Genomic DNA, 114,411 nt, shown 5'->3' on the forward strand with positions numbered 1-114,411 from the left:
GCCCGGTTACATTCCGAACCCGGAAGCTAAGCCTCACAGCGCCGATGGTACTGCAGGGGGGACCCTGTGGGAGAGTAGGACGCCGCCGAACAATTTTTCTGGAAAGGGCTCCAGCCATTTGGCTGGGGCCCTTTCTGCATTTCCCGGGGATTTCCGGAGACGGGCAAGGCCTACCGCACCGGTCCGCGCTCGTCGATGAACACCGTCGGCGCCGACAGGAACACGTCGGCGTCCATCGGCCCGTAGGCGACGTTGAACGTGTCGAGCCAGTAGGACCAATCACGGACCCCGGCCGCGCTGCTGAAGCGGTAGTTCAGTTGCCAACGCACCCACTGGCCCGGCTGGAGCCGTACCGCCGGCGGCCTGCGGTGGCGAGGGGGCAGACCGTAGAGAGGGTCAACGCGGGGGAGCACGCGCAGTCGGCCCTCGGTCTCCTGAAGGCTGATCTCGACGCTACGACGCTCCGCCCGGGTCTCCCGCGGCTCGAAGCGGTGGTCCTCGTGCATGCGGACGACGTGCGCAGAGGAGGGAGCCAGGTCCGATGGCAGCACGAAGCCCACGGGGGCCGCGTTTCTGCGCGTGGCGGCCTCGCCACCTCGGGACTGCTTCGTCCAGGACGTCCTGACCCACTGCACCGTGATCTCCACAGCACTCACCTCCCCGCGAAGGATATGAAGACCGGTGAACAGAAAGACCCCCAGCCCTCCGGGCAACCGGTGGCTGGGGGTGGGGCCGGGGGGCGGTCAGAGCCGGCCGGCGGCCTTGAGGCTGAGGTAGGTGTCGGCGAGGGCGGGGGCGATGGACTCGGGCGGGGCGTCGAGGACGGTGATGCCGCGGCGGGTGAGGAGGTCGGCGGTGCGGCGGCGGTCGGCGCGGGTCTGTTCGGCGGCGGCGGCGCCGTAGACGTCGCGGACGGTGACCCGGGGGGTGTTGACCAGTTCGTCGAGGCGGGGGTCGGCGACGGAGGCGATGACGACCTCGTGGCGCTTGGTGAGGAGGGGGAGCTGGGGGAGCAGGCCGTCCTCGATCTGGTGGGCGTCGAGGCCGGTGAGGAGGACGATCAGGGAGCGGTGGGGGGCCATCCGGAGGGCGGTGGAGACCATGGCGCGCAGATCGGTCTCGATCAGGGCGGGTTCCAGCAGGGCCATCGCGTCGGTGAAGGCGGGGAGGATCTCGGAGGGGGAGCGTCCGGCGACGGCGGTGCGGCGGTGGCGGTCGTGGGCGAGCAGGTCGACCCGGTCGCCGGCCTTGGTGGCGAGGGCGGTGAGCAGCAGGGCGGCGTCGAGGGCGGCGTCCAGGCGGGGGGCGTCGCCGACGCGGCCGGCCGAGGTGCGGCCGGTGTCGAGGACGATGAGGACGTGCCGGTCGCGTTCGGGGCGCCAGGTGCGGACGGCGACGACGCTGCGGCGGGCGCTGGCGCGCCAGTCGATGGAGCGGACGTCGTCGCCGGGGAGGTATTCGCGCAGGGAGTCGAACTCGGTGCCCTGACCGCGGGTCAGGACGGAGGTGCGGCCGTCGAGTTCGCGCAGGCGGGCGAGGCGGGACGGGAGGTGCTTGCGGCTGGCGAAGGGCGGCAGGGCGCGGATCCGCCAGGGGGCGTCGAGGGTGGCCTGGCGGCCGGCCAGGCCGAGCGGGCCGAGCGAGCGGATGGTCACTCGGCCGCTGTGGTGGTCGCCGCGCCGGGTGGGGGCGAGGCGGGTGGTGAGGCGGCGGCGTTCTCCGGCGGGGACGGTGACGGAGTGCCGGGAGGCGGTGAGGGAGGTGCCGGGGGCCCAGGCGGAGGGATACCAGGCGTCGCGGATCCGGGCGCGCAGCGGGCGGCGGGACGGGTTGGCGACGAGCAGGTCGACGTCGACGGCTTCGCCGAGGCGGACGCTGGGATCGCCGGACCGTTCCAGGGTGAGGCGGCGGACGGGGGCGGCGAGCACCAGGTCGGCGACGACCGCGGCGAGCAGCGGCAGCATGACCACGCCGATGCCGGTCCAGGAGGGGAGCACGAGGCCGACCAGGAGGACGCCGAGGGCGGCGATGAGGGCCGTGCGGCCGGTCAGGGCCATGGGGTGCTGGGCTCGCTTTCTGGGGCAGTGGACGCGGAGGGGGAGAGGCGGGTGGCGCTCTCCCCCGGCGGCGGCTAGCGCGGTGCGGGCGTCTGGGAGAGGACGGCCTGGATGACGCTGTCGGCGGTGGTGCCTTCCATCTCGGCCTCGGGGCGGAGCTGGACGCGGTGCCGGAGGGTGGGCAGGGCGAGGGCCTTGACGTCGTCGGGGGTGACGTAGTCGCGGCCGGCCAGCCAGGCCCAGGCGCGGGAGGTGTTGAGCAGGGCGGTGGCGCCGCGGGGGGAGACGCCCATGGCGAGCGAGGGCGACTGCCGGGTGGCGCGGACCAGGTCGACGATGTAGGCGAGGATCTCGGGGGAGACCGTGAGGGCGCCGATCTCGGCGCGGGCGGCGGCCAGGTCGGCGGCGCCGGCGACGGGGCGGACCCCGGCCGAGGCGAGGTCGCGCGGGTCGAAGCCGGTGGCGTGCTTGGAGAGGACCTGGAACTCCTGCTCGCGGGTGGGCAGCGGGAGGATCAGCTTGAGCAGGAAGCGGTCGAGCTGGGCCTCGGGCAGCGGGTAGGTGCCTTCGTACTCGACCGGGTTCTGGGTGGCGGCGACCAGGAACGGCTCGGGGAGCTTGCGGGGTACGCCGTCGACGGTGACCTGCTTCTCCTCCATGGCCTCCAGCAGTGCGGCCTGGGTCTTCGGCGGCGTGCGGTTGATCTCGTCGGCGAGCAGCAGGTTGGTGAAGACCGGGCCGGGCTGGAAGGAGAACTCGGCGGTGCGGGTGTCGTAGACGAGGGAGCCGGTGACGTCGCCGGGCATCAGGTCGGGGGTGAACTGGATGCGCTTGGTCTCGACGTCGAGGGCGGTGGCGAGGGTGCGGACCAGCAGGGTCTTGGCGACGCCGGGGACGCCTTCGAGCAGGACGTGGCCGCCGCAGAGCAGGGCGACGACCAGGCCGGTGACGGCGGCGTCCTGGCCGACCACGGCCTTGGCGATCTCGTCCCGCAGGCCGGTGAGGGCGGTGCGGGCGTCGCGGGTCTGGCCGGGGTCGGTCTTGTAGAGCTGGTCGGTCACGGCTGTCGTACCTGCCATTCCATGTCGTCGAGGTCGTCGGCGAGCCGCAGCAGGGCGGCGTCGTCGGTGGGGGCCGGGCCGTACAGCAGCTGCTGGAGGTCGGCGGCGGGGCGTCCGAGCCGGGCGGCGGCGGCCTCGGTGAGGGCGGCCGGGTCGGGGTCGCTGGAGGTGTGCGGGAGGCCGAGGGCGGCGGCGGCCCGGCGGCGGGCGGCGCGGCGCAGGGTTTCGGCCGCGTGGCCGCGGGCGTTCGCGCGGTGGTAGAGCCGGGCGCGGCCTTCGGTGGTCTCGGAGGCGCGGACCACGGCGGGCAGTCGTTCGCTGAGCACCGGGCCGAGTCGGCGGGCGCGCCAGACGACGGCGAGCAGCGCGGCGAGGACGAGTTGCAGGGCGCCCCAGTACCAGCCGCTCGGGATGAGGTCGCCGGGGGTTTTGCGGTGCTCGGTGGGGCCGGCGGTCACGCCGCGGTCGAGGGTCTGCCAGACCAGCTGGTGGTGGGCGCCGAACAGGCCGAGGGCGAGTGCGGCGTTGCCTTCGCGGTCGAGGCGTTCGTTGGTGAACGGCCGGCGGCTGCCGACCACGATCACCTGCTGGGTGCCGGTGGTGCGGCTGACCAGGGAGTGATGGGTGCCGCCGTGCGGGTAGCAGCCGACGTCGTGGGTGCCGGGCTGGTAGCTCTCACCGCCGAGTTGGACGGCGCCGGCGTTGCCGGCCTCGGGCAGCGCGCAGGCGGGTTCGACGGCGGTGGTGCTGTCGCTGGCGGAGTAGTAGATGGAGATGCCGGGGGCGAAGGCCTTCAGGGCGGGCTGGTCGGGGAGGAGCAGCACCAGCCGGCTGTTGGCGCCGCGGTGGAGTGCGGCGAGCCGGGTGAGTTCCTGGGAGGACAGCGCGTCGGGGTAGCCGAGGACGACGGTGGTGTCGTCGGCGCGCAGGGCGGCGGCGAGTTCGCTCTCGGTGGCGGCGGTGCGGCTGGAGACGCCGCGCTGCTGGAGGAGCTGGTCGGCGGCGCGGGTGCCCTCGGGGGCGCCGGAGCGGGGGTCGTACGGTTCGTAGGAGCCGTTGTTGGGGATGCCGGCGACCATGGTGCCGACCAGCAGCAGCGCGAGGGCGGAGAGCAGCCACCAGCGCCACCGGCGCCACAGGGTGCGCAGCGTGGTGCGGGGTGCGGCGGCCGGTGCGGCGGTGGTGGGCTGCTCGGCGGGGTCGGCGGTGGCGGGCGGGGGTGCGGTGGTGGTCATGCGGTTCCTCCGCCGGCCGCCACGGGCGTGGGGCGGGTGCGTTCGAGGGCGCGGTCGAGGTCGGCGAGGAGCCGGTAGGACTGTTCGTCGGCGGTCCGTTCGCCGAACGCGATGTCGTCGAACAGCCTTGCGGCGGAGGCGAGTTCGCGGGCCCGGTCGGGCAGGGCGCGGCCGGCTTCGGCGGCGGCTTCGTCGGCGGTGCGGCCGGGGCGCGGGTCGAGGACGGTGCGCTCCTCCAGGCCGCGGACCAGGGCGCGCATCTGCTCGCGGACGGCGTCGGCCCAGGCGCCGCGTTCGGCGTGGGCGGCGGCGTCGGCGCGGTGCTGGGCGGCGCTGCGCGGGCCATCGGCGGCGAACAGCATGCCGGTGGAGCGGGCCTCGCGGCGGGGCGCGCCGTAGCGGCGCCAGAGCAGCACGGCGATGATCACGGCGAGCACGATCACCACGACCAGGGCGGCGCCGTCGCCGCCGCCGAGCGGGCTGCCGAGGCCGTTCAGCAGGTGGTCGATCTGGCGCTGGACCCAGTTCAGGAAGCGGTCGACCAGTCCGGGTTCGTGCTGGTGGTAGATGGATTTGCGGAGTTCTTCGTGCGCGGCGTCGCGGGCGGCGTCGCGCGGCACGGTGACCGGGACGCCGTCCGCGAGCAGCGCCCCTCCCCCCCGGAGTCCCATGGCGATCAGGCTCCCGGCGGCGGGTACTGGCCCGGAACGGGCGCGGTGGTGGGGGTCGGGTAGTGGCCGGGCAGGCCGACGGCGCGGGCGAGTTCGATGTCGAGCGCCTCGCGGCGGATCCGCTGGTCGATGTAGAGCAGGCCGAGCAGGCTGCCGGTGAGCGGGACGGTGAGCGTCTTGGCGAGGACGCCGCAGATCGCCATGACGCCGATGCTGATCGCGGCCTCCCCGTCGGTGGCGTACGGGTCGCCGGGGACGCCGCCGACGATCATGGCGATCAGCTGGCCGGGGACGGTGAGCACCGCGGCGAGCAGGCCGACGACGATCTCGAACACGAGCATGGCGCCGAAGACCCGCCACCAGGAGCCGCGGACCAGGCGCCAGGAGCGCTTGAGGGCGCCGATGACGCCCTGCTTCTCCAGGACCAGCGCGGGGGCGGCGAAGGTGAGCTTGACCCCGATCCACAGCGCGGGCACCACGGCGGGCGGGACGAGCACCAGCAGGGCGGGCTGGTCCGTGAAGCCGGTCAGCAGCAGCACCGGGACGAGCGGCACGGCGACCGCGCCGATCATGATCAGGGTGTGCACCAGGGCCAGGCCGGTCAGCCGGCCGAGGTTCGGCCGGGCCTGCGCCCAGGCGTCCTTGAGCGCGGTGTCACGGCCGAGCAGGCTGTTGCCGATGACGGGGGTGAACAGACCGGTGGCGATCACGCCGGCGAGCATTTCGAGCGGCAGCGTGTAGTAGGTGGAGAACGCCGCTTCCAGGTCGGTGCCGGAGACGTGGATCCACCAGGAGACTCCGGCCTGGACGAGTTCGAGGACGCAGGCGAGGACCAGGCTGAGCCCGAAGGCGGTCTTCCAGTACCTGCGGACGAGGGCGAACGAGCCGTCCAGCAGTTCACCGAGGCCGAGCGGGCGCAGCGGGATGATGCCGGGCGTCGGGCCGAGCGGCATGCCCGGTTGGGGCGTCGGGCCGAGCGGCATGCCCGGTCCGGGCGGCGGGGGTGCGGTGGTGGCCTGCGGGGCCGGGGGAGCCGAGTGGCCGGTTTCGGACGGGCCGGGCGCGGGCTCGGGAGAACCGGGTGAGGTCCAACCCGGGGTCTCGGACAATCGACGCTCCTCGTCGGGGCACCCTGGGCGCGGGTGCATCGGGGTGCCCATCGTGCCATGGTGCGCACGCGTACCCCAGGGGTATCCCGTTGCTGATCGGCAACGGTGCGGACGAGGCCGTCCAGCCGATACCTTTGCGATGGTATGACTGGTTCGGCCGACGGCCGGGGGGCCGGCAACGGAACAGCTGTGCGTCAGGTCACATTCGGGTGATGAGAAGATGGAGCCATGAAGGGACGTGTCCTCGTCGTCGATGACGACACCGCACTGGCCGAGATGCTCGGCATTGTGCTGCGTGGTGAGGGTTTTGAGCCGTTTTTCGTCGCGGACGGGGACAAGGCGCTGGCCGCCTTCCGGGAGACCAAGCCGGACCTCGTACTGCTCGACCTGATGCTGCCCGGCCGGGACGGCATCGACGTGTGCCGGCAGATCCGGGCGGAGTCGGGCATCCCGATCGTCATGCTGACCGCGAAGACCGACACGGTCGACATCGTGGTGGGCCTGGAGTCCGGCGCCGACGACTACGTCACCAAGCCGTTCAAGCCCAAGGAACTGGTCGCCCGGGTGCGGGCCCGCCTGCGCCGGGCCGAGGAGCCCACGCCGGAGCAGCTGACCATCGGTGACCTGGTGATCGACGTCGCCGGACACTCGGTGAAGCGCGAGGGTCGCGGCATCCCGCTGACCCCGCTGGAGTTCGACCTGCTGGTCGCGCTGGCCCGCAAGCCCTGGCAGGTGTTCACCCGCGAGGTGCTGCTGGAGCAGGTCTGGGGCTACCGGCACGCCGCCGACACCCGTCTGGTGAACGTGCACGTGCAGCGCCTGCGCTCCAAGATCGAGAAGGACCCGGAGCGCCCGGAGATCGTGGTCACCGTCCGCGGTGTCGGCTACAAGGCCGGGCCCAGCTGAGGATGAGTGACGAGCAGGCCTCCTCCTCCCCGTCGGACGAGTTCGCCGGCGGGGAGGCTGCTGTGCGCGGCGACGTGCTGAGTTCCACCACCGGCCGGCCGCGTCGGCGCCGGTGGTGGTCGGTGCTGTTCGCGCCGGTGATCCGGCAGTTCCGGCACCCGGTGGGCCGGGTGCTGGCGCTGTACCGCCGCTCGATCCAGCTGCGGGTGGTCGCGGCGACGCTGCTGCTGTCCTTCGTGGTGGTGCTGGTGCTCGGCGTGGTGGTGGTCGCCCAGGTGCGCACCGGCCTGCTGGAGGCCAAGCAGAAGGCCGCGCACGGGCAGGCCATCGGCGGCTTCCAGATCGAGCAGGACAAGATCAACGAGGCGATCAACCTGCAGGCCAAGGCCGGCGCGACCGCCGACCCGACCCGCGACCAGATCAACGCCTGGCTGACCAAGCAGGTCTCCGACCTGGCGTCCGGCGGCGCCGGCGTCTACTCGGTGATCGCGATCGGGCCCGGCGGCCAGGAGGACAGCGCCGCCAGCGCCGGCCTGCGCGGCAGCGCCCGTTACTCGGGCTCGATCCTGCCCGACACGATCACCCCCGACATGCGCGAGCTGGTCGCCGCCGAACCGTCCGTCCCGCACGAGCAGCCGGTCAAGCTGCTCCGCTCGCCGGACAGCCAGGCCAAGCCCGACGACAACAAGGGCCTGGCGATCGGCAAGCAGTTCAACGGCCCGGACGGCAACCCGTACCAGCTGTACTACGTCTTCTCCTTCTACCAGGAGACCAGCACCCTGAACCTGGTGATGGGGACCCTGGCCACCGCCGGGCTGTTCCTGGTCATCCTGCTCGGCTGCATCGCCTGGCTGGTGGTCCGCCAGGTGGTCACCCCGGTGCGGATGGCCGCCGGAATCTCCGAGCGGCTGGCCGCCGGACACTTCGACGAGCGGATGAAGGTCACCGGCACCGACGACATCGCCCGCCTCGGCGACTCGTTCAACCGGATGGCCAACGGCCTGCAGGCGCAGATCCGCAAGCTGGAGGAGCTCTCCCGGGTGCAGCGGCGGTTCGTCTCCGACGTCTCGCACGAGCTGCGCACCCCGCTGACCACGGTGCGGATGGCCGCCGACCTGATCTACGACAGCCGCGAGGACCTGGACCCGATGGCGGCCCGCTCCGCCGAGCTGCTCCAGGACCAGCTGGACCGCTTCGAATCGCTGCTCGCCGACCTGCTGGAGATCAGTCGCTTCGACGCCGGCGCGGCGATCCTGGACGCCGAACCCGTCGACCTGCGCGACATCGTGACCCGCGTCGTGGAGGCCGCCGACCCGCTGGCCCAGGCCAAGGGCAGCGCGGTGCTGATCCGCGGCGGCGAGAACCCGGTGATCGCCGAGGTGGACAGCCGCCGGATCGAGCGGATCCTGCGCAACCTGGTGGTCAACGCGCTGGAGCACGGCGAGGGCCGGGACGTGGTGATCCGGCTCGGCGCGGGGGACGGCGCGGTCGCCGTGGGCGTGCGCGACTACGGCATCGGCCTGAAGCCCGGCGAGGCCTCCCGGGTGTTCCACCGGTTCTGGCGGGCCGACCCGTCCCGGGTGCGCACCACCGGCGGCACCGGCCTGGGCCTGTCCATCGCGGTCGAGGACGCCCACCTGCACGGCGGCTGGCTGCAGGCCTGGGGCGAGCCCGGCGGCGGCTCGCACTTCCGGCTGACCCTGCCGCGCACCCGCGGCGGCGAGATCTCCCGGGCGCCGTTCCGGCTGGAGCCGGAGGACTCCCGGCACAACCGCGGCATGTCCTCGGTCGGCGCGCCCTACCGGCGCGCGGTGCGCGGCGGCGGCGAGCCCACCGCCGTCCCGGAGACCCCGGACACCACCGAGCGGCCCACCTTCGGCTCCGGCCTCGGCGGGGTGCTCAGCATCGGCCCGGGCCTGGGCCGGCCGAGCGCCGCCCCGGTCGCCGACCCGTCGGACGTCCGCGCCGGAGCCGCCGGATACGGTGCCACCGGCGCGCAGATCGTGGTGGACCGCAGCGGCCGCCCGACGCAGCCGGCGCCGCCCGCACCGGACGGCGCCGACACCGATCAGGAGGGGACCACCGGTGCACAGGAACGACAGGACGGCTGAGCGGCGGGCGCTCGCCCTGGGCGGGGTCGCACTGCTGGCGGCCGCCGCCACCGGCTGCGTCTCGATGCCCTCCGGCGGCCCGCCGCAGCGCCTGGAGGTGCCGCAGGGCGCCGCCGACGGCGTCCAGGTGCACGTCTACCCGGTCGCCCCGCACAAGGGCGAGAGCCCCGGCGACCTGCTGGCCGGCTTCCTCGACTCCTCCAACGCCGACCAGGCCAACTACGACACCGCCAAGCAGTACCTGACCGCGGACGCCGCCAAGCGCTGGCGCCCCGACGCGAAGGTGGTGGTGCTGGCCGAACCGCCCGCGCGGAGCCATCCCGTTCCGGGGCCCGACGAGACCACCGTGCCGATCAGCGTCACCGGCACGCAGGTCGCCCAACTCGACGGCCGGCACACCTACCAGGCGGCCCGCTCCGGCGACTACCAGGAGAAGTTCATCTTCGTGAAGGTCGCCGAGGGCCCCGACGCCGGCCAGTGGCGGATCGACCAGCTCCCCGACGGCCTGATCGTCGACCAGACCAACTTCAAGAACACCTACAAGCCGGTCCACCGGTACTTCTTCGCCGCCCCCGACCCGACCAGCGAACTCGCCCAGGCCAACCCGGTGCTGGTGCCCGACCCGATCTACCTGCGCCGCCGAATAGACCCGCTCACCGAGGCCGCCCGGGCCACCACCGAAGGGCCCTCGCAGTGGCTGGGCCCGGTGGTCACCACCACGCTCCAGGGCGTCAAGGTGGTCAGCGCCACCGCCGGCGACAACCGGGTCGCCGCGGTCAAAGTGGAGGGCGTCGAGCTCGGGAAGGACGCGAACAGCTGCCGGAAGATGGCCCAGCAGTTCTTCCAGACCCTGGCCGACCAGCAGGGCAAGCTGGACCGGCTCGACCTGTCCTCGCCCAAGGGCGGCTGCTCGATCGGCAGCGCCGAGGCCGCGCGGGTCGCGCCGGGCGCGCTGGCCGGCGGCGAGAACGGCATGCAGGCGTACATCCAGCTGGCCGACGGCCGGCTCACCCGCTACGGCCAGTCCGGCGGGGATCCCGTCCCGGCCAACGCCGAGCCCGTCCCGGTCGCCGGGGTGCTCGGCCAGCCCGCGCAGGGCAATCAGCCGCGGCCCGGCGAACTCGCCGTCCGCCGGGACGGCAACGCCGTCGCGGTGATCGACAAGGACGGCCGCAACCTTTATTGGGCCGGCCTGAACCCGTCCGACAAGTACGGCGAACCGATCGTCTCCAGCCACGCCGCGCAGGGCCTGGCCTCGCCCAGCTGGGACGGCCGGGGAGACCTGTGGCTGGTCGACCGCGACCCGGCCGTGCCCCGGGTGCTGATGGTGCGCGAGCGCACCGGGACGACGGGGCGCGAGCGCACCGGGACGACGGGGCGCGAGCGCACCATCGTCCCGGTGACCGTGGAGGGGCTGGACAAGCGCTCCGTGCAGTCGCTGCGGATCTCCTCCGACGGCACCCGGGTCGCGCTGCTGCTGCGCGGCTCCGACGGGAAGACCAAGCTGTCGCTCGGCCTGGTGGCGCACGGCGGCACCGCCACTGCCCCGACCGCCCGGATCACCGGGCTGCGCGAGCTCGCCCCGCAGCTCGCCGAGGTCGCCGCGGTCTCCTGGAGCGACACCGATCAGCTGGTGGTGCTCGGCAAGGAGGCCGACCGGCTGCAGCAGCTGCACTTCCTGGGCACCGACGGCTCGCAGTCCACCGACTCCCCGCTGCAGGGCGGCGAGTCGATGACGGCGCTGTCCGCCACCGAGGCCCGGGTGCAGGCCGACCAGGTCGGCCCGGCGGTGCTCGCCGCGTCCGGCACCGGCGTGTACCGGCTGAAGGACAACCAGTGGCACGCGGTGACCAGCAAGGCGACGCCCGCGACGTTCATCTACCCGGGCTGAGCCCGGCCTCCCCGGCCGGTGCGCCGCGCCGGCCGGGACCGGGGCCGCGCCGGGCCGCCGCCGCCACGGTGGCCGCCGCCCGCGGCGGGCAGCCCGCCGTGCGCAGCGCCCGGGCCGCCTCGGCGAGGCTGGCGCCGGTGGTGACCAGGTCGTCCACCAGCACCAGCCGGTGCCCGGCCAGCCGGGTGGCCAGCCGGGCCGGGACGGTCAGCGCCCCGTGCAGGTTGCGGTGCCGCTCGGCCGCGCCCAGGCCCGCCTGGTCGGCGACCGGCCGGGCCTGCCGCAGCACCGGGGCGACCAGCGTGGCCACCCCGCCGCGGCGCAGTTCGCGGGCGGCGGCGCGGGCCAGCCGCAGCATCGGATCGTGGCCCCGGGCCCGGGTGGCGGCGCGCGCGGAGGGCACCGGCACCAGCAGCAGCGGGGCGGCGCCCGCGCCGGTGGCGGAGCGGACCGCGGCGGCCAGCGCGCAACCGAGCGGGGCGGCCAGCCGCAGCGCGCCGCGTTCCTTGTGGGCGAGCAGCAGTTGGCGCACCGGCCCGGCGTAGGGGGCGGCGGCGTGCACCGGCGGCAGGCCGGGCGGTGGGCGCATCGGCCCGGCCGGCCCGGCGCCGGTGCCGTCGAGCAGAGCCCGGCAGGGCGGGCACAGGCCGGTGCGGCCGTCGCCGCAGCCGGCGCAGCGGGCCGGGATCAGCAGGTCGAGCAGGGCGGCGAGGACCGGTGCGGGGCCGGATCCGGGCCGGTGGGCGGTGCTGCGGCTCGTCACGGGACCCTCCGGAACGCTCGCCGGGCGGCGACTTCAGCCATACGGTGGGCGGTGTCAGGCGTGTTGTCCAGTCGTTTACCACCGTTTCACCCATAGGAGGGTAAACAGGGGGGAACAGCCGGACAGCTCAACGCTCGTCGGTACGTTCGTTCGACTGGGGAGGCGAGATCCCCGGGTGAGGTGTTGCATAAGGGCTCCAGGGGTTTCGAACGCTCCTGGTGGGGAGGAAGTGAGGTAAGGGGCCGGCGGTTTTCGCGGGTCTCCCGGGCGGTGTTCCGGGGGCGGGCGGTGACCGGCTGGTCCGGCTGGGTCTCACGCCGGTCCGGGACGCACTCCGGACCGGTCAGCACAAGGGATCGGAGTTCTGCGTGGACATCGTCGTCAAGGGCCGCAAGACCGAGGTGCCCAAGAGGTTCCGCGAGCACGTGGCCGAGAAGCTGGAGAAGGTCCAGAAGTTCGACACCAAGGCGATCAGCCTGGATGTCGAGGTGTCCAAGGAGCACAACCCGCGGCAGGCCGACCGCTCCGATCGGGTGGAGATCACCCTCCGCAGCCGGGGCCCGGTGATCCGGGCCGAGGCGTCCGCCAACGACCCGTGGGCCGCGCTCGACCTGGCCTCGGCGAAGTTGGAGGCGCAGCTGCGCAAGTCCGCCGACCGCCGCCGGGTGCAGAAGGGCGGTACCAACGGGCGTGGCCCGCTGAGCGTCGCCGCAGCCACCGCCGCGCTGGCCGAACTGCCCGCGACGGAGGCCACCGAGGGCTTCAACGGGGCGGTCCGCAAGACCTTGGCGGGCAGCCTGGAGGTCGAGGGGGAGGGGCCGCTGGTGGTCCGCGAGAAGACCCACTCGGCCGCGCCGATGTCGCTGGACCAGGCGCTGTACGCGATGGAGCTGGTGGGCCACGACTTCTACCTGTTCCAGGAGAAGGACAGCGGGCTGCCGAGCGTGGTCTACCGCCGGCACGGCTACCACTACGGCGTGATCCACCTGAAGGAGGACCAGGCCGCGGCGGCCGACTTCGCCGGGGCCGGGGGCGCGATCAACGGCCCCGACGAGGAGTGAGTGGCGGCCGCGTCCGTCGAACCGAGGAAGTGGTGACCCCGGTGGCCGTCAACGGCCGCCGGGGTCACCGGCGTTCGGGGAGTCACCCAGCCGGGCGGTTCGACGTCACAGGGTGATCACAGGCCGTCCGGGGCGTGCAAAGATGGGCGCGTCACGTGACCGGAGGCGGGGGAGGACCGGATGGGGGAGAGCCTGGGCGCGGAGGACGCCGGCTACCCGCCGCGTCGCGCGGAGCCGATCCGGGTGCTGGTGGTGGACGACCACGCGCTGTTCCGCCGCGGCCTGGAGATCGTGCTCGCCGAGGAGGAGGACATCCGGGTCATCGGCGAGGCCGGGGACGGCGCGGAGGCCGTGCTGAAGGCCGCCGACCTGCTGCCCGACATCATCCTGATGGACGTCCGGATGCCTCGGCGCAGCGGTATCGAGGCGTGCACCGCGATCAAGGACGTGGTGCCCAGCGCCAAGATCATCATGCTGACGATCAGCGACGAGGAGGCCGACCTCTACGAGGCGATCAAGGCGGGGGCGACCGGCTACCTGCTGAAGGAGATCTCCACCGACGAGGTGGCCACCGCGATCCGCGCGGTGGCCGACGGCCAGTCGCAGATCAGCCCGTCGATGGCGGCCAAGCTGCTGACCGAGTTCAAGTCGATGATCCAGCGCCGCTCCGACGACCGGGAGCTGGTGCCCGCGCCCCGGCTGACCGACCGGGAGCTGGAGGTGCTCAAGCTGGTGGCCACCGGGATGAACAACCGGGAGATCGCCAAGGAGCTGTTCATCAGCGAGAACACCGTGAAGAACCACGTGCGCAACATCCTGGAGAAGCTGCAGCTGCACTCCAGGATGGAGGCCGTGGTCTACGCGATGCGTGAAAAGATCCTCGAAATAGGCTGAGTGAACGCTGATGGCCCGTCAGGCCAGCAGCTTCTCCAGCTCCGGCCGCAGCATCTCGTCGTCCAGCCGCTCGACCCGTACGTCCGAGCAGCCCACCCACTCGGCGGCCTCGCGCAGCGCCTCGGCGAGGGCGGGCACCGAGCGGGGCCCGTCCAGCGAGACCTGGCGGGCCACCAGGGCGGTGCCCTCGCGGGCCGGGTCCACCCGGCCGACCAGCCGGCCGCCGGCCAGCAGCGGCATCGCGAAGTAGCCGTGCACCCGCTTGTGCTTGGGGGTGTACGCCTCCAGCCGGTGGCTCATGCCGAAGATCCGCTCGGTGCGGGGCCGGTCCCAGATCAGCGAGTCGAACGGGGAGAGCAGGGTGGTGCGGTGCCGGCCGCGCGGCTCGCTCTCCAGCGCCGCCGGGTCGGCCCAGGCCGGGGCGACCCAGCCCTCCACCTCGACCGGGACCAGGCCGGAGGCGGGCAGCGCCGCGTCCAGCTGGGCGCCCTTGAGGCGGTGGTAGTCCATCAGGTCGGCGCGGGTGGCCACCCCGAGCGCCGTGCCGGCCTGCGCCACCAGCTGCTCCAGGCACTCGGCGTCCGTCAGGTCCTGCTCGAACAAATCGCCGGGGACCGCCCGTTCGGCGAGGTCGTAGACCCGCTTCCAGCCGCGCCGCTCGGTGACCACCACGTCGCCGAAGGCCAGGGCGCGCTCCACCGCGATCTTGGTGTCGGACCAGTCCCACCACCCGGCGGTCTTCTTCGCCCCGCCGAGGCCGGTGGAGGTCAGCGGGCCCTCGGCCCGCAGCTGGGCGATCACCTGCCCGTACACCTCCTCGGAGACCTGGTGGTTCCAGACCCGGCCCTTGGCCCGGTTGGCGCGGCGGCGGAACGCGAACAGCGGCCACTCCTCGATCGGCAGGATGCAGGCGGCGTGCGACCAGTACTCGAAGGCCGTGCCGTGCCCCCAGTACGCCTGCCCGACCGGGCGGCGACCGATCGCGCCGAGCCGGGCGAACGGCACCAGTTCGTGCGAGCGGGCGAGCACCGAGATGGTGTCCAGCTGGACGGCGCCGAGCCGGCGCAGCACGCCGCGGGCGCCCGCGCGGCGGTCGGGGGAGCCGAGCAGACCCTGGGCGCGCAGCGCGAGCCGGCGGGCGTGGTCGGCGGAGATCCGGACAGTCGGGGCAGGGGTCACGGCCATGGGGCGAGGCTAGGGCAGGGCACTGACAGTGCGGCCACGCCCGAGCGCTTTGACCGTTTGCACCCTGCTTCGGACGATGTGCCCCCAGGGGTGACACAGGAATAGCGTGCTGACGGACCTCCCGGGCGCTCGGCCTCCTCGCATACGATGGCCCGTACGGTGGGGTGGACTCCCCGCCGTCAGTCATCCAGAGCCGATCCAGGCAAGGAGCCCGCTCACGTGTCCGTCTTCGACAAGATCCTGCGCGCAGGCGAGGGCAAGATCCTCCGCAAGCTGCAGCGGATTGCCGCCCAGGTCAACTCGATCGAAGAGGACTTCGTCAACCTCACCGACGACGAGCTGCGCGCACTGACCGACGAGTACAAGGCCCGGCTCGCCGACGGGGAGAGCTTGGACGACATCCTCCCCGAGGCCTTCGCGACCGTTCGCGAGGCCGCCAAGCGGGTGCTTGGCCAGCGCCACTACGACGTGCAGATCATGGGCGGCGCCGCGCTGCACCACGGCCACGTCGCCGAGATGCGCACCGGCGAGGGCAAGACCCTGGTCGGCACCCTGCCCGCGTACCTGAACGCCCTCACCGGCAAGGGCGTGCACCTGATCACCGTCAACGACTACCTCGCCGAGCGCGACTCGGAGTGGATGGGCCGGGTGCACCGCTTCCTCGGTCTTGAGGTCGGCGTGATCCTGGCGAACATGACGCCGGCCGAGCGCAAGCGCCAGTACGCGATGGACATCACGTACGGCACCAACAACGAGTTCGGCTTCGACTACCTGCGCGACAACATGGCCTGGTCGCAGGACGAACTGGTGCAGCGCGGCCACAACTTCGCGATCGTCGACGAGGTCGACTCGATCCTGATCGACGAGGCCCGTACCCCGCTGATCATCTCCGGCCCGGCCGACCAGGCCACCAAGTGGTACAGCGACTTCGCCAAGCTGGTGCAGCGCCTGAAGATCGAGCGCGACTACGAGGTCGACGAGAAGAAGCGCACGGTCGGCATCCTCGAGGACGGCGTCAGCCGGGTCGAGGACTACCTGGGCATCGACAACCTCTACGAGTCGGTGAACACCCCGCTGGTCGGCTTCCTGAACAACGCCATCAAGGCGAAGGAGCTGTACAAGCGGGACAAGGACTACGTCGTGATCAACGGCGAGGTCATGATCGTCGACGAGCACACCGGCCGTATTCTGGCGGGCCGCCGCTACAACGAGGGCATGCACCAGGCGATCGAGGCCAAGGAAGGCGTCGAGGTCCAGAACGAGAACCAGACGCTGGCCACCATCACCCTGCAGAACTTCTTCCGCCTGTACGACAAGCTGTCCGGCATGACCGGTACCGGCACCACCGAGGCGGCCGAGTTCCACCAGATCTACAAGCTCGGCGTGGTCCCGATCCCGACCAACAAGACCCCCAAGCGGATCGACCAGCCGGACCTGATCTACAAGTCCGAGCCGGCCAAGTTCGCCGCCGTGGTCCAGGACATCGCCGAGCGCCACGAGAAGGGCCAGCCGGTGCTGGTCGGCACCGTGTCGGTGGAGAAGTCCGAGTACCTGTCGCAGGAGCTGCGCAAGCGCGGCATCCCGCACGAGGTGCTGAACGCCAAGCACCACGAGCGCGAGGCGCAGATCGTCGCCCAGGCCGGCCGCAAGGGCGCCGTCACCGTCGCCACCAACATGGCCGGCCGCGGTACCGACATCATGCTCGGCGGCAACCCGGAGCACCTGGCCGCCGCCGAGCTGGCCCAGCGCGGCATCACCCCGGAGGACACCCCGGAGGAGTACGAGGGCGCGCTGCCGGCCGCGATGGAGAAGGCCAAGGTCGCGGTCAAGGCGGAGCAGGAGGAGGTGCAGGAGATCGGTGGCCTGTACGTCCTGGGCACCGAGCGCCACGAGTCCCGCCGGATCGACAACCAGCTGCGCGGCCGCTCCGGCCGTCAGGGCGACCCGGGCGAGTCCCGGTTCTACCTGTCGCTGGGCGACGACCTGATGCGCCTGTTCAAGGCCGGCATGGTCGAGCGCGTGCTCTCCATGGCGAACGTCCCCGAGGACGTGCCGATCGAGTCGAAGATGGTCACCCGCGCCATCGCCTCCGCGCAGACCCAGGTCGAGCAGCAGAACTTCGAGATCCGCAAGAACGTCCTCAAGTACGACGAGGTCCTCAACCGCCAGCGCGAGGTCATCTACGGCGAGCGCCGCCGCGTCCTGGAGGGCGAGGACCTGCAGGAGCAGGTCGGCCACTTCATGGACGACACCGTCGCCGCGTACGTCAACGCCGCCACCGGCGAGGGCTTCGAGGACGACTGGGACCTCGACAAGCTGTGGACGGCGCTCAAGCAGCTCTACCCCGTCTCGCTGGACCTCGACGAGCTGGAGGAGGACGCCGCGGAGAACGGCGGCCTCACCCCGGAGTACCTCACCAAGGTCATCCAGGAGGACATCGCCGCCTCCTACGGCAAGCGGGAGGACCAGCTCGGCGACCAGATCATGCGCGAGCTGGAGCGCCGCGTCGTGCTGTCGGTGCTGGACCGCCGCTGGCGCGAGCACCTCTACGAGATGGACTACCTGCAGGAGGGCATCGCGCTGCGCGCCTACGCCCAGCGCGACCCGCTGGTCGAGTACCAGCGCGAGGGCTTCGACCTGTTCTCCGCGATGATGGAGGGCATCAAGGAGGAGTCCGTCGGCTACCTGTTCAACCTGGAGGTCCAGGTCGAGCAGCAGGTCGAGGAGGTGCCGGTGCCGGACGACGAGCAGGTGCTGCTGGAGAAGCTGGAGAAGGACGCCACCGTCCCCGGCGCCCGCCCGGAGATCCGCGCCAAGGGCCTGGAGGCCCCCGAGCGCAAGAAGCTGCACTACACCGCCCCGTCCGACGAGGTCGGCGGCGGCGTGGTCGAGGGCGACTTCGACGAGGACGGCCTGGTGCCCGACGGTGACGGACTGACCAGGGCCGAGCGCCGCAAGGCGGCCAAGGCCGCGAAGGGCCGGCGCCGCAAGAGCTGACCGGCAGCGCGTGCCCGACGGGGCGTCACCTCCTTCCCGGGGGTGGCGCCCCGCGGCGTTTCCCCGGGTGTTCAGCGGGCCTCGACGGCGGCGCACTGCCACTGCCCGGTGCGGGTGTGCAGCTCCAGCCGGAACGCCAACATGTGGTGCCGGGGCCCGAGTTCGACCCGGACGCAGGCCTCCACCGCACCCGGCGCGGGCGCCGAGTCGTGCACGTGGCCCAGCCGCGGCTGGCAGGACCGCCCGCGCGGACGGAGCGGACCGCTGCGGGTGAGCGCCGCGAGCTGGTGAAACCCCGGCAGCGTGGTGTGGCGCTGCAACTGGTGCACGGGGCGCACCCCGCACAGCACCTCCACCAGGCGGCGGGCGAAGCGGGTCGCCAGCTCGCTGTGCCCCGTCCGGGTCGGCGCCGGGCTGCGTGGCCGGGCCGGGCGCCCGCCGCCGCAGGCCGCCCGGGGGCTGCGGACGGTCCGGACCGCCTCGCCGGGCGGGTGCGGGTGCGGGTGCCGGACGGGGCGGCGGGCGGAGTGCACCGGGTGGACCAGCGGGCGGATGCGGGGGCCGGGCGTCCGGGTGAGCTGCTCGGTCATCGGGGCCTTCTCGGGGCGTCGGGGCGTGGGGGCCGGTGAGTCGGGTCGGGGCGGGTGTGCCCGACCTTGCTATCGGGCGTGCGGCGGCGGGCCCAAGGCGTCTCGCGCGCCCGCGAGGCGGCCGGGAACTCCACTCGTGCGGGTGGTGTTCGTGGGGGCGGACGGGACCTTGCGGCCCCGGCCGGTCGCGGAGTTGACGCACGGTCGGCGGCCGGGCGGCACCAAGGGGGACACCGCCCGTCCCCTGACCGGCCCAGCGCGGAACCGGCGGCCGCGGGCTGCGTATTCTTGACCCGTCGCACTGTGACCGAGGAAGGTGCCCCCATGCGCGTGTACGTGCCCACCACGCTGAACGACCTGACGGTGGCGCACCCCGAAGGGGTCCTGGAGCAGAGCGTCGCGTACGCGGTGACTCCGGCGCTGCGCGAGTGGTACGTCAGTGACGACCTGGAGGAGCTGGAGTACGCGGCGCTCAACCGGGCGGCGCTGTCCTCGATCCGGCTGCTGGCCGCCGACCCGAAGGCGCCGCGCCGGCGCGTGGTGGTGGCCGTCGAGGTCGCCGACTCCGCGGTGTCGCCGTTCCCGGGCGACGAGTACCAGGACCAGGCCTCGCTGGGCCGGGTGGTGCTGGCCGGCCCGATCCGGCTGGCGAAGGCCGCCTCCGTGCACGCCGACGACGCGGACCCGGACGTGGAGGCCGACGTGGCCGCCGCGGCCGGGGCGATCGCCGCCGCCGACCAGGGCGACCAGGACGCGCAGTTCACCGTGGACGGCGCGGAGGACCACGAGCTGCTCTGGTTCGCCACCCAGGAGATCCCCGGTCTGATCGCCTGATCTTCTCGCTGTACGACCCCGTCACGGCCACCCGGCCGGGGCGGGGTTTTCGCGTTTCCGCACCCGGCTCGGCACCGGCGCGGCACCCGCGCGGCGCCGGCATGCGAGGCGCGTGCAATCATTGCGCTTGCAAGTTTGTGCGCGTGCAATTATTGTCAAAGCACGTAAGGTGCACTCGCAATCGCATGGAGGTCGGCGTCATGCCTCTCGCGCTCCTCGCCCTGGCCATCGGGGCGTTCGGCATCGGAACCACCGAGTTCGTGATCATGGGCCTGCTGCCCGAGGTCGCCTCGGACTTCGGGGTGTCGATCCCCACCGCGGGCCTGCTGGTCACCGGCTACGCGATCGGCGTGGTCGTCGGCGCGCCGCTGATGACCGTGCTCGGCACCCGGATCAGCCGCAAGCGGATGCTGATGCTGCTGATGGCCCTGTTCACCGTCGGGAACCTGTTCTCGGCCCTCGCGCCGAGCTTCGGGGCGATGCTGGCCGGGCGGATCGTCGCCTCGCTCGCCCACGGCGCGTTCTTCGGGATCGGATCGGTGGTCGCCGCCGAACTCGTCGCACCGGAGAAGAAGGCCGGGGCGATCGCCACCATGTTCACCGGGCTGACGGTGGCCAACATCGTCGGCGTGCCGCTCGGCACCTTCGTCGGCCAGAGCGTCGGCTGGCGGGCCACCTTCGCGATCGTCGCCGCGCTCGGCGTGGTCGGACTGCTGGGCATCGCCCGGCTGGTGCCGGACCTGCCCCGTCCCGAAGGCGCGCACCTGCGCCGGGAGCTGGCCGCGTTCCGCAACGTGCAGGTGGTGCTGGCGATGGCGATGACCGTCCTCGGCTTCGGCGGTGTGTTCGCCGCGATCACCTACATCGCGCCGATGATGACGAAGGTCGCGGGCTTCTCCGACGGCGCGGTGACCTGGCTGCTGGTGCTGCTCGGCGTCGGCATGTTCCTCGGCAACCTGCTCGGCGGACGGTTCGCCGACCGCCGGCTGATGCCGATGCTGTTCACCACCCTCGGCGGACTGGCCGTCGCCCTCGCGCTGTTCACCGTCACCGCCCACAACGAAGTCGCCGCCGCGCTCACCCTGCTGGTGATCGGCGCCCTCGGCTTCGCCACCGTCCCGCCGCTCCAGAAGCGGGTCCTGGACCAGGCGCACGGCGCGCCGACGTTGGCCTCGGCCGTCAACATCGGAGCATTCAACCTGGGCAACGCGCTCGCCGCATGGCTCGGCGGCGCCGTCATCTCCGCCGGCCTCGGCTGGACCGCACCGAACTGGGTGGGCGCGGCGCTGGCCGGCTCCGCCCTGGTGCTGGCCTTCGTCTCGGCCGGCCTGGAGCGCCGCGAGGCCGCCCCCGCTGCCGTCGGCGCCCCCGCCCTGAACCACTGAACCACCCGCACTCCCCGTACTCCCCGCACCGGAGAAGCACCATCATGAGCACCACTGTCATCACCACCTCCGACGCCGAAACCCTGGTCGCCGCCGCCCGCGCCGCCGCCGAGGCGGCCGGGATCGCGGTCAGCGTCACCGTCCTGGACGCCGGCGGGCACCTGCTGGCGTTCCGCCGCGACGACCGGGCCGTGCTGATCTCCGGCGAGACCAGCACCCGCAAGGCGTACACGGCGCTCCAGTTGGACGCCCCGACCGCCGACCTGGTCGACCTGGTCAAGCCGGACGGCCCGTTCCACTCGCTGCCGACCGCGCTGGACCGGCCCCTGCTGTTCATCGGGGGCGGCCTCCCGGTGCACCGCGACGGCCGGCCGGTCGGCGCCATCGGCGTCGGCGGCGGCACCCCCGAGCAGGACCACGCGTTCGCCACCGCCGCGCTGCGGGAGCTCGCCCAATGAGCGCCCGCACCCCGCAGGAGGTGTTCGCCGAGCACGGCAGGCGCCTGGCCACCGGAGACCTCGACCTGATCGCCGAGAGCTACGCCGAGGACGCGGTGTTCCTGACGCCCGACGGCGTCCGCACCGGCCGCGGCGGCGTCAAGCAGGTCATCGGCCGGCTGCTCGCCGAGCTGCCCGACGCCGAGTGGCAGCTCACCCCGCTGTTCGCCGACGACCTGCTGTTCCTGCGCTGGAGCGCCGCCACCGCCACCCGGCAGGTCACCGACGGAGTCGACACCTTCGTCTTCCGCGACGGCCTGATCCGCGCCCAGACCCTGAACTACACCCTCACCGAGAAGGCTTGATTCCCATGACCGTCCCCACCGTCACCCTCAACAACGGCGTCCGGATGCCGCAGCTCGGCTTCGGCGTCTTCCAGGTTCCGGACGAGGAGACCACCGCCGCCGTCGCCACCGCGCTGGAGGCCGGGTACCGCAGCATCGACACCGCCGCGATCTACGGCAACGAGCGCGGCGTCGGCAAGGCGCTGGCCGCGTCCGGGCTGCCCCGCGAGGAGCTGTTCGTCACCACCAAGCTGTGGAACGCCGACCAGGGCTACGACGCGACGCTGCGGGCCTTCGACGCGAGCCTCGACAAGCTCGGCCTGGAGACCGTCGATCTGTACCTGATCCACTGGCCCACCCCCGCCCGGGACCTGTACCTCGACTCCTGGCGGGCGATCGAGCGCCTCGCCGCCGACGGCCGGATCCGTGCCGCGGGCGTCTCCAACTTCCAGCCCGCGCACCTGACGCGGCTGATCGGGAACAGCGGGCTGGTGCCGGCCGTCAACCAGGTCGAGCTGCACCCGGGCCTCCAGCAGGCCGAACTGCGGGCCTTCCACGCCGCGCACGGCATCGCCACCGAGGCCTGGAGCCCGCTCGCCCAGGGCGCCGTCCTGAACGACCCGGCGATCACCGCGATCGCCGAGCGCACCGGCAAGTCCCCCGCCCAGGTGGTGCTGCGCTGGCACCTCCAGCTCGGCAACCTGGTCATCCCCAAGTCCGTCACCCCGGCCCGGATCCGGCAGAACCTCGACGTCTTCGACTTCACCCTCACCGACGCCGAGATGGCCGCCATCGCCACCACCGACCGCGGCCTGCGCACCGGCCCGAACCCGGACGAGTTCAACGGCTGAGGTGGAGCGTGGGAGGAGCCGCCGAGGTGGCCCTACCCTTGGCGGGTGCGTACACACATAGTCTGGGACTGGAACGGCACCCTGCTGTCGGACATGCCGGCCGTGCTGGGGGCCAGCAACGCGGCGTTCGAGATGGTCGGGATCGGGCCGATGACGCTGGACGAGTACCGGGCGCAGTACGAGATCCCGATTCCGAAGTTCTACGAGCGGCTGCTGGGGCGGATGCCCAGCCGGGCCGAGTGGCTGGCGCTGGACGACGCGTTCCACGTCAAGTACCTGGAGCTGTTCCCGAGCTGCGGGCTGACGCCGGGCGTCGAGGAGCTGCTGTCCGGGTGGGCGGCGGGCGGGCGCAGCCAGTCGGTGCTGTCGATGTACGAGCACGAGAAGCTGGTGCCCGCGGTGGACGCGTTCGGGCTGACCGGGCACTTCCTGCGGGTGGACGGGCGGCGGGGGGAGCCCGGCGGGCGCAAGGCGGCGGAGCTGGCGGTGCACCTGGAGGCGCTGGGCCCCGGGATCGACCGCGCGCGCACCGTGCTGATCGGGGACGCGGCGGACGACGCCGTCGCGGCGCTGTCGCAGGGCATCAAGTCGGTGCTGTGGACGGGCGGCTCGCACACCCGGGAGAAGCTGGTGCACGTCGGCGTGCCGGTGGTGGACTCGCTGGTGGAGGCCGTCGCGGTGGCCGAGGAGCTGTCCCGCTAGGCGTGTCACAGCACGTCAACGCGGGTACGCGCGTTCACCCTGGGAGGGGAACAGCACGCACCACCGTACGGAGCAGTTGAGCAGCATGCCGATCGACGCGGTCACCACCGTCCCCACCCCCGTCAACGAACCGCCGCGGGCGTACGCGCCGGGCAGCCCCGAGCGGGCCCGGCTGCTGCGGGTGGCGGACGGGCTGGCCGGGCAGCACACCGCGCTGCCGATGACCATCGGCGGCGCGCAGCGGCTCGGCGGCGGGGAGCGGATCGAGGTGGTGCAGCCGCACCACCACGCGGCGAAGCTCGGCGTGCTGGGCAACGCGACCGCCGCCGACGTGCGGGACGCGGTGGACGCGGCGCTGGCCATGGCGCCCGAGTGGCGGGGCCTGTCGTTCGACGACCGGGCGGCGGTGTTCCTGCGCGCCGCCGACCTGCTGGCCGGGCCGTGGCGCGAGACGCTGGCCGCCGCCACCGTGCTGGGGCAGTCGAAGTCCGTGCAGCAGGCCGAACTCGACGTGTGCGAGCTGGTCGACTTCTGGCGGTTCAACGTGCACTTCGCCCGGCAGATCCTGGCCGAGCAGCCGATCTCCGGCCCCGGGGTGTGGAACCGCGCCGACCACCGCCCGCTGGAGGGCTTCGTCTGCGCGATCACCCCCTTCAACTTCACGGCGATCGCCGGAAACCTGCCGACGGCGCCCGCCCTGATGGGCAACACCGTGGTGTGGAAGCCCGCACCGGCGCAGATGCTGGCCGCGCACTTCCTGATGCGGCTGCTGGAGGCGGCCGGCCTGCCGCCCGGGGTGGTCAACCTGGTCACGGGCGACGGACAGGCGGTGACCGAGGTGGCGCTGCAGGACCCGGCACTGGCCGGGCTGCACTTCACCGGCTCCACCGCCACCTTCCAGAACCTGTGGCGGGAGATCGGCCGCGGCATCGGCCGCTACCGCAGCTACCCGCGGATCGTCGGCGAGACCGGCGGCAAGGACTTCCTGATCGCCCACCCCTCCGCCGACCCGGCCGTGCTGCGCACCGCGATGCTGCGCGGCGCGTTCGAGTACCAGGGCCAGAAGTGCTCGGCGCTGTCCCGGGCGTACCTGCCGCGCAGCCTGTGGCGGCGGATCAAGGACGACTTCCTCGGCGAGGTGGACGCGCTGACCGTCGGCGACGTCACCGACCTGAGCAACTTCATGGGCGCGCTGATCGACGCGCGCGCCTTCGCGCGCAACCGGGACGCGATCGAACGCGCCAAGGCCGACCCGCAGGTGGAACTGCTCGCGGGCGGCCAGTACGACGACGCGATCGGGTGGTTCGTCCGGCCGACCGTGCTGCTCGGCGGCGACCGGCGCGGCGAGATCTTCTCCACCGAGTACTTCGGGCCGATCCTGGCCGTCCAGGTGTACGAGGACAGCCGCTGGGAGGACGCCCTGGAGCGGGTCGACGAGGCCGCCCCGTACGGGCTGACCGGCTCGGTGATCGCGCAGGACCGGCGGGCCATCGCCCAGGCCGTGGAGCGGCTGCGGTTCACCGCCGGAAATCTGTACGTCAACGACAAGCCGACCGGAGCGGTGGTCGGACAGCAGCCGTTCGGCGGCGGCCGGGCCTCCGGCACCAACGACAAGGCGGGCGCGGCGCAGAACCTGCTGCGCTGGACGTCCACCAGGTCGATCAAGGAGACCTTCACCCCGCCGACCGACTACGTCCACCCGCACATGGAGTGGTCCCCCGAGTGACGTACAGGACGCCCGGACGGCTTTGGACAAGGTGTCCAGGAAGGAACGATCTTCGTCCGGGATTGTGCCTCCGTGTCCCCTGACACCTTGGTGCCGCCACGTTAGGCTGGCTGGCGTCGCCGGTTTCGGTCAGGCAGGCCAAACGACTTGTCGTACCCGGGTGAAGCGCGACTCATGCGTAACATGAGCGCTTTTCCACCGCGGGAAGACTGCCGATGGGGCCCGGCGGTGCACCCACCGTCATCACCGAGTCACGCAACGGCGCGCGACAGGAGCCAAACAGCTATGCAGACCAAGCTGGACGCAGCCAAGGCCGAACTGCTCAAGAAGGCAGCAGCAGCCGCTGAGAACAGCCAGGTGGGGGGAGCGGCGCCCGGGGAAGGGCTGAGCAACGGCGCTCTGGCCGCCTACCTGCACCACTACTACCTCCACACCGCCCCCGAGGACCTGATCAGCCGGGACCCGGTGGACGTCTACGGTGCCGCGGCCTCCCACTACCGGCTGGGCCTCAAGCGCCCCCAGGGCACCGCCGAGGTCCGGGTGCACACCCCGACCGTCGAGGAGAACGGCTGGTCCTGCGGCCACACCGTGGTCGAGGTGGTCACCGACGACATGCCGTTCCTGGTCGACTCGGTCACCAACGAGCTGACCCGCCTGAACCGCGCCATCCACCTGGTCGTGCACCCGCAGCTGGCGGTGCGCCGCGACCTCACCGGCAAGCTGCTGGAGATCCTCGACACCGACGCCTGCAACCGCGCGCAGGCCGCCGGCGCCGAGTGGCCCGCGGACGCCTCGGTCGAGTCCTGGATGCACATCGAGATCGACCGCGAGACAAACCGCGAGGACCTGCGCGACATCGAGGCGGGCCTGCGCCGCGTGCTGGGCGACGTCCGCGAGGTCGTCGAGGACTGGTCGAAGATGCGCGACTCCGCGCTCCGACTGGCCGACGAACTCGCCGAGCAGCCCCCCGCGCACCTGTCCGAGCAGGAGGTCGGCGAGGCCTGGGAGCTGATGCGCTGGCTGGCCGACGACCACTTCACCTTCCTCGGCTACCGCGAGTACGACCTGGTCGAGCACAAGGGCGAGGAGGTGCTCAAGGCGGTCGCCGGCACCGGCCTGGGCATCCTGCGCTCCGACCCGCTCAGCCACGACATCGACCACCACCCGGTCTCCGAGGCGTTCGGCCGGCTCTCCGCCCCGGTGCGTGCCAAGGCGCACGAGAAGAAGCTGCTGGTCCTCACCAAGGCCAACAGCCGGGCCACCGTGCACCGCCCCGCGTACCTCGACTACGTCGGCGTGAAGAAGTTCGACGCGGCCGGCGAGCCGATCGGTGAGCGCCGCTTCCTCGGCCTGTTCTCCTCCGCCGCCTACACCGAGTCGGTCACCCGGATCCCCGTGGTGCGCCGCAAGGTGCAGGAGGTCATGGAGGGCGCCGGCTTCTCCGGCGAGAGCCACGACGGCCGCGACCTGCTCCAGATCATGGAGACCTTCCCGCGCGACGAGATGTTCCAGACCGCCGCCGCCGAGCTGCAGTCCGTCGCCACCAGCGTGCTGTACCTGCAGGAGCGCCGCCGGCTGCGGCTGTTCCTCCGTCAGGACGAATACGGCCGCTACTTCTCGGCGTACGTGTACCTGCCGCGCGACCGCTACACCACCCGCATCCGGCTCGCCCTGATGAGCATCCTCAAGGAGGAGCTGGACGGCGACACCATCGACTACACGGTGTACGCCACCGAGTCGGTGCTCACCCGCCTGCACTTCGTGGTCCGGGTCGCCCCCGGCACCGAGCTGCCGCAGCTGTCCGACGCCGACATCGAGCGGATCGAGAACCGGCTCGCCGAGGCCGCCCGGTTCTGGATGGACGGCTTCAACGACCAGCTGCAGACCGAGTTCGGCGAGGAGAAGGCCGCCGAGCTGGGCCACAAGTACGCCACCGCCTTCCCCGACGGCTACCGCGCCGACTACTCGCCGCGGACCGCCGTCGCCGACCTCCGGCAGATCGAATCGCTCACCGGCGAGGGCGACTTCCGCCTGAACCTGTACCAGCCGGTCGGCGCGGGCGACGACGAGCGCCGCTTCAAGATCTACCGGGTGGGCGGCCCGATCTCGCTCACCGAGGTCCTGCCGGTCCTGCAACGCCTGGGCGTCGAGGTGCTCGACGAGCACCCGTACGCGCTGCGCCGCACCGACGGCACCACCGCGTGGGTGGTCGACTTCGGCCTGCGCCTGCGCGAGGGCACCGACCTCACCGAGGAGGACCGCGAGCGCTTCCAGGACACCTTCTCGGCTACCTGGCGCGGCGAGGCCGAGAACGACGGCTTCAACGAGCTGGTGCTCACCGCCAAGCTGACCTGGCGTCAGGCCGTGGTGCTGCGCGCCTACGCGAAGTACCTGCGGCAGGCGGGCTCCACGTTCTCCCAGGACTACATGGAGGACGCGCTCAACAACAACACCCACACCACCCGGCTGCTGGTCAACCTGTTCGAGGCCCGGCTGTCGCCGAGCCACCGCTCCGGCGGCGACGAGCTGACCGACGCCATCCTGGAAGAGCTGTCCGGCGCCCTCGACGAGGTCGTGTCGCTGGACGAGGACCGCATCCTGCGCTCCTTCCTGCACCTGATCAAGGCCACCCTGCGGACCAACTTCTTCCAGCACGACGCCGAGGGCGACTGGCACTCGTACGTGTCGATGAAGTTCGACCCCAAGGCCATCCCGGACCTGCCCGCGCCCCGCCCCGCCTTCGAGATCTGGGTGTACTCGCCCCGGGTCGAGGGCGTCCACCTGCGCTTCGGCAAGGTCGCCCGCGGCGGTCTGCGCTGGTCCGACCGGCGTGAGGACTTCCGCACCGAGATCCTCGGCCTGGTCAAGGCCCAGATGGTCAAGAACACCGTCATCGTGCCGGTCGGCGCCAAGGGCGGCTTCGTCGCCAAGCAGCTGCCGGACCCGTCGGTGGACCGCGACGCGTGGCTGGCCGAGGGCATCGCCTCGTACAAGACGTTCATCTCGGCGCTGCTCGACATCACCGACAACCTGGTCGCCGGCGAGGTCGTGAACCCGGTCGACGTGGTCCGCCACGACGAGGACGACACCTACCTGGTGGTCGCCGCCGACAAGGGCACCGCGACGTTCTCCGACATCGCCAACGGTGTCGCCGAGGAGTACGGCTTCTGGCTCGGCGACGCGTTCGCCTCCGGCGGCTCGGCGGGCTACGACCACAAGGGCATGGGCATCACCGCCCGCGGCGCTTGGGAGTCCGTCAAGCGCAACTTCCGCGAGCTCGGCGTCGACACCCAGTCCGAGGACTTCACCGTCATCGGCATTGGCGACATGTCCGGCGACGTGTTCGGCAACGGCATGCTGCTGTCCGAGCACATCCGCCTGGTCGCCGCGTTCGACCACCGGCACATCTTCCTCGACCCGAACCCGGACGCGGCCGTCTCGCACGCCGAGCGCCGCCGCCTGTTCGACCTGCCGCGCAGCTCCTGGGACGACTACGACAAGTCGCTGATCTCGGCCGGCGGTGGCGTGTTCCCGCGCTCCGCCAAGTCGATCCAGCTGTCCGCCCAGGTCCGCGAGGTGCTCGGCATTGCGGCGGCCAAGCTCACCCCCGCCGAGCTGATGAAGGCCATCCTGCAGGCCCCCGTGGACCTGTTCTGGAACGGCGGCATCGGCACCTACGTCAAGGCCTCCACCGAGACCAACGCGGAGGTCGGCGACAAGGCCAACGACCCGATCCGGGTCAACGGCGGCGACGTCCGCGCCCGCGTCATCGGCGAGGGCGGCAACCTCGGCTGCACCCAGCTCGGCCGGATCGAGTTCGCCTCCCACGGCGGCCCGCAGTCCAGCGGCGGCTGGATCAACACCGACGCCATCGACAACTCGGCCGGCGTGGACACCTCGGACCACGAGGTGAACATCAAGATCCTGCTCAACCAGGTGGTCGCCGACGGCGACATGACGGTCAAGCAGCGCAACACCCTGCTCGCCGAGATGACCGACGAGGTCGGCCGCCTGGTGCTGCGCAACAACTACGCGCAGAACGTGGTGCTGGCCAACGCCGTCGCGCAGGCCGCCAGCATGGTCAACGTGCACGCCCGCATGATCAGCCGGCTGGAGTCCAACGGACAGCTCGACCGGGCGCTGGAGTTCCTGCCCACCGAGAAGCAGATCCGTGAGCGCCAGCAGGCCGGCCGCGGCCTGTCCCAGCCCGAGCTGTCGGTGCTGCTGGCCTACACCAAGATCACCCTCGCGGACGAGCTGCTCGCCACCGATCTGCCCGACGACCCGTACTTCCGGGACGTGCTGCACCAGTACTTCCCGTCCGCGCTGCGGGCCCGGTTCGCCGAGCAGATCGACAACCACCCGCTGCGCCGGGAGATCATCACCACCCTGATCGTCAACGACACGATCAACCGCGGTGGCTGCACCTTCGCGTTCCGGCTCCGCGAGGAGACCGGCGCGACGATGGAGGAGATCGCCCGCACCCACGCCGCCGCCCGCGCGGTGTTCGGCCTGGAGCAGCTCTGGGACAAGGTCGAGGGCCTCGACAACCAGGTCGGCGCCAAGATCCAGACCACCATGCGGCTGCACGCCCGCCGCCTGGTCGAGCGCGCCACCCGGTGGATGCTGGGCAACCGCCGCCAGCCGCTCGACATCGCCGGCACCATCGCGTTCTTCCACGACCGGGTCAACCAGGTCTGGAACTCGCTGCCCAAGCCGCTGCGCGGCGAGGACCTCGCCTGGTACGAGTCGGTGTACCAGAAGCTGTCCTCGGCCGGCGTGCCGGACGAGCTGGCCGGCCGGATGGCCGGGCTGTCCTCCGCGTTCCCGACCCTCGACATCGTCGGTGTCGCGGACCGCTCGGACGCCGACGTGATGGAGGTCGCCGAGCTGTACTACGACCTCGGCGACCGCCTGGAGATCAGCCACCTGCTCGACCGGATCATCGAACTGCCGCGCACCGACCGGTGGTCCTCGATGGCCCGCGCCGCGATCCGCGAGGACCTGTTCGCCGCGCACGCCGCGCTCACCGCCGACGTGCTGGCCGCCGGACCGGCCGGATCCAGCCCCGAGGAGCGCTACACCGAGTGGGCCGAGCTCAACGGCAACCTGCTCAGCCGGGCCCGCACCACCCTCGACGACATAAGGGGTTCGGACAACTACGAGCTGTCCAGCCTCTCGGTCGCCATGCGGGTCATCCGCACCCTGCTGGGCGCCGGTCGCTGACCGCACCACCCCGAAGGGGCCCGGGCACCTGCCCGGGCCCCTTCGGGCGTTCTGGGACCTCCGGGTTTCCGACACAATGGCGGGCATGACGGAGGCTGTGTTCGACCGACTGATCGCGCTGCTCGGCGAGCCCGACCAGCAGGCCCCGCAGGCGAGTTGGGACGCCTCCGAGGAGATGCTCGGGGTCCGCCTGCCGAGCGGCTACAAGACCTTCGTGGACCGCTGGGGCCCCGGCACCCTGGACGGCTTCCTGAGCGTGTTCGGGCCGGTCGACGGCACGGCGGCGGAGGCCCGCGAGCTGTGGGGCCTGTGGTACGGCTGGAAGCCCGGCCAGCAGCGCAACCTGGACTTCGACCCGTTCCCGTACCACCCCGAGCCCGGCGGGCTGATCGGCTGGGGCGCCGACAAGTACGGCGGCGCCTGGTTCTTCCTCGCCCAGGGCCCCGACCCGGACCGCTGGCCGATCGCCGTGGTCAGCGACACCGGCCAGTGGTACGCCACCCGCGGCACCTTCCCCGAATTCCTGCTGCGCTGCCTGGAACGCGAGAACTACCCGCTGTTCCTGGACCTCACCTGGCCGCGCCCGCAGCCCCACTACCGGCCGCTGCGGGCAGACTGAGCACCACCGTCAGCCCACCGTCCGGGTTGCCCGCCAGCCGCAGCTCCCCACCGTGGGCCTCGGTGATCGCGGCGACGATCGCCAGCCCCAGGCCGTGCCCGCGCCGCACCGGGCCGCGCTGCGCCGTCCGTCCGCTGCCGCGCAGGAACGGCTCGGTGAGCGTGGCGACCAGTGAACTGTCCAGCACCGGGCCGGAGTTGCGCACCGTCAGCTGCACCCGGCCGGGGTGCTGCCGGTCCGGGCCGGTGGCCAGCTCCACCCGGCCGCCGGACGGCAGGTTGTGCCGGACGGCGTTCTGCAGCAGGTTCACCGCCGCCTGCCGCAGCAGCACCTCGTGGCCGGCGGCCGGGGCGGCGGACAACTCCGCGCCGACCGCCACACCCAGCTCGGCGGCCTCGGCGGCCACCGCCGCCAGCGCCTCGCGGGCCGGCGCGGACAGCTCCACCGGCGCCGACTCCGGTACGCGGTGCGGGAGTTCGGCGAGTTGCAGCAGCGCCTCGGTGACCTCGATGCCGCGCCGGTTGGTGTCCAGCAGCCGCTCCACCAGCCGCGACCAGTCCTGCCCCGCCGGGTCGGCCGCCGCCACCTGAAGCATCGTCCGGTTGATCGCCAGCGGCGTGCGCAGCTCGTGCGAGGCGTTCGCCGCGAAACGCTGCTGCGCGTCGAACGCGCGCTCCAGCCGGGCCAGCATCTCGTCGAAGGCGTCCGCGAGTTCGGTGAACTCGTCCCGCGGCCCCGCCAACGCGATCCGGTGCCCCAGATCCCCGCCGGACGCCCGCCGCGCCGCCGCCGTCACCTCCTGCAACGGCCGCAGCACCCGCCCCGCCACCAGCCAGCCGCCCGCCATCCCCACCACCGTCAGCAGCACCAGCGCGGACGCCTCCGCCGTGAGCAGCGAGCGCAGGATCTCCTGCCGCGACGGGGCGTCCGAACGGTAGCGCGGATTCGCCGAGGTCAGCGGATAGTTGGGGACGTACTTCATGCCGACGTACACCACGCCCAGGCAGAGCACGCCGGTGGTCACGGTGAACAACGTGTAGCTCAACGTCAGCCGCAGCCGGGCGGTCAACCGGCGCGGGCGGCTCACACCGCGTCCAGGCGGTAGCCGACACCCGGCACGGTGTGGATCACCCACGGCTCACCGAGACGCTTGCGCAGACCCGAGATGGTGATCCGCACCGCGTTGGTGAACGGATCCGCGTGCTCGTCCCAGGCTCGCTCCAGCAGGTCCTCGGCGCTCACCACCCCGCCGCGCGCCGCCATCAGCACCTCCAGCACCGCGAACTGCTTGCGCGGCAACGCGACATAGCGCCCGTCCCGGAACACCTCACGCCGGAACGGATCCACCCGCAGCCCCGCGAACTCCAGCACCGGCGGCGCGGACTGCTCCGGCCGACGGGCCAGCGACCGCAGCCGCACCACCAGCTCGGCCAGGTCGAACGGCTTGGTCAGATAGTCGTCCGCGCCCAGCTCGAACCCCGCCACCTTCTGGTCCAGCCGGGACGCCGCCGTCAGCATCAGCACCCGGCAGCCCAGCCCCGCCGCGACGATCCGCCGGCACACCTCGTCCCCGGACAACCCCGGCAGGTCCCGGTCCAGCACCACCACGTCGTACCGGTGCACCCCCAACCGCTCCCACGCCGCCTCGCCGTCCCCCGCCACGTCGCACGCGATCGCCGCCAACCGCAACCCCGCCTGCACCGCCTCGGCGAGGTACACCTCGTCCTCCACCACCAGCACCCGCACGCGACAGCTCCGCTCCTCGACGACCGAACCCCCATTGGACCCGACACCCCATGTCGAAAACGTATGGGGACCCCACCACCTGCTGCGCGGGCTGGTGGGGTGGGAGAGGGGGGTGCTGCGCGTGGCTGGCGGGGGTGGGGGAGGGGTGCTGCGCGTGGCTGGCGGGGGTGGGGAGAGGGGGTGCTGCGCGTGGCTGGCGGGGGTGGGGAGAAGGAACGCTGCGCGTGCCTGGCGGGGTGGGGAGAAGGAACGCTGTGCGGGGCTGGCAGGGGTGGGGAGAGGGGGTGCTGCGCGTGGCTGGCGGGGCTGGGGGAGAAGGAACGCTGCGCGTAGCCGGCAGGGGTGGGGAGAAGGAACGCTGCCCGTGGCTGGAAGGGGGGAGAGGGAGCGCGCTGCGCGGGGCTGGCGGGGTGAGGGGAGGGGGTGTCGAAAACGTATGGGGAAACGCAGACGCCCTCGCAACACCGCTCGCCCTGCAGTGGAGCCCGGAAGCAGGTGCACGGAGCAGGAGGCAGCGATGCGGAGGATCACGTGGCGGACGATCGCCGGAGTGGGGGCGGTGGCGGTGCTCGGGGCGCTGGCGGCGTTTGCCGTGGGGGGATCGGACCAGGTGCGGGCGGCCGACGGCGAGCTGGCCGCCGGTGTCTCGGTGAGCCCGTTCGACGACAGTTCGGCGGCGGTGAGCGGGCTCGACCCGGCGCTGCTTGCCGCGGTGCGCGCCGCCGCGACGGATGCGAAGGCACAGGGGATCGACCTGCGGGTCACGTCAGGGTGGCGCAGCCGGAGTTACCAGCAGCGGTTGCTGGACGCCGCGGTGAAGAAGCACGGCAGTCCGGAGCTGGCGCGGCGGTACGTGAACACGCCGGACAAGTCCTCGCACGTGTCCGGCAAGGCGGTGGACATCGGGCCGACCAACGCCGACGACTGGTTGAACCGGAAGGGCGCCAAGTACGGGCTGTGCCAGGTGTTCGCCAACGAGATGTGGCACTTCGAGCTGCTGACCACGCCGGGCGGCCGCTGCCCGTCGCAGCTTCCGGACGCCGCCGGCTGAGCGGTGTCCGGAAGCCCCGGGCGGTCAGCTCTCGGTGGCGCGGCGCAGCGCGGAGGCGAGCAGGGCGAGGTCGGTGGGGCCGTTGCCGAGTTCGCGGACGGGGCGCGGGGACGGGGCGGCGCCGTGGTCCTCCAGGCGTTGGGCGACGACGGTGGGCCGGAGCGTCGCGGTGCGCGGGATGCGGCCGCTGACCCGGGCGCCCTGGAAGGCGGTGACGGCGCCGTCGGGGCGGCGCAGGTAGCCGCGGCCGGGGGTGGTGCCGGGCAGCGCGGCGGCGTCGGGCAGGTCGATCAGCAGGTCGGAGTCGCCGGGCTGTTCGGTGCGCAGGGCGATCCGCAACTGCGCGGCTTCGTCGAGTTCGGTGTCGGCGGTGCTCTCCGGCGAGCCGGTGGCGGCGACCACGTGCACGCCGAGGCGGGCGCCGCGGGTGGCGGCGGCGGCCAGCGCGCGGGCGAGTGGGCGGCCGCCGGGGGAGGCGGGGCCGAGCAGCGCGTCGTAGTCGTCGACGATGACGATCAGGCGGGCCGGGGAGGCGTCGAGGGGCGGTGCGTCGGGGGAGCGGCGGGGCTCGACCACCCGGACGCGGTCCGTGGCGGGGCCGCCGACCAGCGCGGGGGTCTTGTCGAAGACCTGCCGGGTGTGCCACTCGGTGAAGCTGAGGCCGTCGAACAGGGCTTCGCGGTGGGCGAGTTCGTCGAGCAGGCGTTCGGCGGCGAGCAGTGCGCCGCGCGGGTCCTCGGCCGCGTTGACGTGGTCGGTGACGTGCGGCAGGTCGGTGCAGCCGGCCAGGCCGCCGTCCTCGGCGCGGTCGCCGTCGATCATCAGCAGGGCCAGCCGGTCGGGGCGTTCGGAGACGGCGAGCGAGGCGGCGAGGGCGCGCAGCAGTTCGGACTTGCCGGAGCGGGGGCCGCCGCCGATCAGCAGGTGGTCGCCGTCCTCGGCGAGGTCGACGGCGCAGGTCTCCTCGCCGGCGGCGCCGCGCGCGGTGCCGAGCAGGGCGGTGGCGGCGCCCGCGCCGGCGGGCAGCGCGTTCCAGCTTTCGGCGAGCCGGGCGGGGGAGAGCGATTCGGAGCGCAGCAGGTCGAGCAGGCGCAGTGCTTCGGGGAGCGGTCCGCGGGCGGCGTGGTCGGCGTCGGTGGCGGCTTCGCGGAGCGGGGCGAGGGTGCGGGCGAGACGTTCGGCCCAGGCGGGGGAGACCGCGTCGAGGGCGATGTCGGTGAGGTGTTCGCGGGCGCCGCCGGTCGGCCGGTCGAGGGTGAGGCGGGTGGCGACCTCGCCGGTGATCAGGCCGAACGCGCCGAGCCCGGTGGGGAGTTCCTCGGGCGTCTCGGCGAGGCAGAGGGCGAACACGCCGGCCGCGGGGCCCTGCCGCAGCAGCAGTCCGAGGGCGCGCCGGCCGGCTTCGGTGCCGGGGTCGCCGTCGACCAGGACGACGGTGGCGGGCGCGGCGGTGGTGGCGGAGGCGAGTTCGGTGAGCCGGGCCTCGGCCTGCTCGGGGCCGAGGCCGTAGAGCAGCCGGCAGGCCTGGCCGTGCGAGGGCCGCAGGTGGGGCAGCCACTGGGCCCAGGCCCAGTCCTCGGCGTGGTGCTCGGGGGCGACCACGACCAGGGCGAGGCCGCTGGGCGGGTGCAGCGCGGCGAGTTGGGCGAGCGCGGCGCGGGCCAGGCCGGTGAGGCGGTGGCGCGGGCCGGCCAGGCCGAGGCTGCCGGCGGTCTGCAGGTCGACGGTGGCGGGGACGGCGGGCAGCAGGGTGCCGGGGGCGGTGCCGGGGCCGCCGGGGAGGTCGGCGGTGCCCAGGCGCAGGGTGAGCGCGTCGGGGTGGTCGGGGCCGCGTTCCCACAGCCGGGGGCCGGTGCCGAGGGCGGCGAGCAGCAGGGCGGCCGGGTCGGGCCAGCGTTCGCGCTGGTTGGCGGCCTGCCGCAGGCGGGCGGTGGCGTGCTGGCGTTCGGTGTCGACGGCGGGCGGCTCGGGGCGGGTGCGGCGCAGCCAGCGGCCGCGGCCGCCGCCGTGCTCGGCGGGGGGTTCGGCGGCGGGCGGGGGGCCGGCCGGGCGGCCGGGCGCGGTGCGGGCGGTGGGGCGGGGGGCGAGCCGGAGCCGGCCCTCGCCGTCGGGCGTGGTGCTGCGGGCCGCTATGTCGGCGGGGTGGGCGAGCTGGAGGGTGGATTCGCCGATCCGCAGCAGTGCGCCGGGCGCGAGCTCGGCGCTCTCCTCGCGCAGGTAGCGCTCGTCCAGCAGGGTGCCGTTGGTGGAGCCGAGGTCCTGGACGGTGGCGTGGCCGTCGGCGGTGAGGTGCAGGGCGAGGTGCAGCCGGGACACGTCGGGGTCGTCGAGCGGCACGTCGGCCTCGGTGGAGCGGCCGATCCGGATCCGCTCGCCGTGCAGGCGGTGGACGCCGCCGGCGTCGGGGCCGCCGACGACGCGCAGTTCGGCGGCGGGGTGGCCGGCGGTGTCCTCGGTGTCCGGGTCGGGTTCGCCGAGGGCGAGGACGGTGCCGTCGATCAGCGGGGGGTGGCCGATCGGGAGCTGCTCGTCCAGGCGCTGCTCGCCGGCGTACAGGTGGATGTGGGTGGCGGAGCGCGGGCCGCGGACGCCGACCGCGCCGGCCAGTGCGGTGGCGACGGCGCCGAGCGTGGTGCCGGCCGGTGCGGTGACCAGGACGTCGGCGGAGCTCCCGGGGCTGGTCGGGCCGCTGCGCGGTCGAAGGACGGTGAGCCGGATCTGCATCACGCCCGGGGTCCCTTCTGCACACGTGTGGTGCCTGCCATCCTGCCACTCGGGACGGACAGTCCGCGCACGGTACCGGATTTGACGATCTTGCGATCATCGACATGGTGAATCCGACGCCGGGTCAGGTCAAGGACACCCCGGCACCCCAGGTGGCCGACAGTGCGCGACCGGCCCCGGCAACACCTCGGAAACCCGCGCGGGCACCGTTAGAGTTGCCGAAAACCGGGAGCCCTCGCGCGCGGGCGGATCCCAAAGGCCCCGGCGCCGTTCACGGGAACGGGGGAGTGCCGGAACGCGGCCCCGCAGCGGGCGCCGGGTGACCGAACGGAGTGCACAGGTGCGGCCTGTCGGAAGCAAGTACCTGCTTGAGGAGAGCCTCGGACGCGGAGCGACCGGCACGGTCTGGCGCGGCCGGGTGCGCGAGGACGCCGCCGTGCCGGGCCTGCAGCCCGGCCAGGCGGTCGCGGTGAAGGTGCTGCGCGAGGAACTCGCCGCCGACCCGGACGTGGTGATGCGCTTCCTGCGCGAGCGCTCCGTCCTGCTGCGGCTGACCCACCCCAACATCGTGCGCACCCGCGACCTGGTGGTCGAGGGCGAGCTGCTCGCCCTGGTGATGGACCTGATCGACGGCCCCGACCTGTTCCGCTACCTGCGCGAGTCCGGCCCGCTGTCGCCGATCGCCGGCGCGCTGCTGATGGCGCAGATCGCCGACGCGCTGGCCGCCAGCCACGCCGACGGCGTGGTGCACCGCGACCTGAAGCCCGCCAACGTCCTGCTGGCCACCCTGGCCCTCGACGGCGGCGAGCAGATGTATCCGATGCTCACCGACTTCGGCATCGCCCGCCTCGCCGACTCCCCGGGCATCACCCGCACCCACGAGTTCGTCGGCACCCCCGCGTACGTCGCCCCGGAGTCCGCCGACGGCCGCCCGCAGACCGCCGCGGTGGACGTCTACGGCGCCGGCATCATGCTGTACGAACTGGTCACCGGCCGGCCGCCGTTCCAGGGCGACAACCCGATGGCGATCCTGCAGGCCCACCTCGCGCAGGAGCCGCAGCGCCCGCGCACCATGCCGGAGCCGCTGTGGACGGTGGTCGAGCGCTGCCTGCGCAAGGACCCGGCCGAGCGGCCCACCGCCGTCTCGCTGGCCGAGGCGCTGCGGGTGGTGGCGGCCGGCATCGGCGTGCACTCCTCGCCCGCCGCCGTGGACGCCGCCCTGTCGGTCGGCGCCCTGCTGGTGCCCGACCCGGCCCTCGCCCCGCCCGCCCCGGACCAGGCCCCCGCGCCCGGCGGCAACGGCTACGATCCGGCGGCCGCCACCCAGGTCATGACGCACCATCAGGCCGTCCCGGGCGCCGAGGACCGCACCCAGCTGATGAGCCCCCAGCCGCCCGCGCCGCCCGCCGACCGCACCAGGGTGATGCCCTCGATGCCGCCCGGGGCCGAGCAGCCGCCCGCGCAGCCGGACGGGCCGCACCCGTGGCAGACCCAGCTGCAGGCCGCCCGGGACCGCAACGAGCAGACCCGGATCGGTTACTTCGAGCCGGAGGACCTGGCCGACCCGCAGGTCGCGCCCCGCCCGTACCAGGCCGGCCAGTACCCGCCGCCCGGACAGCGCCCGCCGGTCGCCCCGCCGCCGTACCAGGCCCCGCACCCGCAGCAGCAGCCCGGCGGCGGCCGGTACGCCCCGCAGCCGGGCCCGTACCAGCCGCAGCCCGGCCGGCACCCGCAGCAGGGCGGCGGCCAGTACCCGCAGGGCCGCAGCGGCCGCCCGCCGGTCGCCCCGCCGCCGTACCAGGCGCAGCAGCCCGGCTACGACGGCCGGCCGCAGGGCTACGGGGCGCCGCAGCACCGACCTGAGCCGGCCCCGCAGCGCCGGCCCGAGCCGGCCCCGCCGCGTCACCAGGAGCCGCCGTACCGGGAGCCGGAGCCGCCCCGCGCGCGGGAGCGCGAACCGCGCCCGCGCAGCCGCAACCGGATGTGGATCCCCGGCCTGGGCTGTGCGAAGGGCTGCCTGGTGGTGCTGGTGGTGCTGGCGCTGGGCTGCCTGGCGCTGTGGAACTTCACGCCGCTGCCGCACTACTGGGACAACGTGGTGGGCTGGTTCGACTCGGCGAAGTCCTGGATCAGCAGCCATACCGGCAACTAGGTTTGACGCTTTGTCGACAATCCGGCGAAATTCCTCCGGATCTGAACCGCTCCGGGGGCCCTCCGCGGCCCCCGGAGTCCGCTCGGGCGCGTAGGTTGGTCCGCGAGCACCGACCTCACGAGCCCACGGAGCAGCATTGGCACGCAAGATCGGCAGCCGGTACACGGTCCACCAGGTGATCGGCCGCGGCTCGGCCGGCACGGTGTGGCTCGGCGAGGGCCCGGACGGGCCGGTGGCGGTGAAGCTGCTGCGCGAGGACCTGGCCGCCGACCAGGTCCTGGTCGGCCGCTTCGTCCAGGAGCGCACCGCACTGACCTGCCTCGACCACCCGCGCGTGGTCGGGGTGCACGACATGGTGGTGGACGGCAGCGACCTCGCCCTGGTGATGGACCTGGTCCAGGGCACCGACCTGCGCACCCGCCTGGAGCGCGACGGCGTGCTCGACCCGCTGGTCGCCGCCTCGGTGATCGCCGACGTCGCCGACGGCCTGGCCGCCGCGCACGCCGCCGGCATCGTGCACCGCGACGTCAAGCCGGAGAACGTCCTGCTCGACCTGGCGGCCCCGCCCGGCCCCGGCGGCGCCCCGCGCGCCAAGCTCACCGACTTCGGCATCGCCCGCCTGGTCGACGCACCCCGCCGCACCCGGGCCACCCGGATCATCGGCACCCCCGACTACCTGGCCCCCGAGATCATCGAGGGCCTGGAGCCGCGCGCCGCCGTCGACATCTACGCCCTCGCCACCGTGCTGTACGAGCTGCTCACCGGCGCCACCCCGTTCGGCGGCGGCCACACCGGCGCGGTGCTGCGCCGGCACGTCACCGAGAACGTCCCGCCGGTCGAGGGGATGCCGGACGGCCTGTGGCGGATCATCTCCGAATGCCTGGCCAAGGCCCCCGCCTCCCGGCTGCGGGCCGCCGAACTGGCCTCCCGGCTGCGCGAGCTGCTGCCCGAACTGGCCGGGGTCGGCCCGCTCGCGGTGCCCGCCCAGCGGACCGCCACAGAGGAGGCGCCCACCCCCGGCGAGGCCGTCTACGCCGAGGCGGACACCGGCCGCGGCACCCACCGCCGCCGCCGCGGCCCCGCCGTCCCGCTGGTGCCCGGGCCCACCCCCGACTCCACCCGCGACACCCACACCAGCCTGCGCCGCCCGTCCGCCGGGGAGCTCGCCTCCTACGCGGAGGAGTCCCGCGCCCAGCGCAGCCAGCCCGCGCCCGTTCACCGGCGCACCCGGGCCCAGCTGATCCGCCGCCGCCGCACGCTGGCCGTGCTGATCGCGGTGATCCTGCTGCTCGCGGGGGCCGCCGCCGCCTGGACGGCGTTCGCCGCCGAGCCCCCCGCGTCCAGTACGGGAGCCGTCCACCTCATCCGGTACCCCCGGTTGTAGCCGAGCCCCCCCGGCGAACCATTACCCTTGTGGCGTGGCAGCCGTCGATCCTTCCGAAGAGCTCAAGAACCTCGACTCGACCATGGCGTCGATCGAGGCAGTCCTCGACCTGGACAAGATCCGGGCCGACATCGCAACCCTGGAGGAGGAGGCAGCCGTCCCCACCCTGTGGGACGACGTCGCGAACGCGCAGAAGGTCACCAGCCGGCTCTCCTTCCTCCAGGGCGAGCTGCGCAAGGTGGAGTCCCTGCGCGGCCGGGTCGAGGACCTGGGCGTCCTGTTCGAGCTCGCCGAGGCCGAGGACGACGCGGACACCCGCGTCGAGGCCGAGAACGAGCTGGAGGCCGTCAAGAAGGCCGTCGAGGAGCTGGAGGTGCGCACGCTGCTCTCCGGCGAGTACGACGCCCGTGAGGCCCTCGTCAACATCCGTGCCGAGGCGGGCGGCGTCGACGCCGCCGACTTCGCCGAGCAGCTGATGCGCATGTACCTGCGCTGGGCCGAGCGGCACGGCTACCCGACCGAGGTCTACGACACCTCGTACGCCGAAGAGGCCGGCATCAAGTCCGCGACCTTCACCGTCAAGGCCCCCTACGCCTACGGCACCCTCTCCGTCGAGCAGGGCACCCACCGCCTGGTGCGCATCTCCCCGTTCGACAACCAGGGCCGCCGGCAGACCTCCTTCGCCGGCGTCGAGGTGCTCCCCGTCGTCGAGCAGTCCGACCACGTCGACATCGACGAGGGCGACCTGCGCGTGGACGTGTACCGCGCCTCCGGCCCCGGCGGCCAGGGCGTCAACACCACCGACTCCGCGGTCCGCATCACCCACCTTCCGACCGGCATCGTGGTCTCCTGCCAGAACGAGCGCTCGCAGATCCAGAACAAGGCCTCGGCGATGAACGTCCTCCAGGCCAAGCTGCTGGAGCGGCGCCGCCAGGAGGAGAAGGCCGCGATGGACGCCCTCAAGGACAGCGGCAGCTCCTGGGGCAACCAGATGCGCTCCTACGTCCTGCACCCGTACCAGATGGTCAAGGACCTGCGCACCGAGCACGAGGTCGGCAACCCGCAGTCCGTGCTGGACGGCGACATCGACGGCTTCATCGAGGCCGGCATCCGGTGGCGCAAGCAGCGGGAGAGCTGACGCTGCGAGGGAGGAGGCCGGCCGAGATGAACATCAAGCACAGCATCGAGGCCGGTATCCGGTGGCGCAAGCAGCGCGAAAGCTGATCGTCATGAGAAAGGGCCCCACCGCTCGGCGGTGGGGCCCTTCTCCGTGTCTCGGGATCAGCGTGCCAGTAGCGCCAGCGCGATCAGGGCGGCGCACAGGACGGCGAGCAGCACCGTCGGGTTGAGTGCGGCGAACGGCCCGTGCTGCTCCTGCTGGAGCCGGGCGCGGTTGGCGCGACACACCGGGCAGCGGCCGTCGATGACGCGGCCGTTGCAGTTGGCGCACACCAGTTGGTCGCAGGTCATGCGTGTCCTCCTTGCTGCATAGCCAACGTGCCGGAGGCGGCTTCGGTTCCGACTCTCCTACCACTCTGCCAGGTTCCGGACACCTGGGCCCCCGGAGGGGAAGGGTTGTCGATCTGTGACGTAGGTCGCAATTCCGGGTCCGAACCGGAACCGGCGCAGATGACATTCCGATGGGTAGCCGTCCGGTTACTGCGGGTGCGCAAGGACGTCGCGTAAGGTCACTGCCTCCGATCCACCTAGGATGGCCCCCGTGATGCAGCCGTGATCAGATTCGACAACGTCTCCAAGACCTATCCCAAGCAGAACCGTCCGGCCCTGGACAACGTCTCGCTGGAGATCGAGAAGGGCGAGTTCGTCTTCCTGGTCGGCTCGTCCGGTTCGGGCAAGTCGACGTTCCTGCGCCTGTGCCTGCGCGAGGAGCGCCCGTCCACCGGCGCGGTGCACGTGCTCGGCAAGGACCTGGGCAAGCTCTCCAACTGGAAGGTGCCGCACATGCGGCGCCAGCTGGGCACCGTGTTCCAGGACTTCCGCCTGCTGCCGAACAAGACCGTGGGGCAGAACGTGGCGTTCGCCCTGGAGGTCATCGGCAAGCCGAAGAGCGCCATCAACAAGGTGGTGCCCGAGGTGCTCGACCTGGTCGGCCTCGGCGGCAAGGAGGAGCGGATGCCCGGCGAGCTGTCGGGTGGTGAGCAGCAGCGCGTGGCGATCGCCCGCGCCTTCGTGAACCGTCCGATGCTGCTGATCGCCGACGAGCCCACCGGCAACCTCGACCCGCAGAACTCGGTCGGCATCATGAAGCTGCTGGACCGGATCAACCGGACCGGTACCACCGTGCTGATGGCCACCCACGACCAGGCGATCGTCGACCAGATGCGCAAGCGCGTCATCGAGCTCGACAAGGGCATCCTGGTCCGCGACCAGGCCCGCGGCGTCTACGGCTACCAGAGCTAGAAGAGAGAAGCATGCGCGCCCAGTTCGTTCTGTCGGAGATCGGTGTCGGTCTCCGCCGCAACCTGACCATGACGATCGCCGTCGTGGTCAGTGTCGCGCTCTCGCTCGCCCTCGCCGGTGCCTCGTTGCTGGTTCGCGACCAGGTCAACTCCATGAAGGACTACTGGTACGACAAGGTCGAGGTCAGTATTTACTTCTGCGCCAAGTCGGACCACAACTCGTCCCAGTGCGCGGCCGGAGCGGCCACCGACGACCAGATCCAGGCGGTCAAGGCCGAGCTGGACAAGCGCTCCGACCTGGTGCAGAGCGCCACCTTCGAGAGCCCGCAGGAGGCGTACCAGCACTTCAAGGAGTCCAACCCGGACAACCCGCTGCTCGCGGCGGTCGGTGCGGACGCGCTGCCGGCGTCCTGGCGGGTCAAGCTCAACGACCCGACCAAGTACGACGTGATCCAGAGCGCCTTCGCCGGCAAGCCCGGCGTCAAGTCGGTCGAGGACCAGCGCAAGATCCTGGAGAACCTGTTCGGCCTGCTGCGCGGCCTGCAGACCGCCGCCTTCGTGATCATGGCGCTGATGCTCTGCGTGGCACTGCTGCTGATCGTCAACACCGTCCGGGTGTCGGCGTTCAGCCGTCGCCGCGAGACCGGCATCATGCGGCTGGTCGGCGCGTCCAACTTCTACGTGCAGATGCCGTTCATCGCGGAGGCCGCGTTCGCCGCGCTGCTCGGTGCGGCGCTGGCCTCGTTGCTGCTTCTGGGTGGGCATTTCTTCGTCCAGGGATGGCTGGCGAAGAAGGTGCTGTTCATCCACTTCATCGGCCTGTCCTCGGTGCTGGCGGTCATTCCGCTGCTGGTGGTGGTCGGTATGGCGATGGCCGGCATCGCGGCGTTCTTCACCCTCCGCAAGTACCTGAAGGTCTGACGGGCCGTCGGCACTGCCCGCCGGTGGCCCTACACTCGCTGGCATGCCGACAGCTCCGCGAGTGCGCCAGGGGATGACCCTCGGCCTGGTGTTCGGCGCCGTGCTGTTCGCCGGAGCCGCTTCCGGGGCCTGGGGCGAACCGATCGGTTCGCCCCAGGCCCCTTCGTCGTCCGACGGGGTCCGCGGCGCGGACCTGTCCGGGGCCGACCTGAGCCCGCAGGAGGCCCGGCAGCTGGTCGGCGCCAGCGGCGACCGGTGGGCGGCCTACCTCAGCCCGCAGCAGTACCGGGACTTCACCGGCGGCCGCTACCCGGGCGTCGGACTGTCCGTGGAGCGCGCGGCCGGCGGCCCCACGGAGGTGGCCGGGGTGCTGCCCGGCTCGCCCGCCGCCCGGGCCGGCATCACCGTCGGCAACCGGCTGGTCAGCGTGGACGGCGTCCAGGCGGACCGGCTGCCGGTCACCGAGCTGGTGTCCCGGCTGCGCGGCGGCCCGGCCGGCAGCGCGGTCGTGGTCGGGGTGCGGGACGGTGACGGGCCGGTGCGCGAGCTCGGCCTGACCCGGGCCGAACTGGCCGCCCGCGAGGTGGAGACCGACCGTCCCAGCCCCGGCGTGGCGCGGATCGCGGTGCACGCCTTCACCAAGGGCGTGGCCGGCCAGGTGCGCGCCGCCGCGGCCGGCGCCCGGGGCGTGGTGCTGGACCTGCGCGGCAACTCCGGCGGTCTGGTCGAGGAGGCCGTCGGCGTCGCCTCGGCGTTCCTCGACGGCGGCCCGGTGGCCAGCTACCAGGCGCGTGGCGAGCGCCGCGAACTGACCGCCGCCCCCGGCGGCGACACCGCCGTCCCGCTGGTGGTGCTGGTCGACGGCGGCACCATGAGCGCCGCCGAGCTCCTGGCCGGCGCCCTGCAGGACCGCTCCCGGGCCGTCCTGGTCGGCGAGCGCACCTTCGGCAAGGGCACCGTCCAGCAGCCCAGCACGCTCGCCGACGGCTCGGTGCTCGAACTCACCGTCGGCCGCTACCAGACCCCGGCCGGCCGCTCTCCGGACGGCACCGGCGTCCAGCCCGACGTTCCCGCCCCCGCCGGCGACGGCACCGGGACGGACGATCTGGCCCTGCGGGTGCTGGACGGGCTGAGCCCCGCCCCCGAACCGCCCACCGCGCCGTAAAGGGGCTGCCGAGGTCGCCCCCGAGGTGCGAGAATGACGGAGCTATGGCAAAGGAAACGGGCAAGAAGCTGGTCGCGCAGAACAAGAAGGCGCGGCACGAATACACCATCCTCGACACCTACGAGTGCGGAATGGTGCTCACCGGAACCGAGGTCAAGTCGCTCCGCGAGGGCCGGGCCAACCTGGTCGACGGCTACGCGTACATCCAGGGCGGCGAGGCCTGGATCGACAACGTCTTCATCCCCGAGTACACCCAGGGCACCTGGACCAACCACTCGGCCCGCCGCAAGCGCAAGCTGCTGCTGCACAAGATGGAGATCCGCAAGCTGGAGTCCAAGGCCAAGGAGACCGGCCACACCCTGGTCCCGCTGTCCCTGTACTTCAAGGACGGCCGCGCCAAGCTCGAAATCGCCCTCGCCGTCGGCAAGAAGCTGTACGACAAGCGGCAGACCCTGCGCGAGCGGCAGGACCGCCGCGAGGCCGACCGGGCGGTTGCCGCGGTCCGCCGCCGGCAGGGCTGACGCCCGCGCTGATCCGGCGTCAGGTCAAGGGTGTGCCAACCCGGTTGCGTGCGGTGACCGGACGCTTTCGTACGATCTCCGGGTGGACTCCTCACTGCTGAGCGGCTGGCTCCCGTGGACGTTGCGCATTCTGGCCCTCGCGGCGGTGGGTGCGGCGGTGGTTCGGGTCAGCCCGTTCTGGGTGCGCCGCCGACTGCCGTGGGCGGCCGGCGGGGCGCTCCTGGGCACCGGGCTGATCGCCGTTGTGGTGGTGCTGTTCGGCGATGTCCAGGACGGGCTGCCGGTCGGGATGTGGTTCTGGGTGTTCTGCGCCCTGCTGGCGCTCGGCACGCTCGCCTGCGGCCTGCAGGGCGCCCGCTGGTGGAACATGACCGCGGTGCCGATCGCCACCGCGCTGTCCGTGCTCTGCGGCGCCAACTCGCTGAACGCCGCCACCGGTTACTACCCGAGCGTGGACATCGCCCTGTCCGACCTGGCGGGCGCCCCGGTGCCCCAGCAGATGAGCCTCGACCAGGCGCTCGGCACGGTCGGCAAGGCCACCGAGGGCCGGGTGGTCGCGGTCGACATTCCGGCGGAGCCCAGCGGTTTCCAGCACCGGCAGGAACTGGTCTACCTGCCGCCGGCCTGGTTCAAGAGCAAGAACCGCCCGCAGCTGCCGGTCGTGGAGATGATCGGCGGCCAGTACATGTCCCCCAGCAACTGGGTGCGGGTCGGCGACGCGGTGAAGACCGCCGACGCCTACGCCGCCGCGCACGACGGCTATGCCCCGGTGCTGGTCTTCGTGGACGCCACCGGCGGTTTCAACGCCGACACCGAGTGCGTCAACGGTCCGGCCGGCAAGGCCCAGGACCACCTGGTCAAGGACATCCCGCCGTTCATCGTGAAGACCTTCGGCACCGCCTCCGGCCCGCGCTCCTGGTCGGCGGCGGGCTGGTCGATGGGCGGCACCTGCGCCCTCGACCTCGGCGTGGTGCACCCCGAGGTCTTCGGTCACTTCGTCGACATGGCGGGCGACCTCGGACCGAGCACCGGCAGCAAGCAGCAGACCATCGAGAAGCTGTACGGGGGCGACGCCGCGGCGTGGGCCGCGAACGACCCGCTGACGGTGCTGCGCGGCAAGCACGGCGACTACAGCTCCTCCTCCGGCCTGTTCATGGTCGGCGACACCGAGGCCGGCCACATCGCCAACGCCAAGGAACTCGACCGGGCCGCCAACGCGGCCGGCCTGAAGACCCGGGTCGAGGTCCACCCCGGCAAGCACGACTGGCAGTTCGGTGCTTTCGCGTTCAAGGAATCGCTGCCCTGGCTGGCCAAGGAACTCGGCCTGCCGGGCGCCGGCGGCTGACCGGCGGCACTGTCGCAGCTTCGTCACCGTCCACCCGGAGGGCGCCGTGCCGCCGTTCGGGCGCCTACCATCCCCGGGTGGACATCTCCTTGCTGGACGGCTGGTTCCCGTGGACGGTGCGCGCGCTCGCCGTCGCCGCACTGCTGGCCGCGGTCGGCCGGCCCGGGCGCCGCTGGTGGCTGCGCCGGCTGCCGGTGGCGGTCGGTGCGGCGGCCGGTGCGGCGGCGCTGCTCGCGGTCGGGGTGCTGGAGCTGTCGGGGATCACCGACCCGCTGCCGACCGCGCTGTGGGCCTGGCTGGGCGTGGCCCTGCTGGCGGCGCTGGTGCTGGTGCTCGGTTGGCGCGGGGCGCGCTGGTGGCACCGGGCGGCGGTGCCCGTCGCGGTGCTGGCGGCGGTGCTGGCCGGGGCGAACACCCTGAACGCGGAGACCGGCTACTACCCGACGCTGGGCGACGCGATCGGCGAACTCTCCGGCTCCCCGGTGCCCGACCAGATGAGCCTGGACCAGGCGCTGCACACCACCGGCCGCACCGGCACCGGCCGGGTGGTCGCGGTGGACGTCCCCGCGGTGCCGAGCGGCTTCGCACACCGGCAGGAGCTGGTGTACCTGCCCCCGGCCTGGTTCCGCAGCAAGATCCGGCCCAAGCTGCCGGTGGTGGAGATGGTCGGCGGCGAGTTCGCCGCCCCCGACAACTGGGTGCGGGCCGGCAACGCGGTGAAGACCGCCGACGCCTACGCGGCCAAGCACAACGGCTTCTCCCCGGTGCTGGTGTTCGCGGACGCCACCGGCGGCTTCAAGGTCGACACCGAGTGCGTGGACGGCCCGGCCGGGAACGCCGCCGACCACCTGGTCAAGGACCTGCCCAAGTACGTCGAGAAGACCTTCGACACGGCCGCCGACCCGAAGAAGTGGGCGATGGCCGGCTGGTCGATGGGCGGCACCTGCGCGATCACCCTGACCGCCGCCCACCCCGAGGTGTTCGGCCACTTCCTGGACATCTCCGGCGACCTCGGCCCGTACATCGGCGACAAGCAGCAGACCATCGACAAGCTGTACGGCGGCGACGCCGCCGCCTGGGCCGCGTACGACCCGCAGACCGTGCTGGCCGCGCACCGCGGCAAGTACAAGGGCGTCACCGGGATGTTCGACGTCGGCGACCAGGAGAGCGGGCAGCTCGCGCACGCCAAGCAGCTGGAGGCGGCGGCCGGGAAGGCCGGGCTGGTCACCCGCCTGAGCGTCGAGCCCGGGCGGCACGTCTGGCAGTTCGCGGCGGGTGCCTTCGAACGCCAGCTGCCCTGGCTGGCCCAGCAGTTGGGCACCCCGGGGGCGGCCGCGAAGAACCCGCAGGCAGCCGCTCGTTAATGCGCTGGACCCTTGACGCGCCGCCCGAGTACTATGGCAGCGCATCACCCGGAGGGCCTCGCCCGCCGGTGCTGTTTGTCAAATGAACATGGGGATGATCGGTTTCGACAGTGGCTGTCGAAACAGGAGAAGCGAGCCGAGGAACGCGGCAATGATCTCGTTAACCATCTGTCGCAAAAAAATAATCGCCAACTCTAAGCGCGATTCCCAGCAGTTCGCTCTCGCTGCCTGATCAGCGAAAGTGAATGGGTGTCAGCCCGGGGCGTTCCCGACCCGGATCCTGGCATAATCTAGGGAACTCAACCTTCCACCCCGGCCGCGGGGGTGGCGGGGAAACCAAACAGTGGCTGGGCCTGTTGGCGGCTTGTCCGCGTGACTGCCAGGGCCGAGAAACTCACAGCGGACTGCGCTCGGAGAAGTCCTGAATCCTCTCCACTGGACCCGGGTTCGATTCCCGGCATCTCCACCACCCCATGTGCATCGCAGAGCCGTCCTCCACCCGGAGGGCGGCTCTCGTGCGTTCCGGGGGTGTTCCGTGGGTGGGGGTCCTCGTCTGCGGAACAGTTCATCCCGTAAGATCGTCCGTCCGCCTTTTTCTCCGTACCTCAGGGGGCTCCTTGGGCGCGCACGGCTCTGCCGAGCACCACACCGATACTGTCCGCGACCGCGAGATCGCGGGGGAGCAGCAGCATCTCGACACCGTCTACCAACGGCTGGAGGAGAAGCTCGCCGAGGCGGAGTACATCCTGGAGGACGCCGCGAAGCGCGTGCAGGTCGGCACCCCCGGCGCACTCGCCGAGCGCGACGCCCAGGTGTACCGCGCGGGCGCGCACCTGCAGCGGCTGAACAACGAGTTCGAGGACTTCCTCTTCGGACGCATCGACCTGCAGCAGGCCGATGCCCCCGAGGAGCACGGGATCCCCTCGCAGACGCCGATGGACCCGGCCGACCCGGCGGTCGCCGAGAGCCTGCACATCGGCCGGCTCGGCGTACTCGACGCCGAGTTCGGCCCGCTGGTGATCGACTGGCGGGCCCCGGCGGCCGCACCCTTCTACCGGGCCACGCCGCTGGAACCGGGGCGGGTGATCCGCCGCCGGGTGATCCGCTCCAAGGGCCGCAAGGTCATCGGCGTCGAGGACGACCTGCTGCGCCCCGACCTGACCCCGACCCTGGACGGCGAGGAACTCGCCGTGGTCGGCGACGGCGCGCTGATGGCGACCCTGGGCCGGGCCCGCGGCCACACCATGCGCGACATCGTCTCCTCCATCCAGAAGGAGCAGGACGAGGTGATCCGGGCGGCCGCGGCCGGCGCCACCCTGGTCACCGGCGGCCCCGGCACCGGCAAGACCGCCGTCGCCCTGCACCGCGCCGCGTTCCTGCTCTACCAGGACCGCCGCCGTTACGCGGGCGGCATCCTGGTGGTCAGCCCGACGCCGCTGCTGGTCTCCTACACCGAGGGCGTGCTGCCCTCGCTGGGCGAGGAGGGCCAGGTGGCGATCCGCGCGGTCGGCAGCCTGGTGGACGGCATCGAGGCCACCCGCTACGACAGCCCCGAGGTGTCCCGGATCAAGGGCTCCTCGCGGATGGTGCAGCTGCTGCGCCGGGCCGCCCGGGCGGCCCTGGAGCTGGACGCACCGACCGAGCTGAAGGTGTTCGCCCGCGGCCAGGCGCTGCGGCTGGACGCCGGCCGGCTGAAGACCGTGCGCGGCAACGTGGTGGGCGGCGGCGGCACCCCGCTGAACCTGCTGCGCCCGCGCGCCCGCCGTCTGCTGCTGGACGCGCTCTGGTCGGAGGCGGTGCGCGAGCTGCCGAAGCCGGTCAGCCACGCCGAACGCGAGCAGCGCCAGGAGGAACGCGAGTCCTTCGACGAGTACGTGTCCGACGAGGCGGTGTTCCTGGACTTCCTGGACGCCTGGTGGCCGGCCGTCACCCCGCGCCGGGTGCTGGCCACGCTGCGCCAGCACCGGCACACCAACCGGATCGCCCGCCGAGCCGTCACCCCGGAGGAGGCCCGCCTGCTGGCGGCGTCCTGGCGGCACCTGGACGAGCGCGGCGCCGGCGAGCTGTCGGCGCACGACGTGGCGCTGGTCGACGAGCTGCAGGTGCTGCTCGGCGAGCCGGCCCGTCCGAAGGTCCGCGAGGTCGACGCGATCGACCTGCTGACCGGCCTGGACGAAGTCACCACGTACGGCGAGCGGGCCTACGGCCGGCGGGAGCGCGAGCGCGTCCCCGAGGAGCGGCGCGAGTACGCGCACGTGATCGTGGACGAGGCGCAGGACCTCACGCCGATGCAGTGGCGGATGATCGGCCGCCGCGCCCGGATGGCGACCTGGACCATCGTCGGTGACCCGGCGCAGTCGTCCTGGCCGTTCCCCGAGGAGGCGCAGGCGGCGATGGGCGAGGTGCTGGCGGGCAAGCCGCGCCGCCGGCACACGCTGACGGTGAACTACCGCAACCCGGCGGAGATCGCCGAGGTGGCGGCGAAGGTGCTGGCGCTGGCCGCGCCGGGCACCCCGTCGCCGAGCGCGGTCCGGGCCACCGGCGTGCGGCCGCGGTTCGCGGCGGTCCGGGAGGCCGACGCGGAGTCCTTCGGCAAGGCCGCCCGGGCCGAGCTGGAGCGGCTGCTGGCCGAGGTGGACGGCACCGTCGCGGTGGTCGTCCCGATGGACCGCCGCGCGGAGGCCGCGTCCTGGACCGAGGGCCTGGGCAGCCGGGTGGTGGCGCTGGGCAGCCTGGAGGCGAAGGGCCTGGAGTACGACGCCACCGTGGTCGCCGACCCGACCGGCATCGCCGGCGAGTCCGAGGCGGGCCTGCGGGTGCTGTACGTGGCGCTGACCCGCGCCACCCAGCGGCTGACGGTGCTGTCCGGCCCGGACGACCTGCCGGACGCCGCCGGAGTCCCGGCCCTGCTGAAGTAGCACGCACGAAGGCCCCCCACCCGGAGGTGGGGGGCCTTTCGTCAAGCAGAACACCGACCCGCCATGCTCGCCTCGCGGCAAGTGGTCCCTCGAAGGGACGAAGGTTGGGCCCGGGGGCTTGGATCGAGCCGGTGCCGTTCCAATGTAACGCATCGGCGCCCACGGGCAAGGACGCCGTCTGCCCGGGACCGGGCGGGTTTGTCGGATCCGCACACTCAATGAACGTTATTTCTGGCAAGCCCTCGGTAGGTGCGACGATCGATACCTAGCATGCTGCGCGATTACCAGGCCGTTCACGGTCTGCTGATTCTAGGAAGAAGGACGTCGATGGCGACGGTGCCCAGTGTCTCGAACTCGATCACGGTCCGGTTGGAGGTGCCGGCCACCGGCAACGCGGTGAGCTCCATCACCACCGCGGTCGAGTCCTCCGGCGGCTCGGTCACCGGCCTGGACGTCACCGCCTCCGGCCTGGAGGCGCTGCGGATCGACGTCACCGTGGCGGCGTCCTCGGTGGCGCACGGCCAGGAGATCGTGGAGAAGCTCCGCGCGATCGACGGCGTCAGCATCGGCAAGGTCTCCGACCGTACGTTCCTGATGCACCTCGGCGGCAAGATCGAGATGTCCTCGAAGCTGCCGATCCGCAACCGTGACGACCTCAGCATGATCTACACCCCCGGCGTGGCCCGGGTGTGCATGGCGATCGCGGAGAACCCGGAGGACGCCCGCCGCCTGACCATCAAGCGCAACTCGGTCGCGGTGGTCACCGACGGCTCGGCGGTGCTGGGCCTGGGCAACATCGGCCCGAAGGCCGCGCTGCCGGTGATGGAGGGCAAGGCGGCGCTGTTCAAGCGCTTCGCGGGCATCGACGCGTGGCCGCTCTGCCTGGACACCCAGGACGCCGACGAGATCGTGGCGATCGTCAAGGCCATCGCCCCGGGCTTCGCCGGCATCAACCTGGAGGACATCTCCGCGCCGCGCTGCTTCGAGATCGAGGCCCGGCTGCGCGAGGCACTGGACATCCCGGTCTTCCACGACGACCAGCACGGCACCGCGATCGTGGTGCTGGCCGCGCTGACCAACGCGCTGAAGGTGGTCGGCAAGGAGATCGGCGAGATCCGCGTGGTGATGAGCGGTGCCGGCGCCGCGGGCACCGCGATCCTCAAGCTGCTGATGGCCGCGGGCGTCGCGCACGCCACCGTGGCGGACGTGCAGGGCGTGGTCCACCTCGGCCGCGGGGACCTCAACGAGAACCTGCGCTGGATCGCCGAGAACACCAACCGCTCCGGCCGCACCGGCACCCTCAAGGAGGCGGTGGCCGACGCCGACGTCTTCATCGGTGTCTCCGCCCCGAACGTGCTGGACGGCGACGACCTGGCCACCATGGCCAAGGACGCCATCGTCTTCGCGCTGGCCAACCCCGACCCGGAGGTCGACCCGGCGGTGGCCCGGCAGACCGCCGCGGTGGTCGCCACCGGCCGCAGCGACTTCCCCAACCAGATCAACAACGTGCTGGTCTTCCCGGGCGTCTTCCGCGGCCTGCTGGACGCCCAGTCCAGCAGCGTCGACACCGAGATGATGCTGGCCGCCGCCCGCGCGCTGGCCACCACCGTCACCGACGACGAGCTGAACGCGAACTACATCATCCCCAGCGTCTTCCACCCGGGCGTCGCCAAGACCGTCGCCTCGGCCGTCCGGGACGCCGCCGTGGCGGCCCGTGGCGACGCCGAGACGGCCCCCGCGAAGCCCACCCCGGGCATCGTCGGAACGCTCGACACCGCCGCGTTCCCGGCCGTTCAGCTCTGAGCCGGTGAGCGCCCGGCACGTTCGCCGCGGCCGGATTGCGGCGAACGTGCCGGATCCCTTGCGACACAAGGGAAAGGGGCGTGTTTGGGCTTGTCGGTGCCAGGGCGTACGGTAGCCCTGCGACGGGGCGGCGTGTCCGACAAGTACGGAACGTCCCCGGTTGTGCCACGGCGTGTCGTCCCGGCCGCCGCCCGCCCCGGCCACCCCGGAGCCGACGGAGCGTCACACCTCTGTCCGGTGGGCGCTGTTCGGGTCAACCACGCCGGTACCCGATTGGCTTTCTCAGTGCCGGTCGAGGCAGGATTCGTACCCAGGCGGGCAGTTTGCGGCGCTTCGCGGTGCGAGCCCGGCCCCTGACCACCCCTCGCCTGAACGAGCACCGTGCCGCGGACCGGCCATGCCTCCGCGCACGGCAGAGCAACAGACCACAGGAGTACACATGAACCGCAGTGAGCTGGTGGCCGCGCTGGCCGAGCGCGCCGAGGTGACCCGCAAGGACGCCGACGCCGTGCTGGCCGCCTTCGCCGAGATCACCGGCGAGGTCGTCGCCAAGGGCGACGAGAAGGTCACCATCCCCGGTTTCCTGACCTTCGAGCGCACCCTGCGCGCCGCCCGCACCGCCCGCAACCCGCAGACCGGCGAGCCGATCCAGATCGCCGAGGGCTTCAGCGTCAAGGTGAGCGCCGGCTCGAAGCTGAAGGAAGCCGCGAAGGGCAAGTGACCCTCCGCTGAACGCGACGGTGGCCGGCCTCCCCTCGGGGAGGCCGGCCACCGGCTTGTTACGGGCCCTGCGCCGTCAGGCGGTCAGCTCGACCTCGGCCGAGTCGACCTCCGACGGCAGCTCGATGTGCGCGCCCAGGTCGCGCAGCTTGTCCATGAAGTTCTCGTAGCCGCGGTTGATCAGGTCGATGCCGTGCACCGTGGAGGTGCCCTCGGCGGCCAGCGCCGCGATCAGGTACGAGAAGCCGCCGCGCAGGTCGGGGATGACCAGCTCGGCGCCCATCAGCTTGGACGGGCCGGAGACCACCGCGGAGTGGTTGAAGTTGCGCGCCCCGAACCGGCACGGGGTGCCGCCCAGGCACTCCCGGTACAGCTGGATGTGCGCGCCCATCTGGTTCAGCGCGCCGGTGAAGCCCAGCCGGGACTCGTACACCGTCTCGTGCACGATCGACAGGCCGGTGGCCTGGGTCAGCGCCACCACCAGCGGCTGCTGCCAGTCGGTCTGGAAGCCCGGGTGCACGTCGGTCTCCAGGGCGATCGCCTTCAGCTCGCCGCCCGGGTGCCAGAACCGGATGCCCGCGTCGTCGATCTCGTAGGCGCCGCCGACCTTCCGGAAGGTGTTCAGGAAGGTCATCATCGGGATCTGCTCGGCACCCCGGACATAGATGTCACCCTTGGTCGCCAGCGCCGCGCAGGCCCAGGACGCGGCCTCCAGACGGTCCGGCAGCGCCCGGTGGGTGTAGCCGTCCAGCTCGTCCACACCGGTGATCAGGATGGTGCGGTCGGTGCCCAGCGAGATGATCGCGCCCATCTTCTGCAGCACGCAGATCAGGTCGACGATCTCCGGTTCGATCGCGGCGTTGCGCAGCTCGGTGACGCCCTCCGCGAGCACCGCCGTCAGCAGCACCTGCTCGGTGGCGCCGACCGACGGGTACGGCAGCTCGATCTTGGTGCCGCGCAGCCGCTGGGTGGCCACCAGGTAGGTGCCCTGCGGGTGCTTCTCGATGGTGGCGCCGAACTGGCGCAGCACCTCGAAGTGGAAGTCCACCGGCCGGCCGCCGATGTCGCAGCCGCCCAGGCCCGGGATGAACGCGTGGCCGAGGCGGTGCAGCAGCGGGCCGCAGAACAGGATCGGGATGCGCGAGGAGCCGGCGTGTGCGTCGATGTCCGCCACGTTGGCGCTCTCGACGTGCGACGGGTCGAGGATCAGCTCGCCCTCCTCGTCGCCGGTGCGGACAGTGACCCCGTGCAGCTGCAGCAGGCCGCGGACGACCTTGACGTCCCGGATGTCCGGAACGCTGCGCAGTCTGCTGGGGCCCTGGCCGAGCAGTGCGGCGACCATGGCCTTGGGGACCAGGTTCTTGGCACCGCGGATCTGGATCTCGCCTTCCAGCGGGTTTCCGCCGTGGACCAGCAGGACGTCGTCGGTCATCGTTCTCGCAATCCGGGTGCGCAGGGGGAGGTTTTCGGCTGCGAAGCTGAGGGAAAGGCCCTTCGCCACCTCATAGATGGTAGAGGGTGGGCGATTGGTTCCCGTGTGCCCTATTGGTGATCATGCTGGAGGGGGTGCCCGGCGGCACCGCCATTGGGCCGGACGGGTGGCCTGCCCGCGGTCCGCCGGGTGTCCTGCGGGGCCCGTCGGGAGGCATCATGGCAGGCATGGAAGCGGCCCCCTCGTTCACCGGGCGACTGCTCGTGGCGACGCCCGTGCTGACGGATCCGAACTTCGCCAGGTCGGTCGTCCTGCTGCTCGACCACGACGCCCAGGGGGCGCTCGGCGTGGTCCTCAACCGGCCCACCCCCGTGGACGTGGCCGCCGTGCTGGACGGCTGGGCGTCGCTGACCGGCGACCCCGCGGTGGTGTTCCAGGGCGGCCCGGTGGCGCTGGACTCGGCGCTGGCGATCGCCGTGGTGCCCGGCGAGGAGACCCACCCGGGGCCGCTCGGCTGGCGGCGGGTGCACGGGGCGATCGGCCTGGTCGACCTGGAGGCCCCGCCCGAGGTGCTGGCCGGGGTGCTCGGCGGCATGCGGGTGTTCGCCGGCTACGCCGGCTGGTCGCCCGGCCAGCTGGAACAGGAGATCGCCGAGGGCGCCTGGTACCCGGTGGAGTGCGAGGCCGGCGACGTCTCCTGCGTCGAGCCGGACCGGATGTGGCGGGCCGTGCTGCGCCGCCAGCGCGGGCCGCTGGCGATGCTCGCCACCTACCCGGACGACCCGATGCTGAACTGACCGGCGGCCTGTTCCCGCATGGTGGCCGCGTTCCGCGCGGCCACCATAGACTTGGCACCCATGAGCACTCTTGAGCCCGAGCGCGGCCTCGGCACCGGCACCCTGGTCGAGCCCGTCCCGCAGACTTCGCACGGGGACGGCGACCACGAGCGCTTCGCCCACTACGTCCAGAAGGACAAGATCATGGAGAGCGCGCTCTCCGGGTCCCCCGTGGTGGCGCTGTGCGGCAAGGTCTGGGTGCCCGGCCGCGACCCGAAGAAGTACCCGGTCTGCCCGATGTGCAAGGAGATCTTCGACGGGCTGAACAACCCGGGCGGGGACGACAAGAAGGACTGACGTCCGACCGGTGCGACGCCCCGAGTGGTCTATGCCAATCGGGGTTCACCGGGGCAGGATGAGGCGCATGGACCTCATCCCTGCCCCGTTGCACGTCCAGACCCCCGCCGACACCGCCCCGTTCGAGCTGCGCGCCGGCGCCCGGATCGCCGCCGCCCCGGGCACCGGCGGTGTGGCCCGGCGAGTGCGCGCCGAGCTGTCCGCCGCCACCGGCTTCGACCTGGACCCGGCCCCCGCCGGGCAGGCCGGTGACCTGGTGCTCGCGCTGGACGACACCCTGGCCGCCGAGGAGTACCGGCTGAGCGCCGGCCCGGACGCGGTGCGGCTCACCGGCGGCAGCGCAGCGGGCCTGTCGCACGCCGCGCAGACCCTGCGCCAGCTGCTCGGCCCCGCCGCGTACCGCACCGCCCCGCTGCCCGGCGCGCGCTGGACGGTGCCCGCGGTGGAGATCCACGACGCGCCCCGGTTCGGCTGGCGCGGCGCGCTGCTCGACGTCTCCCGGCACTTCATGCCGAAGGCCGGGGTGCTGCGGTTCATCGACCAGCTGGCCGCGCACAAGCTGAACGTCCTCCACTTCCACCTGACCGACGACCAGGGCTGGCGGATCGAGGTCAAGCGCTACCCGAAGCTCACCGAGACCGCGTCCTGGCGGGAGCGGTCGATGGTCGGCTACCGGGCCGGCGGGCGCCGCGACGACCAGCCGCACGGGGGCTACTACACCCAGGACGACCTGCGCGAGATCGTCGCCTACGCCGCCGCGCGGCACATCACCGTCGTCCCCGAGGTCGACCTGCCCGGCCACAACCAGGCCGCCATCGCCGCCTACCCCGAGCTCGGCAACACCGATGTGGTGGACACCGCCGCGCTCGGCACCTGGACCGACTGGGGCGTCAGCGAGAACATCCTGAACGCCTCCGAGGCCACCCTGCGGTTCTACGAGCACGTGCTGGAGGAGGTGCTGGAGATCTTCCCCTCCACCTTCGTCCACCTCGGCGGCGACGAGTGCCCCAAGGACCAGTGGAAGGCCAGCCCCGCCGCACAGGCCCGGATCGCCGAACTCGGGCTGAGCGACGAGTTCGAGCTGCAGAGCCACGTCATCCGGCACTTCGACCGCTGGCTGGCCGAGCGCGGCCGCCGCCTGATCGGCTGGGACGAGATCCTCGAAGGCGGCCTCGCCCCCGGTGCCGCGGTCTCCTCCTGGCGCGGCTACGAGGGCGGCATCGCGGCCGCGCGGGCCGGGCACGACGTGGTGATGTGCCCCGAGCAGCACGTCTACCTCGACCACCGGCAGGACGGCGGCGAGGACGAGCCGATCCCGGTCGGCTGGGTGCGCTCGCTGGAGGACGTCTACCGCTTCGAGCCCGTCCCGCCGCAGCTCGACGAGCAGGCCGCCCGGCACGTCATCGGCACCCAGGCCAACATCTGGACCGAGTTCATGCTCGACGGCCGGGACGTCGACTACAAGGCGTTCCCGCGGCTGGCCGCGTTCGCCGAGGTCGCCTGGTCCGACCTGCCGCGCGACCCCGGCGCGCGCGACTGGGCGGGCTTCGAGACCCGGATGGCCGGCCACTACCCGCGCCTGGACGCCCTCGGCATCGAGTACCGCCGCCCCGAGGGCCCGCGCCCCTGGCAGCGCAAGCCCGGCATCGTCGGCCGGCCGCTGGACGGCCGTCCGGGCGCCGGGCCGGCCGTCGGGTAGGACGTACCGGAACTCCGGGCGCGGCCGCCTCGTCATGATCAGGTGAACAACCGATCACCTGGACATCGACCCGGTCGCGTTCGCGCCCGGAGTTGTCCCGAGTTGTTCGGACCTGTCCGCGACCTCGGAAATGATCAGCGGTCTTTGTGTGCCAGAGTTGCCCAACCCGCACCGATCGCCCGTACCCTACGGGCGGCAGGCCGCACTGCAAATGGAGCACGGTGGGAACCTGGTGAACCGGACGATCATGATGCCGGCCTCGGTCGACGAGGCGGTCGAAGCGCTGGCCGCCACCCCCGGGGCGGTGCCGGTGGCGGGCGCCACCGACCTGATGGAGGCCGTCAACGGCGGGCGGCTGCGGCCCGCCGCCCTGATCGGACTCGGCCGGATCACCGAACTGCGCGGCTGGCGCTACGAGGACGGCGGCACCGCCGTCCTCGGCGCCGGCCTCACCCACGCCCGGATGGACCGCCCCGACTTCGCCGCGCTGATCCCCGCCCTCGCCGACGCCGCCCGCACCGCGGGACCCCCGCAGGTGCGCAACGTCGGCACCCTCGGCGGCAACATCGCCACCGGCGCCCCCGCCGGCGACACCCTCCCGGTGCTCGCCGCCCTCGAAGCCACCGCCACCCTCGTCCGGCCCGGCACCGTCCGCGACGTCCCGATCAGCCACCTGCTCACCGGACTCGACCCGCTGCGCCCCGGTGAACTGCTCACCTGGGTGCGGGTGCCGCTGCTGCACGCCCCGCAGGTGTTCCTCAAATCCACCGGCCGCAGCGGACCGTCCCGCGCCGCCGCCTCCGTCGCGCTGGTCCTCGACCCCGCCCGGCGCGGCGTGCGCTGCGCCGTCGGCGCCGTCGCCCCCGTCCCGCTGCGGCCCCTGGAGGCCGAGAACTGGGTGGCCGGCTGCATCGACTGGGACGCCCGCGGCCAGGACGGCGCGGTCCTGATCGACCCGGCCGCGCTCGCCGCCTTCGGCGAATACGTGGCCGGCGCCTGCGTCCCCGAGGGCGGGGCACCCGAGGAGGGGGCGGGCCCGGCGGCCGCCCGCCTGCGGCGTACCGTGGCCGTGCTGGCCCGCCGGGCGTTGGGAAGGGCGCTGAAGAAGTGACCGACGAACTGCTGAACCACCCCGGAGCGCTCACCGGCGACGTGCGCCCCACCACCTCGTACACGCTGCGCGTCAACGGCGTCGAACGGCCCGTCAGCGAGGCCTGGATCGGCGAGAGCCTGCTGTACGTGCTGCGCGAACGCCTCGGCCTGGCCGGCGCCAAGGACGGCTGCGAACAGGGCGAGTGCGGGGCCTGCTCGGTGCAGGTCGACGGGCAGCTGGTGAACGGCTGCCTGGTGCCCGCCGCGCTCGCCGCCGACAGCGAGATCAACACCGTCGAGGGCCTGTCCGGCACCGGCGGCGCCAGCGACGTCCAGCAGGCACTCGCCGACTCCGGCGCCGTCCAGTGCGGCTACTGCACCCCCGGCCTCGCGATGGCCGTCCACGACCTGCTGCAGCGCAACCACCGCCCCAGCGAGATCGAGGCCCGCCAGGCGCTGTGCGGCAACCTGTGCCGCTGCACCGGCTACCGGGGCGCACTGGCCGCCGTCCAGGCCGTCGCCGACGCCCGCGAGGCCGCCCTCGAAGCGGAACTCGACGCCGCCGAACAGGCCGCCGCCACCGTCGCCGAGACGCCGCCGCCCGCGCCCGAACCCGCCCGGGCCACCGAACAGTCCTTCGCCGACCTCGCGCTGGCCGGCGAGCTGCCGCTCTACGCCGACTCCGAACTCTGGCACGAGGCCGACCAGTTGATCCCCCAACAGGCCCCGCCGCCGACCCCGGCGCACGGCACCCCCGTGCCCGGCGGCTGGGAGCCCACCCCCGCCCACGGCACCGCCGCCGACGCCGCCGTCCACGGCACCCCCGCGCACGGCACCCCGTACCTGCCCACGCCGCCGCACGGCACCCCGCAGCAGGACGCGGGTGTCTACGAAGCGGCCCCGGCGCACGCCACCCCGGCGCACGGCTTCCCGCCGCACGCCACCCCGGCGCACGGCACCCCGGCACACGGCACCCCGGCACACGGCTTCCCGCAGCAGGACGCGGGTGTCTACGAAGCGGCCCCGGCGCACGGCACCCCGGCGCACGGCACCCCGGCGCACGGCTTCCCGCAGCAGGACGCGGGCGCCTACGACGGCACCGTCTACGCCACCGACGGCTACGGACACCAGTACACCGGCTACGACGCCACCACCGCCCACGGCATCAGGCTCCCCGAGGACGAGAACGCATGACCTCCGCCACCGAGCTCCCGGCGGCCGCCCCCGCGGACGACGAGACCGGCTCCACCGGCCTCGGCAGCTCCCCGCTGCGCACCGACGCCCTCCCCAAGGCACTCGGCATCTACCCGTACGCCGCCGACCTGTGGGCCGAAGGGCTGCTCTGGGGCGCCGTGCTGCGCTCCCCGCACCCGCACGCCCGGATCGTCTCCGTCGACACCTCCGCCGCGCTCGCCGTCCCCGGCGTGCACGCCGTGGTCACCGCCGCCGACCTGCCCGCCGGCGCCGACGGCGCGCCCGTCGTCGCCGACCGGCCGGTGCTCGCCTCCGCCGTGGTGCGCCACCACGGCGAGGCCGTCGCCGCCGTCGCCGCCGACCACCCCGACACCGCCCGGCTCGCCGCCGCCGCGATCCTGGTCGAGTACGAGGTCCTGGAACCCGTCACCGACCCCGAAGCCGCCTTCCACGCCCCGCCGCTGCACCCCGACGGCAACCTGCTGCGCCACCTGCCGCTGCGCACCGGCGACCCCGACGCCGTCGGCGAGATCGTCGTCGAGGGCCTCTACCAGGTCGGCCGGCAGGACCCCGCCCCGATCGGCGCCGAGGCCGGCCTCGCCGTGCCCCGCCCCGACGGCGGCGTCGAACTGCACCTGTCCTCCACCGACCCGCACGGCGACCGCGACCGCACCGCCGCCTGCCTCGGCCTCGAACCCGACCGGGTCCGGCTCGTCGTCACCGGCGTGCCCGGCGCCGACACCGACCGCGAGGACCTGTCCTTCCAGGTCACCCTGGCGCTGCTCGCGCTGCGCACCGGACGCCCCGTCAAGATGACCCTCACCCGCGCCGAGTCCTTCCAGGCGCACGCCACCCGGCATCCCGCGCTCCTGCGCTACCGCCACCACGCCGACGCCGAAGGCAAGTTGGTGAAGGTCGAGGCGCAGATCCTGCTGGACGGCGGTGCCTACGCCGACGTCTCCGCGGAGGCGCTGGCCGCCGCCGTCGCCTTCTCGGTCGGCCCCTACACCTGCCCCAACGTCTTCGTGGACGCCTGGGCGGTGCGCACCAACAACCCGCCCGCCGGACGGATGCGCGGCGAGGGCGCCCTGCAGACCTGCTTCGCGTACGAGTCGCAGCTCGACCAGCTCGCCAAGCAGCTCGGCGTCGACCCGGTGGAGATCCGCCGCCGCAACGCGATGTCCACCGGCGACCCGCTGCCCACCGGACAGGCCGTCACCTGCCCCGCCCCCGTCACGGCCCTGCTCGACGCGCTCGCCGAGTCCCCGCTGCCGGCGCTGCCCCTCGACGACCCCGAGGCCGACTGGCTGCTGCCCGGCGGCCCCGGCGGAGCCGGCGACCCCGCCGCGGTGCGCCGCGGCATCGGCTACGCGGTCGGCATGGTGCACATGCTCGGCGCGGAGGGCGAGGACGAGGTCTCCACCGCGACCGTCCGGGTCTCCGGCGACCACGCCACCGTGATCTGCGCGGCCGTTGACGCCGGGCAGGGCTTCGCCACCCTGGCCCGGCAGATCGTCCAGTCGGTGCTCGGCGTCAGCGAGGTGTACATCGCGCCCGTCGATTCCGACCAGTCCGCGGCCGGCCCCGCCGCCCGCGGCCGGCACACCTGGGTCTCCGGCGGCGCGGTCGAACGGGCCGCGCTGATGGTCCGCCACCAGATGCTGCAGCCGATCGCCGCGGACTTCGGGATGTCCGTCGAACTGCTCACCATCAGCGACGGGAAGATCACCTCGTACGACGGTGTGCTCGGCATGCCGGTCAGCCAGGCGCTCGAAGGCCGCGAACTCTGGGCCACCGCCCAGTGCCGCCCGCACCCCACCGAACCCCTCGACCCCGAGACCGGGCAGGGCGACGCCTTCGTCTCCATCGCCTTCTGCGCGATGCGCGCCGTCGTCGACGTCGACATCGAACTCGGCGCCGTCCGGGTCGTCGACGTGACGGTCGCCCAGGACGTCGGCCGCGCCCTGAACCCCCGCCAGATCGAGAACCGGATCGAGGGCGCCGTCGCCCAGGGCGTCGGACTCGCCCTGCTGGAGAACCTCCGCACCGAACACGGCATCCCCCTCAACGCCTCCCTCACCGGCTACCGGCTGCCCACCGCCCTCGACACCCCCGACATCCGGATCGCCGCCCTCCTCGAAGAACGCGACGTGGTCGCCCCCTTCGGCGCGAAGGCCGTCAGCGCGGCCCCCGCCGTCGTCGCCCCCGCCGCCGTAGCCGCCGCCGTCCGCGCCGCCACCGGCCTCCCGGTCGGCCGCCTTCCCATCCTCCCGGAGGACGCCATCCTCGCCTGACGGGCGATCAACATCCGCGCAGGCCCCTCATGTCCGACGATTTGCGGCGAGCCTGTGGCGGGTGTCCGGCGTGCGGACGAGCGCCGGACGGTACCATCGGATGGTCCTGTGTTCCGGGGGCGTTGCGAGAACGAACGGGCTGTCACTCGACCGACGGGGTACTGATGAGGCTGACGAGACTCACGCGCGTGCTCGGCGCGACCACGCTAACCGCAGGCTTCCTGCTGACTGGCTTGCCGACGGCGTCCGCGGACCAGGTGCGTGACGGGCAATGGGCGAACCAGTACTTCAACCTCGACAAGGTGTGGTCGATCACCAGGGGCGAGGGCGTCACCGTCGCGGTGATCGACAGTGGAGTGAACGTCAACCACCCCGACCTTGCAGGTCACACGCTGCCTGGGTACGACCCGAGCGGTGGCAACAACGAGGTGGGAGCTTCCAACCCGCACGGCACCGGAGTGGCGAGCCTGATTGCCGGCCAGGGTCACGGCAGCGGCAATGGCGACGGCGTGGTGGGGCTGGCTCCCGGGGTCAAGATCCTGCCCATCTACAAGATTGGCCCCGGAGGCGGCGACGGGATCGGCGAAGGCATCAAGTGGGCGGTGGACCACGACGCGAAGGTGATCAATATTTCGCAGGGCGGTCCGGAGCTCGGCGTGCGTGAGAGGGACGCGATCGCCTACGCCTATCAGCATGATGTTCTGATCGTGGCCGCAACGGGCAACGCCGGGGCCGGGGTGGTGGATTATCCCGCCAAGGCCCAAGGGGTTCTCGCCGTTGGCGCGGTCTCCCAGGATCTGAAGGTCTGGTCGCGGTCCAACTTTGGTTCGGAAGTGCTCCTTTCGGCGCCTGGAGTGCGCATTGTCTCCGCAGGTGACTGCGGCACCAGTCAGTACTGCATGGACGACGGAACGTCTTACGCGGCTCCGTATGTTTCCGCTGCCGCGGCACTGGTGCGAGCGAAGTTTCCGAAGTTGACGGCTGGGCAGGTCGCCGAGCGGCTGGTCAAGTCGGCGTCACGGCCTGCGGGGGTGAGCAAGCTTCCCGATCAGCACTACGGCTACGGCATCGTTCGCCCGTACGAGGCGCTGACAATGAACATTCCGACCGGCACCGCCCAGGGACCGCTGGCGCGCCCGGAAGGAGTGGACGATGGTGGCTCAACTCCTGCGGCCAGCCAAGGGGCAACCACCGGCGGCGAGAGTTCCTCTGACCCCGGATCCGGACTGGGAGATCCTGGGGCGGCGCCGGAGCTGAAGCAGTCGTCCAGCTCGACCACTCCGCTGATTCTCGGTGCGATCGGCGGGGCGGTGGTGCTGGTCATCGTGATTATCGCGATCGTGGTGGCGAACAGCCGGCGGCGCAGCCGGTCGCAGAGCATGCCTGGTCAGCCGGGTGGGCCGGCCCCTTACGGTGCTCCACAGGGCTGGCCGCCCGCTCAGCAGCAGCCGTACGGCCAGCAGCAGGGCGCTCCGCAGTACGGTCAGCAGCCGCCGCCCGGCTACCCGCCCCAGCCGCCGACGTCCTATCAGAACCCGTACCAGGGGCAGTAATCAGTCGCGTCGAGGGCGTGTCAATACGTCCTCTGAACGCGATACGATCGAACGCTCTGAGTAAACGGTCAGCCCACCCACCAGAGCGCTACCACGGGGAAGTTTCGACACTCCAGGGGGAGAGGGCCTCGTGTCCAACGGATTCAGCGTAAACCCGGATGAGCTGGAGGCAGTCGTCAAGCGACTGCGGGCCCTCCAGCAGAACATCAGCACGTGCGGCACCAACACGAAGTACAAGACCGACATCTCCCGAGATGCCTTCGGCGGCAACTTCGTCGAGGCGCAGGCGCTGTATGAGGCGCACGGCAAGATGCAGGCGTTCCTGACCCAGACGATCGCGGATCTTGACGCCCTGATCAACGAGTACAGCGACAAGACCCAGACCGCTCATGCCAGGTACACCGGTGTTGAGCTCGACAGGCAGACGACGATGAACCAGCTGAACCCGAGGACGGTCTGACATGGCGTCGCACAAGACTCCGTTCGACACGTACGCCCTCATCCCGCTCAAGAACATGGTCGGACACTCCAGCCCGGACCGGATCCGCGAGGTCGGCGAGCACTGGAAGAGCGTTCACCAGGAGCTGACCGAGGTCGCCGCAAAGCTGCAGGAGGCCGTGCAGCACGCTACCGCGAACTGGGAGGGCGCTGCGGCCCAGGGCTTCGCGCAGAAGGGCGGTCAGATCCAGCAGAGTCTGACCAACACCGCTGCACATGCGTCGAACACTTCGGTCGCCATGGACTATGCGGCGACCGCGCTGCAGCAGACCAAGTCGACGATGTCGCAGATCAAGGTTCCCAGCTTGTGGGACCGGGCCGTCAAGACCGTCAACGACGGCTTCGCGTCCTCCGACGAAGGCCTCAAGCGTGACCTCGCCTCGGGGATGAACCGTATTGACGCGGTGAACAAGAACGCGCACGAGCTGTCGGCAACCGAGGTTGCCCATCAGTACGCGATCGGCGTCATGGAGCACCTTGGTCCCCAGTACACCGAGGCGGCGAGCTACATCGACAGCCCGCCGAAGCGGGATGACAGTAATGGCGAGACTCGCGAGGCATATCCTCCTGCGCCGTCTCAGACGCCCCCGCCCGGGCACACCCCGCCCACCGTCCCGATGCCGAAGTACCCAGAGGGGCACCCCAAGGACCTGCCCCCGCCCGGGTATGTGCCGCCGAACGAGCCGCGGGTTCCGATGCCCGGGATTCCGGGGCAGGTGGAGCCGATGCCGCCCGGGCATGGTGGGACCGTTCCTCCGCCGGGGCAGCCCTGGACGCCTCCGAAGCCTCCGTCGACGGGGCTTGACGGGTGGACTCCGCCGGACACCGGGATCGGTGGGGGCGGGCACGGTGGCGGGTTGCCTGGTGGGGTGGGAACTCTGCCGGGGCCCGGTACTGGTGGCGGTGGGTCCGGTGGTGGGCTCGGCGGTGGCGGCGGGTACGTGCCCGGCGTCGGCGGCGGCGGGTACCTGCCTGGTGGTGGGTCCGGCGGCGGCGGCCGTGGTGGCGGCGGGCTCGGGTCCGGTGGCGGCCGTGGCGGCGGGCTCGGGACCGGCGGGCTCGGGACCGGTGGCGCCGGCGCGGGCAAGGCCGGCGGTGGCGGCGCGGCCGGTGGCGCGGGCAAGGCCGGTGGTGTCGGCGGTGCCGGTGCCGGCGGCGCGGGTGCTGCGGGCGGCCGTGGTGCGGCCGGTGCCGGTGGTATGGGTGGCGGCATGCACGGTGGCGGCATGGGTGGTGCCGGTGGCGCGAAGGGCGGTGCCGGCGCCAAGGGCGGCAGCGGCCTGGTGCGCAAGGCCGGTGGCACGATCGGTGGCGCCAAGGCCGGCGGTGCCGGTGGCCGCGCGTTCACCGAGGGCGGTTCGGGCATCGGCAAGGGCCGGGGCGCCGGACAGGGCGGTGCGGCCGGCATGCACGGCGCGCCGGGTTCCGGGAGCGCCAACCGGAAGAAGAAGAACGAGGGTCACCGTCCCGACTACCTGATCGAGGACGAGGAGACCTGGCGCGGTGGCACGGCGAACCCGCCGGTCATCGAGTAGCAGAGACAGTAGGAAGCGGCGGGCGCCGGTGATGGTCCTGAGGGATCGTCACCGGCGCCCGTTGTCATGCGGCGCCCGTTGTCATGCAGCGCCCGTGTTCAAGAAGTGCCCGCACCATGAAACGCCCGTTGGCGCGGCCCGGTGGCATGGAAAGGGGAATTAAAAATGGCAGCGGAATTCACCGGGCGCGGCGGTGCATAAATTGCGCCCGGTGAATTCCGGGGAGAGACCGTGACGGGGATCGAACCCGTGTTAACCGTTTTGCAGACGGTTCCCTGAACCACTCGGGTACACGGTCGTGAAGGGATGCGCGCAAGCGTCAAGCGGCCTGTCGGCGCGGGGAGTTGCGGTCAGGCGCAACAGGAGAGGGAACACCGGCAGCCGGGACAGGGGGCACAGGTGCGGGGCGCTGCGAGGGCCGCCGTCTTCCTGTTCATCGCCTTCTCCTGCCGTCGGGGGCTGCTCCGGTTCGTTCCGGTGAATTCACTATAGCGGGCGGGAGTCGGGCGGCGTCAACGGAAAGCGGGAATTCGTTGATGAATTCCGTGTGTCGGCGCTGTGCTACGGTCGGGACCGAGGCGGGTGCTGGTGGCCCGTCCCGGACGAGGTGCGTCGTACCCGGTATGACAAGACGGCGCGGTAGGTGGTTCGACTACTGCGAGGAGTCCGTCGTCATGGCGTGGGTGGTTCTGATCGTCGCCGGTGTGCTGGAGACCGTCTGGGCGGTGGCCCTGGAGGCCAGCAAGGGGTTCTCGCGGCTGGTGCCGAGTCTGGTGTTCGTGGTGGGGCTGGCGCTGTCGATGGGCGGGCTGGCGTACGCGATGCGGTCGATCCCGTTGGGGACGGGCTACGCGGTGTGGGTGGGCATCGGCGCGGTGGGGACGGCGCTGTACGGGATGGTGGCGCTGGGGGACGCGGTGAGTGCGGCCCGGATCACCTGCCTGGTACTGATCCTGGCGGGGGTGGTGGGGCTGAAGGTGCTGCACTGAGCAGAGGCGCGGTCCCAGGGCCGACGGCGGAGGCCCCGTTCCGCCGAAGGGCCGTCGCAAGGTCAGGATCAAAAGGCAATGACGGCACTTACCATATCGAGGTGACCACCACCTCCCCGGCCGAAACGGCAACACCGCAGCAGATATCCGGCGACGACGGCACGGGAGGGGTGCTCAGCGGGCCCTGGCGGGCGTTGACGCTGGGCATCGTCTCGGTGGTGCTGCTGCTGGCGTTCGAGGCGACCGCGGTGAACACGGCGATGCCGACGGCGGCCCAGCAGCTCGACGGCATCGGCCTGTACGCGTTCGCGTTCTCCGCGTACTTCACCACGACACTGCTGGCGATGGTGGTGTCGGGGCAGTGGTGCGACCGGCGCGGGCCGCTGGCGCCGCTGTTCACCGGGATCGCGGTGTTCGCGGCCGGACTGGTGACGGCCGGCACCGCCGTGAACATGTGGATGTTCGTCGCGGGCCGGGCGGTGCAGGGCCTGGGCGGCGGGCTGGTGATCGTCGCGCTGTACGTGGTGGTCGGCCGGGCGTTCCCTGAGCGGCTGCGGCCCGCGGTGTTCGCGGCGTTCTCGGCGGCCTGGGTGCTGCCGTCGATCCTCGGCCCGGTGATCTCCGGTGCGGTCACCCAGAACCTCGGCTGGCGCTGGGTGTTCCTCGCCGTGCCGGTGCTGGTGCTGCTGCCGCTCGCGGTGATGGGACCGGCACTGCGCCGCTCCGAGCGCCGCCAGCCGCCGCTGCAGGCGCAGCCGTACGACTGGCGGCGGACCCGGGATGCGGCGATGGTCGCGGTCGGGGCGGCGCTGCTGCAGTACGCGGGTCAGCGGCGGGACGTCTGGGCATTGCTGCCGGCGGCCGCCGGGGTGGCGCTGATCGGTCCGGCGGTGTTGCGGCTGCTGCCGAAGGGGACGCTGCGGGCGGCCCGCGGCCTGCCGACGGTGATCCTGCTGCGCGGGCTGGCGGCGGGCGCGTTCTTCGCGTCCGAGCTGTTCATCCCGCTGATGATGCAGACCCAGCGCGGCCTGTCGGTGACGACGGCGGGCCTGACGCTGGCGCCGGGCGGACTGTCCTGGGCGCTTGGGTCGTGGCTGCAGGGCCGACCGGGCGCGGAGCGCTACCGGGAGGCGATGATCCGGTACGGGTTCGTGCTGACCGCGGTGGGGATCGGCGCGGCGGCGCTGGTGCTGTTCTCGTCGGTGCCGGTGTGGGTGACGGCGGCGGCCTGGGCGGTCGGCGGCGTCGGCATGGGACTGGCGATCGCCAGCATCAGCGTGCTGATGATGAAGCTGTCGGCGCCGGAGGAGACCGGTGAGAACTCGGCCGCGCTGCAACTGAGCGACGCGCTGGGCAACGTGCTGCTGACCGGCCTGGCGGGCGTGCTGTTCGCGGCACTGGGCGGCGGCGCGGTGAGCGCAGTGGCCCGGGACGCGGCCCTCCCGGCCGGAGCGTTCGCGGCAGTGTTCCTGACCATGCCGGTGGTGGCGCTGCTCGGTGCGGCGCTCTCCGGCCGGGCAGCGGTGGCGCGGACGAAGAGCTGACTGCTCGGGCAAAGAGCCGACGGGCCGATCGGAGAGCTGACGGCCCCGGCGAAAGCGGACGGGCCAGGCAGAGGGCTGACGGCTCGGCCGAAGGCCCGAGTGGCCGTTCGAACGGCCAGGCGCTGGCGAGCGGCCGGCCGGAGCATTCCGTGGCGGTGTTCCTGACCCTGCTGGCGGTGGCGCTGCTCGCCACGAGGCTCTCCGGCCGGGCAGCGGTGGCGCGGACGAAGAGCTGACTGCTCGGGCAAAGAGCCGACGGGCCGATCGGAGAGCTGACGGCTCCAGTGAAGAGCGGACAGGTCGAAGCCCCGAGTGCTGGGGAATGGTCGGTCGGCGGTGGCCCCGGCCGGGGAGTCGACGGCCCGGTCGAAGCCCCGAGTGCCGCCCGAACGGCCCGCGTGCCGAGGAACGGTCCGTCGGTGGCGGCCCGGCCGGAGAGCGCCGCACCGGAAGGTTGACGGCCGGGCCGAAGAGCTGACGACCCGGCCGAAGGCCCGAGGACTCGAGGACCCGAGGACCCGACAGGGAATTACTTGCCTCCGGCCACCGGCGGCACCGACGGCCGGGTGGTGGCGGGGGCGGAGGCCGCGGTGCCCGCTCCGCCGAGGTAGGTGCTCCAGCCGCCCTCGGGGTTCTGGCCGGGGGCGAGGGCCTGGAGCTTCTTGAGCACGGCCGGGTCCTGTGCCTCCAGCCACTCGACCAGCTGCCGGAAGGAGACCATCCGGACCCCGGGCTTGCCGGCGATGGCCTTCAGGGTTTCTTCGACGGCGTTCATGTAGATGCCGCCGTTCCAGCCCTCGAAGTGGTTGCCGATGATGAACGGCGCCCGGTTGCCGTTGTAGGCGCGGTCGAAGCCGGCCAGGTAGGCGTCGCGGGCCTGGGTCTGCCAGAAGGCGCGGCGGCCGGGGTCGCCCTTGGTGCTGCCGCCGGACTGGTTGTACATGATGTTGTAGTCCATCGAGAGCACCTGGAAGGTGTGCCCGGGGAACGGGATGGACTGCAGCGGCATGTCCCACAGCGCGCCGCCGGCGAATTTCTGCGGCCACATCTGCAGGCCGCCGGGGCCGGAACTGTCGTATTTCCAGCCGCGCTTGACGGCGGTGGGCAGCAGGCCGCGCTGGCCCTCCAGGCAGGGGGTGCGGCCGCCGATCAGTTCCTTGCGGTAGTCGAAGGGCAGCGCGGGCAGGTCGGTGATGCCGGTGTTGGTCTTCCAGTTCATGACGAAGTCCATCGCCTGCTGGATCTCGCTGTCCCAGTCCTCGGGGGACCAGCGGCCGCCGCCGTTGGCGCCGCAGAAGTGCCCGTTGAAGTGGGTGCCGATCTCGTGGCCGTCCAGCCAGGCCGCGCTGATCTGCTCGATGGTGGCGCGGATGTGCGAGTCGCTCAGGTAGCCGATGTCGGAGGCACCGACGGAGTGCTGCGGCGGGTGGTACATGGTCTTCTTCGACTCGGGCAGGGTGTAGATGCCGGAGAGGAAGAACGTCATGGTGGCGTCGTGGTCCTTGGCGAGCTGCCGGAACCGGCTGAACAGGTGGTCGTCGAGTTCGCCCGCGCCGTCCCAGGAGAACACCACGAACTGCGGGGGCTTCTGGCCGGGTTCCAGGGGTTCGGGGGTGGGCTGGCCCGGCTGCGGGCCGGTGTCGGAGGTGGAGCCGTCGCCGATCAGGGTGGCCGGGGGCCTGGGGACGGTGCCGGAGCTGCCGTTCGCGGCGACGCCGTCGGCCTGGGCGGGCGCGGCGGCGTTGCCCCCGTTCCCGGAGCTGCTCGCGCACCCGGCCGCGAGGGTGGCGGCGGTCGCCGCTCCGGCGGCCAGCAGCGTCCTGCGGGAGAGGGCGTCCATGTCTCACATCCGTTCACCAGGGAGTAAGGGGATGGCACCGGCCGGAGGGGCGGTCCATCCGATGGAATGGCCGGTGCGTCGTCCGGGGGAGTCGGCCCCAGCATCGCACGGGCCGCCGTGCCGTGCCGGGAAGCGAGGCCCGGGGTACGGATGACCGGGGGACGCCACGCCGGAGGGCTCACCTGTTCGGCGCACCGGGCCGGAGCGGCACCGGCATCCGCGAGCTGAGCTGACATCAGATGGCACGGACCGATCGGACCCTGGACACGGAGGTCGCACCCGCCGATGTGGCAGTCGCTGCTGGACGCCTACCGGGACCGGATCGTCGAGACCGGACGGGAGCCGCTGTTCCTGCTGCTGCTCGGCCTGGTGCTGTCGTTCCTGTTCATCCGGATCAGCACCCGGCTGATCCGCGCCCAGGTCCGCTGGTGGCCCGGCAACGTCACCCCCGGCGGGCTGCACATCCACCACATGGTGTTCGGCCAGGCCCTGCTGCTGATCTGCGGTGTCTCCGCGTTCGCGGTGCGCGGCGACGGCGGCTCCTGGTGGAACCTGCTCGGCTTCGGGTTCGGCGTCGGCTGCGGGCTGGTGCTGGACGAGTTCGCGCTGGTGCTGCACCTGAAGGACGTCTACTGGTCCACCCAGGGCCGCACCTCGGTGGACGCCGTGATGCTCGCCGTCGCCACCATCGGGCTGCTGCTGCTCGGCGAACTCCCGCTCGGCGGCTTCGTCCGCCACCCTGACGGGCCGACCCTGGCCGGGGCTTGCGGGCTGCTCGCCCTGGTGGTGGTCAGCCTGCTCAAGGGCAAGACCTGGACGGGGCTGCTCGGCATCATGCTCTGGCCGCTGGCCCTGGTCGGCGCCGTGCGGCTGGCCCGGCCGCAGAGCCCGTGGGCCCGCTGGCGCTACCGGTCCCGGCCGCGCCGGCTGGCCCGCGCCGAGCGGCGCGAGGAGCGCATCCACCGCCGCCTGGTCGCCGCCAAGACCACCGTCTACGACCTGCTGGCCGGCACCCCCGACGCCGACCACGAACCCGCCCCGCCCGCGGTGCCCGAGCCGTCGCCCGCTGCCGTCGAGCCGGCGCCCGCCGCGGCCGAGCAGCAGCAACGGCCGCCCGCGCCGTGGCGGTTGGGCTGCGCCGCGTTCGTCCAGTGGTACCTGCGGATCGCCACCCTGATCAACCTGCTCGGCGCCGTCGTCGCCCCGTTCCGCGCGCAGGTCCAGCGGATCGACCGCGGCGAGTACTTCGCGCCCGTGCTGGTCACCTCCGGGTTCACCACCGCGCTGCTGGCCGGGCTGCTCGCGGTGATGCTGCGCCGCCGCAAGCGCGCCGCCTGGATCGCCGCGCTGGCCGTCGTCCTGGTGCACGCCGCGCTGTACGGGCTCGCGATGGCCTTCCCCGAGTTCCGCGCCCACCCGTTCAACTGGTTCTCCCTCGCGCTCACCCTGGCCGTGCTGGTGACGCTGCTGCTGAGCCGCCCGGTGTTCCGGGTGCGGGGCGGGCGTGGCAACCTGCCGCTGGCCACCGCCGTGCTGGTGGTCGGCGGCGCGCTGCTCACCGGCCTCGGCGCGGTCGCCGTCCGGCTCGGGCACGCCGACGGTGTCCCGAGCTGGGGCGAGGCCGCGCGCTACGGCCTGCTGCGGCTGGTCACCCTGTCCGGCGTCGTCCGGGTCACCGATGTGGACGTGCCGCGCTGGATCGATCTCGCGCTGAACCTGCTCGGCACCGCCCTGCTGCTGCTCACCCTGCGGATCCTGCTGCGCTCCCCGCGCGGCACCGAATGGCAGAGCCCCGAGGAGGAGCTGCGGCTGCGTCAACTGCTGGCGCGGCACGGCGGGCGGGACTCGCTCGGCTACTTCGCGCTGCGCCGTGACAAGTCGCTGTGCTTCTCGGCCAGCGGCAAGGCCGCCGTCGCCTACCGGGTGGTGAACGGCGTGGCGCTGGCCTCGGGCGATCCGATCGGCGACCCGGAGGCCTGGCCACAGGCGATCGAGGAGTGGCAGCGGCGGGCCCGCGCGCATGCCTGGATCCCCGCCGTCACCGGCGCCGGCGAGCGGGGCGGCACCGTGTACGCCCGGGTGGCCGGGCTGCGGGCGCTGCACCTCGGTGACGAGGCGGTGGTCGAGCCGGCCCGGTTCACCCTGGACGGCCGGGAGATGCGCGGCCTGCGGCAGACCTGCCGCCGGGTCGAGCGGGCCGGGTACCAGGTGGTGATCCGCCGTCACCGCGACATCCCCGCCGAGGAGTTCGCCGACTTGGTGCGGCTCGCCGATGCCTGGCGGCACGGCCGCACCGAACGTGGCTTCTCGATGGCGCTCGGCCGGCTCGGCGACCCCGCCGACGGCGACTGCCTGATCGCCGAGTGCCGCGACGAGGCCGGCCGGACCGCCGCCCTGCTGTCCTTCGTCCCCTGGGGCGAGGACGGGCTGTCGCTCGACCTGATGCGGCGCGATCGGGAGTCCGACAACGGGCTGGTCGAGTACACCGTGGCCCGGCTGCTCGAACAGGCCAGGGACGGCGCGCCCGCGGTGCGGCGGGTGTCGCTGAACTTCGCGATGTTCCGCGAGGTGTTCGAGGAACGGCTCGGCGCCGGGCCGGTGCTGCGGCTGTGGCGCGGGGTGCTGCGGTTCCTGTCCCGGTGGTGGCAGCTGGAGTCGCTGTACCGGGCCAACGCCCGCTACCGGCCGCACTGGCAGCCCCGGTACATGCTGTACGAGAAGCCCTCCGAACTGCCCGCGATCGGCCTGGCCACCGCGCTCGCCGAGGGCTTCCTGACCCGCCCCCGGCTGCGCCGCGGCGGCCGGGCGGGCCGGCCCTGAGCGGCGGTCACCCGGGCGGAACGCCGGGGGTGCCGGGGCGAGCCGCGCTGGATTGACTGGGCCTGTCGAAGGGCGGACCGGAGGGCGCGGTGGGCGAACGGGCGTGGAACAAGGCGGTGCTGGCCGCGGGGGCGATCGTGGCCGGGGCCTGGCTGGTGCACGGGGGCCTGCTGGGCACGCTGCCGCCCGCCCCGGTCGCCGCGCAGGCGTACGACGGGACGCCGGTCGGGCCCGCAGTGCCCCCGCTGCCGTCCTCGCCGCCGGTGCGGATCCGGATCCCGGCCCTGGGCGTGGATGCCCCCGTGGGCCCGCTGGGCCTGGACGGCGAAGGACGCCTGCAGCCGCCGCCCGAGGAGGACGGCAACCGGACCGGCTGGTACCGGGGCGGCGCCGCGCCCGGGTCGAGCGGCGCGGCGGTGCTGGCCGGGCACGTCGACACCGCGCACGGCCCGGCGGTGTTCTACCGGCTGGGCGCGCTGCGCAGGGGCGACCAGGTGGAGGTCGCCCGGGCCGACCGGGCCACCGCCTGGTTCCAGGTGGACGGCGTGGAGGTCTATTCGAAACGGAACTTCCCGGACACCAAGGTGTACGCGGCCACCCCGGATGCCCAGCTGCGGTTGATCACCTGCGGGGGCGCCTACACCCGCGAGGGTGGCTGGGAAGGGAACGTGGTGGTGTACGCACATCTGGTACGCACCCAACGGGCCTGACGGTTGCCCGATGGGCACGTGCTGCCGTCGCGGACTCAGGCCAGCAGCTGGGCGAGCGCCCGGTCGCAGTCCAGGTGCCGCAGCTCCTGGCCCTCCGGAACGGCCAGGTGACTGCGCCACAGGAAGCGGCGCAGGTCGGCGCGGGCGAACTGGAGCAGGGCGACGCCCTCGGGGGAGCGCAGTTCGACCATGGTGCGCATCCCGTACGCGGGCCGGATCCGGACGTCGCCCTCGCCGGTCGCCGTGTCCAGGCCGGTGGAGAGCAGCTGGCGGGCGAACACCCACTCGATGTCGGGCGCGGACGGGTCGGCGGGGGCGGCGGTGTCGTGCGGGTCGTGCGCGCCCTGGGGGTCGTACGGGTCGGCGTCCACGGCGTACTCGGCGGGGAAGACCATCCGGACCGCCAGCGGGTCCTCGCAGTTGTAGCGCAGGGTGACCCGCAGCAGGACGGAGCGGTGGGTGCCGAGGATCAGTCGGGCCTGGGTGTGTTGTTCGACCGGCGCGGGTGCTGGGGACACGGGGGTTCCTCCGGGTGTGGGGGTGCGTTGCGCGGGGTGCGACCGGTGTCGCCTCCCGTGACTGAAGAGTCGGACGGGCTGGGAGGAATTACACCGGTTTTGGGACCATTTTGAGTGATCTGCGCCACATTGGCAGGGATCAATCGGGCATTTCGGTTGCCGAGTGTGGGGGTCTTGTGTGCATCCGCACCGTCGCCCGGGCAGGATCGCGGGAGCCGACCGGGCCGCCGCCGGTCCGGCCGGGCCAGGGAGGACAAGATCGTCGAGTCATCAGTGCGGACGGCCGGGCGCCCGCCGCTCGCCGCGTACACCGAGCTGTACCGGAGCCACCACCCGGGCCTGCTGCGCTACGCCGGCCTCCTCACCGGCGGCGACCACTGGCGGGCCGAGGACCTGGTCGCGGAGGCCCACCTGCGGGTGTGGCGGCGGCTGGCCGCCGGGCAGCGGATCGAGGACCCGCGCGCCTACCTGGCCACCACCGTCCGCCACCTGGCTGCCGCCCCGGTGCGCGAGCGGGCCGCCCCGGACGTGCCCGGTGGCGAGAGCGAGGACCCGGCCGCGGGCGTGGCCGAGACCGACCGGATGCGCCGGCTGCTCGCCCGGCTGCCCGAGCGGTGGGCGCACGCGCTGTGGCTGGCCGAGGTGGAGGGGCTGCCGCCGGGCGAGATCGGGGCCCGGCTCGGGGTGCGGCGCGGCGCGGCGACGGTGCTGGTGCACCGCGCCCGCGAAGGCCTGCGGCTGGCCTACCTGCGGGACTACCCGGGCAGCCCGTGCGACCCGGCCTGCGCCCTGCATTGGGAGACGCTGGCCGGGCATGCCCGCGGCCGGGCCGGACGGCGGGCCGAGCAGCGGGTGGAGCGCCACCTGCCGCGCTGCGCGGACTGCCGGGGCCGGCTGGCCCTGCTGCGCCGGATCAACCTGGGCCTGGCCGGGCTGGTGGGCGGCGCGATGGCGCTGCTGGCCGCGCTGCTGGCGCCCCCGGCGGGCGCCGCCGGGCAGCGCGGCGGCGAGCCCGCGTGCGCGGTGGAATACCGGATCACCACGCAGGCCGGCGGCCGGTTCGTGGCGCTGCTGACGGTCCGCAACACCTCCGACGGCCCGGTCGGCGGCTGGACGCTGCGCTGGCCGCTGGCCGACGGCGAGCATCTGGTGGCGCCCCGGCCGGGCACCGGGCGGGCCCATGAGGTGGCCGGGGCGGTGCTGCTCGAGGAGAGTGCCGCGCTGCTTCCCGGCGGCAGCGCGCAGACCGGGTTCACCGGCGCCGCGGCGCGCCCGCGCACCGTCCCGGGCACGATCACGGTGAACGGCCGGCCGTGCCGCGTGAAGGTGTGGTGAGGGCCGCGCGACGGGAGTGGGACGCACGCCACAGGGTCGCGCCAACGCCGCGGTCCGCCCCCCGGAAGGGGCTAGGCTGGGCAGGTTCCACGACCGCCCGCAGACCGCGGGAGAAGGGCCGCACATAGGCCCTGACCTGCGACGACCCCGTTCGGAGACCGTGACTACCGCCGCCTCCTCCTCGATGGCACCGCTGTTCTCGCACGCCGACAGCCTCCACCCCCGTCCCACCGGCACCTCCGCCGCCGCGCACCTCTCCCCGGCCTTCCCCGGCCGCGCCCCGTGGGGTACCGCGGGCAAGCTCCGCGCCTGGCAGCAGGGCGCGCTGGACAAGTACATCGAGCAGCAGCCCCGGGACTTTCTGGCGGTCGCCACCCCGGGCGCCGGAAAGACCACCTTCGCCCTGACCCTGGCGTCCTACCTGCTGCACAACCACCTGGTGCAGCAGGTCACCGTGGTCGCGCCCACCGAGCACCTGAAGAAGCAGTGGGCCGAGGCCGCCGCCCGGATAGGCATCCGGCTGGACCCGGCGTACTCCTCGGGCCCGCTGTCCAAGGACTTCCACGGCATCGTGGTGACCTACGCGGGCGTCGGCGTCAACCCGATGCTGCACCGCAACCGCACCGAGGCCCGCAAGACGCTGGTGATCATGGACGAGATCCACCACGCCGGTGACTCCAAGTCCTGGGGCGAGGCCTGCTTCGAGGCGTTCGAGCCCGCCACCCGCCGGCTCGCGCTGACCGGTACGCCGTTCCGCTCGGACACCAACCCGATCCCGTTCGTCGCCTACGACGCGGGCAGCGACGGCATCCGCAAGTCGGTCGCCGACTACACCTACGGCTACGGGCACGCGCTCGCCGACCACGTCGTCCGTCCAGTGATCTTCCTCAGCTACTCCGGCAACATGCGCTGGCGCACCAAGGCCGGCGACGAGCTGGAGGCCCGGCTCGGCGAGCCGATGACCAAGGACCTGATCGCCCAGGCCTGGCGCACCGCGCTGTCCCCGCAGGGCGAGTGGATCCCGGCGGTGCTGCAGGCCGCCGACCGGCGGCTGACCGAGGTCCGCAAGGGCATCCCGGACGCCGGCGGCCTGGTGATCGCCACCGACCAGACGGTGGCCCGCGCCTACGCCAAGATGCTGCGCGAGATCACCGGCGAGAAGGTCACCCTGGTGCTCTCCGACGAGAGCGAGGCCTCCAAGCGGATCTCCGACTACGCCGAGGGCACCTCGCGCTGGATGGTCGCGGTGCGCATGGTGTCCGAGGGCGTCGACGTGCCCCGGCTGTGCGTCGGCGTGTACGCCACCTCGATCTCCACCCCGCTGTTCTTCGCCCAGGCCGTCGGCCGCTTCGTGCGCGCCCGCAAGCGTGGCGAGACCGCCTCGGTGTTCCTGCCGACCATCCCGATGCTGCTCGGCTTCGCCAACGAGATGGAACTCCAGCGAGACCACGTCCTGGACCGCCCGAAGAAGGACGGCGAGGGGCTGTTCGACGAGGAGGACCGGCTGCTCGCCGAGGCCGAGAAGGCCAACGACGGGCCGGACACCGGGAGCGAGGAGTTCTCCTACGAGGCGCTGGGCAGCGACGCGGTCTTCGACCGGGTGCTGTACAACGCGATGGAGTTCGGCATGCAGGCACACCCGGGCAGCGAGGAGGAGGAGGACTACCTCGGCATCCCGGGCCTGCTCGAACCCGACCAGGTGCAGATGCTGCTGCAGAAACGTCAGCACCGGCAGATCCAGCGCTCCAAGGCCCGCCCCGCCGGGGAGGCCGACCTGCTGGAACTGCCCGCCGAGGAGCGCCCGGTGGTCACCCACCAGGAGCTGCGCGAGCTGCGCAAGGAGCTGAACGCGCTGGTCGCGGCCTGGCACCACCGCACCACCCAGCCGCACGGCACCATTCACAACGAGCTGCGCCGCCAGTGCGGCGGGCCGCTCACCGCGCAGGCCACCGCCAACCAGCTGAAGGCGCGGATCGGGCGGATCCGGGAGTGGGCGACGCAGGGCTGACGGAGCGATTGCCTGACGGAGCGTCAAGAACTCTCGGCCGAAGGGTTCGCGGAGGAAATTTGGCTTTCGATCAGAGAAAGTGTGCAGACATCTGGTCTTATCTTCCGTTAATCTTCCGCGTGCCAGCGCCTGGGCGCCTCACCCCGAGGTGCCCGTCCGGCGCCACTCATGTCGAGGCGGGCCGTCCACGCCCGCCCGGCCGTCTGCACCGAACGAGGAGCTTTCCGTGGCGTACACCGCCCAGCCCGAGCTGTCCGACAAGTCCAAGGTTGTCGCCGGCGTCCTGCAGATCCTGCTCGGCGGCTTCGGCGTCGGCCGCTTCTACACCGGCCACATCGGCATGGGCCTCGCCCAGCTGTTCACCTGTGGTGGTCTCGGTGTCTGGGCGCTGATCGACGGCATCATCTTCCTGGTCAGCGACGACCGCACCGACGCCCAGGGCCGCAAGCTGCGCGGCTGACCTTGCGCGCCGAGGCCAACGGCCGGCACCCCCGCCCCGCGGACACCCGCGGCGGGGGCGCCGGCCGTTGGCCGTTCGCCCTGCTGCGCCACCCCGCCGCCGGCCCGCTCGGACTGCTCGCCGCGGGCCTGGCCGGCGCCGCCTACCTGTACACCCGGAACCCGCACCTGCCCGGCCAGGCCCTGCCGTTCTGCCCCTGGCGCCGCCTGACGGGTCTTCAGTGCCCCGGCTGCGGCGGTACCCGGATGACCTGGGACCTGCTGCACGGCGACCTGGTCGCCGCCTGGCACGACAACGCCGCGCTGCTGCTCGCCCTCCCCTTCATCGCCGCCTGGTGCCTGGTGCGGCTGCGCCACGGACTGGCCGGCCGGCACTGGAAGCTGCGGCTCTCGCCGCGCACCGTCGCCGCCATCCTCACCGCCGCCGCGCTCTGGACCGTCGGCCGCAACCTCCTGTGACCCCTCGCCGGGAAGGCCGCTGTCCGGCTACCGGTCAGATATCGAACACCAGTGCGGTGGCGGCCGGTGTTTTGCGTGTCTTGTCCGTTTTTACATCGCGACTTTCCAACGATGTGGATCGGATTTTGAACAACTACTTCCGTAGCGCGCCTCCCGTTCACTAGCGTCTCCCCAATCCGTCCGGGCCCCACCCCTCAGCTCGGCCGGGCAACCGCGGAGCCCTGCGACCGGACGACACCGCCGTGGCCGGACTCCCACGCCGGACACCCTTCTGGCGTGTGATCAATTCCGGTGTGGCCCACGGCAGTTGTGCCGTAGGGTCGGACTCGCCGCGGAAAGGACCTGGCGTTCGTGACTGCTGAGACCTCCCAGACCCTGGACCGGGGTGTCCGGGTACTGAAACTGCTCGCCGACTCCGAGCGCGGACTGACGGTGACCGAACTGGCCGCCCGACTGGCCGTCAACCGCACGGTGGTGTACCGCCTGCTGGCCACCCTGGAACAGCACGGGCTGGTCCGCCGCGACATCGGCGGCCGCGCCCGGGTCGGCCTCGGCGTGCTGCGCCTCGCCCACCGGGTGCACCCGCTGCTGCGCGAGGCCGCGCTGCCCGCCCTGCGCTCGCTCGCCGAGGACCTCGGCGCCACCGCCCACCTCACCCTGGTCGACGGCAACGAGGCACTCGCCGTCGCCGTGGTCGAACCGACCTGGACGGACTTCCACGTCGCCTACCGCACCGGCCTGCGCCACCCGCTCACCGAGAGCGCGGCCGGCCGGGCGATCCTGGACGCCCGCGGCTTCCCCGGCCAGCGCCGTCCCGAGCAGGGCTTCGTGATCACCCGTGCCGAGGAGCAGTCCGGCGCCTGCGGCGCCGCCGCCGCGCTGATCGGCCTGAGCGGCATCGAGGGCAGCGTCGGCGTGGTGATGCTCAACGGCCTGGTGCCGGAGCGGGTCGGCCCCCGGGTGGTGGAGGCCGCCACCGAGGTCGCCGACGCGCTGCGCTGAACCGGCCGATCCGCGCGGCCGTCCCTGGCGGCGGCCGCGGTGTGTTTGGATGCGGGGTGTGCCTCTCCAGAACCTGCCCACGGCCCTGACCGCCCCGCGCAGCCGCGCCCTCGCCCTGTGCGCGCTACCGGTGCTGGCACTGTTCGCGGTGGCCGCGTTCGTGCCGCTGCCCTACACCCTGGAGTCGCCGGGCCGGACCGCCGACACCCTGGGCGTGTACGAGGGCAACCCGGTGATCACGATCACCGGGGCGCCGCAGCGCCAGACCTCCGGGCAGCTGCGGGTGGTGACCGTGGAGGCCACCGGCCCGGGCCAGCGCAACAGCCTGTGGGACTCGCTGTCGGCCTGGGTGGACCGGAAGCAGGCGGTGGTGCCGACCGAGGAGGTCTACCCGCAGAGCGACCCGAACAAGGCCAACCAGGCGACGCAGCAGCAGATGACACAGTCCCAGGACAGCGCCACCATGGCCGCGCTGAACTACCTGCACCTGTCGCCGGAGCAGGTGAACGTCGAGATCCGGCTCGGGGAGATCGGCGGACCGAGCGGCGGCCAGATGCTGGCCCTGGGCATCGTCGACAAGATCGCGGGCGACGGCAACGGCGGCGACCTGACCGGCGGGCGGAACGTGGCCGGTACCGGCACCATCGACGCGGACGGGCGGGTCGGCCAGGTCGGCGGCATCCCGCTCAAGACCCAGGCGGCGCGCAACGCCGGCGCCACGGTGTTCCTGCTGCCGCGCAGCGAGTGCACCCAGGGCGAGGTCAACACCCCCGACGGGCTGCAGCTCGTCCCCGTGGACACGCTGTCCGAGTCGATCGCCGCCCTCAAGTCGCTGCGCGAGGGCGGCGCCCTCCCGCACTGCTGAGCCGGTCGGCGGGCCGCCCGCGGCCTACATGCCGAATGCCGCGGTCACCAGGTCCTCGCCGACCCGGGCCTGCAACTGCTCGGCGACCGCCGTCAGCCGGTGCGCCTGCGCGGCCGGCAGCGCCACCGCGATCGCCGCGAGCTCACTGCCCAGCACGATCGGCACAGCCGCCCCCACCACGCCCAGCTGGTACTCCTGGTACTGGGTGATCGGCGCGGCCCGCTGCGGCCCCGGCCCGGGCAGCAGCGGCAGCTGGGACGGCTCGCGCAGGGTGTACGGGGTGAACGGCACCATCGGGTGGAGCGCCAGGTACGCCCGGCGCTCCTCGGCGGACATCAGCGCCAGCAGGGTCTTGCCGCTCGCGTGGGCGTGCGCGCCGATCCGGAAGCGCTTCGGGTCGGCGGTGGCGGCGCCGGGCGCGGCCCGGGCGGCGACCAGCTCGACCTCGCCGTCCTTGTAGCGGGCGTAGTGCACGGCCGCGTTCAGCTCGTGGGCGATCCGGCCGAGCACCCGGTCCAGCCGGATCCGCCCGGCCTCCGGACCGTCCAGCCGGTCCTCCAGGCTCAGCCCCGACACCGCCGGACCGGTGCGGTAGCGGCCCTCCCGGCGCTCCAGGTACTGGTCGTGCACCAGGGTGCGCAGCAGGTGGTACGTGGTGCCGAGGGCCAGCTCGGTGTCCCGGGCGAGCTGCTTGGCGGTGGCGCCGGCCGGGTGCCGGGCGGCCGCCTCCAGCAGCCGCAGGGCGCGCTGCGCGGAGGCGATCAGGGTGGGCTCCGGGGTGACCCGCCTCATCGCGGTGCCCGGGTGGCGGGAACGGCGGGCCGGCCGCGGCGGGCCGGCGGGGGGACGGCCGGCCGGCCCCGGGAGGGGGTGGCCCCGGGGGTCATGACGGCGTTCATTGCGTGCATGAGCTCTAGGCATATGCCAAAAATCGTCTGCCGTCATCCATGGACACGCCAGAAACGGCCCGCCGGCCCGCCGTCAGGCCCCGTCCGGCACTCCCGCGGCCTGTTCCACCAGCGGCAGGACCCGGAACGGCACCGGGTTCTCCAGGGCGATCGCGGTGGACGCCCGGACGATCCCGTCGAAGCCCACCACCCGGTCGATCACCCGCTGCAGATCCGCGTTCGACCGGGCCACGATCCGCACCAGCATGTCGCCGTGCCCGGTGATGGTGTGCAGCTCCAGCACCTCCGGCACCGCCGACAGGTGCGCCCGCACGTCCGCGCCCTGCCCCTGCGAGATCTCCAGAGTGGCGAACGCCGTCACCGGGTAGCCGAGCGCCGCCGGATCCACCTGCGGGCCGAACCCGCCGATCACCCCGCGGGCCTGCAGCCGGTCCAGCCGGGCCTGCACCGTGCCGCGCGCCACCTGGAGGCGGCGCGAACACTCCAGCACCCCGATCCGCGGCTCCTCGGCGAGCAGCCGGATCAGTCTTCCGTCCAGCGCGTCGATGGCATCGGGCTGCGGGGGCACGGGCGGGCTCCTCGGTGGTGCGGGCGTCGACCGACATTGTGGGGTCGGCGCGGTCCGCCCGTCAGCCCCCGCCGGGCCGCGCGGGCGGTGTCGTCAGCCCGGGACGACCTGCACGTCCGGCTGGTAGCCGTTCCAGGTGACGTACACCTGGGAGACCCGGTCGTCCTTGGTGAACAGGACGCGGATCCACTGGTCGCCGTGCCAGACCTGCATCGCCCAGCCCGCCTCCGGGGTCGCCGACACCAACTCGGCGTCGTGCTCCCGCAGATCGACCGCGACCCGGCCGCCCGGCATCAGGTAGCTGTGCACCGACCCGGTCGGGCTCGGCGTACTGCGGGCCGTCATGGTGGTGCTGCGGGACGGGGAGGGCCGGCTGCGGCTCTGGCTCGGACTCGGGTCCGGGCCCGCGTTCGGGTCCGGATCGGGGTGCGGGGCGGTCGAGGTGCCCGGGCCGCCCGAGGCGGCCGGCGGGGTGCCCGTCACCGAGGACGCGGGCGGCACCGTCACCGCCGGCCCGGTCGGCGAGGAGGCCGTCGAGGGCAGCGGCAGCGCCACCGGCCCTTCGTACACCGTGTCGGCGAGTACCGCGTGCACACCGAGCCAGGACAGCGCCACCGCCGCCCCGGTGGCCACCGTCCAGGCGCCCAGTTGAACCCATCCGCTCCGCATCGCGGGCCCATCCTGCCGTACTCGGGTCACGGGCAGGTCAGTGCCCCGGTCATTCCTCGGCAAGCTTGCAGATCACGCTTCCAGAGGATCCGTCAGGTCGTCACCCCGGCCCGCCCGGCCCCCCGAGGTACAGACCAATTGGTCGGGATGCCGTACCGTGCAGCCCCATGGCAACAGTGCTTGTGGTCGAGGACGACCCCTTTGTGCGTTCCGCCCTGATCCGCCATCTGGCCGACTCCGGCCACGCGGTGCGCTCCGTCGGCACCGCCCTGGAGGCGCTGCGCGAAGTCGCCCAGGTGGGCTGCGACCTGGTGATCCTCGATCTGGGCCTGCCCGATCTGGACGGCGGCGAGGTGCTCAAGATGATCCGCGGGCTGACCAACGTGCCGGTCATCGTCTCCACGGCCCGCGACGAGGAGGCGGAGATCGTCCGGCTGCTGAACGACGGCGCCGACGACTATCTGGTGAAACCTTTCTCCGGCGAGCACCTCACCGCCCGGATGGCCGCCGTCCTGCGCCGGCTCGGCGGCGGCTCCCTGATGGCCCCTCAGATCCTGCGGGTCGGCGGCCTCGCCATCGACCCGCAGCGCCGCGAGGCCCTGCTCGACGGAGAACGCCTCGACCTCACCCGGCGCGAATTCGACCTGCTGGCCTTCCTCGCCGCCAGACCCGGGGTGGTCGTCCCCCGCAAGGAGATCCTCGCCGAGGTGTGGCGACAGACCTACGGCGGCGACCAGACCATCGACGTCCACCTGTCCTGGCTGCGCCGCAAACTCGGCGAGACCGCCTCCAGCCCGCGCTACCTGCACACCGTGCGAGGCGTCGGCGTCCGGCTGGAGGCGCCCTCGGGACCGGTCGGGTGCACCACATGAAGCGCCTGCTCCGCTCGCTGCGCTGGGCGATGGTCAAGGCGGCCGTCGCCGGCACCGTCATGGTCGCGCTGGCATTCCTGATCCCGCTCGGCCTGGTCGTCCAGCACACCGCCCGCGACCGGGCGTTCACCGCCGCCCAACGGCAGGCCGCAGCCCTCGGCCCGGCGCTCGCCATCACCATCGACCAGGACGCCATCGCCCGCGCCCTGGCGTCCACCGAGGCCGGCGCCGAGGACCGCCTCGCCGTCCACCTGCCCGGCGGCCAGGTGGTCGGGCGCGGCCGGGCCGACACCGGGCAGCTCGGCTACACCGGGGACCCGAGCCGCGGGGCGCGGACCGGGACCGTCCGCATCCCGGGCGGCTACGCCCTGCTCCAGCCGGTCGCCGTCGACAACGGCCGGGTGGCCGTGGTCGAGGTGTTCGTCCCCGACGCCGAGCTGACGCGCGGCGTCGGCACCGCCTGGCTGGTGCTCTCCGGCGTCGCGCTCGCCCTGGTCGCGGTCTCCGTCGCGGTCGCCGACCGGATGGGCGCCCGAATCGTCCGCTCCGCCCGCCGCCTCGCCACCGCCGCCCGCTCACTCGGCTCCGGCAACCTCACCGTGAGAGTCCCGGTCGAGGGCCCCGAAGCGGCCGGCGCACCCGAAGAACTCCGCGAAGCCGCCTACGCCTTCAACGCCATGGCCGACCGCGTCGTCCACCTGCTCGCCGCCGAACGGGAACTCGCCGCCGACCTCTCGCACCGGCTGCGCACCCCGCTCACCGTGCTCCGCCTCAACGCCGCCGCACTCGGCGCCGGCGACGCCGCCGACGCCACCCGGCACGCCGTCGCCCAGCTCGAACGCGAGGTCGACCAGATCATCCGCAGCGCCCGCCGGGACCCGGTGCACGCCCCACCGGTCACGCTCGGCTGCGACGCCGTCGAAGTGATCCGCGAACGCGTCGCGTTCTGGTCCGCCCTCGCCGAGGACGAGGGCCGCCCCTGGCAGCTGGCCGGCGACACCGAACCGGCACCCGTGCCCGTGCAGCGCGGCGACCTGGCCGCAGCCGTGGACGCGCTGCTCGGCAACGTGTTCCGGCACACCGCCATCGGCACCGCCTTCGCCGTCGACCTGACCGTCACCGAGGACGGCGTGACCGTCCAGGTCGGCGACGCCGGACCGGGCTTCGGCGACCCGGCCCCCGAGATCCGCCGCGGCGCCGGCCACGGCGGCGAAGGCTCCACCGGGCTCGGCCTGGACATCGTCCGCAAGCTCGCCGAGAGCACCGGCGGCGAGGTCGCCCTCGGCCGCTCCGCCGCACTCGGCGGCGCCGAGATCGCGGTGCGGCTCAACACCCGCACCGAAGTCGAACTGCCGCGCCAGCAACGGCGCCGCCCCGGCCGCCTGACCCGCAAGGACTGACACCGGCCGATGACACCGACACAGCAGCTGTTACCGCGAGGGCGACAGCTGGTGTCGCTCCTCTTCCTCGACTACTCCCCAGTACATTCTCAGCGGCGCCTGATGCCGACCCGGCCGTGCCGCCCCCGGAGGGGAGCCCGGGGCGACCGCGAACGCCCACACCCGCCGTGACCGCGACCGGTGGAGCCCGGCGAACCGCGACCGGTGGCGTGAACCGGACGGTCAGGTAGTGTCGGCTGCTGGCCCAGCGCAGGTCGATGGCGGACGGAGCAACACAGTGACCACGGTGCAAGCAGAGCGCGCCACACCCTCCGGCGGACCCGAACAGCCCCCCGTCGTTCCCGCCTGGAAGCACGCCCTCACCGCACCCGCCCGCCTGCTCGCCGACGCCACCGCCGCCCTGCGCGCCGCCCCCCGGCGGCCGCTGCGCACCGCCACCGTGATCGCCCTGGTCTCGCTGCTCGGCTACGCGATCGTCCGGCACCTCGTCGGCACTTCGATGGTCGACATGATCGTCTACCGGGCCGAGGGCGCTGCCGTCGCCCACGGCCAGGACCTGTACGCGCTGCGGGTCACCGAGTGGGACCTGCCCGCCACCTACCCGCCGTTCGCCGCCATGCTGTTCGTGCCGACCACCTGGTTCGGCATCCCGTTCCTGCGGGTCGCCGTCACCGCCGGGAACCTGCTGCTGCTGGCCACCCTCGCCCACCTGTCCTTCAAACTGGTCGGCTGGCCGCGCCGCGAACTACGGCCGATCGGCGTGATCCTGATCACCGGACTGGGCGTCTGGCTGGAACCCGTCTTCACCACCCTGCGCTACGGACAGATCAACCTCGCCCTGGCCTGCCTGATCCTCTGGGACCTCACCCGCCCCGACCACGCCCGCTCCAAGGGCCTCGCCATCGGCCTGGCCGCCGGCATCAAGCTCACCCCCGGCCTGTTCGCCGTCTACCTGCTGATCACCGGCCGGATCCGGGCCGCCCTGGTCGCCGGCGCCGCGTTCCTCGGCACCTTCCTGATCGGGGCGCTGGCCCTGCCGGACGCCACCTGGGGCTTCTGGACCAAGTACCTGTTCGACTCCACCCGGGTCGGCAAGACCGTCATCGTCGACAACCAGTCACTGCGCGGCATGGTCGCCCGCCTGCTGCACACCGAGAACCCCGGACTGCCCGCGACCGCGCTCGCCGCCCTGGTCGCCGTCGGCGGCCTGGCCATCGCCGTCTGGGCCCACCGCAGCGCCCGCTGGTCACCCCGCGCCGAAGCCTGGAGCGTGTGCGCCGCACTGGTCACCGCCGTACTGATTTCCCCGATCAGCTGGACCCACCACTGGGTGTGGTGCGTGCCGATGCTGGTGCTGCTCGCCGCCGAGGCCGCCCACGAACGCTCCCGCCCCGCCGCCGAGCGGCGCTACCGCTGGCGGATCGTGTTCGGCCTCACCCTGCTGGGCTTCCTCTCCTTCGCGATGTGGATCATCCCGCACAAGGGCGACCTGGACCTGAAGCTGCCCGCCCTGAGCCAGGCACCCGCCTCCATCTACCCCCTGCTCGGCCTGTGCTTCCTGGCCGTCGCCGCCGTCAGCGTGCACTCCCGCCGCCGCGCCGCCGGTGCCCCGCCGGTTCGCCTCCCCGCCCCGCGCACCGGCTCCGACGGGCTGGGCAGGGCCGACACTCAGAAGGCCCCCGCCGCCCGCTGAACAACCCGGCCGGTTCGGGGGGTGCAGCCCCGGCCGGTTCCGGTGCGGGTGTGGCCCCGCCGGTTCCGGTGGGGGTGCGGCCCGCCGGTCCCGGTGCGGATGTGGCCCGGCCGGTCCCGGTGCGGACCCCGGCGCGGGCCCGTCACGCCAGCAGCTCGGCGAGCGAGCCGTCCAGGTCCATCGCCTCCAGCTCGGCGCCCGGCGGCACCAGCCGGTGCGCCCGCTCCAGCCACGCCGTCACGGTCGGCAGCGGCGCCTCCAGCAGCGCGTCGCCCGCCGGCGAGCTCAGCGCCATGCACAGCACGCTGCGCCGCCCCGCCCGGGTCGGCCAGATCCGCACATCGCCCTGACCGCACGGGCGGAACGTTCCCTCCACCAGCAGCTCACGGGCGAACACCCAGGTGACCGGCGTCCCGCTGTCCAGGTGGAACGTCACGTACACCGCGAACGGGTCGTGGCTCCCGTACGACAACCGCGCCGGCACCGGGACGCTGCGCTCCGGCGACAGCACCAGCTCCAGCTCCAGCTCCTGCTCCACCACTCCGGTCGACTGTCCGGCCACGGCCGCTCACCCTCTCGCCTCCGCGCGAGGCCGCCGATCGGCCCCACGCCAGGAGAGAGGGGCGGCGGCGCGCACTCTTACACGGGTTTCGGAGAACTTTCCGGCGGACTTTCCGCAGAACCTTTTGCCCGCCGCTCCGGTTGTTCCGGACGGGGCGGCGGGCGGTCCGGAGCACTGGACCCCCAGGACTCGTGCCCTACCACTCGGGCCCGTCCTGTTCCACCGGTTTCGTGAGTTCCGGCGAACCAGACGGGCCGGACCCCTCCAGGCGCTACCCTTTGTGACTGCCCGGCGACTCTCCGCCCGCGGCCCTGTTGCGCACATCCGCACACCTGCACGCCGCGGTGCCGGTACGAAGGAAGAGGCAATGACGGACCGGCCCCCCACCGCAGCACCGATGCTCGGCACGACCGTGCCCGCCGACGCCGGAGCACCCGGCTACTACCCCGACCCGTCGGTACCCGGCTTCGTCCGCTACTGGGCCGGCCACGCCTGGGTCCCCGGCACCAGCCGGGCCGCCCCCGCCCCCGGCGAACAGCTCCAGCCCCCGCGCTTCGTCGCCCGCTACATCGGTCCGCCGCCCTACAGCGTCCCGCCCGGCCTCGCCTTCGCCGCGCCCGCCGGCCCGCTGATCGAGACCGGCCCCATCTACCTCGACGAGACCGGCGCCCACACCGCCTTCAACATGCCCGCCCACCCCGACCCGGTCGAGGCCCCGCCCGCCGCCGTCGAGGTCCGCCCGCGCACGTCGGCGGCGCCGCTGCGCCCCGTCGAACCCGCCCCCTGGGCCGTCACCGGCAACGGGCTCCAGCCCCCCGCCGCCGAATCCTGGGCCACCGCCGCCGCACTGCGCCTGGGCCCGGTGTCCGTCCCGGAGGCGGCGGTCGTGGCACCGCGACGCGGCGGCGCGGGCCGGGAGGCGCGCGAGCGCGGACAGGCGCCGGGGGGTGCTTCGGTGCGCGAGGCTCGGGACGGCGGGGAGGCTTGGGAGGTTCGGGACGTTCCGGAGGTTCGTGGGGCTCGGGACGTTCCGGAGGTTCGTGGGGCTCGGGACGTACGGGAGGTTCGCGAGGCCTTGGGTGTTGAGGCGGAGGTGGAGGCCGAGGTCCGGGTCTCGGAGCCGGTGGTCGTGGAGGCGCTTGCGCCGCGCCCTGCCCAGCCGCTCGGTGGGACGCCGTGGCACGGCGCCGGAGGCGGGGCGGGCGGCGACGGTTCGGTGGGGATGTCGGCCGGGCCGGCGGCGCTGTACGAACCGCGTCCGGCGCCGGCGTACGAGCCCTTGCGTGGGCCGAGCGCGGACGTGTCTTCGGTGGCACCGTCAGCAGCGTCTTCGGCAGCGTCTTCGGCGGCGTCTTCGGTGGAGGAGGTGCGGCGGGCCGCCGAGTCGGCTGCCGGTTCGGGCTGGCGGGCGGATCCGCGGGCGCAGCGCGGGCTGATGGACACCGGGGAGGCGCCACGGCGAGTGTCCTGGGGCATCGACGCGGCGCCCGGCGAGGCCCCGGCCGCTGAGCCGCCGTCGCCCCTGGAGCGGGCCCTGCGGGAGCCGCGGGCGGCGCACGTCACCAGTGAGCGGGTGCGACCGCCGCGCGAGGCCGGGTCGTCCCGGGCCGCCCAGGCCGAGGAGCGCCCTGCCGTGCGGCGTGGTGGGGGCGGTGGCGAGCGGCGGCGCCCGGCCGTCCCGGCGCCCGTCCCGGCCGGGCTCGCGGCGCGGGCGTTCGGGTGGCTGGTGGACGGAGCGGTGACGGTGGTGGTCGGGGCGGCCGTCGCCGTGCCGATGGTGGCCACGGTCTCGGCGCACGTCCGGAAGAAGATCGAGCAGGCGCAGCTGGCCGCCCAGTTGACCGGACGCCAGCACCAGGTGTGGCTGCTGGACCAGGTGGTGCTGGGCCGGCTTGGCGTGGTGCTCGGGGTGCTGGTGCTGTTCGCGCTGCTGTACCAGGTGCTGCCGACCGCCCGGACCGGCCAGACCTTCGGCAAGCGGCTGGCCCGGGTCCGGGTGGTCGCCGCGGGCGGCACCCGCCCGCCCGGCTTCGGGCGTTCGCTGCTGCGCTGGTTGGTGGGTGGGCTCGGTACCGTCCTGCTGTTGGGTCTGTTCACGCCGCTGCTGGACCGTCCCGCGCGTCGTGCCTGGCACGACCGGGCGGCCCGGACCAGGGTGGTGCGGGTGGTGCGGCGTTGAGGGGCGGGGCCGCCGCCGTGCTGGGTGGCGGTGCTGTCGGCTGCTGACGAATGCCTCTGAAACGGGCAGAAACGTCGAAAATGTCCCAAAACCGTAGTAATCGCGGTGTTCTACTCGGGGAATGAGCACCAACGACCCCTCTGGGACCGAGCCGGAGGAGGAGGGCGGCAAGCCTTCCTTCGACAAGCAGCCGCCGTCGGCGGGCAGCCCGTACGACACGCCGCCCGGCTACGGGGGCCAGTACGGTGCGCCGCCCGGATCGGGCTCCCCCTACGACAACCAGCCGCCCGGCCAGACACCGCCCGGCCAGACACCGCCGGGCCAGACCCCGCCGCCCGGTGGCCCGTACGGTTCGCCCTACGGCGCGCCCGGCCCCGGTCCGGTTCCCGGGATGCCCGCGCTCGGCAGTTGGGGTGCGCGGATCCTCGCCACGGTGGTCGACTGGATCCTGGTGGAGGGCGTCGCCGTCCTGGTGCTGCTGCCGTTCGCCAACTTCGGCCGGCAGGACGGCTGGGTCGGCTCGGCCTGGCTCGGCTACGGCCTGTTCCTGATCTACCAGGGCCTGATGCTCAGCCGGGACGGCCAGACCCTCGGCAAGAAGCTGATGAAGGTCCGCGTCGCGATGCTCGCCGACGGTTCGTCCCCGACCTCCAGTGCCGCCTGGACCCGCGCCGCCACTTTCGTCGCCCCCGCACTGATCTGCTGCGGCGGCCTCTGGTGGCCCGTCGACGGCCTGTTCGGCGTCTTCGACAAGCCCTACCGCCAGTGCATCCACGACAAGGCCGCCAAGACGGTCGTGGTCTCCACCGCCTGACGGCGACTCGGTGCGGTGTGAGGTGGGCCCCGGGCCCGTGGCAGCCATCGACCTGCCGCGGGCCCGGGAGCTTTTTTCGTCCGGCTACCGGGACTTGGCGTACTCGGGTCGGCGGGCGTGCTCCGGTTGGCGGGCGGCCGGTGCCGGGGCGGCGGGCGGTGTCGGGCCGGCGGGCGGTGTCGGGCCGGCGGGCGGTGGTGCTGCGGGCAGGCGCGGACGGGTGCTGAGCAGGACGGCGGACAGCGTGCCGAGCGCGATCGCGACCGCCACCAGCACCGCGACCCGCCACACCCCCGTCTCCCCGGACACGGCCAGCAGGGCCACGGCGGTGGCCGTCGCGACCAGGGCGCCGAGACCCACCTGGACCGGGGCGGGGCGGGCGGCGGTTCGCGCGGGGGCGCGCACGGGGCGGACGCGGCGGACGGCGTGGGCGGTGCGGGCGGCGTGGGCGGTGCTTTCGGTGCGGGGCGGTGGGGCGGCGAGGCGCGTCATGGCGGTCGACCCTTCGCGCGGGCGGGGAGGCCGAGGCCGGGACCGGTGGCGGTCCGGACCCGTTGGCCGGGGCGGTAAGTTCAGGCTAACTCTTGGGAGTTGAGCAGTCCGGGGGCACAGGGGGCGCACGGGCTCACAGTGCCTCCCGGCCATGAGCGGTAGCGTGCGCACGGACAACGCCGGGGTGGGTGGCCGCCCCGCGCCACCTGTTTCCGACCCGTCCGGAGTCGCCGTGACCGTCCCGACCAACTGGCCCACCACCGCGGAAGCCGCCCGCGCCGAACAGGAACGCCTGCGCCCCCTGGTCGTCCCCGAGGGCCCCGAACCCCCGCGTCGCCCCGGCACCCTGATCGCCGGCGTCGACGTCGCCTACGACGACGAACGCGACGTGGTCGCCGCCGCGGCCGTCCTGCTCGACTACGCGACCCTCGACGTCGTCGAACAGGTCACCGCAGTCGGCCGGGTGGCCTTCCCCTACCTGCCCGGACTGCTCGCCTTCCGTGAACTCCCCGCCGTCCTCGACGCGTTGTCCCGGCTCACCCGCACCCCCGACCTGATCGTCTGCGACGGCTACGGCCTCGCCCACCCCCGCCGCCTCGGCCTCGCCAGCCACCTCGGCGTCCACACCGGCCTGCCCACCCTCGGGATCGCCAAGACCCCCTTCACCTTCACCCACGAACCGCCCGGCGAGCACCGCGGCGACTGGTCCCCACTCCTCGACGGCCCCGAGACGGTCGGCCGCGCCGTCCGCACCCGGCAGGGCGTCAAACCCGTCTTCCTCTCCGTCGGCCACCGCATCGGCCTGCCCGAAGCCACCGCCGTCACCCTCGCGCTCACCCCTTCCTACCGCCTCCCCGAAACCACCCGCAGGGCCGACTCCCTCTGCCGCCAGGCCCTCGCCGCCACCGCCCCCACCCCCTGACTCCACCCCCCGTCAGCAGGGGGCGTTTTGACGGGCCGTCCCATGTGTTACACATATGGATTGGAGCCAACTATCCATCAGGCCCCAGGCGGCAAGCGGGCAGTCCAGCGGGCAGCAGGTACGGGGGAGGTACGAGTACATGAGCACAGGCGGCAAGGGCTTTCAGGTAGAGGTCGACAGCCTGCGTGCGTTCGCGGCGCAAGTCCGAGGACTGCTCAAGGAGTTCGAGGACGGCGCAGGTGGCGCGAAGGTCCACGGCCAGACCGGGCTGAGCCCGGCGGCGTTCGGCACTTTCGCGGAGGCCGAGGCGTTGCATGCCAAGTACGGCGAGATGCGGGACGCGCTGAAGGAGGTCCTCGACGGTATCCAGCAAGCGATCGACGAGGCCCAGCAGAACGCGGACCGGACAGCGACCAACTACGAGGAAAACGAGCACGACACCAGCAAGCACCTGAAGCTGGCGAGTGACGGCTGGTCCACTGTGGCTCCCAGCCCGGTGGCACCGACGCAGCGCACCACCGCGGCGGCACCGCAGGCCGTGCCGCCGGCCGGAAACGTCTCTCCGGCGGGCAGCGGGGAGCCGAGGCCACAGTGGTGAGCATTCGGAAGACAACAGCGGAACCGGGCGACGGCCGCGGCACTGTTCGGCGAGAGGGGAGCCAATCGTGACCGACATGACCAACTTCTACTCCTACAGCCATGGCCAGATGCGCGAGATGGTCCAGTCGATGGACTCCGGCGCGGTCATGGCAGCCGCCGACCCGTGGCGTCGCGCCACCAACACCCTGAAGCAGATCCGCACTGCGCTGAACACCGCCGCCGCCGACACCAGCGGGTCCTGGGAAGGCGACACCAGCGATGCGTTCTACGCGCGGATGACGACGCTCGCCAACAACGTCAACAACGTTGCGGCTTACTCGAACGACGCCGCCAACGCGCTGGAGATGATGTCGGAGGCCATCGACAAGGCCAAGAGCGACATGCCCGAGGAGCCCGGTTTCTGGGACAAGGTGGGCGACGCGATCAGCGACAGCGCCCAGCAGACCGTCGGCATCGACAACGAGGACACTCGCACCGCCGTCGCGGACAGCCGCAAGCAGCAAGCGGTCACCGTGATGCAGGTGTTGGCGGCCAGCTATCGGAGCACTACGAACTACTTGCAGCCGCCCAAGCCGCCGCCACCGCCGCCGGGAAAGGGGGGACGGGAGGACAACCGGGAGTTGACTCCCCCGGACAACGGCGGTATCAGCGCTCTCGGAGCGATGATTGCCGGTATCAGTGCTGGCCTGAATCAAGGCAGTTCGGGATCGGGATCCTCGTCCGGATCCCGCGTCTCCGGGCAGAGGTCGGCGCCCCAGGCGCCGAAACTGCAACCTGCTGTGGTCCGCCCGACCGATGCAGGTATCTCCGGCGGAACCGCCAACCCGGTTGCACAGCCGAAGGGCCCGGGAACTGGCATCGACGGGATGCAGGGTGGCGGCGTCCGCGGGGGCACCGGGACGATCGGCGGCACTGGCGGTGCGGGCACCGTACAAGGTCCGTCCGGTGGCGGCGGGCTCGGACCGGCCGGCGGTGTCGGCGGCGGTCAGATCGGCCGTGCTGATGGCGGGCTGCTCGGTGGTGGTTCCGGCATCGGCGGCAGCCGCGCCGGGTTCAGCGGGAACAGCGTCTCCAAGGCCGGGACCTTTGGCTCCGGTGGCTTGGGCGGCAGCGGTGGCACTGGTGCTGGCGGCGCCAGCGGCAGCGGTCTCGGCGGACACTCCGCGGGCGGCCTGGGAGGTGCCGGTGGTAGCGGCATCGGTGCGCGCTCCGGCGGGAGCCTGACCGGCAAGGCCGGCGGCGTGATCGGCGAGTCGACCCACGCCACCCCTGGTGGACGTGCCTTCACCGAAGGCGGTTCCGGTATCGGCCGCAACCGCTTCGGTCAAGGCGGCGCAGGCGGCCAGGCCGGTGGCCCGGGTCAGGCCGGTGCTGGGCATGGCGGCGGCATGGGTGGTCACGGCCAGGTCGGCAAGAAGGACAAGAAGCGCGGCAAGGACCGCCCGGACTACCTCGTCGAGGATGAGGAAACCTGGGCGTCCGGCGATCAGGTCAACCCGAACGTGGTGGAATGACGTTCGGTCAGTAGAACAGTCGAACAGGACCGGCCGTCCCGCAGATCCGATGGTCTGTGGGGCGGCCGCTTCAACAAGTGGGGTGACGGGGCTTGACGACCAGCCGATCCGTGCGCGGTCTGGCCGCGTTCGCTGCGGGAACCCTGTTGTGGGGTGTCGCCACTGAGCCAGCTGCTGCGGACTGGGTCCGCGACGGCCAGTGGGCGTTGAAGAACTACCGTGCGGCCGAAAAGGTTTGGCCGATCAGCCGGGGTGAGGGGGTGATTGTTGCGGTCATCGACAGCGGTGTTGACGCAGATCACCCGGACCTGACTGGGCAAGTTCTTCCCGGCCTTGATCTCACCGGTGCTGGCACGGACGCACGGAACGACACTGATGGCCACGGCACTGGCATGGCCAGCAACATTGCCGCGCACGGCCACGGTGACAACGAGGGTGCGATGGGCCTCGCCCCCAAGGCGAAGATCCTTCCTATCAAGATCGACTGGACTTCTGGGGCAAAAGACAGCAGCGCCGCGGATATCGCCAAGGCCATCCGTTTTGCCGTTGACAACAATGCCAAGGTCATTAATATGTCGTTCGGTGGTGGCGCTTCCACCGGGGACGGGTACAAAGAGGCGATCAACTATGCCATTCAGAAGGACGTAGTTCTCGTCGCCAGCAGTGGGAACACTGCGGGTATCCCGGTTGAGAACCCCGGTTGCTTTCCGGGAGTAGTGGCAGTTTCGGGGGTCGCAGAGAGCGGCGACATGTGGGAGAAGTCGACGACCGGCCCGCAGGTGACAGTGGCGGCACCTGCGGTGAACATTTACCACGCGAATCAGAAAAAGGGTTACAGTGCGGGTGATGGGACCTCAGATGCGGCAGCCTACGTGTCCGGCATCGCGGCCTTGGTGCGATCGAAGTACCCGAACCTTTCGGCGGGTCAGGTAATCAACCGGATTATCAAGAGTACGGCGAAGCCGGACGGCAAGGGGTCGTTCCCGAACGACCAGTACGGCTACGGTATTGCGTCTCCCGGCGGTGCGCTGGCGGCCAACCCCCAGGTGGACAACGGGCCGAAGGAGAATCCGCTTCTCAAGCGCGCCACGTGTAGCGACCAGCCGGCGAGTACCACCTCGGCGTCTCCCGGGACTGGTGCGTCGGATCCGGCGCAGGCGCCTCCGGCTGGGAACGGTGCGACCTCGCCGCAGGCGAGCAGTGACTCTAAGAGCAGCAACGGGATGCTGATCGCGGTAGGCGGCGGTGTTCTCGCGCTGGTCGTCATTGTGGTGATTGTGTTGCTGGTCCGCCGTTCCAAGGGCGGCAACGGTGGTGGACCCGGCGGTTCGGCCGGGCCGGGCGGGCCTGGTGGGGGGCCGGGATATGGCTACCCGCCGCAGCAGCCGGGGGGTTACGGTCAGCCGCAGCCGGGGCAGGGGTATCCGCCGCAGCCGCCGTACCCGCAGCAGCAGGCGCCCTATCCGCCGCAGCAGCCACCTGCTGGCGGGAATCCGTACCAGCGCTGAGGGCGCGATGGGTTGACGGTCCCTCGATATCGGTGAGCCGATGTCGAGGGGCCGTTTCGTTGATTGAGCGCGGCGCGTGTGGCGCTGCTGGGGGGAGTCGAAGGTGGTGAACGGACGTGGGGCGCGGCCGTGGTCGGTCGTGGTGGTGCTGGGGGTCGTGCTGTTCGGGGTCGGTGCTGGGCCTGCTGCTGCGGACACCATTCGCGATGGGCAGTGGGCGCTGAAGAACTATCGTGCGGCCGAGAAGGTTTGGCCGATCAGCCAGGGCGAGAATGTCATCGTCGCGGTCCTTGATACCGGTGTGGGAAGCCATCCCGATCTGGCCGGCCAGGTTCTTCCTGGGACTGACTTCACAAGCCCTGGTAAGGACGGGCGAACTGATACCCAGGGCCATGGAACCGGTATGGCCAGCGTCATTGCTGGGCGTGGCCATGGTGACAACGCGGGAATCATGGGACTTGCGCCCAAAGCCAAGATCCTGCCCGTGAAGATCAACATTGGGTTCGGCGAGAATGCCCAGGCAGGCAGCGAAACGGAACTCGGCGATGCCATCCGCTACGCGGTGGACCACGGCGCGAAGGTCATCAACATGTCCTTCGGTGGAGGAAACAAGCTCGACGCCGGGTACCAGGACGCCGTCAACTACGCCTTCCAGAAGGACGTTGTCCTCGTTGCATCGCCTGGGAACGACTCCAGCCTGAAGATCGGCTACCCGGCGGCATTCCCGGGAGTGGTGGTGGCCACGGCGATCGATGAGAAGGGCAACCTCTGGCCGAAGTCGACCACTGGGCCTCAGGTGACGCTCGCGGCTCCAGGTGTCAACATCTACCGCGCGAACGAAAAGCAGGGCTACGGCACAGCGAACGGCACCTCCGACTCCGCGGCATATGTGTCTGCGATTGCTGCGTTGGTGCGATCGAAGTACCCGAACCTTTCGGCGGGGCAGGTCATCAACCGGATGATCAAGAGTGCGGTGCAGGTGCCGGGCAAGGGAGCGTTCCCGAACGATCAGTACGGGTACGGCGTCGCCTCTCCGTCCGGTGCGTTGGCCCCTGACCCGGAGGTGGACAACGGTCCGAAGGAGAATCCGCTACTCCATCGCGCGGGTTCGGATGATGGTTTGTCCTCCAAGGCCCCGGGGGCGGGTGCCGCGGATCCCGCGAAGACGTCCCAGGCCCGTGATGACCCGCAGGCGAGCAGTGACTCCAAGAGCAGCAGCGGAATGCTGATCGCGGTCGGTGGCGGTGTTCTCGGGCTGGTCGTCATTGTGGTGATCGTGTTGCTGGTCCGTCGCTCCAAGAACGGCAACGGTGGTGGGCCCGGCGGTCCGGTCGGCCCCGGTGGTGGGCCGGGGTGCGGGTATCCGCAGCAGCAGCGCGGGCCCGGTTATGGGCAGCAGGCGGGGCAGGGGTATCAGCCGCAGCCGCCGTACCCGCAGCAGCAGGTGCCGTATTCGCCGCAGCAGCCGGGTGGGGGGAATCCGTATCAGCGGTGAAGGGGATCGTTGTTGACGGCCCCCTGGGGAGTGGCTTTGGCGTTCCTCGGGGAGTCGTTGGGTGTTTGGGAGATGGGGAGGGCATGGAGATGACGGGGTGTTACGCGTGTGAGCGGGAGGCGGAGTTCGACGGGCTGCCGCGGTATGAGCGGGTGGCGGTGGATGAGCACTGGCGGGTGGTGCATGCGGTGGACTGTGCGCTGCCGGGGTGGCTGGTGTTGTTGCCGCGGCGGCATGTGGAGTCGATGGCGGAGCTGAGTGGGGCCGAGGCGGCGTCGCTGGGTGGGTGGTTGGTGCGGTTGGCGCGGGCGGTGGAGGTGGTGACGGGGTGCGAGAAGGCGTATGTGGCGCAGTTCGGGGAGGCGGCGGGGTTCGCGCATGTGCACTTCCATGTGGTGCCGCGCGGGCGGGAGTTGGGTGTGGAGTTGCGTGGCCCGAAGGTGTTCGGTCTGTTGCGTGCGGGTGAGCGGGCTGTGTCGGCGGAGGAGATGAATGAGATCGGCGGGAGGGTCGCTGCTGCGCTCGGCGAACTGCGCTGAGGGTGGCGGGATCTCGATGGCCGGTGGCGGTGGTGGCCCTGGTGGGGTGGGGTGGGGGCGGGTGATGCTGGGCGCATGATGATCCCTGACACCAAGGACTGGACCTGGGTGCTTGAGCGCCCCTGCGCGGAGTGCGGGCTGGACACGCCGGGCGTGGCGTTCGAGCAGGTCCCGGGCATGATTCGGGCGAATGCGGCGGCGTGGACGGAGTTGCTGGCGGGTGATCCGGCGGTGCTGCGGGAGCGGCCGCGGCCGGAGGTGTGGTCGGTGCTCGAGTACGCCTGCCATGTGCGGGACGTGTTCCGGCTGTTCGACGTGCGGCTGCGGTTGATGCTGGCCGAGGACGACCCGCTGTTCGCCAACTGGGACCAGGACTCGACTGCCGTCGAGGAGCGCTACGGCGAGCAGGACCCGGCCACCGTGTCCGGTGAACTCGCGGCCGGGGCCGAGCAGTTGGCACGCTCGTTCGAGGCGGTGCCGGACGCCGCCCGCCTGCGTACCGGACTGCGCAGCGACGGCGCCCGGTTCACCGTGGAGTCCTTCGCCCGCTATCTGATCCACGATCCGGTGCACCACCGCTACGACGTCACCGGCGTGCTGCACGAGGCGGGTTGAGGCAGGTCAGAAGGCGTCGAGCGCGGGGTCGCCGTCCGCCAGGGTCCAGGCGGGCAGGCCGTGCGGCATGGCCTCGGCGAGGACCGTGGTGGGGCCGGCGCCGAAGCGGGCGGTGAGCAGGAAGCGGTGCCCGTTGCCGACCCGGCGCGGCTCCAGGGCGAGGTGGACGAACGGCGCGGACGGGCCGGACTCGGCGGCCAGGCGGTCCAACTCGGCCCCTACGGACCGCCATTCCTCGGCGGGGACGTACTGGCGCATGATCGAGTGCCAGACCACGGTGAGGGTCCCGTCGGCGACCCGGACGTCGCGCAGGAACTCGGCCGCGCCGATCGGTGCGACGGGGGCGGGGAGCCGTTCGGCGAGGGCGAGTGCGCCGTTCAGCCGTTCCAGGCGCGGGAGTTGGTCCGCCCAGAGGTAGGCGCGCAGGGCGAGTGCGCCGTCTTCGGAGCGCGGGTCGATCGGCGTCGGGTCGCAGCCGCGCCGTTCCATCACCTGCTGGAGCGGAGCGTCCCGCAGCCAGGCGGGCGGCTCGCCCTGCCAGGCGTCGGCGAGCACCACGGGGGAGTCCGCAGGTCCGTACGCGAAGCCGGGGGAGACGCAACGGAACTGGTCGGCAAGGAGGTTGAGGCCCGCGCTGGAGCCGAGTTCGTGCAGCCGCACCGGCAGCGGGGCGGCGAGCTGTTGCTGTGCCCAGGCGAGGCCGGTGAGCAGCAGGTTGGCGCGGCCGACCTCGTTGGTCTGCGGCGGGCGGGTGAGCCACTCGCGGATCCACGGCAGGTGGTCGGCGACGGTGGCGCGGAACGCCGGCCAGGGGGCGTCAGGGTCGGCGGGGTCGAAGGTGCCGCCCGCGCTCGGGTAGTGGCCGGCGAGAGTGGGTGCCCGGCCGGAGATCACCAGGGCGTGGACGGCGCCGAGCAGGCGCAACGCGACGGCCGACGGGCCGGGGGCGTCCTCGTGGCCGACGATCGCCTCGGCGCACGGGCCGCCGGCGGCAAGGTCCTCGGCGGCCCGGCGCAGCAGGGCGGCGGACAGCGGGGAGCCGAGTTCCGCGCAGGCGTCGGCCTGGTGCCGGAACATGGCCACGGCATGGTCGATGGGCATTCGGGAACTCCTCTGACGAAGGTGACAGGACGTCATCCTTCGCCGCAATGGGCGCGGATCGGTAGCGGCGTCGGCGGTGATCTCGCTCACGGGTGGTGCGGGTGCGACCGGCGTGGACGACCCGGGAGACCGGGCACGGAAGCACACCCCGGCAGCCGGGGCAACTTAGGGGCGTGCGACCAACGCTTCGCGCCCGCTGCCACGCGTCCTGGGAGCCGTCACCAGTCGGTGGTGCGCCGCCGGTGGGTCTGTCGGAGCTGGCTGGTGATGTTGGCGGTGTCGACGCCCACCACGTCGGCGATCTCGGGCGTGGCCAGGCCGACCACGTAGTGCAGGATCGCCAGGTCCTCCTCGGCGTCGACGTCCGGGCGGAGCTGTTCGGCACCGGCCAGCGCGTGCTGCTCGGTGACGGTGTCGCGGAGGATCTGCCAGGCCGCGGCGGCCGGGTTGGAACTCCCCAGCACCGCGGGCCAGACCTCGGCCAGTTCGCGCAGGGCGAGCCGGACCACCCGGTGGGCGGCGGCGGGTTCCTGGAACCAGACCCGGGCGTAGCTCCGGTACCGCGGCTCGTGCAGCTCGCAGAACGCCGCGAACTCGACGGAGACCTGCGGAAGTTCGGTGGACCGATCAGCGAATGCCGAGCCTGCGGCCGGGACATGACGATTGGTCACATCAGCTGCCTCTCGATCTGGGTCCGGACGGGGAGCGTCAGCGCTCACTCTAGGCCCTCGGGCGGGTGCTGTGGGTGACAAGTCTGCTGAGATGCCCGGGCGCGCGCCTGCTGCGGAGTGTTGTGTGACGACGCGTCAACAACGGTCGCCCGCCGGACGCGGCTGCGAGCGCATCGCACCTGGTCGGAGATGGTGGATCGGCAGTGGCTGCACGGCAGTTGGTGTGCCACTTGTAGGCCTCATGGGTGAACGCGGACACGGCAACGGGGCTCACCTGCACGGGCGAAACCCGGACCACGGGCATGACCACCATCACACATCGAACCGGCCGCACCACCACGAACACGCGCACCAACACGCGCACCTGGAGCGCGAGGGCCGGCCGGGCGGCCGGGGCACGAACACGGGCGCGAACGCGAGCGCGAAGACCGGCGCGGACGCGAACCTCAGCACGGGCGCCAGCCGGGATCGGGCACTGCCCGGCCCACCTGCTGCGCCCGCACTCGCGCGACGTCGCCGAGCGGGTGGACGCGGCGCTGGAGTCCTCGGCCGAGGGCCCGCGCACGCTGTGGGTCTCGCTGACGGTGCTCGGCCTGACCGCCGCCGCGCAGGCGGTGATCGCGGTGCTGTCGGGTGCGGCGGCGCTGGCCGGCGACACCTGCACAACACCGCCGCCGCGCTGACCGCCGCCCCGCCGGTGTGGCGCTTCTGCTCGGCCGGCGGGCGGCGAGCCGCAGTTGCAGGCGAGCTGCGGTTACGCGCACGCGTCCGGGCGGGCGGAGGGCCTGGCGGGCGTCGCGGTGGTGGTGGCGGCGCGGCGTCCTCGCTGGTGGCGGGCCGGACGGCGGTGGACCGGTTGCTGCACTCGCGGCTGGTGGGTCGGCTGTGGGTGGCGGCGGGGCGGCCCTCGGTGGGTGTGTCGGCAACGAGTGGGCGGTCCGCTGCCGGACCGCCACCGGGCGGCGGATCGGTTCGGCGGCGCCGGCCGCGGACGGCCTGCACGCCCGCACCGACGCGCTGACCTCGCCGGCAGCACCGGTCGCGGGCGTGCCGGTGGTGGGCTGCCGGTCACGGTGGCGGTCCTGCCGGTGCTGCGCGGCACGGCGCGCGAGCCGGGCCGACGACTGGCGGATGCCGTCGCCCCGGCCCTGTGGGCGTGGCGGAACGGGAGCCGGCCGCCGTGGACGGGGTGCGCGCGGTCGCGCGGTGGGCGGTACGGATGCGCGGGATCGGGCACGCGCTGCGCGCCGAGGGTGGACGTGGTGGTGGAACGCACCCTGACGGTGGCGGCCGGTGCCGCCGAGCGGGCGCCGATCTGCGCCGTCCCCCGACCGCCAGCGGCCACCGTGCACAGACCACGCCCCGGTCGTGGTCTGAACCACCGCAGGCGCGAACCGGCACGCCGGACCGCCGGATCGGCCTCGATCACCGACCCGGGGCTCTGACGACCCGTCAAAAACCGCCCCAGGGAGCCCAGAAGGGCTCCCTGGCGACCTTGCGGGGCGGTCAGTGACCCTCGGGGCCACCCGCCTTCCGAATGGGCGGCACAGCGGCTCTGGCGCCTTCGACCTTCCCGCCGGCCTTCCCACCGGCCTGCGCCGCCGCGCTCGCCGCCGCCGCGCTCGCGGCCTCGGCGGCAGCCGCCTCGGCGGCCCGCGCGGCGGCGGCCACGCTGTCGGGCTCGCGCCGCGACTGCTCGGGGATGCCGGAGGTGCGGCGGATCCGGCCGGTCTCCTCGGCGGCCTCGCGGGCGGCGAGGTAGGCCTGCACGGCGGCGATCCCGTACACCGGCTGGATCAGCTGGTGGCCCTTGAAGAACGGCCGCGCGGGGGCGAACCCGGCGGCCGCGACCAGCTCGCGGATCTCGGTTATCTCTTCTTCGCTGCGCGCCGTGAAACGGACTTCCCAGCCCTTCTTGTACGCACGTCCGTCCTCTCCGCCGCGCCGGGCGGGATCGGGTTGGCGGACGTAGCCGGGCAGGCGGCCGAGGCGCAGTCTGGCGGCGCGCTGGGCGGATGACTCGTCGCGGGACATGTGCCTGATGGTAGGCAATTCGGAACGCCCGCCGACGCCGCGGGGCGTGCCGCTGCGTGTGGGATCGGTCACGGTCGGTCAGATTGCGCAGGTGGGCGGCCGGTTGCGGCCGGATCGAAATGCGGTGCCGATCCAATGAAAATCGGATTGTAGGCGGTAAGTCCGACCTGATCCGACAACAGTTCGAACGTCCGATCCGCCGAATGGGTGGGGGTATGGGGACTTTAGTGCAGGGCAGTCCCGGTTTGACGACGGTTGGGTAACAGGCCGTCAGGTAGGGAGTCGACTGTCGGAGGCGAAGGGGAGTGTTGTCGGTATGAGCTACCGGATTCCGCAGCAGCCCACCTCTCTCGAAGAGCTTGCCCGGCGCCAGCAGAATGTGGTGACGGCCAGCCAGTTGCGCGCCCGGGGCGTGCCGGCCCGCCTGGTGAGTGAACACTGCCGGCAGGGCGGTCCGTGGCAGCGGCTGCTACCGCGGGTGTACCTGTTGCAGGAGGGGCCGCCGACCCCGGAGCAACGGATGTGGGCGGCGCTGCTGTACGCGGCACAGAGCGGCCGGGCGGAGGGCGGCCGGGAGCGCGCGGTGATCACCGGGGCGGCGGCACTGGCGCTGTACGGGTTCGTGTCGATGCCGCGGCTGCCCGCGGTGTTCGGGGTGGAGGTGCTGGTGCCCCGGCAGCGCCGGCTGCGGGACGCCGGGCAGGTCCGGATCCGGCGCACCGAACGGGAGTTGGTGGCACGCGAGGTGCACGGACTGGTCTGCGCACCGGTCGCCCGGGCGGTGGCGGACGCGATCCGCGAATGGTCCGAGCAGGGCGCGCTGGAGGCCGGTCTGGTCGGCCCGGGGGTGCTGCGGGCGGTGCTGCGCGAGGCGCTGGCGCGCGAGGGCGGGGGCGGCGCGGCCGAGCTGCTGGCGGAGCTCGCCGAGGCGGGCCTGCTGGCGGAGCCGCGGGTGCGCGCGGCGGTGGACGAGCTGCTGGCGGCGCAGCGGGAGTCGGCGCTGGCCTCGCTGGTGGAGCTGGCCGCCGAGCTGGGCCTGCCGCTGCCGCTGTCCGGCCCGGAGCTGCGGATGCGCGGCGGCACGTACATCGCGGTGCCGGACCTGTTCTGGCCGGAGGCGGCGGTGGCGGTCGAGGTGGACTCCGAGGTGCGCTGCGTCAGCGAGGGCGAGGCGGCCTGGGTGCGGGCCGGGCAGCACCGGATGGAGTACCTGGGGGTGCGGGTGGTGTACGTCGGCTCGTCCCGGCTCGCCGCCGAACGGGACGCGGTCGGCGGCGAGTTGGCCGAGGCGTACCGGATCGGCGGCGAGGACGTGGTGGCGCTGGTGGTCACCGAGCGGTGAGCGGCGCGGGGTCGGTGGCCGCGGTGCTCAACGGGCGCCGCAGCAGCGGGAAGTGGCGCCCGGTCAGCTGCGGACCACCGGGGTGCCGGTGAGTTCGACGCCGGCGGCGCGCAGTTCGTCGAGCGCGGCGGTGGTGGTGGCGGGTGCGACGCCGGCCGTCAGGTCGAGCAGGACGCGGGTGGCGAAGCCCTCCCGGGCGGCGTCCAGGGCGGTGGCCCGGACGCAGTGGTCGGTGGCGATGCCGACCACGTCGACGTCGGTGACGCCGCGTTCGTTCAGCCAGTCGGCGAGGGTGCCGCCGTGCTCGTCGAGGCCCTCGAAGCCGCTGTAGGCGGCGGCGTACTCGCCCTTGGAGAACACCGCTTCGATCGCGCCGGAGGTCACCGAGGGCGCGAAGTTGGGGTGGAAGCCCACGCCTTCGGTGCCGGCCACGCAGTGCGCGGGCCAGGAGCGGACGTAGTCGGGTTCGGCGGCGAAGTGCGCCCCGGGCTCGATGTGGTGGTCGCGGGTGGCGACGATGTGGGCGTAGCCGGGCGCGGAGTCGGCGATCAGGTCGGTGATCGCGGCCGCGACCTCGGCCCCGCCGGCGACGGGAAGGCTGCCGCCTTCGCAGAAGTCGTTCTGCACGTCGACGACGATCAGGGCCCGGTGCATGGCTGGTCTTCTCTCGTTGGGTGGTGCGGTCCGAAGGCCGGGGTCTCGGCCGCGTCGGTGTCGGGGACGGTGGGGCGGTTGGCACTCTAGGCAGTGCCGGGCGGCGGCGGAAGGGTTCAGCCGGTGTAGCGCTCGGTGCCGAGCACCGGTTCGCCGCGGGACAGCTGGGTGGCGGACAGCGGCAGCGTGGCGCGGGCGCGGCGGTGGCGTTCGCGGGCGGCGTCCAGTGGTTCGCGGCCGACCACCTCGCCGGCGGTGATCAGCGGGACGTGCAGCAGGTGCGGCTCCAGGTCGGCGGGCACCGGGCCGGTGCCGACCACCTCGGTCTCGGCGACGCCGTCGGCGTCGGGGCGGCGGGCGGCCCACTTGCGGCCGCCGATGCTGATCTTGCCGCCGGCCGAGCGCTTGGCGACGGGGACGAGTTCGCCGCCGCCGGCGGATTCGCGGGCGACCAGCTTGTAGACCATCGCGCAGGTCGGGTGGCCGCTGCCGGTGACCAGGCTGGTGCCGACGCCGTAGCCGTTCACGGGGGCGGCGGCCAGTGCGGCGATGGCGTACTCGTCGAGGTCGGAGGTGACGATGATCTTCGTGCCGGTGGCGCCGAGCTCGTCGAGCTGGCGGCGGACCCGGTGGGCGAGCAGCGTCAGGTCGCCGGAGTCGATCCGGACGGCGCCCAGGTCGGGGCCGGCCACCTCGACGGCGGTGCGGACCGCCTCGGCGAGGTCGTAGGTGTCGACCAGCAGGGTGGTGGCGCGGCCCATCGACTCGATCTGCGCGGTGAAGGCGTCCTTCTCGCTGTCGTGCAGCAGGGTGAAGGCGTGCGCGGCGGTGCCGGTGGTGGGGATGCCGTACGTGAAGCCGGCCTCCAGGTCGGAGGTGGCGGAGAAGCCGGCCAGGTAGGCGGCCCGGGAGGCGGCGACGGCGGCCTGCTCGTGGGCGCGCCGGGCGCCCATCTCGATCACCGGGCGGTCCCCGGCGGCGGCGGTCATCCGGGAGGCCGCGGCGGCGATCGCCGAGTCGAAGTTGAGGATCGACAGGATCACCGTCTCCAGGATCACCGCCTCGGCGAAGCTGCCCTCGACGGTCAGCAGCGGCGAGCCGGGGAAGTACACCTCGCCCTCGGGGTAGCCGTGGATGTCGCCGGTGAAGCGGTAGTCGGCGAGGTAACGCAGCGTGTCCTCGTCCACCACCCGCTGGTCGGCGAGCCAGTCCAGCTGGGGCGTGGTGAACCGGAAGTTCTCCACGGCGTCCAGCACCCGGCCGGTGCCGGCCAGCACGCCGTAGCGGCGGCCGTTCGGCAGGCGGCGGGTGAACACCTCGAAGACCGAGCGGCGGTGGGCGGCGCCGCTGCGCAGGGCGGCCTGCAGCATGGTCAGCTCGTAGCGGTCGGTGAGCAGCGCGGAGCTGCGCTGCGCGGTGATGGCGTCCATGGGAATGATGCTACTACCACTTAGCGTCAGAGTGACGATTTCCCCCCCGGGGTCACGTGTCGGACGACCCTGATTCGCTCCGGAGTCCCTCGGATGGAAGCATGGGCCGAGGGGAAAGATCGAGGTCGACGAGGAGAGACGGACTGTGAGTGTCGCGCCGGTGGAGATCGAGCGCCCGGAAGTGGAGGGGGTTCCGGTCACGGAGCCGGACACTCCCTGGGTGACCATCGTCCACAACGACCCGGTCAACCTGATGACCTACGTGCAGTACGTCTTCCAGAGCTACTTCGGCTACCCGAAGGACAAGGCGCGCCAGCTGATGATGGACGTGCACACCAAGGGGCGGGCGGTGGTCTCCAGCGGCACCCGCGAGGAGATGGAGCGCGACGTGCAGGCGATGCACGGCTACGGCCTCTGGGCCACCCTGCAGCACGACTGACGGCCCGCCACCCACCGATCCACGAGGGACTGATCCGAAACACATGGCCGGTTTGTTCGAGAGCGCCGCGAGCGGCGGCGCGGCGATCCCGCTGGACGAGTTCGAGGCCTCCATCCTGCGCTCGCTGGAAGTGCAGATGCTGGAGCTGATCGGCCCGCCGCCCGGCGGCGAGCACGAGGACCCGCTGGCGGCGCTGTTCGCCGAGGGCCCCAGCGAGGCGCCCGATGACCCGGCGCTGCTGCGGCTGTTCCCCGACGCGTACGGCGGCCCGGGCGCGCCCCAGGATCCGCAGACCGCCGAGATGGCCTCCGAGTTCCGCCGCTACACTGAGCTGGACCTGCGGGCCCGCAAGCGGGAGGACGCCCTGGCGGTGGTCCGGGCGCTGGACGGGCTCGGTGGCGAGGGCGGCGTGGTCGCGGTCGGCGCCGGGGACTGCCCGCGCTGGCTGGGCGCGCTCAACGACCTGCGGCTGACCCTGGGCTCCCGGCTGGAGGTCACCGAGGACGACGAGGACGGCCTGTACGACCTGCCGGAGAACGACCCGCGCAAGCCGCTGGTGATCGCCTACCTGTGGCTGGGCGCGATGCAGGAGAGCCTGCTGGAGGCGATGGCCGGCTGAGCCATCGGGACCACCCGTTCGCTCGTATTGTCCGATTATTTCGGGAGTGCTCGCATTCGCGCTGCTACGGCGCATTTCGCGTGATTCACTGCTGCTTCACCCGTATGACGGGGCGCGTCGGCCGACCGGTCGGCGCGGACCGGGAGGCGAGGCGGGCAGATGACCGAGGCGACCGACGAGACGACCGACCCCGTCCCCGACGACGAGGGCTACCAGCGGGGGCTCGGCGGCCGGCAGATCCAGATGATCGCGATCGGCGGTGCGATCGGCACCGGCCTGTTCCTCGGCGCCGGCACCGCCATCTCCAAGGCCGGCCCGAGCCTGCTGCTCGCCTACGCGGTGGCCGGCGTGGTGATCTTCGTGATCATGCGGGCCCTCGGCGAACTGCTCACCTACCGCCCGGTGTCGGGCAGTTTCGCCGAGTACGCCCGGGAGTTCCTCGGCCCGTTCGCCGGCTTCGTCACCGGCTGGACGTACTGGCTGTTCTGGGTGGTCACCGGCATGGCCGAGACCACCGCCGCCGCTGTCTACGTGCGGTTCTGGGAGCCGGGCGTCCCGCAGTGGGGCACCGCGCTGGTCTTCCTGCTGCTGCTGTACGGCGCCAACCTGATCTCGGTGAAGCTGTTCGGCGAGATCGAGTTCTGGTTCTCGATGGTCAAGGTCACCGCGATCGTGGGGATGATCCTGATCGGCGTCGGTGTGCTGATCTTCGGCTTCTCCTCCGCCGGGGAGACCGCCTCGATCAGCCACCTGTGGAACGACGGCGGCTTCTTCCCCAAGGGCTTCGGCGCCACCGTGATGTCCCTTCAGATCGTCATGTTCGCCTACCTGGGCGTGGAGTTGGTCGGCGTCACCGCCGGCGAGAGCGAGAACCCCGAGAAGACCCTGCCGCGCGCGATCAACACCCTGCCGGTGCGGATCGCGCTGTTCTACGTCGGCGCCCTGCTGATCATCCTGTCGCTGGTGCCGTGGTCCGAATTCGAGCCCGGCGTCAGCCCGTTCGTCGCCGCCTTCGGCAAGGTCGGGATCCCCGCCGCGGCCGGCATCATCAACTTCGTGGTGCTCACCGCGGCGCTGTCCTCCTGCAACTCCGGGATGTACTCCACCGGCCGGATGCTGCGCGACCTGGCGCTGCGCCGGCAGGCCCCCGGCCGGCTCACCCGGCTCACCGCCCGGCGCACCCCCGCCGCCGCGATCACCGTCTCGTGCCTGCTGATGGGGGCCGGCGTGGTGCTCAACTACCTCGTGCCGGAGCGGGCGTTCGAGTACATCACCTCGGTCGCGACCGTCTGCGGCCTGTGGACCTGGGGGGTCATCCTGGCCAGTCAGCTCCGCTACCGCGCCGCCTGGAAGGCCGGCCGGCTGCCCGAGCCGACCTTCCGCGCCCCAGGCGGGAACTGGAGCCGCCAAGTGGCGCTGGCCTTCCTGGCGATGGTCCTGGTGCTGATCGCCCTCGACCCGACCGCCCGGATCTCGCTGTACGTCTTCCCCGGCTGGGCGCTGCTGCTGATCGTCGGTTACCGGGTGCTCAGCCGCCGCGACCCGGCCGCCGTGCACGGCGATCCGCACGCACACCTGCACGCCCGAAGCGGCGAATGACGCCTCGCTATCCTGGCCGCATGCTGACCATCACCCGAGAACTGCGCGACCGGATGGTCGCCCACGCCCGCGCCGACCACCCGGACGAGGCATGCGGCGTGATCGCCGGACCGGCCGGCACCGGCCGGCCCGAGCGGTTCATCCCGATGCTCAACGCGGCCCGCTCGCCCACCTTCTACGAGTTCGACTCCGGTGACCTGCTGAAGCTCTACCGCGAGATGGACGACCTGGACGAGGAACCGGTGGTGATCTACCACTCGCACACCGCCACCGAGGCCTACCCGTCCCGCACCGACGTGAGCTACGCCTCCGAGCCGTTCGCCCACTACGTGCTGGTCTCCACCTCCGAGGGCACCGGCGAGGACGACCCCTACCAGTTCCGCTCGTTCCGCATTGTGGACGGTGTGATCACGGAGGAAGACGTCGAGGTGGTCGAGGCCTACCAGGTCTGAGCCCCACGGCCCGCCGACGGGCCCGCCCCGGCCGCGCAGTGCGCGGTGGGCGGGCCCGTTTTCTCATTCGGCGGGACGCTTCCGACCGAATGGCGAGACATGCATGTCAAAGCGGGGGCGGGAATCTATACGATGAGTCCATGCGTTCCGTCGATGTGAGCATTCAGGCCCCAGGCACCCGCCTCGTGGCGCGCCTGCACGTCGACCTGTGCCGGCTCGCCAGCGCGATCTGTCCCGGCACCGCCGCGCGCTGACCGGCAGAGCCGACCCACAGTCTCCCGATCCTTCCGCCCCGGCCGCCCCGGGGCTCTTCCTCCTGCCGTGCCCCGCCCGGCCCGGCAAACCGACTTCACTCCACAGGAGCGCAGCCATGGCCATCGAGGTCCGCATCCCGACCATCCTCCGCACCTACACCGACGGCGCCAAGGCCGTCGACGGCAACGGCGCCAACCTCGGGGAGCTGTTCACCGACCTCGACACCCGCCACCCGGGCATCGCCGCCCGCCTGCTGGACGGCGGCGAGCTGCGCCGCTTCGTCAACGTCTACCTGAACGACGAGGACGTCCGCTTCCTGGACGGCGTGGCCACCGAGCTCGCCGACGGCGACAGCGTCACCATCCTCCCCGCCGTGGCCGGCGGCATGAAGTAGGAGGCCTCCGGCGGCCGGGCGCGGCGTCGCGTGCCGACAGCTGTCGCCCGGCCGCACGTCCCCCGTCGCGCGCAGCGCCGCTGCCCTCCCTTCCCAGCCCTGGCGGCGGGGAGGCGCCCCCACACGATGCCCGCCCGGACTCGGCTCTCGCCCCGCTCCTTCTTCCACCCCAGACCCGCCGGAGGCCCCCATGCGCTACGACAGCCCGATCGAGGCCGTCGGCAACACCCCCCTGGTGCGGTTGCCGCGGCTGTCCGCGGCCGTGCCCGGCAATGACGACGGCCTGGTCACGCTGTGGGCCAAGCTGGAGGACCGCAACCCCACCGGCTCCATCAAGGACCGTCCGGCGCTGCACATGATCGAGCGTGCCGAGGCCGCCGGCCGGCTCACCCCGGGCTGCACCATCCTGGAGCCGACCAGCGGCAACACCGGCATCTCGCTCGCCATGGCGGCCAAGCTCAAGGGCTACCGGATGGTCTGCGTGATGCCGGAGAACACCAGCGAGGAGCGCCGCGAGCTGCTGCGGATGTGGGGTGCGGAGATCATCCCCTCGCCGGCCGCCGGCGGCTCCAACACCGCGGTGCGGATGGCCAAGGAGATCGCCGCCGAGCACCCCGACTGGGTGATGCTCTACCAGTACGGCAACCCGGACAACGCCGGCGCGCACTACTACGGCACCGGCCCGGAGATCCTCGCCGACCTGCCCACCGTCACCCACTTCGTGGCCGGCCTGGGCACCACCGGCACCCTGATGGGCGTCGGCCGGTACCTGCGCGAGAAGGTCCCCGGCGTGCAGATCGTCGCCGCCGAGCCGCGCTACGACGACCTGGTGTACGGCCTGCGCAACCTCGACGAGGGCTTCGTCCCCGAGCTGTACGACGCCGAGGTGCTGACCACCCGCTTCTCGGTCGGCTCCGCCGACGCGGTCGCCCGCACCCGTGAACTGCTCCAGCAGGAAGGCATCTTCGCGGGTGTGTCCACCGGGGCGATCCTGCACGCCGCGATCGGGGTGGCCCGCAAGGCGGCCCGGGCCGGCGAGCGGGCGGACGTGGTCTTCGTGGTCGCCGACGGCGGCTGGAAGTACCTGTCCACCGGCATCTACACCGCCGAGTCCACCGAGGCGGCGGTCGAGGCACTGCAGGGCCAGCTCTGGGCCTGACGGAACGTCAACTCGACGGCGCGGCAACCCTTTCGGGTGCCGCGCCGTCGGCGTTCGGATGGTGGGACGGTCGGATCATCGGCCTGCTGTGACATCCCGGTATTTGTCCGTTCCCGGTGACCGCTCTGTCACGGAACCGCGACCGCGCCACGTCGTGCACCCGCCCGGCGTGCCCGCCCCCCGAGGCTGGCGGGCGCACCGCTTGGTTCACCGTCACCGTGGAGGTGGGCATCCATGCCCGGCCGGAAGCTCTGGTCCTACGTCGAGATCGCCCGCCACATCGGCGTGCAGGCCGAGACCGTCCGCCACTACAAGCGCCACGGACTGCTCCCGCACCCCGACCGGATGGACGCCGGCGGCCGTCCCCGCTGGTACCCGCAGACCATCAGGCACTGGGCCAGGGCCCGTCCCGGGCGGCGCTGAAACTGCCCGCCCCGTCCTGGTGATTCCGCCCACAGCGCGGCACGGGAGAGGGGGCAAAGCGCTGCCCGGCCCTTACCCTCGACACTCAAAGAAGCCGCTCCGCCCCCGGCGGCGCGGACGGCCGCGGACGATGGCCCGACGGGGCGGGAAGGGCTCGGCATGAAACTGACCGTGGTGGGGTGCTCGGGGAGCTTCCCGTCCGTGGACTCCCCGTGCTCCAGTTACCTGGTGGAGGCCGACGGCTACCGCCTGGTCGTCGACCTCGGCAACGGCGCCCTCGGCAACCTGCAGAAGTACACCGGCCTGTACGAGGTGGACGCGGTGCTGCTCAGCCACCTGCACGCCGACCACTGCATCGACCTGTGCGCCTACTGGGTGGCCCGCAACTACCGGGTCGAGGGCTGCCCCGAACTGCTGCCCGTCTACGGCCCGACCGGCACCGCGGACCGCCTGGCCCGCGCCTACGACATGCCGGAGAAGCCCGGTATGACGGAGGTCTTCGACTTCCGCGACCTCACCGACGGCGCCCGCCTGGAACTCGGCCCGCTCACCGTCACCGCGGTTCTCGTCAACCACCTGGACTCCGAGGCCTACGGCTTCCGGATCGAGCACGACGGCCGCAGCGTGGTCTACTCCGGCGACACCGGCGTCTGCCCGGAACTGGTCGAACTCGCCCGCGGCGCCGACCTGTTCCTGTGCGAGGCGGCGTACACGCACGGCAAGGAGACCTTCGACTCCATCCACCTCAACGGCCGGCAGGCCGGCGAGCACGCCGCCCGGGCCGGCGCCGAGCGCCTGGTGCTCACCCACATCCCGCCGTGGACCGACGCCGAACGCAACCGCCGCGACGCCGCCGCCGTCTACCCCGGCCCGGTCGACCTGGCCCGCGCCGGAGCCGTCTACGAGCTGTGAACCGGCGTCAGCCAGTGCCGGTAGCGGGCGTCCTCCCCGTACACCGCGGCCCGGTACGCCTGGGCCAGTGTCTTCGTCAACTCGCCTTCCTGTGAAGGCAGTTCGCGGTTGTCCAGGGAGCCGACCGGGACCACCCCGGCGGCCGTTCCGGAGAGGAACACCTCGTCCGCCGCGTACAGGTCCGAGCGCAGCAGCGGCTCGATCCGGACCTCCGCCCCCACGGCGCTGGCCCGCCGGGAGGCGACCGACGCCCTGTACGCCCGTCTGCACGCCGACCCCGGCTGCCCGCTGGACTCCCTGCGCGCGGAACTCGACTGCGAGGAAGCCGAGTTCGCCCGGGCCCTGGACGACCTGCGGACTCTCGGACTGGCCCGGGGAGCCGCTGGGCAGTGCGGCGGTGGTGGTGCGCGATCCGGCGGTGGTCTCGGTGGTGCGGGAGCTCTTCGAGCACTTCTGGGCGGCGAGTCGGGTTCCGTCGGAGCTGCTCGGCCGTGCGGCACCGGACGACCGGCACCGGGAGGTGCTTCGGCGGCTGGCGGCGGGGCTGACGGATCAGGCGATCGGGCGGAAGCTGGAGATCTCGGATCGGACGGTGCGGCGGCTGGTGGCTGATCTGACGGCGGCGCGGTCCTATGTCTCGTCGAAGTCCTCTTCCTCGCGGCCGGGGGTTTTCAGGTCGAAGCGGAGGATGACGAAGCGGAAGGCGGTGTAGTAGATCACCGCGATCACGAGTCCGATCGGGACGATCAGCCAAGGTCTGGTGGCGTAGCCCCAGTTGAGGACGTAGTCGATGACGCCGGCGGAGAAGGTGAAGCCGTGGTGGACGCCGAGGGCCCAGGTGGCGGCCATGGACAGGCCGGTGAGGAGGGCGTGGGCGACGTAGAGGGCGGGGGCGATGAAGACGAAGGCGAACTCGATGGGTTCGGTGATGCCGGTGGCGAAGGAGGTGAGGGCGAGGGAGATCATCATGCCGAGGACGGCGCGGCGGCGTTCGGGGCGGGCGCAGTGGGCGATGGCGAGGGCGGCGGCGGGCAGGCCGAACATCATGACGGGGAAGAAACCGGACATGAACTGGCCGGCGCTGGGGTCGAGTTGGAAGAAGCGGGTCTGGTCGCCGTGGAAGGTGCGGTCGCCGACGGTGTAGTTGCCGGCCTGCTGCCAGAAGAAGGTGTTGGCGATCTGGTGCAGGCCGAACGGCAGCAGGGCCCGGTTGATCAGGCCGAATATGCCGGCGCCGAGCGCGCCGAGGCCGATCACCCAGTTGCTGAACTCATCGACGGCGGAGCCGATCGGGCCCCAGCAGAGGCCGAAGAAGACGCCGAGGCCGGTGCCGGCGAAGGCCATCACGATGGGGACCAGCCGGCGCCCGTTGAAGAAGCCGAGCCAGTCGACCAGCCGGGTGCGGTGCAGGCGCTGCCAGAGCAGGGCGGAGAGCAGGCCGACGACCACTCCGCCGAGTACCCCCGGGTCCTGGTAGGTGGCCTCGACGTCCTTGCCGGGGAGTTCCTGGTAGGCGGTTTTGGGGAAGGCGGTGAGCACCTGGTGGTAGGTCAGGAAGCCGACCAGTGCGGCGAGTGCGGTGGAGCCGTCGGACTTCTTGGCGCAGCCGATCGCGATGCCGACGCAGAACAGCAGCGGCATCCAGTCGAAGACGGCGTGGCCGGAGGCGGCGAAGACCTCGGCGACCTTGGTCCAGCCGAGGCCCTTGGGGCCGAACACGTCGTCCTGGCCGAGTCGGAGCAGGAGGCCGGCGGCGGGCAGGACGGCGATCGGGAGCTGGAGGCTGCGGCCGATCTTCTGGAGGACGGGGAAGGCCCGGGGGAGCAGGGCCCGTCCGCCCGGTGCCGCCTGCGAGTTCGGTGCGGTCGTACTCATAGCGGGCGGTTCCTCACGGCAGCGCGATCCTGGTCTAGACCACTGGTGGCCCGTTTCAGTTTCTAGCACGCGCCGAACAGGCTCCGGAACCCTCCGAAGGCCCGCCCCGCCGAGCGCCGCGGAATCGAAACCCAGGACAACAGCGCGCCCCCGGGCGGGAATTGTCTCCCATCGGGGGCGCTCCGGGCGAATCCCGTCAGGCCTTGGTGGGGTCCTCGATCTCGCCCTCCTCCTCGCGTCCTGGTGTCTTCAGGTCGAACTTGGCGATGACGAACCGGAAGACCAGGTAGTAGACCACCGCGAAGCACAGGCCGATCGGGATGATCAGCCAGGGTTTGGTGGCCAGGTTCCAGTTGATCACGTAGTCGATCAGGCCGGCCGAGAAACTGAAGCCGTCGTGGACGCCGAGCCCCCAGGTGATCGCCATCGAGGCGCCGGTGAGCAGGGCGTGGATGCCGAACAGCAGCGGGGCCACGTAGGCGAAGGAGTACTCGATGGGTTCGGTGACGCCGGTGACGAAGGAGGTCAGTGCGACCGAGGTCATCAGGCCGTAGATCTCCTTGCGGCGGTGCGGCTTGGCGGACGCGGCGATGGCCATCGCGGCGGCGGGGAGCGCGAACATCATGATCGGGAAGAAGCCGGAGAGGAACTGGCCGGCCGTCGGGTCGCCGGCCAGGAAGCGGCCGATGTCGCCGGTGGCGGTCTTGCCGGTGTGCGGGTTGGTGTAGGTGCCGAACTGGAACCAGACGAAGGTGTTCAGCAGCTGGTGCATGCCGACCAGCAGCAGGGCGCGGTTGGCGACGCCGAAGATGCCGGCGCCGCCGGCGCCCAGGTCGGACAGCCACTTGGAGAAGTCGGCCAGGCCGGTGCCGATCGGCTGCCAGATCCACACCATCAGCGAGCCGAACAGCAGGCCGACCAGGGCGGTGATCATCGGGACCAGGCGGCGGCCGTTGAAGAAGCCCAGCCAGTCGACCAGCCTGACCCGGTGGTAGCGCACCCACAGCCAGGCCGAGAAGAGGCCCATCAAGATGCCGCCGAGCACGCCGGGGTTCTGGAAGTCCACCTTCACCGCCGTCTTGGCCTCGAAGTCGATGCAGACCGTCTGCTCCAGTACCGAGGGGGCCGGGCAGGGCTTCGGGAAGGCCCGCAGGACGGCGTAGTAGACCAGGAAGCCCGCCACCGCGGCGAGCGCGGTCGAGCCGTCCGCCTTCTTGGCCATGCCGATCGCCACGCCGATGCAGAACAGCAGCGGCAGGCCGAGGGCCGGGTCGAGGAGCGCGCCGCCGGCGGCGGCGATGGCCTTGGCGACCCGGTCCCAGCCGAGGCCGTCCTTGCCGAAGATGTCGTCCTGGCCGAGGCGGGTGAGGATACCGGCGGCGGGCAGGACGGCGACCGGCAGCTGGAGGCTGCGGCCCATCTTCTGCAGGCCGCCGTAGAAGGTGTGCCACCAGGTGCTCTGATGAGCGGTGGCGCCTGTGGAGCTCATGTGTCGGCCCTCCCTGCGCTGCGTGCCCGGTCCGTCCGTGGGTGGGGCCAGGAACACCGGCGGACCGTCCGGCGTTGTCGGAGTACATCTACAATTGGTGTAGACCATTTCCGAGGCCCGAGGCGGTCCGCGGGGTCTCGGGGCCCGGTGATCGTCATCCTCGGGCGGCCCCCGAGCGGACCGCGCGCGGAGCTGGTCCGAACGTGAACCAACGTGGCATATCGTCCGGAATCGGGTGATGCTGGTCGCGCCGTCGGAAGGCGCGGCAGACTGATCCCGAGTCACTTCCGGCCGGCACCACGCACACGCAGTACGGCACCCGGCGACCGACCGCCGATGCGCCGA

At 72.6% G+C, this 114,411-nt stretch carries 99 protein-coding genes, 1 tRNA gene, 1 rRNA gene, 1 other RNA gene, 1 pseudogene and 1 riboswitch; of the genes and pseudogenes, 73 read left to right on the top strand and 30 right to left on the bottom strand.

Annotated elements, in window-relative coordinates:
• Positions 1-91 (top strand): 5S ribosomal RNA (gene rrf / locus ACFV18_RS15955); the annotation flags it as partial.
• Positions 92-170: 79 nt separating this feature from the next.
• Here rrf and ACFV18_RS15960 read toward each other — a convergent pair.
• From ACFV18_RS15960 to ACFV18_RS15985, 6 genes are all read right to left on the bottom strand, one after another.
• Positions 171-647 carry a hypothetical protein gene (locus tag ACFV18_RS15960; RefSeq protein ID WP_380483482.1) on the bottom strand — a complete coding sequence of 159 codons (477 nt, stop codon included), beginning with the start codon at positions 645-647 and terminating at the stop codon, positions 171-173.
• A 96-nt stretch (positions 648-743) separates the two neighbouring features.
• Positions 744-2,057 (bottom strand): DUF58 domain-containing protein, encoded by a 1,314-nt coding sequence (locus tag ACFV18_RS15965; RefSeq protein ID WP_380483484.1) that lies wholly within the window; start codon positions 2,055-2,057, stop codon positions 744-746.
• 74 nt (positions 2,058-2,131) lie between these two features.
• Positions 2,132-3,118 (bottom strand): AAA family ATPase, encoded by a 987-nt coding sequence (locus ACFV18_RS15970; protein ID WP_380483486.1) that lies wholly within the window; start codon positions 3,116-3,118, stop codon positions 2,132-2,134.
• Positions 3,115-4,353 carry a DUF4350 domain-containing protein gene (locus ACFV18_RS15975; protein WP_380483488.1) on the bottom strand — a complete coding sequence of 413 codons (1,239 nt, stop codon included), beginning with the start codon at positions 4,351-4,353 and terminating at the stop codon, positions 3,115-3,117. Before ACFV18_RS15975 ends, ACFV18_RS15970 begins: the two co-directional genes overlap by 4 nt.
• Entirely contained in the window at positions 4,350-5,024 is a 675-nt protein-coding gene (locus ACFV18_RS15980; RefSeq protein ID WP_380483490.1) for a DUF4129 domain-containing protein, read from the bottom strand. Before ACFV18_RS15980 ends, ACFV18_RS15975 begins: the two co-directional genes overlap by 4 nt.
• A gap of 5 nt (positions 5,025-5,029) precedes the next feature.
• Positions 5,030-6,133 carry a glycerophosphoryl diester phosphodiesterase membrane domain-containing protein gene (locus ACFV18_RS15985; protein WP_380483492.1) on the bottom strand — a complete coding sequence of 368 codons (1,104 nt, stop codon included), beginning with the start codon at positions 6,131-6,133 and terminating at the stop codon, positions 5,030-5,032.
• A 228-nt stretch (positions 6,134-6,361) separates the two neighbouring features.
• Between ACFV18_RS15985 and mtrA the strand changes: the two genes are divergently transcribed.
• The 3 genes from mtrA to ACFV18_RS16000 are packed head-to-tail and all read left to right on the top strand — an operon-like array spanning position 6,362 to position 11,041.
• A complete protein-coding gene (gene mtrA, locus ACFV18_RS15990; RefSeq protein ID WP_030459579.1) occupies positions 6,362-7,039 on the top strand; it encodes an MtrAB system response regulator MtrA in 678 nt (225 codons plus the stop codon).
• A 2-nt stretch (positions 7,040-7,041) separates the two neighbouring features.
• On the top strand, positions 7,042-9,150 hold the full coding sequence (gene mtrB, locus ACFV18_RS15995; protein ID WP_380483494.1) for an MtrAB system histidine kinase MtrB: 2,109 nt from the start codon (positions 7,042-7,044) through the stop codon (positions 9,148-9,150).
• A complete protein-coding gene (locus tag ACFV18_RS16000; RefSeq protein ID WP_380483496.1) occupies positions 9,125-11,041 on the top strand; it encodes an LpqB family beta-propeller domain-containing protein in 1,917 nt (638 codons plus the stop codon). The genes mtrB and ACFV18_RS16000 overlap by 26 nt, the downstream gene beginning before the upstream one ends.
• Here ACFV18_RS16000 and ACFV18_RS16005 read toward each other — a convergent pair.
• A complete protein-coding gene (locus tag ACFV18_RS16005; protein ID WP_380483498.1) occupies positions 11,025-11,804 on the bottom strand; it encodes a ComF family protein in 780 nt (259 codons plus the stop codon). The two genes, ACFV18_RS16000 and ACFV18_RS16005, sit on opposite strands and share 17 nt — an antisense overlap.
• A 368-nt stretch (positions 11,805-12,172) precedes the next feature.
• On the opposite strand from ACFV18_RS16005, the gene hpf reads away from it, so the two are divergent.
• Positions 12,173-12,865: a ribosome hibernation-promoting factor, HPF/YfiA family gene (hpf, locus tag ACFV18_RS16010; RefSeq protein WP_380483500.1), complete on the top strand. Its 693-nt coding sequence runs from the start codon at positions 12,173-12,175 to the stop codon at positions 12,863-12,865.
• A gap of 225 nt (positions 12,866-13,090) precedes the next feature.
• Positions 13,091-13,759: pseudogene (locus ACFV18_RS16015) on the top strand (response regulator); the annotation flags it as partial.
• A gap of 18 nt (positions 13,760-13,777) precedes the next feature.
• Here the strand turns inward: ACFV18_RS16015 and ACFV18_RS16020 are convergent.
• Entirely contained in the window at positions 13,778-14,944 is a 1,167-nt protein-coding gene (locus ACFV18_RS16020; RefSeq protein ID WP_380483502.1) for a winged helix-turn-helix domain-containing protein, read from the bottom strand.
• A gap of 219 nt (positions 14,945-15,163) precedes the next feature.
• Between ACFV18_RS16020 and secA the strand changes: the two genes are divergently transcribed.
• Positions 15,164-17,941, top strand: a complete 2,778-nt coding sequence (gene secA, locus ACFV18_RS16025; RefSeq protein WP_380483504.1) for a preprotein translocase subunit SecA — start codon at positions 15,164-15,166, stop codon at positions 17,939-17,941.
• Between the two features lie 71 nt (positions 17,942-18,012).
• Here secA and ACFV18_RS16030 read toward each other — a convergent pair whose 3' ends face one another.
• Entirely contained in the window at positions 18,013-18,531 is a 519-nt protein-coding gene (locus ACFV18_RS16030; RefSeq protein WP_380483506.1) for an Rv3235 family protein, read from the bottom strand.
• Positions 18,532-18,855: 324 nt separating this feature from the next.
• Between ACFV18_RS16030 and ACFV18_RS16035 the strand changes: the two genes are divergently transcribed.
• The 9 genes from ACFV18_RS16035 to ACFV18_RS16075 all read left to right on the top strand — a co-directional run bounded on the left by ACFV18_RS16035 (position 18,856) and on the right by ACFV18_RS16075 (position 30,655).
• Positions 18,856-19,365 (top strand): DUF6912 family protein, encoded by a 510-nt coding sequence (locus ACFV18_RS16035; protein ID WP_380483508.1) that lies wholly within the window; start codon positions 18,856-18,858, stop codon positions 19,363-19,365.
• Between the two features lie 200 nt (positions 19,366-19,565).
• The gene (locus ACFV18_RS16040; protein WP_380483510.1) at positions 19,566-20,750 is read left to right on the top strand and encodes an MFS transporter; all 1,185 of its coding nucleotides are present in this window, start codon (positions 19,566-19,568) and stop codon (positions 20,748-20,750) included.
• A 44-nt stretch (positions 20,751-20,794) separates the two neighbouring features.
• Positions 20,795-21,208 carry a heme-binding protein gene (locus tag ACFV18_RS16045; protein ID WP_380483512.1) on the top strand — a complete coding sequence of 138 codons (414 nt, stop codon included), beginning with the start codon at positions 20,795-20,797 and terminating at the stop codon, positions 21,206-21,208.
• Positions 21,205-21,552 (top strand): nuclear transport factor 2 family protein, encoded by a 348-nt coding sequence (locus tag ACFV18_RS16050; protein ID WP_380483514.1) that lies wholly within the window; start codon positions 21,205-21,207, stop codon positions 21,550-21,552. Before ACFV18_RS16045 ends, ACFV18_RS16050 begins: the two co-directional genes overlap by 4 nt.
• A gap of 5 nt (positions 21,553-21,557) precedes the next feature.
• Positions 21,558-22,382: an aldo/keto reductase gene (locus ACFV18_RS16055; RefSeq protein ID WP_380483516.1), complete on the top strand. Its 825-nt coding sequence runs from the start codon at positions 21,558-21,560 to the stop codon at positions 22,380-22,382.
• Positions 22,383-22,427: 45 nt separating this feature from the next.
• Complete coding sequence (locus ACFV18_RS16060) at positions 22,428-23,084, top strand: HAD family hydrolase (RefSeq protein ID WP_380483517.1); 657 nt, start codon at positions 22,428-22,430, stop codon at positions 23,082-23,084.
• Positions 23,085-23,175: 91 nt separating this feature from the next.
• Positions 23,176-24,810, top strand: a complete 1,635-nt coding sequence (gene pruA, locus ACFV18_RS16065; RefSeq protein WP_380483789.1) for an L-glutamate gamma-semialdehyde dehydrogenase — start codon at positions 23,176-23,178, stop codon at positions 24,808-24,810.
• Between the two features lie 285 nt (positions 24,811-25,095).
• The gene (locus ACFV18_RS16070; RefSeq protein WP_380483518.1) at positions 25,096-30,036 is read left to right on the top strand and encodes an NAD-glutamate dehydrogenase; all 4,941 of its coding nucleotides are present in this window, start codon (positions 25,096-25,098) and stop codon (positions 30,034-30,036) included.
• 85 nt (positions 30,037-30,121) lie between these two features.
• Entirely contained in the window at positions 30,122-30,655 is a 534-nt protein-coding gene (locus ACFV18_RS16075; RefSeq protein WP_380483520.1) for a hypothetical protein, read from the top strand.
• On the opposite strand, the gene ACFV18_RS16080 is transcribed toward ACFV18_RS16075, so the two are convergent.
• Both ACFV18_RS16080 and ACFV18_RS16085 read right to left on the bottom strand, forming a co-directional pair.
• Positions 30,606-31,742: a sensor histidine kinase gene (locus tag ACFV18_RS16080; protein WP_380483522.1), complete on the bottom strand. Its 1,137-nt coding sequence runs from the start codon at positions 31,740-31,742 to the stop codon at positions 30,606-30,608. The two genes, ACFV18_RS16075 and ACFV18_RS16080, sit on opposite strands and share 50 nt — an antisense overlap.
• Positions 31,739-32,401 carry a response regulator transcription factor gene (locus tag ACFV18_RS16085; RefSeq protein ID WP_380483524.1) on the bottom strand — a complete coding sequence of 221 codons (663 nt, stop codon included), beginning with the start codon at positions 32,399-32,401 and terminating at the stop codon, positions 31,739-31,741. Before ACFV18_RS16085 ends, ACFV18_RS16080 begins: the two co-directional genes overlap by 4 nt.
• 517 nt (positions 32,402-32,918) lie before the next feature.
• Here ACFV18_RS16085 and ACFV18_RS16090 point away from each other — a divergent pair.
• Positions 32,919-33,452, top strand: coding sequence for a M15 family metallopeptidase (locus ACFV18_RS16090; RefSeq protein ID WP_380483526.1), 534 nt, complete (start codon positions 32,919-32,921; stop codon positions 33,450-33,452).
• A 24-nt stretch (positions 33,453-33,476) separates the two neighbouring features.
• On the opposite strand, the gene ACFV18_RS16095 is transcribed toward ACFV18_RS16090, so the two are convergent.
• Positions 33,477-36,176: an FtsK/SpoIIIE domain-containing protein gene (locus tag ACFV18_RS16095; protein ID WP_380483791.1), complete on the bottom strand. Its 2,700-nt coding sequence runs from the start codon at positions 36,174-36,176 to the stop codon at positions 33,477-33,479.
• A gap of 340 nt (positions 36,177-36,516) precedes the next feature.
• On the opposite strand from ACFV18_RS16095, the gene ACFV18_RS16100 reads away from it, so the two are divergent.
• The 3 genes from ACFV18_RS16100 to prfB all read left to right on the top strand — a co-directional run bounded on the left by ACFV18_RS16100 (position 36,517) and on the right by prfB (position 40,850).
• Positions 36,517-38,328: a protein kinase gene (locus ACFV18_RS16100; RefSeq protein WP_380483528.1), complete on the top strand. Its 1,812-nt coding sequence runs from the start codon at positions 36,517-36,519 to the stop codon at positions 38,326-38,328.
• 136 nt (positions 38,329-38,464) lie between these two features.
• The gene (locus tag ACFV18_RS16105) at positions 38,465-39,712 is read left to right on the top strand and encodes a serine/threonine-protein kinase (protein ID WP_380483529.1); all 1,248 of its coding nucleotides are present in this window, start codon (positions 38,465-38,467) and stop codon (positions 39,710-39,712) included.
• Between the two features lie 34 nt (positions 39,713-39,746).
• Entirely contained in the window at positions 39,747-40,850 is a 1,104-nt protein-coding gene (gene prfB, locus ACFV18_RS16110) for a peptide chain release factor 2 (RefSeq protein ID WP_380483531.1), read from the top strand.
• 143 nt (positions 40,851-40,993) lie between these two features.
• Here the strand turns inward: prfB and ACFV18_RS16115 are convergent, their stop codons facing one another.
• Entirely contained in the window at positions 40,994-41,182 is a 189-nt protein-coding gene (locus tag ACFV18_RS16115; RefSeq protein WP_380483533.1) for a hypothetical protein, read from the bottom strand.
• 261 nt (positions 41,183-41,443) lie between these two features.
• Between ACFV18_RS16115 and ftsE the strand changes: the two genes are divergently transcribed.
• The 10 genes from ftsE to ACFV18_RS16165 all read left to right on the top strand — a co-directional run bounded on the left by ftsE (position 41,444) and on the right by ACFV18_RS16165 (position 52,890).
• Positions 41,444-42,133, top strand: coding sequence for a cell division ATP-binding protein FtsE (ftsE, locus tag ACFV18_RS16120; protein WP_380483535.1), 690 nt, complete (start codon positions 41,444-41,446; stop codon positions 42,131-42,133).
• 11 nt (positions 42,134-42,144) lie between these two features.
• Positions 42,145-43,053, top strand: coding sequence for a permease-like cell division protein FtsX (gene ftsX / locus ACFV18_RS16125; RefSeq protein WP_380483536.1), 909 nt, complete (start codon positions 42,145-42,147; stop codon positions 43,051-43,053).
• Between the two features lie 43 nt (positions 43,054-43,096).
• A complete protein-coding gene (locus tag ACFV18_RS16130; protein WP_380483538.1) occupies positions 43,097-44,218 on the top strand; it encodes a S41 family peptidase in 1,122 nt (373 codons plus the stop codon).
• 44 nt (positions 44,219-44,262) lie between these two features.
• Entirely contained in the window at positions 44,263-44,739 is a 477-nt protein-coding gene (gene smpB, locus ACFV18_RS16135) for an SsrA-binding protein SmpB (RefSeq protein ID WP_380483539.1), read from the top strand.
• Positions 44,740-44,821: 82 nt separating this feature from the next.
• Positions 44,822-46,084: an alpha/beta hydrolase gene (locus tag ACFV18_RS16140; RefSeq protein ID WP_380483541.1), complete on the top strand. Its 1,263-nt coding sequence runs from the start codon at positions 44,822-44,824 to the stop codon at positions 46,082-46,084.
• Positions 46,085-46,161: 77 nt separating this feature from the next.
• Complete coding sequence (locus ACFV18_RS16145) at positions 46,162-47,448, top strand: alpha/beta hydrolase (protein ID WP_380483543.1); 1,287 nt, start codon at positions 46,162-46,164, stop codon at positions 47,446-47,448.
• 90 nt (positions 47,449-47,538) lie between these two features.
• Positions 47,539-47,917: a transfer-messenger RNA gene (ssrA, locus tag ACFV18_RS16150) on the top strand.
• A gap of 148 nt (positions 47,918-48,065) precedes the next feature.
• On the top strand, positions 48,066-50,366 hold the full coding sequence (locus ACFV18_RS16155; RefSeq protein ID WP_380483544.1) for a HelD family protein: 2,301 nt from the start codon (positions 48,066-48,068) through the stop codon (positions 50,364-50,366).
• A 327-nt stretch (positions 50,367-50,693) separates the two neighbouring features.
• Positions 50,694-52,169, top strand: coding sequence for an NAD-dependent malic enzyme (locus tag ACFV18_RS16160; protein WP_380483546.1), 1,476 nt, complete (start codon positions 50,694-50,696; stop codon positions 52,167-52,169).
• A gap of 439 nt (positions 52,170-52,608) precedes the next feature.
• Complete coding sequence (locus ACFV18_RS16165; protein ID WP_014136004.1) at positions 52,609-52,890, top strand: HU family DNA-binding protein; 282 nt, start codon at positions 52,609-52,611, stop codon at positions 52,888-52,890.
• A gap of 75 nt (positions 52,891-52,965) precedes the next feature.
• Here the strand turns inward: ACFV18_RS16165 and murA are convergent, their stop codons facing one another.
• Complete coding sequence (gene murA / locus ACFV18_RS16170; protein WP_380483548.1) at positions 52,966-54,321, bottom strand: UDP-N-acetylglucosamine 1-carboxyvinyltransferase; 1,356 nt, start codon at positions 54,319-54,321, stop codon at positions 52,966-52,968.
• A 218-nt stretch (positions 54,322-54,539) separates the two neighbouring features.
• On the opposite strand from murA, the gene ACFV18_RS16175 reads away from it, so the two are divergent.
• From ACFV18_RS16175 to ACFV18_RS16215, 9 genes are all read left to right on the top strand, one after another.
• Positions 54,540-55,118: a YqgE/AlgH family protein gene (locus ACFV18_RS16175; RefSeq protein WP_380483549.1), complete on the top strand. Its 579-nt coding sequence runs from the start codon at positions 54,540-54,542 to the stop codon at positions 55,116-55,118.
• 60 nt (positions 55,119-55,178) lie between these two features.
• Positions 55,179-55,454 carry a DUF3039 domain-containing protein gene (locus ACFV18_RS16180; RefSeq protein ID WP_030459614.1) on the top strand — a complete coding sequence of 92 codons (276 nt, stop codon included), beginning with the start codon at positions 55,179-55,181 and terminating at the stop codon, positions 55,452-55,454.
• A gap of 67 nt (positions 55,455-55,521) precedes the next feature.
• On the top strand, positions 55,522-57,153 hold the full coding sequence (locus tag ACFV18_RS16185; RefSeq protein WP_380483551.1) for a beta-N-acetylhexosaminidase: 1,632 nt from the start codon (positions 55,522-55,524) through the stop codon (positions 57,151-57,153).
• A 211-nt stretch (positions 57,154-57,364) separates the two neighbouring features.
• Positions 57,365-58,264 (top strand): FAD binding domain-containing protein, encoded by a 900-nt coding sequence (locus ACFV18_RS16190; RefSeq protein WP_380483552.1) that lies wholly within the window; start codon positions 57,365-57,367, stop codon positions 58,262-58,264.
• A complete protein-coding gene (locus tag ACFV18_RS16195) occupies positions 58,261-59,439 on the top strand; it encodes a (2Fe-2S)-binding protein (RefSeq protein WP_380483554.1) in 1,179 nt (392 codons plus the stop codon). The genes ACFV18_RS16190 and ACFV18_RS16195 overlap by 4 nt, the downstream gene beginning before the upstream one ends.
• Positions 59,436-61,733 (top strand): xanthine dehydrogenase family protein molybdopterin-binding subunit, encoded by a 2,298-nt coding sequence (locus ACFV18_RS16200; protein WP_380483555.1) that lies wholly within the window; start codon positions 59,436-59,438, stop codon positions 61,731-61,733. The genes ACFV18_RS16195 and ACFV18_RS16200 overlap by 4 nt, the downstream gene beginning before the upstream one ends.
• A gap of 188 nt (positions 61,734-61,921) precedes the next feature.
• Entirely contained in the window at positions 61,922-63,286 is a 1,365-nt protein-coding gene (locus ACFV18_RS16205; protein WP_380483557.1) for a S8 family serine peptidase, read from the top strand.
• A gap of 130 nt (positions 63,287-63,416) precedes the next feature.
• Positions 63,417-63,746 carry a hypothetical protein gene (locus tag ACFV18_RS16210; RefSeq protein ID WP_380483559.1) on the top strand — a complete coding sequence of 110 codons (330 nt, stop codon included), beginning with the start codon at positions 63,417-63,419 and terminating at the stop codon, positions 63,744-63,746.
• Position 63,747: 1 nt separating this feature from the next.
• On the top strand, positions 63,748-65,319 hold the full coding sequence (locus tag ACFV18_RS16215; RefSeq protein ID WP_380483561.1) for a WXG100 family type VII secretion target: 1,572 nt from the start codon (positions 63,748-63,750) through the stop codon (positions 65,317-65,319).
• A gap of 226 nt (positions 65,320-65,545) precedes the next feature.
• Here the strand turns inward: ACFV18_RS16215 and ACFV18_RS16220 are convergent.
• Positions 65,546-65,617, bottom strand: a tRNA-Cys gene (locus ACFV18_RS16220).
• Between the two features lie 276 nt (positions 65,618-65,893).
• Positions 65,894-65,960: riboswitch (guanidine-III (ykkC-III) riboswitch) on the top strand.
• A 33-nt stretch (positions 65,961-65,993) separates the two neighbouring features.
• On the opposite strand from ACFV18_RS16220, the gene ACFV18_RS16225 reads away from it, so the two are divergent.
• Both ACFV18_RS16225 and ACFV18_RS16230 read left to right on the top strand, forming a co-directional pair.
• Positions 65,994-66,308: a DMT family transporter gene (locus ACFV18_RS16225; protein ID WP_380483563.1), complete on the top strand. Its 315-nt coding sequence runs from the start codon at positions 65,994-65,996 to the stop codon at positions 66,306-66,308.
• 101 nt (positions 66,309-66,409) lie between these two features.
• A complete protein-coding gene (locus tag ACFV18_RS16230; protein ID WP_380483564.1) occupies positions 66,410-67,852 on the top strand; it encodes an MFS transporter in 1,443 nt (480 codons plus the stop codon).
• 529 nt (positions 67,853-68,381) lie between these two features.
• Here the strand turns inward: ACFV18_RS16230 and ACFV18_RS16235 are convergent.
• Positions 68,382-69,692 (bottom strand): hypothetical protein, encoded by a 1,311-nt coding sequence (locus tag ACFV18_RS16235; protein WP_380483566.1) that lies wholly within the window; start codon positions 69,690-69,692, stop codon positions 68,382-68,384.
• A 285-nt stretch (positions 69,693-69,977) separates the two neighbouring features.
• Between ACFV18_RS16235 and ACFV18_RS16240 the strand changes: the two genes are divergently transcribed.
• Entirely contained in the window at positions 69,978-72,512 is a 2,535-nt protein-coding gene (locus ACFV18_RS16240) for a phosphatidylglycerol lysyltransferase domain-containing protein (protein ID WP_380483567.1), read from the top strand.
• An 89-nt stretch (positions 72,513-72,601) separates the two neighbouring features.
• Entirely contained in the window at positions 72,602-73,222 is a 621-nt protein-coding gene (locus ACFV18_RS16245) for a class F sortase (RefSeq protein ID WP_380483569.1), read from the top strand.
• Between the two features lie 35 nt (positions 73,223-73,257).
• Here the strand turns inward: ACFV18_RS16245 and ACFV18_RS16250 are convergent, their stop codons facing one another.
• A complete protein-coding gene (locus tag ACFV18_RS16250; protein WP_380483571.1) occupies positions 73,258-73,740 on the bottom strand; it encodes an SsgA family sporulation/cell division regulator in 483 nt (160 codons plus the stop codon).
• 273 nt (positions 73,741-74,013) lie between these two features.
• Here ACFV18_RS16250 and ACFV18_RS16255 point away from each other — a divergent pair, with 273 nt between their 5' ends.
• From ACFV18_RS16255 to ACFV18_RS16280, 6 genes are all read left to right on the top strand, one after another.
• On the top strand, positions 74,014-75,075 hold the full coding sequence (locus ACFV18_RS16255; protein WP_380483573.1) for a cellulose binding domain-containing protein: 1,062 nt from the start codon (positions 74,014-74,016) through the stop codon (positions 75,073-75,075).
• Between the two features lie 184 nt (positions 75,076-75,259).
• Positions 75,260-77,083 (top strand): DEAD/DEAH box helicase, encoded by a 1,824-nt coding sequence (locus tag ACFV18_RS16260; RefSeq protein WP_380483793.1) that lies wholly within the window; start codon positions 75,260-75,262, stop codon positions 77,081-77,083.
• Between the two features lie 226 nt (positions 77,084-77,309).
• Complete coding sequence (locus ACFV18_RS16265; protein WP_380483575.1) at positions 77,310-77,543, top strand: TM2 domain-containing protein; 234 nt, start codon at positions 77,310-77,312, stop codon at positions 77,541-77,543.
• 80 nt (positions 77,544-77,623) lie between these two features.
• Complete coding sequence (locus tag ACFV18_RS16270; RefSeq protein ID WP_380483795.1) at positions 77,624-78,001, top strand: DUF2752 domain-containing protein; 378 nt, start codon at positions 77,624-77,626, stop codon at positions 77,999-78,001.
• Between the two features lie 351 nt (positions 78,002-78,352).
• Positions 78,353-79,003 carry an IclR family transcriptional regulator gene (locus ACFV18_RS16275; RefSeq protein WP_043914174.1) on the top strand — a complete coding sequence of 217 codons (651 nt, stop codon included), beginning with the start codon at positions 78,353-78,355 and terminating at the stop codon, positions 79,001-79,003.
• 49 nt (positions 79,004-79,052) lie between these two features.
• Positions 79,053-79,868, top strand: coding sequence for a S16 family serine protease (locus ACFV18_RS16280; protein ID WP_380483577.1), 816 nt, complete (start codon positions 79,053-79,055; stop codon positions 79,866-79,868).
• A 24-nt stretch (positions 79,869-79,892) separates the two neighbouring features.
• Here the strand turns inward: ACFV18_RS16280 and ACFV18_RS16285 are convergent, their stop codons facing one another.
• From ACFV18_RS16285 to ACFV18_RS16295, 3 genes are all read right to left on the bottom strand, one after another.
• Positions 79,893-80,660 carry a helix-turn-helix domain-containing protein gene (locus ACFV18_RS16285; RefSeq protein ID WP_380483579.1) on the bottom strand — a complete coding sequence of 256 codons (768 nt, stop codon included), beginning with the start codon at positions 80,658-80,660 and terminating at the stop codon, positions 79,893-79,895.
• Positions 80,661-80,849: 189 nt separating this feature from the next.
• Positions 80,850-81,344, bottom strand: coding sequence for an Lrp/AsnC family transcriptional regulator (locus tag ACFV18_RS16290; protein WP_380483581.1), 495 nt, complete (start codon positions 81,342-81,344; stop codon positions 80,850-80,852).
• 93 nt (positions 81,345-81,437) lie between these two features.
• On the bottom strand, positions 81,438-82,013 hold the full coding sequence (locus ACFV18_RS16295; RefSeq protein WP_380483583.1) for a hypothetical protein: 576 nt from the start codon (positions 82,011-82,013) through the stop codon (positions 81,438-81,440).
• A 167-nt stretch (positions 82,014-82,180) separates the two neighbouring features.
• On the opposite strand from ACFV18_RS16295, the gene ACFV18_RS16300 reads away from it, so the two are divergent.
• From ACFV18_RS16300 to ACFV18_RS16310, 3 genes are all read left to right on the top strand, one after another.
• Positions 82,181-82,885: a response regulator transcription factor gene (locus ACFV18_RS16300; protein ID WP_380483585.1), complete on the top strand. Its 705-nt coding sequence runs from the start codon at positions 82,181-82,183 to the stop codon at positions 82,883-82,885.
• A gap of 17 nt (positions 82,886-82,902) precedes the next feature.
• The gene (locus tag ACFV18_RS16305) at positions 82,903-84,285 is read left to right on the top strand and encodes an ATP-binding protein (RefSeq protein ID WP_380483797.1); all 1,383 of its coding nucleotides are present in this window, start codon (positions 82,903-82,905) and stop codon (positions 84,283-84,285) included.
• Positions 84,286-84,562: 277 nt separating this feature from the next.
• A complete protein-coding gene (locus ACFV18_RS16310; protein WP_380483587.1) occupies positions 84,563-85,978 on the top strand; it encodes a glycosyltransferase 87 family protein in 1,416 nt (471 codons plus the stop codon).
• 142 nt (positions 85,979-86,120) lie between these two features.
• Here the strand turns inward: ACFV18_RS16310 and ACFV18_RS16315 are convergent, their stop codons facing one another.
• Complete coding sequence (locus ACFV18_RS16315) at positions 86,121-86,540, bottom strand: SsgA family sporulation/cell division regulator (RefSeq protein WP_380483589.1); 420 nt, start codon at positions 86,538-86,540, stop codon at positions 86,121-86,123.
• Positions 86,541-86,907: 367 nt separating this feature from the next.
• Between ACFV18_RS16315 and ACFV18_RS16320 the strand changes: the two genes are divergently transcribed.
• Complete coding sequence (locus ACFV18_RS16320; protein ID WP_380483591.1) at positions 86,908-88,719, top strand: RDD family protein; 1,812 nt, start codon at positions 86,908-86,910, stop codon at positions 88,717-88,719.
• A gap of 121 nt (positions 88,720-88,840) precedes the next feature.
• Entirely contained in the window at positions 88,841-89,533 is a 693-nt protein-coding gene (locus ACFV18_RS16325) for an RDD family protein (RefSeq protein ID WP_380483593.1), read from the top strand.
• Positions 89,534-89,617: 84 nt separating this feature from the next.
• Here ACFV18_RS16325 and ACFV18_RS16330 read toward each other — a convergent pair whose 3' ends face one another.
• Positions 89,618-90,025, bottom strand: a complete 408-nt coding sequence (locus ACFV18_RS16330; protein ID WP_380483595.1) for a hypothetical protein — start codon at positions 90,023-90,025, stop codon at positions 89,618-89,620.
• A 232-nt stretch (positions 90,026-90,257) separates the two neighbouring features.
• On the opposite strand from ACFV18_RS16330, the gene ACFV18_RS16335 reads away from it, so the two are divergent.
• The 7 genes from ACFV18_RS16335 to ACFV18_RS16365 all read left to right on the top strand — a co-directional run bounded on the left by ACFV18_RS16335 (position 90,258) and on the right by ACFV18_RS16365 (position 97,218).
• Positions 90,258-90,947 (top strand): endonuclease V, encoded by a 690-nt coding sequence (locus ACFV18_RS16335; protein ID WP_380483596.1) that lies wholly within the window; start codon positions 90,258-90,260, stop codon positions 90,945-90,947.
• 139 nt (positions 90,948-91,086) lie between these two features.
• On the top strand, positions 91,087-91,545 hold the full coding sequence (locus tag ACFV18_RS16340; protein ID WP_380483598.1) for a hypothetical protein: 459 nt from the start codon (positions 91,087-91,089) through the stop codon (positions 91,543-91,545).
• 67 nt (positions 91,546-91,612) lie between these two features.
• Positions 91,613-93,061 (top strand): WXG100 family type VII secretion target, encoded by a 1,449-nt coding sequence (locus tag ACFV18_RS16345; protein ID WP_380483600.1) that lies wholly within the window; start codon positions 91,613-91,615, stop codon positions 93,059-93,061.
• A 92-nt stretch (positions 93,062-93,153) separates the two neighbouring features.
• On the top strand, positions 93,154-94,569 hold the full coding sequence (locus ACFV18_RS16350; protein ID WP_380483602.1) for a S8 family serine peptidase: 1,416 nt from the start codon (positions 93,154-93,156) through the stop codon (positions 94,567-94,569).
• Between the two features lie 103 nt (positions 94,570-94,672).
• A complete protein-coding gene (locus ACFV18_RS16355) occupies positions 94,673-96,064 on the top strand; it encodes a S8 family serine peptidase (RefSeq protein ID WP_380483604.1) in 1,392 nt (463 codons plus the stop codon).
• 83 nt (positions 96,065-96,147) lie between these two features.
• Positions 96,148-96,603 carry an HIT family protein gene (locus ACFV18_RS16360; RefSeq protein ID WP_380483605.1) on the top strand — a complete coding sequence of 152 codons (456 nt, stop codon included), beginning with the start codon at positions 96,148-96,150 and terminating at the stop codon, positions 96,601-96,603.
• Positions 96,604-96,678: 75 nt separating this feature from the next.
• The gene (locus tag ACFV18_RS16365; protein ID WP_380483607.1) at positions 96,679-97,218 is read left to right on the top strand and encodes a DinB family protein; all 540 of its coding nucleotides are present in this window, start codon (positions 96,679-96,681) and stop codon (positions 97,216-97,218) included.
• A 6-nt stretch (positions 97,219-97,224) separates the two neighbouring features.
• Here ACFV18_RS16365 and ACFV18_RS16370 read toward each other — a convergent pair whose 3' ends face one another.
• Complete coding sequence (locus ACFV18_RS16370; RefSeq protein ID WP_380483609.1) at positions 97,225-98,319, bottom strand: DUF2332 domain-containing protein; 1,095 nt, start codon at positions 98,317-98,319, stop codon at positions 97,225-97,227.
• 218 nt (positions 98,320-98,537) lie between these two features.
• Positions 98,538-98,990: a hypothetical protein gene (locus tag ACFV18_RS16375; RefSeq protein ID WP_380483611.1), complete on the bottom strand. Its 453-nt coding sequence runs from the start codon at positions 98,988-98,990 to the stop codon at positions 98,538-98,540.
• A gap of 524 nt (positions 98,991-99,514) precedes the next feature.
• Between ACFV18_RS16375 and ACFV18_RS16380 the strand changes: the two genes are divergently transcribed.
• Positions 99,515-99,673 (top strand): hypothetical protein, encoded by a 159-nt coding sequence (locus ACFV18_RS16380; protein WP_380483613.1) that lies wholly within the window; start codon positions 99,515-99,517, stop codon positions 99,671-99,673.
• An 823-nt stretch (positions 99,674-100,496) separates the two neighbouring features.
• On the opposite strand, the gene ACFV18_RS16385 is transcribed toward ACFV18_RS16380, so the two are convergent.
• Positions 100,497-101,024, bottom strand: a complete 528-nt coding sequence (locus ACFV18_RS16385) for a hypothetical protein (protein ID WP_380483615.1) — start codon at positions 101,022-101,024, stop codon at positions 100,497-100,499.
• A gap of 316 nt (positions 101,025-101,340) precedes the next feature.
• Between ACFV18_RS16385 and ACFV18_RS16390 the strand changes: the two genes are divergently transcribed.
• Positions 101,341-102,366: a hypothetical protein gene (locus ACFV18_RS16390; RefSeq protein ID WP_380483616.1), complete on the top strand. Its 1,026-nt coding sequence runs from the start codon at positions 101,341-101,343 to the stop codon at positions 102,364-102,366.
• Between the two features lie 63 nt (positions 102,367-102,429).
• Here ACFV18_RS16390 and ACFV18_RS16395 read toward each other — a convergent pair whose 3' ends face one another.
• Complete coding sequence (locus ACFV18_RS16395; RefSeq protein WP_380483618.1) at positions 102,430-103,020, bottom strand: isochorismatase family protein; 591 nt, start codon at positions 103,018-103,020, stop codon at positions 102,430-102,432.
• A gap of 116 nt (positions 103,021-103,136) precedes the next feature.
• Positions 103,137-104,450, bottom strand: coding sequence for a nicotinate phosphoribosyltransferase (locus ACFV18_RS16400; RefSeq protein WP_380483620.1), 1,314 nt, complete (start codon positions 104,448-104,450; stop codon positions 103,137-103,139).
• Between the two features lie 145 nt (positions 104,451-104,595).
• On the opposite strand from ACFV18_RS16400, the gene clpS reads away from it, so the two are divergent.
• The 9 genes from clpS to ACFV18_RS16445 all read left to right on the top strand — a co-directional run bounded on the left by clpS (position 104,596) and on the right by ACFV18_RS16445 (position 110,702).
• Positions 104,596-104,889 carry an ATP-dependent Clp protease adapter ClpS gene (clpS, locus tag ACFV18_RS16405; protein WP_043914156.1) on the top strand — a complete coding sequence of 98 codons (294 nt, stop codon included), beginning with the start codon at positions 104,596-104,598 and terminating at the stop codon, positions 104,887-104,889.
• Between the two features lie 43 nt (positions 104,890-104,932).
• Complete coding sequence (locus tag ACFV18_RS16410) at positions 104,933-105,508, top strand: DUF2017 domain-containing protein (RefSeq protein ID WP_380483622.1); 576 nt, start codon at positions 104,933-104,935, stop codon at positions 105,506-105,508.
• A 159-nt stretch (positions 105,509-105,667) separates the two neighbouring features.
• Positions 105,668-107,107: an amino acid permease gene (locus ACFV18_RS16415; protein ID WP_380483624.1), complete on the top strand. Its 1,440-nt coding sequence runs from the start codon at positions 105,668-105,670 to the stop codon at positions 107,105-107,107.
• A gap of 20 nt (positions 107,108-107,127) precedes the next feature.
• Positions 107,128-107,559: a Mov34/MPN/PAD-1 family protein gene (locus ACFV18_RS16420; protein WP_380483626.1), complete on the top strand. Its 432-nt coding sequence runs from the start codon at positions 107,128-107,130 to the stop codon at positions 107,557-107,559.
• Positions 107,560-107,699: 140 nt separating this feature from the next.
• Entirely contained in the window at positions 107,700-107,813 is a 114-nt protein-coding gene (locus tag ACFV18_RS16425) for a putative leader peptide (RefSeq protein ID WP_338015809.1), read from the top strand.
• A gap of 116 nt (positions 107,814-107,929) precedes the next feature.
• Positions 107,930-108,208, top strand: a complete 279-nt coding sequence (locus tag ACFV18_RS16430; RefSeq protein ID WP_380483627.1) for a MoaD/ThiS family protein — start codon at positions 107,930-107,932, stop codon at positions 108,206-108,208.
• A gap of 190 nt (positions 108,209-108,398) precedes the next feature.
• On the top strand, positions 108,399-109,367 hold the full coding sequence (locus ACFV18_RS16435) for a PLP-dependent cysteine synthase family protein (protein WP_380483629.1): 969 nt from the start codon (positions 108,399-108,401) through the stop codon (positions 109,365-109,367).
• Positions 109,368-109,601: 234 nt separating this feature from the next.
• The gene (locus ACFV18_RS16440) at positions 109,602-109,790 is read left to right on the top strand and encodes a MerR family DNA-binding transcriptional regulator (RefSeq protein WP_380483631.1); all 189 of its coding nucleotides are present in this window, start codon (positions 109,602-109,604) and stop codon (positions 109,788-109,790) included.
• Positions 109,791-109,949: 159 nt separating this feature from the next.
• Complete coding sequence (locus ACFV18_RS16445) at positions 109,950-110,702, top strand: MBL fold metallo-hydrolase (RefSeq protein ID WP_380483633.1); 753 nt, start codon at positions 109,950-109,952, stop codon at positions 110,700-110,702.
• Here the strand turns inward: ACFV18_RS16445 and ACFV18_RS16450 are convergent.
• Positions 110,690-110,923, bottom strand: a complete 234-nt coding sequence (locus tag ACFV18_RS16450) for a hypothetical protein (RefSeq protein WP_380483635.1) — start codon at positions 110,921-110,923, stop codon at positions 110,690-110,692. The two genes, ACFV18_RS16445 and ACFV18_RS16450, sit on opposite strands and share 13 nt — an antisense overlap.
• A gap of 299 nt (positions 110,924-111,222) precedes the next feature.
• Between ACFV18_RS16450 and ACFV18_RS16455 the strand changes: the two genes are divergently transcribed.
• Positions 111,223-111,414: a hypothetical protein gene (locus tag ACFV18_RS16455; RefSeq protein ID WP_380483798.1), complete on the top strand. Its 192-nt coding sequence runs from the start codon at positions 111,223-111,225 to the stop codon at positions 111,412-111,414.
• Here ACFV18_RS16455 and ACFV18_RS16460 read toward each other — a convergent pair.
• Positions 111,333-112,577, bottom strand: a complete 1,245-nt coding sequence (locus ACFV18_RS16460) for a PTS transporter subunit EIIC (RefSeq protein WP_380483637.1) — start codon at positions 112,575-112,577, stop codon at positions 111,333-111,335. The two genes, ACFV18_RS16455 and ACFV18_RS16460, sit on opposite strands and share 82 nt — an antisense overlap.
• Before the next feature lie 196 nt (positions 112,578-112,773).
• Positions 112,774-114,066, bottom strand: coding sequence for a PTS transporter subunit EIIC (locus ACFV18_RS16465; protein ID WP_380483639.1), 1,293 nt, complete (start codon positions 114,064-114,066; stop codon positions 112,774-112,776).
• Between the last annotated feature and the right edge of the window lie 345 nt (positions 114,067-114,411).

Source organism: Kitasatospora sp. NPDC059673 (assembly GCF_042734215.1).
GTDB lineage: Bacteria > Actinomycetota > Actinomycetes > Streptomycetales > Streptomycetaceae > Kitasatospora.

What these genes read in the sequence shown, in the direction of transcription:
- ACFV18_RS16435 (WP_380483629.1), top strand. Translation starts at nt 108,399, where the DNA reads ATGCGCTACGACAGCCCGATCGAGGCCGTCGGCAACACCCCCCTGGTG.
- ACFV18_RS16260 (WP_380483793.1), top strand. Translation starts at nt 75,260, where the DNA reads ATGGCACCGCTGTTCTCGCACGCCGACAGCCTCCACCCCCGTCCCACC.
- ACFV18_RS16385 (WP_380483615.1), bottom strand. Translation starts at nt 101,024, where the DNA reads ATGTCCCGCGACGAGTCATCCGCCCAGCGCGCCGCCAGACTGCGCCTC.
- ACFV18_RS16330 (WP_380483595.1), bottom strand. Translation starts at nt 90,025, where the DNA reads ATGACGCGCCTCGCCGCCCCACCGCCCCGCACCGAAAGCACCGCCCAC.
- ACFV18_RS16215 (WP_380483561.1), top strand. Translation starts at nt 63,748, where the DNA reads ATGGCGTCGCACAAGACTCCGTTCGACACGTACGCCCTCATCCCGCTC.
- ACFV18_RS16390 (WP_380483616.1), top strand. Translation starts at nt 101,341, where the DNA reads ATGAGCTACCGGATTCCGCAGCAGCCCACCTCTCTCGAAGAGCTTGCC.
- ACFV18_RS16460 (WP_380483637.1), bottom strand. Translation starts at nt 112,577, where the DNA reads ATGAGTACGACCGCACCGAACTCGCAGGCGGCACCGGGCGGACGGGCC.
- ACFV18_RS16320 (WP_380483591.1), top strand. Translation starts at nt 86,908, where the DNA reads ATGACGGACCGGCCCCCCACCGCAGCACCGATGCTCGGCACGACCGTG.
- ACFV18_RS16090 (WP_380483526.1), top strand. Translation starts at nt 32,919, where the DNA reads ATGCGGAGGATCACGTGGCGGACGATCGCCGGAGTGGGGGCGGTGGCG.
- ACFV18_RS16340 (WP_380483598.1), top strand. Translation starts at nt 91,087, where the DNA reads ATGAGCACAGGCGGCAAGGGCTTTCAGGTAGAGGTCGACAGCCTGCGT.
- ACFV18_RS16160 (WP_380483546.1), top strand. Translation starts at nt 50,694, where the DNA reads ATGGCGACGGTGCCCAGTGTCTCGAACTCGATCACGGTCCGGTTGGAG.
- ACFV18_RS16045 (WP_380483512.1), top strand. Translation starts at nt 20,795, where the DNA reads ATGAGCACCACTGTCATCACCACCTCCGACGCCGAAACCCTGGTCGCC.
- ACFV18_RS16030 (WP_380483506.1), bottom strand. Translation starts at nt 18,531, where the DNA reads ATGACCGAGCAGCTCACCCGGACGCCCGGCCCCCGCATCCGCCCGCTG.
- ACFV18_RS16410 (WP_380483622.1), top strand. Translation starts at nt 104,933, where the DNA reads ATGGCCGGTTTGTTCGAGAGCGCCGCGAGCGGCGGCGCGGCGATCCCG.
- ACFV18_RS15980 (WP_380483490.1), bottom strand. Translation starts at nt 5,024, where the DNA reads ATGGGACTCCGGGGGGGAGGGGCGCTGCTCGCGGACGGCGTCCCGGTC.
- murA (WP_380483548.1), bottom strand. Translation starts at nt 54,321, where the DNA reads ATGACCGACGACGTCCTGCTGGTCCACGGCGGAAACCCGCTGGAAGGC.
- ACFV18_RS15975 (WP_380483488.1), bottom strand. Translation starts at nt 4,353, where the DNA reads ATGACCACCACCGCACCCCCGCCCGCCACCGCCGACCCCGCCGAGCAG.
- ACFV18_RS16130 (WP_380483538.1), top strand. Translation starts at nt 43,097, where the DNA reads ATGCCGACAGCTCCGCGAGTGCGCCAGGGGATGACCCTCGGCCTGGTG.
- ACFV18_RS16430 (WP_380483627.1), top strand. Translation starts at nt 107,930, where the DNA reads ATGGCCATCGAGGTCCGCATCCCGACCATCCTCCGCACCTACACCGAC.
- ACFV18_RS16365 (WP_380483607.1), top strand. Translation starts at nt 96,679, where the DNA reads ATGATGATCCCTGACACCAAGGACTGGACCTGGGTGCTTGAGCGCCCC.
- ACFV18_RS15965 (WP_380483484.1), bottom strand. Translation starts at nt 2,057, where the DNA reads ATGGCCCTGACCGGCCGCACGGCCCTCATCGCCGCCCTCGGCGTCCTC.
- ACFV18_RS16445 (WP_380483633.1), top strand. Translation starts at nt 109,950, where the DNA reads ATGAAACTGACCGTGGTGGGGTGCTCGGGGAGCTTCCCGTCCGTGGAC.
- ACFV18_RS16200 (WP_380483555.1), top strand. Translation starts at nt 59,436, where the DNA reads ATGACCTCCGCCACCGAGCTCCCGGCGGCCGCCCCCGCGGACGACGAG.
- ACFV18_RS16415 (WP_380483624.1), top strand. Translation starts at nt 105,668, where the DNA reads ATGACCGAGGCGACCGACGAGACGACCGACCCCGTCCCCGACGACGAG.
- ACFV18_RS16050 (WP_380483514.1), top strand. Translation starts at nt 21,205, where the DNA reads ATGAGCGCCCGCACCCCGCAGGAGGTGTTCGCCGAGCACGGCAGGCGC.
- ACFV18_RS16465 (WP_380483639.1), bottom strand. Translation starts at nt 114,066, where the DNA reads ATGAGCTCCACAGGCGCCACCGCTCATCAGAGCACCTGGTGGCACACC.
- ACFV18_RS16035 (WP_380483508.1), top strand. Translation starts at nt 18,856, where the DNA reads ATGCGCGTGTACGTGCCCACCACGCTGAACGACCTGACGGTGGCGCAC.
- ACFV18_RS16040 (WP_380483510.1), top strand. Translation starts at nt 19,566, where the DNA reads ATGCCTCTCGCGCTCCTCGCCCTGGCCATCGGGGCGTTCGGCATCGGA.
- ACFV18_RS16115 (WP_380483533.1), bottom strand. Translation starts at nt 41,182, where the DNA reads ATGACCTGCGACCAACTGGTGTGCGCCAACTGCAACGGCCGCGTCATC.
- ACFV18_RS16095 (WP_380483791.1), bottom strand. Translation starts at nt 36,176, where the DNA reads ATGCAGATCCGGCTCACCGTCCTTCGACCGCGCAGCGGCCCGACCAGC.
- ACFV18_RS16395 (WP_380483618.1), bottom strand. Translation starts at nt 103,020, where the DNA reads ATGCACCGGGCCCTGATCGTCGTCGACGTGCAGAACGACTTCTGCGAA.
- ACFV18_RS16425 (WP_338015809.1), top strand. Translation starts at nt 107,700, where the DNA reads ATGCGTTCCGTCGATGTGAGCATTCAGGCCCCAGGCACCCGCCTCGTG.
- ACFV18_RS16325 (WP_380483593.1), top strand. Translation starts at nt 88,841, where the DNA reads ATGAGCACCAACGACCCCTCTGGGACCGAGCCGGAGGAGGAGGGCGGC.
- ACFV18_RS16180 (WP_030459614.1), top strand. Translation starts at nt 55,179, where the DNA reads ATGAGCACTCTTGAGCCCGAGCGCGGCCTCGGCACCGGCACCCTGGTC.
- ACFV18_RS16225 (WP_380483563.1), top strand. Translation starts at nt 65,994, where the DNA reads ATGGCGTGGGTGGTTCTGATCGTCGCCGGTGTGCTGGAGACCGTCTGG.
- ACFV18_RS16300 (WP_380483585.1), top strand. Translation starts at nt 82,181, where the DNA reads ATGGCAACAGTGCTTGTGGTCGAGGACGACCCCTTTGTGCGTTCCGCC.
- mtrB (WP_380483494.1), top strand. Translation starts at nt 7,042, where the DNA reads ATGAGTGACGAGCAGGCCTCCTCCTCCCCGTCGGACGAGTTCGCCGGC.
- ACFV18_RS16360 (WP_380483605.1), top strand. Translation starts at nt 96,148, where the DNA reads ATGGAGATGACGGGGTGTTACGCGTGTGAGCGGGAGGCGGAGTTCGAC.
- ACFV18_RS16185 (WP_380483551.1), top strand. Translation starts at nt 55,522, where the DNA reads ATGGACCTCATCCCTGCCCCGTTGCACGTCCAGACCCCCGCCGACACC.
- ACFV18_RS16285 (WP_380483579.1), bottom strand. Translation starts at nt 80,660, where the DNA reads ATGAGGCGGGTCACCCCGGAGCCCACCCTGATCGCCTCCGCGCAGCGC.
- ACFV18_RS16020 (WP_380483502.1), bottom strand. Translation starts at nt 14,944, where the DNA reads ATGGCCGTGACCCCTGCCCCGACTGTCCGGATCTCCGCCGACCACGCC.
- ACFV18_RS16235 (WP_380483566.1), bottom strand. Translation starts at nt 69,692, where the DNA reads ATGGACGCCCTCTCCCGCAGGACGCTGCTGGCCGCCGGAGCGGCGACC.
- ACFV18_RS16175 (WP_380483549.1), top strand. Translation starts at nt 54,540, where the DNA reads ATGGCAGGCATGGAAGCGGCCCCCTCGTTCACCGGGCGACTGCTCGTG.
- ftsX (WP_380483536.1), top strand. Translation starts at nt 42,145, where the DNA reads ATGCGCGCCCAGTTCGTTCTGTCGGAGATCGGTGTCGGTCTCCGCCGC.
- ACFV18_RS16370 (WP_380483609.1), bottom strand. Translation starts at nt 98,319, where the DNA reads ATGCCCATCGACCATGCCGTGGCCATGTTCCGGCACCAGGCCGACGCC.
- ACFV18_RS16420 (WP_380483626.1), top strand. Translation starts at nt 107,128, where the DNA reads ATGCTGACCATCACCCGAGAACTGCGCGACCGGATGGTCGCCCACGCC.
- ACFV18_RS16070 (WP_380483518.1), top strand. Translation starts at nt 25,096, where the DNA reads ATGCAGACCAAGCTGGACGCAGCCAAGGCCGAACTGCTCAAGAAGGCA.
- ACFV18_RS16295 (WP_380483583.1), bottom strand. Translation starts at nt 82,013, where the DNA reads ATGCGGAGCGGATGGGTTCAACTGGGCGCCTGGACGGTGGCCACCGGG.
- ACFV18_RS16240 (WP_380483567.1), top strand. Translation starts at nt 69,978, where the DNA reads ATGTGGCAGTCGCTGCTGGACGCCTACCGGGACCGGATCGTCGAGACC.
- mtrA (WP_030459579.1), top strand. Translation starts at nt 6,362, where the DNA reads ATGAAGGGACGTGTCCTCGTCGTCGATGACGACACCGCACTGGCCGAG.
- ACFV18_RS16190 (WP_380483552.1), top strand. Translation starts at nt 57,365, where the DNA reads ATGGAGCACGGTGGGAACCTGGTGAACCGGACGATCATGATGCCGGCC.
- ACFV18_RS16440 (WP_380483631.1), top strand. Translation starts at nt 109,602, where the DNA reads ATGCCCGGCCGGAAGCTCTGGTCCTACGTCGAGATCGCCCGCCACATC.
- ACFV18_RS16280 (WP_380483577.1), top strand. Translation starts at nt 79,053, where the DNA reads ATGCGGGGTGTGCCTCTCCAGAACCTGCCCACGGCCCTGACCGCCCCG.
- ACFV18_RS16165 (WP_014136004.1), top strand. Translation starts at nt 52,609, where the DNA reads ATGAACCGCAGTGAGCTGGTGGCCGCGCTGGCCGAGCGCGCCGAGGTG.
- smpB (WP_380483539.1), top strand. Translation starts at nt 44,263, where the DNA reads ATGGCAAAGGAAACGGGCAAGAAGCTGGTCGCGCAGAACAAGAAGGCG.
- ACFV18_RS16400 (WP_380483620.1), bottom strand. Translation starts at nt 104,450, where the DNA reads ATGGACGCCATCACCGCGCAGCGCAGCTCCGCGCTGCTCACCGACCGC.
- ACFV18_RS16055 (WP_380483516.1), top strand. Translation starts at nt 21,558, where the DNA reads ATGACCGTCCCCACCGTCACCCTCAACAACGGCGTCCGGATGCCGCAG.
- ACFV18_RS16075 (WP_380483520.1), top strand. Translation starts at nt 30,122, where the DNA reads ATGACGGAGGCTGTGTTCGACCGACTGATCGCGCTGCTCGGCGAGCCC.